Here is a 115,343-nt window from a genome sequence, read left to right on the forward strand (position 1 = left end):
ATATCAGTTACCCATTTTTGGTTAATATTACTGGTAGAGAAATCTCTATTTATTATATTTTCTCTGCTTTCTACTTTATTCTTTGAAGAAATTGGTCTGAATTTTTTACATACAATTGACTTTATCCCGAGCTTGTTCATTAACCTCTGGGTCCTTTTAAGACTTATAGTTATATTTTTTTCTTTAAGTTTATTATGAATCTTAGGTGCTCCATATCGACCGTTGCTCTTTTTATAGATGCTTAGAATTATTTCTGCTAAAGATTTATTTTCAATACTTCGCTTGCTTTCTTTTTTGTTAAGGTGCCTGTAATATGAGCTTCTAGAAACTTTTAGAACCTTACACATTAGCTTTATATCATGATTTTCTTTATTGTCAGTAATAAATTTATATATTGAAGTTACTTCTTTGCAAATATGGCCATTGCTTTTTTTAATATTTCATTTTCTTCCTCTAATTTAGCCATTCTCTTAAGCATGGCTTGGTAATCTGCTTGGGTAACTACTTTATCTTTTTCTACTGCTATGGGTTGACTTTTCTTTATCCAACCCGCTATTGTTGATTTAGATAGGCCATATTCACTGCTTAATTCACCTAGAGTTTTACCTGCATTGTGAAGCTCTACAATAGTATTTTTAAATTCTTCTGTATATCTTTTATTACCTTTTGGCATTTAGACACTTCCTTCCTTAACTATATTTTATAGTGTTCGGATTTTTGTGTCTACAATATTATACTAACACCAAACTCTTTTTTATTTCAAAATAAAATCGAAAGGAATGAGGACGATGTCAGAACTTTTTATGTATGAAACAACTGTAAATTTTAATTCTAATATTTTCATCCACTATTTTCGAGGAATAGAGAATTATTAATTACAATTCTTGGCAGTTAAGTCTGAGAGGAAAGTAGAAAACTAAGTAAAAATACAAGGTAGGGATTAATCAGGTGATTTTGAAATTGAATTACATCAATTAACCATAAGAAGTTTATGGGATATACAAAGGATAAAGATGGAGAACTAGTCATATTACCTGAGAAAGAGATAGTAGAAAAGAAAATTTTAGTGTTGGCATTATTTACTAAATATAAATGAACGAAGTATTCATCAAATAATATAATGCCATGTTGAGAAATATTGGAGTATACTATAAAATTATAATAAAAATGTTGCCTACATCGTAATTATCTACTTTTTAGAAATATACTTAGCCGCCAAGGAGATAGTAGGTGTCCATGGTATCTTTATTGTCACCTCAAGGCACGTTGAGCATGTAGTTCTGATGGCAATTTTATTGCTTGAACCAAATAAAAAAGCAAGGCTTTTGCCCTGCTAATGTTTAATGGTATGCTTATTTTCAGTTACTTCTTTTTAACTGGAATCCAAATTTCACAGATATAATCATCTGATTGTGTGTTCCCTGGACCATATACTTGAATTTCATAATCCATAGATTTTTCATAACCGCTTGATGGCAACCATTCTGAAAATATCTGTGTAGTCAATGCATCAATTGGGTGTTCGCTTTGGTTGAGCGTACCCTTTGCGGTAAAGACAGCCCATGTGCTAGCAGGCACTTCAAATCGAGTAAGCTCAGGGAAATCTCCTCCAGAATCCTCTGCTCCTATTGCTTCAACAATATCACCGTTCTCAAGAGTGTGTGTAACTCCCATTTGCCAGAACGGTTCTCGGTATAGTTTATATTTGTCGCGTATAATCAGATTTGCACCACGGTCAAGAAAATCATCCCAAAACATCCACCGTTCTCCCATTTTTTCTGTCCAATGTTCTGATTCATTGTTAGCAGTCCACTTGCCAAAGTTTTTTACAACACCAACACCTTTTATAATGCCCTTTTCTTCAATACGATACTCCATATCTGCATCTCCTTTTAATGAAATTTGAAAGGTGATACGCGGATACATCCTGAGTTTAACACCTAAGGTGCATGCTTCCCTTGGCGATATTCCGTGCATATTGCGAAATGCACGGGCAAACGACTCTGGAGAATTGTAACCGTATTTTAAAGCCACATCAATAACTTTGATATTGCCACACTGTAACTCTAATGCCGCAAGGGAAAGTCTTCTGTTACGTAAATATTCGGTAATTGAAATTCCAATTACAAATGAAAAAATTCTGCCAAATTGATACGCATTGCAACAAACAATTTTCGCAACATCATTTAAGTTAAAGTCTTCTGTAATATGCTCCTCGATATAGTCAATCACTTCAGTCATCCGATTCAGAAAGTCCACTGCACTCCCTCCTTTCAAATTAAGGATAACAGATATAGACAAATCCTACCTTGCATTTTTAAAACAACTGAGCAAGGTACAAAATTTCAGCAATTCTTAGTTCACATGAATAAGCTAGTGTGCATTAACAACTATTCATTATACAATATTTTACTCTTGTTCTAAAGAATATAATAGATAAAAATTGAAACAATAAAAATGTATTTAGTAAATCAAAACAAACAAGGAGGTGATGGACTATGACTAACAACAAAGAACTCAATAGATTAATCCACGAGAAATTGTCATATCTATTGCAACACGCCTACAATTCAGTGGATTGGTATCCGTGGGGAGAAGAAGCTTTTGCAAAGGCTAAGGAAGAAGATAAGCCAATATTTTTATTCATAGATTATAGCACTTGTCACTGATGGTAGGTAACAAACTTGCCTAATATGTAAGCCTTGATATCATAGGGTTTTATTTTTTGACTAGGTTAAATATTGATGAGATAATAGAAAATAATGAGAGATACTACCTTTTCTTTCCGGAAGAAGTATATCGCAAACATTCCTTTGTATTTAAAGAATTATTTAAATTTTTAACGATTGAAACTATGCTTATGGCAATCTTAGTAACTCTAACTAGTATAAATAATGAATATATTAAAAGGACTGATCAACTTATATTTTCAACGAAGACAGGCAGAAATCTATTAAGATGTAAGTTTAGAAGTAGTATCTTAGCAAGTATTTTAGCATTTATAATATTGGCTAGTATTACCTTCACAGTACATTTTATAGTATTTAATTACTCAAATATGTTAGATGTACCTGTAACGAGTATATTATTTGCTTATTGGCAAGATATTAGTAAAAAAGAAGATATTAGAATAATTTATAAGAGGATAATTTGACAGTTATTACAGATACTATATATAGTGATAATTCAATTAATAGGAGATGAGTTTAATGTCAAAAAATAAATTAGTTGTTCCTGAAGCTAAAGAAGCTTTTGAAAAGTTTAAAATGGAGATTGCAAATGAATTTGGAGCAGATGATCCTAGAAATTTGGCATCAAAACATACCGGTTTGATAGTACGAGAATTAGTAAGAATGGGGCAAGAAGAGCTTATAGGTAATAAGAGTGTAGATTAAGAAATATAGGCCATAGATAAGGTATATGGTCTATTTATTTTAAGTAGGATGTTTAGTTATTTGACTTAGCATTAGCATTTCGATAATATCAAAATGTGTTGTCGAAATGCTACTCAACCAATTTTAAATTTTAATTATTTATATAGTTGAATAATTTCAGCAGCTTTTATTTTAATTTCATTAACTGCTTCAACAGGCTGTATGATTCTTATATTTTTCCCATACGCAAAAGCAAATTCAATGCCTTGCCAAATATCCTCAAAAACTATATCTAAGTAAATTTTATTGTCTCTTACAATTTCTTTACTTATAGTGATAAATTTTCTTTCCTTTATATGATTTACAATCGAAGGGTCAATCATAAAAGTAAACGTATATTTAGGAATTCGAGATTTATAATTGCTGGTAGATGATTTCCAATGAGCTTCTAAGTTGAAATCACTTGGTCTATCGAAATGCTCGTCCATAAAAAGAGCATTTTCTATGGAACTTACCTTATACGTTTTAATTATTTCAGAATCTATTGCAATCAAATACCAGATGCCTCTTTTACATACCAATCCCAGTGGATTTAAGATTACTTCTTTTGTCTCGTTTATTTTTCTATATACTATCTTGATTATATTGCTGTTCCAGATAGCATTTTGTAATAAGGAAAGAATATCTTTATCTATAATTGCAGGGTTCTCACCCCAGGTATGCATATCTATATAAATGTAGTTTTGAATATTTTCAACTTCCTTAATTTGATTTGGAGTAGAACCTCCTAAAAGTTTAAGTATTGTAGAGTATTTAAGTTTTTCAAAACCTAAGTCTTCTAAAATTTTGTCTCCGGTTGGAATAAATAAAGAGTAAATTTCGTCATTATTTATTCCACTTAAAGAAGTTTTGTAATCTCCTAATAACTTTATTCCTCCGTTTGTTCCTCTATCAGCGAATATTGGTACCCCAGCACTGCTTAAAGCTTCAATATCTCTATAAATAGTTCTGACAGAGACCTCTAACCTTTGAGCTAATTCATCAGCTGTTAGTTTTTCATGTATCTGCAATAACATTAATATAGAAATTAATCTATCTGCTCTCATAATATCTCCTTTCCAATATGACATAGGATGTCAACTATTATAAATTATAATGTATTCAATATCAAGTAATAGTAATTATATTAATATGGTATTAGTTAACTAAAGGGAGGTTCATTATGAGTAGAAAAATTATAATGAATTTGGCAATGAGTGTTGATGGCTTTATTGCTGATGAAAACGGTGGTTTTGATTGGATTGTCGGTGATGGAAATAATAAACTTAATACTGAAAAACAATGGGATTATGATAAATTCTTAGATAGAATTGATACTGTTGTTATGGGGAAAAACTGCTATGACCAAAAATTTTACGAGGAGTTTAAAGAAAAAACTGTATTTGTCGCTACTTCTAAATCTCTGGATGATTATGAAAATATTAATTTTATTAACGGTGATATTTGTAAAGTTATTCTTAATGAAAAGAAAAAAGAGGGCAAAGACATTTTTTTATTTGGTGGTGGCATTCTTATAGATAGCTTTATCAAAGCAGACATAATTGATGAATTTATTGTAGGTATTATCCCAACTGTTTTAGGAAAAGGCAGACCACTGTTTTTGGGAAACAATCCTACTATAAAATTAAAGCTTGAAGAATATTATATTGATAATGGGGTTACAATCCTGCATTATAAAAAACGTTAAATTTCGGCTAAAAGTATTTAATATCTGTTTGATAGGAGTGAAATTGCGTAATTATTATGAGCATATCCTTTATTGTACTGAAAGTAGATCTGAACAAAAAATCCAAAGGCACTGAGATAATAAGATCTTGGTGCTTTTGTTCTTTGTATTATGAATACCACCTGCTATGCGCAACATCATAAACCTAAGGAAATCCTATATAACATTTACTGTTTATGATTATCAAGCTTCTTTATCTTTATATATGAGTTAAAATAAAGGTAAGAGCGATTATATGTATGTTACTCAACTACTCCTAAACACATTTAAGGAGTAGTTATAAATTAATTGAATTTATAATCAGGTTAGTTTATAATGTAAGGAATTGATATACTAAATATAAGGAGTAGGTAGAGATGAAAAAGAGAATCTTAAGATTTTTATCTTCCGGAATTGGATATTCTACTGCTATTTTTTTCTGAATTAGCTTGAGAAAGAGATAAGTTACCTAAAATTTTCTCAAGCTAATTAAAATAGTAGTTAATTTATATCGAAAGAAGGTAATTTAATGAAAAATAATAAATCTAAAGATAATAATAGAATAGAAAGAATAAATCCGATGGGAGTTCCAGAGCCAGTTGGTAGGTATAGTCATATTACTAAAATACCAAGAGGTTCTGAAATTTATGTTTCTTCAGGTCAAGTAGGAGTAGATTTTAAAGGAAATGTTCCTTCAAATCTTAATGAGCAAGTAAGCAATACTTTCTCTAATATATCCAACTTACTATCTAGTCAAGATTTGGATCCAGATAATGTTATAAAGGTAAATATTTGGGCTACTGAACAAATAGATTGGGATTTCTTTGACCCTAAGTGGGATGAACTTTTCGGTGATAATTCACCGTCTATGACTGTTGCATATATAAGCGAATTAGGATTGCCTGAATTAAAAATCGAAATAGAAATATGGGCTGCAAAGTAATTACTATACTTATTTTATTATAAGAAAACAAGTAAACTAGGTTATTTGAATTAAGCAAAACTTATCTTTTTTATATAAATTTTAGTGCTTAAGTCAACAAAGAGCAATCTAAACATTAGATTGCTCTTTATAATTTTTTCAATTCTGGTAAAAATCTTGAAAACACAACTATGTCTTAAATTTAGACTTAGAGCAGATTTAATAGTACCTTAGACCTAAGGTACTATTTTTAGTATCAGAGGTGGCAGGTAGAAGTTTATGAGTGATGCCAGTATCACTTACCAGCGAAAGTTTGGAACAAGAATAGTACGTGCTTCTAGCGACTATAAAACTAAGATGGTCAGTCTCATCTATATATTGAAAAGATACAGGAGCTTATGAGTAAACTGATGATTCATAATAATATCTATAAATTACTATTGATATGTGCATAGATGTGCACATATGAGGTACAGGTTTCTGAAAATGAACAATCTAAAAAAGCTGCCTATACATTAGGAACAGATATTTTAAAATATTAATTGAGAGGTGTTTCAAGATGGTAACAATTGTATTTGCTCATCCATGGCACTGGAATTTTAATAAGGCTATATTGAATACGGTAACAACTGCTTTTAAACAAATAAAAAAAGAGAAAATATCTAAGATATTTCTAGACGTTGTTGGCACAAATCTAAGTGCGAAAAACTTTACGAACGTCTTGGGATTTCTGCATTGAAAGTGGGTACGTTCGGAAAAATAACTGAAAAGGCAGAGTTCTCAAAAGAATATTTTATGTGCAAAGAAATATAAGGTAGAATTGGAAACATCATCATTTGCATAAAATCTATGTAGAGGATCATGCCTATGAGGTTCGCAAGTTTAAAAATTCTCTTGAATTGTATCTAAAAATTGGATATATTCAAAGGTATATAGACGATCCTTAATGAAATGCAGAGATTATAACCATATTATATAGAATACGGATAGACAACTGGATGCAGATTATTATATCTTATGAGGTGAAGTAAAATGAATAAAGTTATAATGCTAGATATAAATTTTCAATATCAAAATGAAGCTCGGACAATACATCCAGTTTTATTGTTAAGCGATAATGATATTGTTCTAGTAGATTGTGGATATCCTGGTTTTTTACCTTTACTAGAAGATGAAATGAAATTAAAAGGTGTTAATCCTCATTCATTAACGAAAGTATTGATTACTCATCATGATGATGATCATATGGGAGCTTTATTTGAAATTAAAGAAAAATATCCTAATATCAAAGTTGTGGCAAGCTGTATAGAAAGTGAGTATATTTCTGGTAAGAAAAAATCACTACGATTGTTACAAGCAGAAGAAATGTTAAATGTGTTGCCAGAAGAACAAAAGCAATTTGGAATTCAATTTTGTGAGTCTTTGAGAAAAATTAAACCTGTCCCTGTAGATATAAAGGTTAAGAATGGAGAGTATTTTGACTGGGGTGGCGGATGTGAGATAGTAGATACCCCTGGACATACTCCAGGACATATTTCTTTGTATCTAAAGGAGAGTAATTCTGTTATTACAGGAGATGCTGCGGTCATTGACGACAATAAGCTTATTATTGCAAATCCTCAGTTCACACTAGATCTAGATATGGCTAAAGAGTCACTTAAAAAACTTATATCTATGGATGCAGATAATTATTATTGCTATCATGGTGGAAAGCTTGAGAACCAAAGAAGATGATCATAAATTGGTGTAGGCAGTTCTGTTACTTGTACTAAGATAATATTCTTGAAAAGAGAGTTGCTTCTTTTTGAGCATCAAAAACTAATTTATATTTTGTGAGGTGATTTGCATGGATCAAATAAAAAGTTGCAGTGAAGAGAAGGCTAACTATATCCATAGACGTTTGCAAGAGTATAATAGTCGATATATTACGGATTATGAAGAGCTTTCCTACTGTATTGAAGATGAAAATGGCGAATGCATTGCAGGTATTGTCGCATCAAGAGATATGGATTGTATTACGGTGGACTATTTGTTTGTAGATGATGCATATCGAAAAGATGGCTATGGCTCAAAATTATTAACCTATCTTGAAACACAAGCTGTTCGTTTAGGTGTAAAAAGAATTATCTTAAATACGTTTGGTTTTCAAGCACCAGGTTTTTATGAGAAACAAGGTTATCAATTATTTGGAAAAATAGAGCCATGTTTTAATGATTATGGACAATATTTTTTTAAGAAAGAATTATAATAAAAGATTATGAGCATAACACTTCATATAGCCACTAATTTTATATGAAGAAGCATATTTATCTTATTCGGGAGTTATAGTAGTTTACTTAGCGACAAGCATATTTGTGTTTTGGGAGGTATAATTAATGAATATAATATACAATTTTAGTTTAGCCCAAGAAAAAGATATTGCAGATATTTTACTTCTAATTAGAAAAAGAATCCAATGGATGGATAATTGGGGTATTGAGCAATGGAATAAGACAAATTACATGGAATGTTATCCAAAAGAGTACTTTGATGACTGCATTTTAAAACATAAATTATATGTTTTGAGCGAAAAAGAATCTGGTAAAATTATTGGAGCCGTTGTATTAGATGATACAGACAAACGTTGGAAAGACGAGATACCTGCCTATTACATACATAATTTGGTGACTGATTTGGATGCAAAAGGTGCTGGCGCAGCGATCATAAAATATTGTGAAGACATAGCAATTGAGCATGGCAAAAGAAGACTACGCTTAGACTGCCAAAAGGTAAATGTTAAATTAAATCAATATTATGAAAAATTAGGCTTTCTTTATGTTGAAGAAATAAGAGACGGATTGTATGTTGGGAACAAAAGGGAAAAGTTATTATAATGTAGATTATAAGCATTAACCTGGTTAATTTAATTCATATATAATCTAATAAGAAAAATAACTTTTAGAGCAATCATATATTCCTTCTTTTTTTTTATTGTGGTTATTTATACATAGGAAGTTTTATTTGACAAAACATCGAATGATTCTTATAATTTAATCATTATTGATAATACCGTTATAATTAGACTAAATTAGGAAACCTTTATATTACAAGGTTTTCACTAAGTTAGTCTATTTTTATATCATAAATAATAGATTTTTATGAACCAAACTAAAAGTTATTACAATATATAGATGAGAGGCCAATTGATACATAGGCTCTACTCAAATTTAAAGAATTTATGAAGCTAAGGAAAAGGAGGGGAGATAGCAGGTTGGATGTTACAGAATTAAGTCATTTAATTGAAAGCTTTGGTAAAGATATTTATGGATTTTGTTATAAGTTAACAAGGGATAAACATCAAGCAGATGATTTGTATCAAGATACTTTTTTAAGAGCGACGGAATTGTGCCATAAAATAGATAATGATCAAAATCCAAAAAGCTTTCTTATTGCTATTGCAGCCAATACTTGGAAAAATCAAAAGCGAAAATTTGGTTGGCGACATAATATTGCAAAGATAGTGGCGTTTCAGGATGATTATGATAATACTTCTCATCTAATTGATACAACTACGCCAGAGCTTGTTGCACTAACTAATGAACTTCATACAATGGTTGATATGGCTTCGGAATCATTGAATGACAAACTGAAAATACCCCTATATATGTATTACACTGCTGGATTGTCAGTTGAGGATATTGCTTCTGCACTTAAAATTCCAACTGGAACCGTAAAGAGTAGACTTTACAAGGCTAGAAAAATGATTAAAGAGTATATGGAGGTTAATGGTTATGAAGGATTTTGAAAAATTAGATGAATTGCTATGGCAGGCAATGTCTTCCGACAATGAACCGGATGACAGTTTGAATCAACAAATCATTAATAAAGTAAGGAGGAAAAATAGTATGAGACGTGCAAATAAAAAAAGAATATCAGCTGTAGCGATGTTTGCAATAATTATTGCAACAACATCAATTTCAGCATTTGCGGCTTGGCATTTACTTACACCAAAACAGGTTGCAGAAAACTTTGGGGATAAAGGTCTTGCTATTGCTTTTGAAGGAGAAGATGCATTAGCCATCAATAAGACTCAAGTTAGTGGCGATTATAAAGTAACATTGCTTGGTATTGTATCTGGAGAAAAAATCAGTGAATTTCAACACTCAGCTGAGAAGATTTATCCCGGCAGAAGCTATGCAGTAGTAGCTATTGCAAATGTAGATGAAACACCAATGCCAGATACACGTGATGAGGAATACGGAAAGGTACCATTTTTTGTTTCACCTTTTATAAAAGGTCAGGACCCTAATAGATTCAATATTATTACAATGAATGGTGCGTATAGCGAGATTGTGAAAGATGGTATAATGTATCGTATTATAGAATGTGATGATATAGAAATGTTTGCAGATAGAGGATTATATTTAGGTGTTACTTCTACTACATTTTATGATGTTAATGCATATAAATTTGATTTAAAAACAGGCGAAATTACACCTAATGCCGACTATGAAGGAGTTAATGTTTTATTTGATCTTCCTATAGATCCATCAAAAGGTAATCATGAAAAAGCTGAAAAATATCTTCAGAAAATGACTGATCAACAGGCGTCAGATAAAGAAGGCATAGATGAAGAAAAAGTAGATATAGAAACTTTATTAGCAGGGGCTACACTTATTCCAGAATCAGTACAAGAAGTTACTCCTGATAAAGAAGGAGTGATTATTTATAACTTTGACAAACATTCAACTGTAACACCATTAGAGATCATGTTTGAAGAAGGTCAAGTTGGATTTTCTGATATTAGCTATACTGATGAAAATAATATTTTAGTTTTTTCAAGAGATACAGATGGCGTTATTAAAGGTATGGCGTATAGAAAAAAATAATAATGTTATGTAAAAATAGTTAGCATAGGAACAATATATGTTGTTTAAGGACAAAAGGGGTATTTTTATAATAAGATAATTCATAAAAAGCAACCATAGGTTGATTTTAGAAACAGTAAGTTGGTCCGTCTTTTCACTTTTAGTTATCAAAGATTTATTGTATAAATCATATTTAGAGATATGGAAAGAAGAAAATCTAAAAGTAAAATCTTCATTATAAAAACAATCTAATAAATATGACGTTAGATATATCTTAAACGGCTGTACTTTTTATAACCGAAAAGTACAGTCGTATTTTATTATCCAAAAACAATCGAAAAACAAAGAAATGAGGACGATCTTGTAATACTTATAAATAGTGAGTTATTAAATAAAGAATAAATATTTATGGAAAGCTTACTTGACATTTGGGTTAGTTAATAGTATATTAATAATGTAAAGTTAACTTTCCACAATAGTATGAAAGGAGTATATTTATTTGTGAAGAATAAATTAGAAGAACTCAGAAAGCAAAGAGGGATTAAGCAGGAAGAACTTGCGGCAGCTTTGGAGGTTTCAAGGCAGACAATAGGTTCATTGGAAAATGGGCGATATAATCCATCTATAATTTTAGCCTTTAAAATTGCTCGATATTTTGGTAGGTCAATTGAAGAAATTTTTATTTATGAGGAGGAAGAATAATGTTATGTAAATCTGTTAAAAGCAAAAAATTTTGGTCTATATTGATTGCTATTGGTATTGTAACATTAGTGTTTGGTGTAGTATGCTATAAAAGACTTCCAGATGATATACACAATGTGCATATGCTTATGGGTATGTTTTCTGGCCTAGGTGGTGCATTTATAGCTATAGGAATAATGAAATTAATTCATTATAAAATAACTCCATCTGATAAATTAAGAGAAGAGGAAATTGAGTTAAATGATGAAAGAAATGTTCAAGTATTAAGAATTGCTTATTCTATTGCAAATATTACAGCGACAGTTCTTTTTGTAGGAATGGCATTTATATTTGTTTGGCTTGATTATCGAATTCCGGCATTTATTTCAATAGGAGCAATGTATGTTCAATTGTTAGCATTTTTTATAGCGTATAAATATTATAATAGTAAAATGTAATTTAAAGCTAACGGTCATAATCTATATTATCAGCTAAGTCACATTATTTATATAGGAAAAATAACGGTGTTATGGAATTAGTGTATTATTTTTTACTGTTATAAGGCAGAGATAATAGTAATTATAGAGTGAAAGCAATTTGTAGTCATAGTAATAGATAATTTTTATGGAAGGATGATTTTCATGGATATAATACTAAAGACAAGAACGAAGGATCATGTTATGATTTTTTGGGAGAGGACTCAAGACGAAGAAATAAGAAGATTGTTTCCCTTTAGCATTGAGTCTTTAGAAGAAGCATTAATATTGTTTGAAGAGTCCTTAAAGGAAGATGCTTTGAGTTACGGCAAAGTAATTTATTTTGAAGGCAGATATGTTGGAGACATTTGGTGCTATGGTATAGATGAAAGTAATGAGAAAATGTCTATGTTAAGTGTTGTTATTTTTGAAAAAGATCTATGGGGTAAAGGCATAGCAACAGAGGCTACAAAAGTTTTTGCCAAGGAAGTATTTAATAAGTTTGATATAGAAAAAATTGGAGCATTTACATACTCCAATAATTATGGGTCAATAAGCTTATTAGAGAAAGCTGGATTTATAAAAGTTGATACATTTGTTGAAAATGGTATTGAATCAGAGTATTTTGAAATACGAAATAATAATAAGGTAGGTTCTATACGTAATAATCATACAGTTGCGAGATAATATATCATTAATGATTATTTAATTGTTGAGGTTACTAAGTTAATCAAATTATAAAAAATTAAAAGACAACAAAATTATAAAGTCTTGGTTATTTTCTTTGTCCAAATAATAAGCAGTGAACTATATGTTTGCTGCTTATTATTTGTTCAAAACCTAGAAGTAAGTTTATATTAATCTAACTTATCGGGTATTTGCCAACTTTTCAATTCGTTCTCCTCAGTAGAAACAAAAAATATATTCTTGTCGTGATTACTCCTATAAATAAAATCTTTTAATGGATTATTTGAACAACAAGTAGAATCACCGATAATGGAAAGTTTTGTGTTGTAGTTGATAAATTTTTGTAGTATTTCTCCAGCAAGACAAATGCTTAACTTAAAAAAGTCTTCTGTAATAGCTACTTTATTCAAAGCTATTGAGCACATCCTATTCCATATTTTATAATTATTATGAAATCTAAGGCTGACTGAACATTTCTTATTAACAGCTCATTACCTTGAATAATTGCAATTTTAATATTATTTTTGTATCGTTTTGATATTCACAGTTTTTAACCTCTTTTTAATCGTATAAATAATTAGAGTGTGGCTATTATATTTAGATGAAAGTTTTTATTTTAAATTAATAATTTATTATTAGATTTTCTTTGGTTTATGATGTAGCTATTAAAATAAGAATGTACTAATCTTTTAAAAAATAGTTATTGCAACTAGAAAAGAAAAGTAGTAAAATTTAATTAACCGGGTTATACATTTCCTCGGTTATGTAATTTTATTTAAGGATATTAATTTTTTGAAAGGTGATTTTTATGGATAAGAAAAATAATGAAGGATATATACACGTAATTGGAGCTAGAGAGAAAAATCTTAAAAATATTGATGTGAAAATACCAAAGAAAAAAATAACTGTCTTTACCGGGGTTTCAGGCTCAGGAAAATCATCTCTAGTATTTGATACAATAGCTGCAGAATCGCAAAGGCAGTTAAATGAAACTTATTCAAGTTTTATTCGTCATCGCTTGCCTCATTATGGACAGCCGAAGATAGATACTATTGAAAATTTATCTGTTGCAATTATTATTGATCAAAAACGTATTGGAGGAAATGCGAGGTCAACTGTTGGAACTATTACAGATATATACTCATTACTAAGATTATTGTTTTCCCGCATAGGGAAACCATTTGTTGGTTATTCCGATGTTTTTTCATTTAATAATCCCTCGGGAATGTGCCCAAAATGTGAGGGATTAGGAAGAATTGATATGATAGATATTGAAAGGTTGTTAGATAAAAATAAATCCCTCAATGAGGGGGCAATCTTATTTCCCACTTTTGAGCCAGGAGGATGGCGGTTAAAAAGATATATCCATTCAGGATTTTTTAATAATGACAAGAAAATAAAAGATTTTACAGATGATGAATTAGAATTGCTTTTATACAAATCAGATATTAAAGTAACTACTTCTGATCCAGAATGGCCTAAAACTTCACTATATGAAGGTCTTATTCCAAGAATTGAAAGAAGTTTCTTAAAGAAGGAAGAGGGAGAACCAACTAAATATAAAAAAGAAATATCTAGGATAGTCGGTAAAGAAATATGTCCTATCTGTAGTGGTACTCGATTGAATCAAAGCGTTTTACAGTGTAAAATAAATAATAAAAATATAGCAGATTGTGTTGAAATGCAAATTATTGATTTGGTAGATTTTATCCGTACTATTAAAGACCCAAAGGCAGCAACCATGGTTATGGCTATAGTCGATAGATTAGAAAATTTAGTTTCAATTGGTTTAGGTTATTTAAGCTTAAATCGTGAAACATCAACTCTTTCAGGCGGTGAATCACAACGAATAAAAATGGTTCGACAGTTAGGAAGTAGCTTATCAGATCTTACCTATATATTTGACGAACCAAGTATTGGATTACATCCTCATGATGTAAATAAGATTAATGACTTATTAAAACTTTTACGTGATAAAGGAAATACCGTTCTGATAGTGGAACATGATCCAGACGTTATTAAAATTGCAGATTATATTATTGATATGGGACCACGAGCTGGAATAAATGGTGGTGAAATTATGTATCAAGGTGATTTAAATGGTTTGGCAAAATCAGACACACTTACAGGAAAATATTTATGTAAACAAGCTCAATTAAAAGAGAATATTAGAAATTCAGTTGAATGGTTATCTATTAAAGACGCCAATTTGCATAATCTAAAAAATATTAATGTGACTATTCCTAAAGGCGTTATGACAGTAGTAACTGGAGTTGCGGGTTCAGGAAAAAGCACATTAATTAATCATGTACTACCTAAATTTTATCCTGAAACGATTTTTATAGATCAGAAGCCAATTCAAGCCTCAAAACGTTCCAATATAGCTACTTTTACAGGAATATTTGATGTAATAAGAGGATTGTTTTCAAAAGCAAATAATGTAAAACCTGCTTTATTCAGTTTTAATTCACAGGGAGCCTGCCCAAACTGTAAAGGCCTAGGAGTAACATATACAGATTTAGCATTTATGGATACAGTAGTAAATGTATGTGAGGTTTGTCAAGGTAATAGATTTACAGATGAAGCACTAAGTTATAAATTACGTGGTAAAAATATAAGTGAAGTTTTAAACATGACAGTTGACGAGGCATTAGACTTTTTCTATGAAAAAGAAATATCAGTAACATTAAAAAGATTGGCAGATGTAGGGATAACTTATATTACCCTTGGACAGCCATTAAATACTTTATCTGGTGGTGAACTACAAAGAGTAAAACTTGCCGATGAACTTGAGAGTAATGGGAACATCTATGTATTAGACGAACCGACCACTGGACTTCATATGTCAGATATATCACAGCTTCTTAAAATTTTAGATCGCCTTGTTGAACAAGATAGTACCGTAATTGTGATAGAGCATAATTTAGATGTTATTACTCAAGCAGATTGGATTATTGATTTAGGACCTTTTGCAGGACAGAATGGTGGTAGGATTATGTTTGAAGGGGCACCGAAAGATTTAATAAATTGTAATTCCTCTATTACAGGACAATATTTAAAAAAATATATTAAGTAAGGAGAATATTTATGGCGAAAAAAGAATTAGAGGATTACTATATTCCTTTTCAATGTATGATTATTAGTAATATTAATCGTTTTAATATTGAGGGAGTGACAACAGCTCAGTATAATGTTTTAGATATTTTAGATAAGCAAGGCTCTAAAACTACTAAAGAGTTAGCTGAGATTCGTGGTATTTCACAGGCTGGAATGTCTAAGCTAACGAAAAAGCTTTTGGAGAAAAAGTATATTATACAAAAACGTCAAGAAGTTGATCGACGTGTTTATGACATTTTCATTACTCCTGCTGGGAAGGATTTTCTTTTAAGATCAGAAAGGTTTAGAAATGAAATCATGGATTTAATTGAGGATACGTTAACAGAAGAAGAACTGAATTGTTTTATGAAACTATGTAAAAAAATAACGGATTCATATGTGGAGAAATGATAAAAAATATGGAGAACTCTAATTGTTCTCCATACTTTTTAATTCGTTTGTTTAATAATAGTTATTTTAATATATTTAAGATAAGGGACACAATAGAGTAACTTGACGTTTTCCTATTTTAAAGCGGTCTACTCTTTTGTAATTATTATGTCTAACAGCAGTTTTTTTCTTTGATATAATTGCTACGACAGCATTAGTGGAGAGCTTAGGAAGTAAGTTATCTAATAACTGAAATATAGCTTCATTTTCATCTGATGCATTGACCCAACTTACAATATCACCGTAAGGTAAATCAGTAATAACCATATTAATATTATTAACTGTGTTAATAGTATCAGTTTTAGTAGCATCACACATAAAGCAATTAATGTCTATAGAATGAGGGATTTTACTTAATAAATCTTTTAGCCTTAGTGCACTTTGTAATGCTTCATGATGAGACTCCTTACCATAAACTGAAATCATTTTATTTATTTCCTCTATACGATTATTTAGTCCTGACTGGGTTAATAAAGATAAATTTTTCTTCGCAAGTTCCAATACAGTTCTATCAATGTCAGAAGCATATATTTTATTTATTCTGTTACCAAATAAATATCCTATTGTTGTTAGTAAATATGCTCCACCACAACAAGGATCATATATTGAATATGGACTGCTAACTCCGTTTTCTTTCAGTATATTTGCACATCTTTGAAATATTTCACTTGTTAATCTAACTGGAAAGGAGGTTGCTCCATATTGATTATAAAAGACTCTTCCACTTGAATAATCTTCGTAATTAATATTTTCTGTTGCGTATTTATAACTCATAATTAATTCCTTTCATTAGTTATATGGTTGTAGATAATAATCGACTGCCTTTATTGATTAATAACTTAATATCTATCATAATTTTTCCGTTCCATAATTAAAGATGACATATTCTAAATCTCGTAAATTAGTTGTTGAAATTTTCTTATATACTTTTCTCAAATTACGAATGAATTAATGTATTTCATATTATAGAAAAATCTATTGCTTCTTCAATAGTGAACGAGAGATTTTCATATGTATCACTATTTGTTATTACATTTTATCATATTATAAAATATAATAGAATTAAAGTAATAAATATTACGTTGAGAAAGACAATACAGCTCTAACTTACAAGGTTATTCAGAATCATTATATCAAGAAATACTATATTTTCAATAAGCGAAGGAGGTATAAAGGAATAAAAAAATTGGAGGAATATTATGGGTATGTTAATAAACTTTCTATTAGAAGGTATTGGAGTCGTCTTAATTGGTGTCTTAACAATTTTTATTTTCTTAACTATCCATGAATCAGAACATTTTATGGGGTTTATTCTAAATAAAGTTAATGTATATGCAATTTTTATAATTAATCTTTTCTTTATAAAAGAAAATGGAAAGTGAAAACTGAAATTTATAAAAAATAATTTCCAAGGAAAAGTTATCTCCAATTCAATTATAATAAAAAATCAAATCCAATTAAAAGTAAATATAGATTTAGATATAAGGGACTTGTTTTAAAAACGTAAGTTCTTTTTTATAATATTTCAATAAATATATGGGAATTCCATTTATCCAATAATAGTTTTAAATTTTAATAGAGATAATTATACATAATACTATTTTGGGTTTGAAAATATATAAATGTGTCATGGACACTAATAGATAAGTTTTCTGATTGGATGACAAATTATGTCATAATTTTATATGAAATATTAGATTAAATCTGTTTATTAAGTTATAAGAATGTAGTACAATATAAGACAAATATTGGATAATCTGGGTATTTTATAATTCTAGTCATTAACCATAATTTATATAATTAATAAATTTTTATGATCAGTTTTATTTTTCTAGCATTGAAATAAAAAATTATGTATTATTTTAAAATTAGGATTAAAAAAGAGAGATGCTTTCTAATAGATGAAAATAAAAATAAATGTGAAGTAGCAAAGTATTTTTATTTAATATGTATTATAGTAGTGTTCAGTTTTTATGTAGAAATGAAATTTTACTATATACAGTAGCTTAAAAAGGTAAGCTAAATATAAAGTTTAAATATGAGGAGGAAACATGCAGATAGCAATTATACTTATTTTGGTGTGTTCTGTAATCATACTAGAACAAAAAATTAATATTAAAAAATTACGTGTTAAAATAAAAAAACAATTTGGTAAAAAGTCTATAAAATCAAAATATGACTGGGAGAAAATTGGCTACCATTGGAGTGAGTATACAAAACTAATATCAAGTGATGAAAAGATAGATGATATAACATGGAATGACTTAGAAATGAATAATGTATTTTGCCGAATTAACAATTGTCAGTCTTTTGTGGGGGAGCAGATATTATATTCTAGACTTCATTGTCTACCTAAAGATAATGCATATAGGGAATTCTTTGAAAAGAAAATTTTATTTTTTATATCTAATGATAAAGAAAGAGAAGAAATACAGCTCTTACTTTATGGTCTTGAGAAAAATGATAGCAGTTATTATTTACCTAAATTTATGACTAATTTGAACTCATATAGAGTTCCAAGTATATGGAAATATCGAACAATGTAGATACTGTTAATATTATCAGTTCTTCCAGCAATTGTTTTGCAAAATTCAAAGTTTCTTTTTATTACTGGGGTCATCTTTCTTATTAATATTGTAATTTACACTATATGTAAGACTAAATATAAAGTCAACTTTGATATGCTTAAAAGTATTGTTAAAGTTGTAATTACAGGAAATAAAATTGCTAATACTAGGAGATTTTCATATGGAAATGAATTCTTTGATTTAAAGGAAAAGGTCGTTCCATTTGAGAAATTATCAAATATGATTAGTATAATCCAAATGAAAAAGGATGCTGCGTTTTCTGGAGATATCATGGGTCTAGCATACGATTATTTAATTGGTGCAACATTATGGGACTTTGTAAAATATGATCAAATTATACGTACGTTGAAGAATAAACAAAATGAGTTTATGGAGTTATATTTGACACTTGGTGAGATAGATATGGCCATAGCTATAGCTTCATTCCGAGAAAGCCTTCCTTTATATTGTACGCCAGCATTTAGTGAAGAACATGTATTACAAATGAAGCAAATATATCACCCATTAATTGACGAATCTGTTTGTAATACAATCAATTTAGACAATAGTTGTATTATTACTGGTTCAAATGCATCGGGGAAATCTACTTATATAAAAGCAGTCACAGTAAATGTGATTCTCGCACAAAGTATACATACCTGTATGGCTAAGGAAATGATTTTACCCTATGCAAAAGTTATTACATAAAAGAAATTAAGTATTTGAAACGAATTATTCAAAGTTTAAATGAAGAAAGATTTGTTATATGTGTAATTGATGAGATTTTACGAGGAACCAATACCGAGGAAAGAATTGCAGCTTCTGCTTCCATATTAAGATATTTATATAAAAAGAATTGTATTGCCATTGTTGCTTCCCATGACATTGAATTAACTCAAATTTTAGATAGTATGTATGACAATTATCACTTCACTGAACAAATTCAAGAAAAAGATATTACCTTTGATTATAAGATACGTAAAGGAGCATCAAATTCAAAAAATGCAATTAAACTTTTAGAATATGTAGGATTTCCTGATGAAATAATTATAGAAGCGAGAAATATTCATACTGTGTAAGTATTAGCAAATATATTATGTTAAATGTTATAAAACAAAAACCTATTGGATAGGATTTTGAAAGAGTTTAAAAAATAACTGGTATACTTATTTTTTAGATAGGAGGAAATTATGAAGTTTGAATTTAAACTAGCTTTATAGTACTTACTTAATAATAAAAAAGAAACTCTTGCTATAATAGATTTCATTATAGTTTAAATTACTTAAGTAACTTTTCATTGTCCATATTCTCCAAAGTCTTGAGTCATTTTCCCAATAATATTGTCTTGTACAAAAATATTTAGTGTTTTTATAAAAAATTCATATAAATCAGGATTGACTTTTCATTTCTTTTCTTTAAATTTTTTAAGATCTTTTTAAGATTGTTTTTATCTATAATTAAGATTGCTATTGTAAAATCATTATAAGATTACTAAAAATTTCATAACGTCATCTAGAGTAGGGATATTTTAAATTAATTGAAGCTTTAGATAAATAATAATCTGAAAATATTATTGAAAAAATTGATATTACAAAGAAATGAAAGGAGAAGAGGAGAATGGAAAAAAATATAGACAAGAGATGGAAAATATTTAAAAATCTAAAAGCCAAGTTAAAGCAAGTTGTATCCTTTGGCAATGGATGGAAAGGGGCAACTTTGTCAATATCTATTGTTGCTCTTTTAGTTTTTATAATACAGAATTATTACATGGTAGCTTCTGCGGGATTTAAATATTTTCTTATTGCTTTAGTTGTATCTTTACCAATAATAGCATTAACAAGTGGTATTATCACATTATTATTACATCTTTTTAAAAAAATTCCTAGTCGTTTTGTTTGGGCTTTATTAAATGCTTTTATTTTGTTGGTTATAGGATTCTTAGGATTTCCATCAGTTATGTTTACTGTAATAACAATTATGCTACTTCTATTTTCACTCTTTGGTGCTTTACTTTATAAGTTTATCATGGGTGATTACAAGAATATTAAGTCTATAAAGAAGGTTACTTTTACTGGCTTATTACTAGTTATGATTCTAAGCATAGCATTTGGCAGCTATTGGTTATTAAATAACGGAAAGATGGAAACTTTCCAAGCAAATTTAAAAGAATACAAGACTTCCAATAAATATAACACTGAATTGAAGAATCCTGCTCAGGAAGGACTTTACAAAGTGAAGACCTTGACTTATAGGACTCCTAATAGCTATCGCAAAGAATTGGACCAGAGCAACTCTTTAACTACTACTTCTTTTGATGGTTCTGCATTTCTTGAGAAATGGTCTTCTCTAAGGACAAAGTATCTTGGATTTGGACCGGATAAAATGCCGATTAACGGAATGGTCTGGTACCCTGAAGGAGATGGTCCTTTTCCTCTAGTGGTAGTAGTACATGGAGCTCACTTGATGACAGACTACTCTGACGTTGGTTATGAATATTTGGGTAGACATTTGGCTAGTCATGGCTATATAATGGTTTCCATTGATGAAAACTTCCTAAATGTCTCCCCTTTTCATGATTTATTTATTTTTAAGACTATAGAAAAAGAAAATCCAGCTAGGGCGTTAGTGCTTTTAGAACATCTTAAGACTTGGAGAACATGGAATCAAGAGCCGAATAACCCTTTTCATGGTAAGGTTGACATGAGTAATATAGCTCTTATTGGACACTCAAGGGGGGGAGAAGCAGTATCTATTGCTACAGCATTTAATAAGTTAAATGCTTATCCGGAAAATGGTAACATAAAATTTAATTACAAATTTAATATTCGTTCTGTTATTGCACTTTCTACCACCGATCAACAATATAAACCGTCAGATAAACTCCTATCTTTAAAGGATGTAAACTATTTAGCCATACAAGGTGCTCACGACATGGATGTTAATTCTTTTGCTGGTTCAAGACAATACGAAAGGATTAGCTTTACCGATGGCACACCATATTTTAAGGCTTCAGTTTATATATCTGGAGCTAACCATGGTCAATTTAATAGTGTTTGGGGAGGGAAAGATGGTGCAGGAATGGGTAATAGATTTTTCAATACCAAACAGCTTATGCCAGAAAAAGATCAGCAAAAAATTGCTAAAACCTTAATAACATCATTCTTAGAAGCTACTCTGAAAGATAAAAGTGAGTATAAATTAATATTTGAAGATATGAGCTATGGTAAAGACTGGCTCCCTGATACCACTTATATTAGCAACTATTATGATTCATATATAAAACTAATAAGTTCCTTTGAAGAGGATATGGATTTATTCTCCACAACAGTTCCTGGAGGAATATTAGAAGGGGAAAATTTTCAAGTGTGGAAGGAAGAAAAAGTTGATTTTAAATATGGTAATACAGATTATAGTGCAGTTCATTTAGAGTGGAATAAGACGAAAAATCCTAAAAATGCAGTTTATAAGGTGACTTTACCTCCATTAGGATTAGATATTAATGAAAATAGTTCACTAGTATTTTCAATGGCTGATGGTGACATAAAGAATGAAAAAGGTAATAATCTTCCTATGGATTTAACTATACAAGTAATGGATAGAAGTGGTAATGTTGCTAGTCTTCCATTGAGCTATAATTCTTATCTTCTTCCTATGATTGAAGGTAAAATCCTTAAAGCACCATTTGCAAATTTTTCACCTACTAAAGAACCTGTTTTTCAATATTTTAAATTTAAATTAATGGATTTTCATAATGCTAATCCTAACTTTAATATAAAAGAGTTAACCCATATTAACTTTGTTTTTAATAGGACAGAAAAGGGTATTGTGCTATTAAATAATTTAGGGATTAAAAATTAAATAAATAATTTATAAACAAAAAGGACTTATTGAATTTTGAAGTCCTTTTGTTTGTTTTATGGTTCAACTTTTATTATATAATAAAATTATATTTAAAGTACTTATTATAGGGGTGAAAGTTTTGAAGAAAATTCTATTAATTGAAGATGATGAAAATATATCCTTTGGAATAAAAACATATTTAGAGAAAAAAGATTTTAAAGTAGAGATAGGAGACAATTTGGCTAAAGGAAAAGAAAAATTCAATTTAAGCTATGACTTAATTATTGTTGATATGAATTTACCAGATGGAACAGGATATGAATTTTTTTCTTTTGTAAAATCAAAAGATGATATCCCTATAATTTTTCTTACTGTAATAGATGAAGAGGAAGAAATAGTAAAGGGATTGAATTTAGGAGCAGATGATTATATTACTAAACCTTTTAAATTATCCATATTAGAGTCAAGGATAAATACAGTTCTAAGACGAGTAAAAAGAGACAGTACCTTAGATGATACATTATTTTGTAAAGATTTGAAACTAATTAAATCTCAAACTAAAATCTTTAAAGCAAATGAGGAAATCAACATAACCGGTAGAGAATACAAATTACTTGAAATGTTTATGGAAAATCAGAATCAAACCCTAACAAGGAGATTTATTTTAGAGAGACTTTGGGATATTGAAGGAGATTTTGTCAATGACAATACTCTTACTGTTACAATTAAAAGATTAAGAGAAAAGATTGAAGATAATCCAAATAAGCCTATAATTATAAAGACTATTAGAGGAATAGGATATAGAATGGAGAATGATATGAGTAGTTTAAGCAAAAGCTTATTTTACAAAATAGGATTGTTGATTTTTATCTTATTATTATCATTTACCTTTTCTATTCTAATATATAATTTCTTTGAAAATATATTGTTTGAGAAATTAGCAACTGTAATGGGAGTTGTGAGCGAAAACTCAAAGGATTTAGAAATACGGGCTATGAATCAGTTGAAATCTGAACATAGCAAATATATGTCCACTGGAAAGAAAACCTTGAGTAGATATGGATATAATGAAGGTGGATTTATATTTTTAAAGAATAAGAAAAAAGTTATCTACATAAGTTTTTTATTTTCCATCCTAATTACTTTCATATTCTATAGTAACATGAGTATATCAAGTAAGAATAAAAAGAAGAATATAGAAAAATTAAAGGATTATCTTGAGAGGATTAATAAAGGTGATTACTCTTTAAGTTTAAATATTGATGAGGATTTTGCCATTCTTTCCGACGAGCTATATAAAACCGTTGTAACCTTAAGGGAATTAAAGGAAAGAGCTATAGAAGATAAAATTAATTTAAAAGATAATATGGCAGACATTTCACATCAACTGAAGACACCAATTACTTCTATTAATATTATGTCTGAACTAATGGAGAGTAGTAACACTAAAGATGAAAATCAAGAGTATATTAATAGGCTAAACAAGCAAATAAAAAGACTAGAAACTTTGACTAATTCTTTACTTACTATGTCAAAATTAGATGCAAATACAATTGAATTTAAAGAAGATATCATAGATATTAAAAATATAATAGACTTGGCTATTGAACCTATTATGTTTTTAGTAGAAAAGAAGAATATAAAATTAAATATAGTAGGAGAGCATACAACCATCAGAGGAGATATTTATTGGTTAGGTGAAGCTTTTTTAAACATTATTAAGAACTCTGTCGAACATTTGGAGTATAGTGGAGAGATAAATATTTATTTTGATTCCAATCCTATATTTACAGAGGTGAAGATTGAAGATAATGGAAGTGGATTCTTAAAGGAAGATTTGCCTTATATTTTTAAAAGATTCTATAAGGGGAAAAATGCTAATAAGGACAGCGTGGGAATAGGTCTTTCCATGGCAAGGACTATTATTGAAAAGCATAATGGAGAAATTATTGTGGAGAATAGAAGAGAAGGTGGAGCTAGATTTAAGGTTAAATTTTATTAAAATATAAAATGCCACATTGGACTATAAATCATAATCATAAGGTAAAAGTAAATAAAATAGATACTAGTCAGTGTAATAAGCAAGAATTTCCCATTGCTTATATACCAGATAGCCCTATATTATTTGAGGAATTGACTGTATTAGAGCACTTTGATTTTGTGAAAACCTTATTTTCTAAGAATAAATATATGGTGGAATTTTTAATAACTGTCACACATTTACTGAATATGGTAGAAAGATTCTGTGATAATTATATTATTAGGGAAAAAGGAAGTATATTATCGTATGGAAAAAAAGAAGATTTAATCCAAGATAAAGATTTAAATAGGGAAATCTTCATGGAAGATATTTATTTGTTTTTCAATGGTTTCAACATTTTATATTCTTTATTTTTGGCCAGTATATGTAATAGGTATAATAATTTTTTTAGCTTAACAGCATTAAACTAGATAAGTAAAAGGTGCAATGGTATAATAAATATAAAAGGACACTGTTTTAGGAGCTGAACAATATGAATCTTATTAAAAGATGTAAAGATATATTAATAAAATATGAAAACATAACTTTTGCATACATTTTTGGTTCTTATGTGAATGAAAAGATAAGAGAAGATAGTGACATAGACATTGCTATATATTTGGAAGAAAATATAGATGGAAATGAATATCTTAAAATAAAAATGGAATTAACAGATGCCTGTAAAAGAGAAGTTGATTTAGTTCTATTAAATGATGCAGTTCCTCTATTAAAATATGAAATTTATAAAAATAATATATTGCTATTTACAAGGGATAAAATTCTTGAAAGTAATTACAAAGTAAAAATACTCTTTGAATATAATGATATGAAAAAATATTTAGATTTATCATATAAAAAAACTATAGAAAAATTAAAACAAGAGGTGGAGAAAAATGGTTAATATAGAAGTAATTAAGCAAAGACTAAACCAGTTATCAACTTCTTTAAACAAGATTGAAAGATTTAAAAATTTCACATTAGAAGAATTTATTAAAGATGATATCATACAAGATGTAGTAGAATATAATCTGTTTATATCAATAAATATGATGGTTGACATTGCTACTCATATTGTAGTAGATAATAACTTGGGTAACCCTAAAACTTTAGGGGAAGCCTTCGATATTTTAAATAATGAAAAATATTTAAGTGATGAAGACACTAATGTTTATAAAAATATGGTAGGGCTTAGGAATATATTATCTCATGAATACCTAGAAATAGATAAAAAAATAATATATGATATTTTGAAGAATAACTTAATTGATATAAAGAGATTTATAGTTTTTATTAATGATAATTTTATTTAGTAACATTATAGGCAAAAAGTAAAAAATTAGGACGAAATTCTTAAGGATTTCTATATATAGCATCTCCAAAATTAACTGATAATTACTAAGATACTCATAAAAAATTTATTGGTAAATAATTAGTTGCTTTTTAAAAAGTGAAAATATGAACTTTACCTTTTACTTAAGAAGAGAATACTTATTGCAATGAACATTAAATTTTTTAAAGTTGTAAACAAATTGAAGATACATCTATATTTTATGGTAAAAACAATGAACTCGATGATGTTATTGAATATATAACATATTTTCTATGTAAGAAAATAAATTCTTCTATACAAAATGTCACATTAAGATTATAAACTTATAGATATAAATTTATAGTCTTTTATTATGTGACTTTTTATATTGGATAATTGGAAGCATTTAATAAAGAAATAAGCTATAATTCTGTAACGAATGGAGATATAGATGAAAATTCGAAGAATTCGAAAGCAGATATATTGTCAACTGATGAATATCAAAATAAGGTAGTAAATGCTATCGTAGATGGATTGGACTTACTTTAATTATTAATAATAATATAAAATGTCACTTAAATGTCACATTAGGATTATAAACTGATAACCATAAGGAGGAATGAAAATGGAAATATTGAGAACAGAAAATCTGATGAAATCTTATGGTAGAGGTGAATCAAAAGTTATAGCTCTTGATAATGTGACCATTTCTGTTGAAAAGGGCCAATTTGTATCTATCGTTGGTGCTAGTGGATCTGGTAAATCTACATTGTTACATTTATTAGGTGGAGTTGATAAGCCAACGGAAGGAAAAATATTTATAGAAGATAGGGAGATTTCTAGTTTAAAGGAAAATGAATTAGCATTATTCAGAAGGAGAAAGGTTGGACTTATATATCAGTTTTACAATCTCATTCCAACAATTGATGTAAAGAAAAATATTTTACTTCCCTTACTTTTGGATGGAAGAACACCAAATATGAAATATTTTAGCGAGATAGTCAATATCTTAGGTTTAGAGAATAGGCTTAAACATTATCCTGGACAGCTTTCTGGAGGACAGCAACAAAGAGTTGCTATTGGAAGATCTTTAATTTATCGCCCAGCAATTATTTTAGCAGATGAACCTACAGGAAATTTAGATAGAAAGAATTCCAATGAAATTGTAGAATTATTAAAATTATCAAATAAGAAATATAAACAAACCATATTACTAATAACTCATGATGGAAAAATGGCATTGGAAACAGATAGGATTGTGACTATGGAGGATGGGAAAATAGTTTCAGATGAGGTGATTAGACAATGAAAGTCCTTACCGAATATACTTGGAACTATTTAAAGAAAAATAGAAAAAACACAATATCTATACTTATTGCTATTACCATAGCAACTATTTTATTGAGCACTATGGTTTTAGTCACCTATATGGCTTGGGATTATGAATTAAATGATTCTATATCAACAAATGGAGATTATCATGGTTCTTTTAAAGGGAATATAAATAAATCTCAGATTCCATATTTAAAAGAAAATCAAAAGGTGGATAAAGTTTATTTAAGGTCAGAAATTTATAGTGGCAAGATTGATTTAGAAAGACCTTATTTAAATATTTCATATCTAAATAAAGATTATTGGGACAATATGCCAACAAAGGATATTCTATTTGAAGGAAGACTTCCAGAAAAGTCAGATGAAATTGTGATAATGGGATCTTTTATTAAAGAAAATCCTCAATATAAATTAGGAGACAAATTAAATGTAAAGTTAGGTTATAGACAAAAAGATGGAAAGAAAATAGATCCTCTGGATTTAAACAGTGAAGGAGAGGTTTTTACAGATGAAAGAGAAGTAGAGTATACTATAGTAGGTATTATATCTGTTAAGAATTTATCCTATGAACCATCTTATGTAAGTTTAGGATTTTTAGATGAGGATCTAATTGATGAAAATATTAGAATGACCCCATTTCTAAAGATGAAAAATCCTAGGACTATCTACAAGAATTTACCAGAAATTGGAAAAACATTGGGTTTCAAAGAAGGGGAAGAAAGTAATTATGAAAATTCTTATGGGATAGCATATAATTCATACTATCTAAAAATGCAAGGTATATTCCCAGCTTCAACTAAATTGTGGGAAAGAGTACCTTTAGTAATTCTTATATTTTCTATATTCATATTATTTGTTATATTTTTATTTGTAATAATAATTTATAATGTGTTTACAGTATGGTCCAATAATAGATTGAGACAACTGGGGATATTAAAAAGCATAGGTGCAACTCCAAAGCAGATAAAGAAAACTGTAATCATAGAAGCTATTTTTCTTTCAATAATACCAATAACTTTAGGTATTCTCTTAGGACATTTATTTTGTTATCTGATTATGAATAAAATAAATAGCATTGTAGATAGTTTGAATTTTGATGTAGACGGAAAGATATTTCAGATGTCATTTAAAACCTCTCCTATGATCGTTGGAATTATAGTAATTTTTGCAGTTTTAACTTTGTTAATATCAATTAATAAACCTGCAAGAAGACTAAGTAGAATGCTACCAATTGAAGCTATTAAACATAGTGGTGTAGATTATGAACATCTTAAAAAGAAGAAAAAGAAATATAATAATTATAGCCCTATCAATATAATACCTAGTTTAGCTAGAGATTCATTAAATTGTAATAAAAGCGGGTTTAGGACGACAATAATATCCATAACTATTAGCTTTGTTATAATGTTTATTTTTCTTGCGGGAATGGGTGTTAGTCGGGCAGCTACATCTTTAAATACTATCGAGCATTACTATCCATTAAATGTTCAAGTCTTAACTAATGGATTAGCTGATGAGAGCATGTTTAAGGAAATTAGAGCAATACCTGAAGTAAAGGAAAGTGTAGTTTATAAAACTACATATTTATATTCTAAAGTTAAATCTGAATATGCATCTGAAGAGCTTAAAAAAGTAGGTGGATTTGAAGGTATTGATATTAAAAAATATTATATTGAAAAAATAGATGAGAGTTACGGGATTCCTGTAGAAATAATGGGTCTTGAACATGATAATTTTAATGAGTATGTCAAGTCTCAAAGAGGAGACCCAAATGAATATTATGATAAAGATAAACTAAAAGCTATACTTTTAAATTTAGTGCAAGAAGATGTGAATCAGCCTATTGCTAGAGCAAACTTTATTCCCTATTTAAATAATAAAGTAAATAAATTATCCCTCAGCAAGCATGATAAGCAATTTAATATTGATATAGGACTTAAAACTTATGAAAAGCCAATAAAGGACTATTATATGAGAGATTATGAAATATGTTTAATCGTTCCTAAAGAGATACTAAACTCACTAATGGAGAATTTTGATTTGGTAGGAAATTATGGTCATTCTGAAAAGATGAGATTATTAGTAGATAGAGAAGATATTACTAAAGTAAAAGAAGAAATAAAAGATATAAGTAAATACTATGTTTCAGAGGATGATTTCTATATTTGGAGTATATTTGATGATGAAGCACAAAAAGAAATAGAGAATAAGCTTATGTACTTAATCACTTTTTCTATAGTTTTTTTCTTAAGTGTTATAGGTGTATCCAATGCATATTCCAGTATAAATAATAATTTAAGGAATAGAAGACGAGAATTTGCTATATTGAAATCTATGGGTATTAAGAAAAAAGATTTAAGAAAAATGTTAAGTTTAGAAGGAATTTACTATAGTATCTATCCTTTCATATTTTCTATTCCTATATGTGTACTATTTTTAACGTTTATCGCTAAAATAAATCGAATTTTTAGCTTTAAAGATTTGCTGATGTTTTTAGACTATAGAATCATAATAGGATATAGTATTGTAATATTTACCAGTATTTATTTAGCATATTATTTTGGGATGAAGAAGGTTGAGAAGGATGAAATAGTAACCGTCTTGAAAGATTAGAGCATATAGGTGCAGTAGGGTCAGATAATCTTATAGATAATGATACTAGAATTGATAAAAGAATAATAGTATCCCCCATGGTTAAGGGGGATACTATTTTATCTTTCATATACAAATTCTCCATCTATCATAGTTTTTTCAACCTTAATGTCTTTAATTTGTAGTTCATCTATTGTAAATATATCTTTATCCAATACAATTAGGTCAGCTACATATCCTGGTTTTAATCTTCCTTTAAAATCTTCTTTAAATTCATTATAGGCACTACCAATTGTATAGGCATCAATAACATCTTCAAGATCCATCTTTTCGTTTGGATAAAAACCTCCTACTGGTTTACCATCTAATCCTAGCCTTGTTACTGCACAGTAAATATTGGGGAATGGATTACAGTCTTCTACTGGAGAGTCTGTTCCTAAACTTATTGGAGCTCCTAATTTATATAGAGTATTAAAAGCATAAGATGTACTTGATAACTCTTTTCCAACACGTGCTTCTACAATTTTAATATCGTAGTCTAAGAAAATAGGTTGGTACATAACGGGGATATTCAATTTAGCAATTCTCTTAAGTTGCTCCATACTTGTGATTTGACAATGGACAATCCCATGACGAAGAGAGTTTTTTCCATCTTTCATAGTTTTTTCATAGGCATTGATAACACTTTCTATCGCACCATCACCAATTGCATGGGTTACTACACTAATTCCATGTTCTGTTGCTAAATCACATAAATCCTGTAACTGTTCATCGCTTAATGCTGCTACACCTTTAGTACCAGGAGCATCTTCATAATCTTTTAACATTAGAGCAGTCCTAGCCCCTAAAGAACCATCTTTAAACAACTTCAGTGCACCTTTTGATAAGAATTTCTCATCATATTGTCCTGTTTTATGTTCAGTTTCAAGATAGGCTTTGAAATCATTTATATTTTGAAAATTGTATTGGTGACTGTATCTTAATTTTAACTTTTTATTGTCGTAAATATTGTGAATTATATTGAACATATTCTTAAAATTACTACTCGTGATATCGCAGGATTGAACAGAAGTTATTCCAAGGCTTAAAGCATAGTTTGTAGCTTTTATAAACTCCTCTTCCTTATCTTCATCATTCTTTTCTGGTATAACTGATTGAATTATACGAACGGCGTTTTCGTTAAATATACCATTTGGCTTTCCGTCATCTCCAAGCTCAATTACGCCACCATCTATAATAATATTTTCATCTACATTAAGTATTTCTAAAGCCTTAGTATTTCCTACAGAAACATGTCCACATACTCTATCAAAAACAATTGGAATTTCTGTAGATATTTTGTCTAAATCAAATCGATTTAATAGACGCTTCTCACCAGAAGAAAAATAATCTTGGTTCCATCCTCGACCAGTTAAGACAGTTATGTTTTTATTTTCTTCCAAGAATTTTTTCCCTAATTCAATAATGTTATCAATGGATTTAGCAGGTACTAAATTACATGAGGACATAGAATCACCTATCCAGGAAAGATGAAGATGGCTGTCATTAAATCCTGGTAAAACAGTTTTCCCTTGAAGGTCTATAATATTATTAGCATTATTTTTTAATATTTCTTCATTAGTGCCAACTTGTTGAATAATACCATTTTCAATAAAAATTGCTTCTTGAAAGTTATTTTTTTCCACATAAATATTACCATTTTTTAAAATTGTTTTCAAAAAATCATCTCCTTATATTTTTTATAGAGCTTTATTTTTCCTATCAAAATAGAAGTAAAATAACATACCGATAGCTGGAACAGCTAAACCAATAATTGAAGTCTGAGGATCTTCAATAAAGGTATTTATCATTAATCCTATAAATATAAGAGTTGTTAAGATTACTGTAATAGGATAACCAATTACCTTATACGGTCTTTCAGCATTAGGAAATTTTTTTCTGTAAATCATAACTGCATATACACCTAAAGTGTTAAACATCATTCCTGAAAATACCACTAAAGAGGTCAGCTGATTTAAGTTTCTTAGCAGTACCAATATCACAGATATTACACATTGTACTATTAAAGGAGCATAGGGTACTTTATATACAGGATGTAATTTTTTAAAGCTTTCAAAGAAATGACCCTGTTCACTCATTGCATAATACATTCTTGGAAAAGCTAGAATACAACCATTTAAAGATCCAAACATAGCAACTACCATTCCTATTATAACTAAAATACTACCAGTGTTTCCCATTAGTTTTTCTGCTGCATAAGTTCCTAAATAATATTCATTATTCGCTATTAAATTTTCGATTTCAGAAAAGGGTATAACTTTATATATAGAATAATTAAATAATGTATATAATGCTGTTATGGAAACGATAGAAATAATAATAGCAAGAGGTAAATTTTTTTTAGGATTTTTTACTTCTTCAGCTACAGTATTTAAATTAGTCCATCCTTCGTATGCCCATAAACTTGCAACTACAGCAAAGGCTACCATACTAATAATTGAGCTAAAATTTACATTTCCTGTCTTTGGAGTTAGACTCAAATCTGGTGATACTTTTCCAAAAATAAGTCCTGAAATCATTATGATTCCAATAGGAATTAGCTTTGCAATCATAGATAGATTTTGTAATTTAGATCCAAATTTAACACCAAAATAGTTGACAGTGGTCAATCCTAATATTAAAATTATAGCGAAAATTTTAATTGTCCATTCTCCCATAGGTATAATAACGGTTAAAGCACTTGGTAGGGCAATTGCTAAGGCAGCAATAGATCCAGGACCAGCAATTAACCAACTATTAAAACCGCCTAAGAAACCAATTATAGGTGAATAAGCTTTACTTAAATATACAGTTAAACCTCCAGCTTTAGGATCTGAAGCACCTAGTTCAGCGTAACAAATGCCACCTAATAAGGAAATTAATCCTCCAAGAATCCAGCTTAACAAAGCTAAGCCAAGACTCATTCCAGTTCTCATTAATACATACGAGCCTAGGTAGAAAATCCCCGATCCTACCATTATACCTCCTAAAATACTGACACCACCAAATAAACTAATTTCTTTTTTAAATCCAGCATCCTTTTCTTGTGTTAACCTATTTGAATTATTAGTCATATGTTTATTCTCCTTTTTTAATAATTAATCATCAATTTACATTCATTAAATTTTAAATATGAAAAAAATTAAAACTAATAAAAAACAAAAACACCTAACAGGCTTGTCAGGTGCTTATACGCATATAGCAAAGCTAAAGACATTCCTCTCTCCTTTCTTGCTCAGTGTGAGATAGCACAACATCAAGGTATCGAGCAAATACGATGATGACAGTCCTGTATCTATTAAATACAGACCCAGCATCAGACTTTGGTATCTGATACTTCGGCGATAGCTCCTTTCTCTATATGTCATAGGTTTCCGACCTCAATATAGTTACTATTAGCAATCGCGCCTCTACCTCACCCTTAAGGATGAGGATTTTTATGAATATTTGATTTTTAACATGATAACATGATATTTATATATTGTCAACTTTGTACAACAAAAATTATGCAATAGGGAGTATTCTACTTAAAAAACTGTCTAAATAAGCGTTGACTTATCCGTCTTTATGATTTTTACCATTGCCTTAAAAGCAGCACTGTGTCCAAATCCACTAGTTTGATTGACAGTGCCGGTAAAATACAGGTCAGTTTCAGGGTTATAAAAAGCAAAAGCTCCGGACTGTCCCCAAAACCCTAGGATTTCTTTTATGGGTTTTTTAGGAGATATTACTCTTGGAGTCCATAATTTTTCTAGTCCGATACCAAAATAGAACTGTGAAGGATAAAAGATAAAATTCCATTTTTTTAATTCTTCAATATACTCTTTAGGGAAAAAATAGCCATCAAAGAAAGCTTTTAAAAAGATCATCGTTTCTTCAGCAGTAGACACAATTCCTCCTTGAGCGGTAATAGATGCCATATAAAGTGGAAGATGAAGTTCTTTTGCTTTGTAATACATAGGTGCTGGAGATTTATCTGAAATATCTTTATAGGTATATGTCTTGGATAAGTTTAATGGATCAAAAATATATTCCTGAAATACATCTGGAAGCTCTTTTCCTGTAATGTCCTCTATGATTGCACCTAATAACTCATAATTGGTGTCGAAATAGTAAACTCGCTTGTTTTCTCCCGGCTTAAATTTGGGTTCTATCTTCCTAACAGTTTCAAGGATTTTTTCTAAAGGCCACGGCTCGTCCTTTCCATTAAGCAAGTTCGACATTGCATACTTACCATCTGGTTGTTTCTGAGAAAAATAATCTGGTATTCCTGAGGTGTTAGACATAAGGTGTTTAATAGTGATTTCTTTTGTATAATCTACTCCTTTAAATACATGTAGTCCGCTTATTTTATCTTCAGAAAAAAATTTATAGATATTATTATCCCATTGTAGCTTATTTTTCCACTTTAAATGCAGTAGAACCGCTGTTATGTACAATTTAGTTACGCTGGAGACAAAATACTGCGTATGTTTTTGAAGATTTCCAGCTGCACCTGCCCAGGTTAAAGAACGATTTCCGTTCTCTATACAAAGAATCGCTCCCGAGACGTGATTTCTACCTACCATTTTTTCAATAACATCATTAAGAAATGGTTCATTAATCTTCCCGCTACTCATTGCAATCCCTCCGTATATTTATTTTTTATGTTCTTTCATAATGGTTATATAAAAAATATACATCATTTATTTTATATGTTATTCTTTGGTTTATTATCTTATATCACTATTATTCAAATACATATAAAAAGAATAATAAACCAGTTATAATTACTATACCACTTATATTAGAGGATAAAACTATAAAAGAGTAAATTATCTGAAAGGTACTTTGAAGTTCAATAGCTTTTTCTAAGGTATTAGAATTAGAGTCAAGATTCGATGCTAGAACATAGCTTATAGGAATAAGTTTATAATATAGCGAAGAAATTATAATATAGATAGTAGAAGACCCTCCCCTAATGCATTTATATTCCGTGGCCGACAAATATATGGAGTGTATGGTAGAGACAGCGAGGAATAGGTTGGAATCAAAGACTTTAGAGGATTTTATATGACAATTAAAGTGTGTTTTATGTTCCCTCAGACTAAGAGTTTGGGGGAACTTTTGTTAGGGGGAATTATTGTAGATGCAAAAGTACACTTTTATGCAAAATTATTATAAAATAATAACTTATCGATAAATTTTTCTATTTATAAAACAAAATGTACAATTCTGAGGGTTATTTTTGTTTGACTTGATAGAAATTTAATATGTAAAATTCTCAGATATTATTTTTAGAATTTTGGGGAAAGATAAAGTGAAGTATATTTGAGGAGGTTTACGATGAAAGCACTAACATATCAAGGTATAAAGGACGTTAAAGTTAAAAATGTGAAAGACCCTACTATTGAGAAAGAAGACGATATAATAGTCAAGGTTACTTCAACAGCAATTTGCGGCTCTGATTTACATCTGATACATGGAATGATACCGAATACTCCTAAAGATTATATTTTGGGACATGAAACAATGGGAATTGTAGAGGAAGTAGGAAAAGGAGTAACTAAAATAAAAAAAGGTGATAGGATAATAGTTCCTTTTCCTATATCTTGTGGTCACTGCTGGTATTGTGAACATGACTTATGGAGTCAATGTGATAATTCAAATCCTAATGGAGAAATTGGAGCTATATTTGGTTACAGTAATACTTTAGGTGGATATGATGGAGGGCAAGCAGAATTTCTAAGAGTGCCATATGCGAATATAGGACCTGTGGTTGTTCCAGAAGAGCTTCCAGATGAGCATGTTTTATTTTTAACAGATATACTTCCCACCTCATATTGGGGAGTTGAAAATGGTAATGTTAAGCATGGAGATACAGTTGTAATATTAGGCTGTGGTCCAGTAGGACTTCTGGCACAGAAATGGGCAGCTTATATGGGAGCTAAAAGAATAATTGCAGTAGATTATATTGATTACAGACTTAAGCATGCAGGTAGATATAATGGAGTGGAGACAGTTAATTTAGAGCATCATGATAATGTAGGTGAATATATTAAAGAGATAACAAATGGAGGAGCAGATGTTGTAGTTGACTGTGTGGGCATGGACGGTAAAATGACCATGATTGAAAAAGTAGAAACATTTTTAAAGCTTCAGGGTGGCTCAAAATCTGCAATTGAAATAGCTACTCAAGCTGTAAGAAAAGGAGGAACTGTATCAATAGTAGGAGTTTATGGAGCAAGGTATAATGCTTTTCCTCTTGGTGACTTTTTTTCAAGGAATATTACACTTAAGATGGGACAGTGTCCAGTCCATTCTTATGTTGAACCGATATTAAAGCTTATAAAAGAAAAGAAAATAGATGCGACAGATATTATAACCCATAAATTGCCCCTAGACAAAGCTGAGTATGGATATGAGATCTTTGATGAAAAGAAAGATGAATGTATAAAAGTAATTTTAAAACCATAGAAAAGAGAATGATAAATGATATGTTGGGTTTTATAGGAAGAATTTAAAAGGGTTTTAATATCTGAATTTTGCAGAAATATTTAATGAATTTAAAATGGAGGTTAAGGAAATGGGAAACAAATTAGTAGAAGGTTTATCTACTATGACTACGTCATCGCTGCAAGTTACTCCAGATATATTAGTATTACAATTCACTATTGTGAATGTTTTTATGGTTAATACTTCAAATAATGAAAATGATAAATGGGTTCTCGTAGATACAGGACTTGAAAACTCTGCAGAATTTATTTTACAATCTGCTGAAAAACAGTTTGGAAAAGATAGTCGGCCAGAGGCAATAATTCTTACTCATGGTCATTTCGATCATGTTGGTTCTGTCATTAAACTTACTAAACATTGGGATGTTCCAGTTTATATTCATGAATTAGAACTTTCTTATATAACTGGTAAAAAAGATTATCCTTTAGCAGATCCTACTGTAGATAATGGAATGGTAGCAAAAATGTCTACAACTTTCCCTCACACAAGTATAGATTTGGGAAATCATGCTTTGGCACTGCCTTCAGATGGTAGTATACCAGGTATGCCAGGATGGAAATGGATACACACTCCAGGACATACTGAAGGTCATATATCATTATTCCGTGAGAAAGATAGAGTGCTTATAGTTGGGGATGCATTTTCAACAGTAAAGCAGGAGTCTCTTATGTCTGTGTTAACCCAAAGTGAGCAGATAAGTGGACCTCCTAAATATCTAACTACTAATTGGAATGAAGCTAAGAAATCTATAAAGCATCTTTTGGATTTAAGGCCGTTGTTAGCAATACCAAGTCATGGGCAACCTATGGAGGGTGAAGAATTAATAAGGCATTTAGAAATGTTAGTTAATGATTTTGATAAGATAGCTAAACCTAAACAAGGTCATTTTGTTGATATACAATAATATTTCCATACCCTAAGATACTATTCAATCCCTAATTCATAATAATATCTATTTTTAGTAATTAAAATATCTCATAGAATCTACACTATAAACATATTGTTGAATAGTGCTTATTATTTGGAGAGGAGGATTTATTTTGAGTGATATTAATTTTGAAATTGTAGCTTTATTTGAACATCGATTTTGGCTTCAGATATTAGGCGATCATGGAAGATTTATTTACAATACTTTATCACCATCTGAAATTAATAAGATTCAAAAAGCCGAGTATTTTATCGACTTGTTTGATGTATTATTAGACCAAGCAAGAAAGCCATTATCCGCTGATGAAATCCAAAGATTAACGCAGGAGGCCTATCAACATGCTAAAGATATTAGAATGTTTAAGTTGGAGATATTAAGAGAACATTTAATTGGAGAAATAGTAATAGAACTTGCACCTACGCTTATAAATCATATGGTAAATGAGGTAGAAGAATATTTAAGAATTTTAAATTTTTTACTCAATAACGAGATACCTACTGATCATCCTCTACATTATCATGATTTATGGCTTCCTGATGCTGTTGGTCATGCAGGGGCAATTCAATGTGGTCTGGATGAAGTTGAAAAAGACTTAAGAGAAAAAAGTAAAGAGTTTGCAATAGAATTTAATAATTTATATAATAAAGCAAATGAATTTTCAGGTTATTTGAGAACATGTCTACAAGAATTTCCAGCTTTACATAGACTAAATAACCAAGTGGAGTTAAAGATACTACTATTCATGAGATTTTTAGAAGAAATAAAAGAACTTAGAATATCTAAACAAGCAATTGGAACACTAATGCCCCTTATACCTGATCATATGTTTAGAGAAGAGTGTTATTATTTAACTAAGCTATCTAGAGTATCCCAAATCAATATGCCAGATTGTGATGCCACGAAACCGAGAATTTAAATATTATTTTACTTTTTTGGTGCAGTATTGGAAAAGACACTATGAAAAAGGCAGTGTCGTAGAAATCCACAATATTTTGAGTATTACCTGTTTGGATCTACGGCTAAGAGCTACAATACTATTTCAATGGACCTATCTTGCTTATTAAATGATTTTATTATCTTATTAAAAATAGGAATTAGAAAATTAGGATCTGAGTCTATCTCAGGTCTTTTTTTATATTTTAAGACAGCATAATTCTAATAAAATAATTCTTATATTTGTCCTTTTCTCTCTTGTAACATCAAAATTTTCTATTGTCATATACACCTCATATTTATCTTTCTCGTCTTAGTTTTTCATAACACTATTTTATTATTAATAGTTTTCGAATTGATATATCTCATTTCAATAAGCTCTAAATTCTTCGTAATTGCAGAATATTATACGGTTATAAAAGTGATTTGAAAGAGATATTTTTTAAAAGCTATTGACAAATTATAAGAGAGGTTGTAATATTTTATATAGACACCCCACTGGGGGTCTAGTATAAAAAGATGAGGTGATAATATGAATCAAAGATTTAATGTAACGGGCATGACTTGTTCATCTTGTTCAGCCAATGTCGAAAAGGCAGTTAAAAAGCTTTCCGGCGTTGAGGCTGTCAATGTGAATTTGATTTCAAATAGTATGACTGTTGATTATGATGACGCTCATATGAATGGTGAAGTGATCATCAAAGCAGTTGAGGATGCTGGATATGGTGCCTCTATATTTGTACGAGGATCAAATTCTAGCAAGCAAATAGAAAAGGCAGTTAATCCAGTGGAAGAAGAAATAAAGGAAATGAAGCATCGTACAATAATTTCATTTGCTTTTCTACTTCCACTAATGTATGTATCAATGGGGCATATGTTTAATTTTCCTCATCCCAGTTGGCTAGTTGGGCCAGAAAATGCAATAAGTTTTGCTTTTGTACAATTAATACTTACACTGCCAGTTATCTATATTAACCGTAAGTATTATCAAGTCGGTTTTAAGGCTTTATTCCATGGTTCACCAAATATGGATTCACTTATAGCTATGGGTTCGGCAGCGGCATTGATATATGGAATATTTGCAATTTTTAGGATTGGATATGGCTTGGGTCATAATAATTTAAACATTGTTAACCAATATACAAAAGATTTGTATTTTGAGTCCGCAGCAATGATTCTAGCTTTGATTACATTTGGTAAACTTCTAGAAATAAAAGCAAAAGGTAGAACTTCTGAAGCAATAACTAAGCTAATGGATCTTGCACCAAAGACTGCATCAGTTGTTCGTGATGGTCAGGAAATTGAAGTTCCTGTTGAGGAAGTAGTAATAGATGATATAATAATTGTAAGACCAGGACAAAGTATACCTGTAGATGGAATTATTATCGAGGGAAGTTCAGCTATTGATCAATCAGCTTTAACAGGAGAAAGTATTCCTGTAGAGAAAAATATAGGCGACAAAGTAATCGCAGCTACTATAAATAAAACAGGATTTTTCAAGTTTAAAGCACAAAAGGTTGGAGATGACACAACACTGGCACAGATTATTCAGCTAGTAGAAGATGCAAGTTCATCTAAAGCACCTATTGCAAAGATGGCAGATAAGATCAGTGGAATCTTTGTTCCTGTGGTAATATCTATAGCAGTCATATCTACCATTGTATGGCTACTTTTAGGGCAGTCTTTTGAATTTGCACTGTCTATAGGAATTGCAATATTGGTAATTTCTTGTCCTTGTGCTTTGGGATTAGCCACTCCAGTTGCCATTATGGTTGGAACTGGAAAGGGTGCATCTAATGGAATACTGATTAAATCGGCTGAAGCTTTGGAAACCCTTCATACTATCAATACTGTTGTTCTTGATAAAACAGGTACAATTACAGAAGGTAGGCCAGTAGTTACAGATGTAATTACAGCAAATGGAGAAACTGAACAAAATCTTTTAGAAATTGCCGCATCAATAGAAAAGCCTTCAGAACATCCATTAGCGGAAGCCATTGTTGAAAAGGCAAAAGAAGCAGGAATATCATTTAAGGATGTCGATGAATTTAATGCTATTTCTGGAAGAGGTATAGTTGCTATAATAGATGGAAAACAATATATTGCAGGTAATTTAGCGTTGATGAATGATAGAAAAATTAATGTAAAATCTTTCCAAGCTACTTCAGACGATTTTGCTATGGAGGGTAAAACACCATTGTACTTTGCAGATGATAAAAAACTTTTAGGTATTATTGCTGTAGCAGATGTAGTTAAGCCTACAAGCCGTGAGGCAATAGATCAGTTTAAGGCTATGGGAATTAATGTAGTAATGCTTACGGGTGATAATAAAAAAACTGCAGAGGCAATTAGAAAACAACTACACATTGACAGAGTTGTTGCTGAAGTATTACCACAAGATAAGGAAAAAGAAATCCGTAGTATACAAGGAAGTGGCAAAAAGGTTGCAATGATTGGTGATGGAATCAATGATGCACCTGCTTTAGCAAGGGCAGATGTAGGTATTGCCATTGGAGCAGGTACAGATGTTGCCATTGAGTCGGCAGATATAGTTCTAATGAAGAGTGATTTACTAGATGCTGTTACAGCTATTCAACTAAGTAAAGCTACAATTAAAAATATTAAGCAGAATCTATTTTGGGCATTCTTCTATAATAGCTTAGGGATACCACTAGCAGCTGGAGTATTTTTTACAGCCTTCGGTTGGAAGCTTAACCCAATGTTTGGAGCTGCAGCAATGAGTATGAGTTCGGTATTCGTTGTATCCAATGCTTTAAGATTAAAATTATTTAAACCAAAACATGCAAATATAAATTAAAAAAATAAAATATACGTTAAGGGAGATATGGCGACTATGAAAAAAATAATAGTAATTGAAGGTATGAACTGTGAACATTGTGTAGCTAAAGCGACAAAAGCATTAAATTCTATTGATGGTGTAGAGGCTAAAGTGGACCTTAAGAAAAAAAGTGCAATAGTTAATTTAAAGAAAGATGTAGATGATCAGACATTTAAAGATGCTTTAAAAGAGGTAGATTTTGAAGTTGTTTCTATTACAGAAAAGAAAGGTTTATTTAGCTAATGAAACTAAATTTATATTAGAGAGGTGGGTGGATATGAAGGCAGATAAGGAAAAAGTAACACGTCTTTTAAAAACTGCAAGGGGTCAGCTGGATGGTATTTTGAAAATGGTTGAGGATGATAGATACTGTATTGATATTTCCAATCAACTTATGGCTACACAAGCTATTTTGCGTAATGTCAACAGGGAGGTACTTCACGATCATCTAGGAAGTTGTGTGCAAGAAGCATTTGAAGCAGGCGATCAGCGTGAAAAAATTGAGGAGATAATGGCTATTATTGACAAGTTAGCAAAATAGCTTTTTCATAATAGAAACCTATATAGTCCGACACTGTTAAGGGTGTTGGACTAGTCTTTTTAAATGTAAATATAGATTAATGCTTAATATTAATTTACTAAAAGGGGAGATAGTATGACATATTCAGCAGATAGAGAAAATTTAAACTATATACTTATTTCAAGCAAGGATATAAAAGATTACAAGGATGAAATTCTTAGAATTGTTCCAGAACTTATTATTTGTGTTGACTGTGAACAGAATATGCCTGCTCATATTTACAATGTATTTGATCACATATTGGAAACAGTAAACAACGTAGATTCTGATTTAATTTTGAAGATAACAGCACTTTTACATGATATAGGTAAACCTTATAGAAAAACTGTTATTGATAACGTTGATAGTTTTAAAGGACACGAGGAAGCAAGTGAAATAATAGCAAATTTAATTTTAACAAGACTTGGATATGAAGAAGATTTTAAAAATAAGATATGTAGGCTTATTAAATATCATGACTATTATATCACCCCTATAGTAGAAGGTGTTAAGGAAGCTGTTGACTTGATAGGAGATGAGCTTATGCCATACCTTTTCTGTTTTCAAAAAGCAGACTTGTTAGCTCATTCAGAACAACGCTATAAACCGAGATTACCTAAATTAAATGAGGCTAAAGTAATATATGAATCAATGGGTAAAGGAGGAATTTGAAGATAACAGGGAAGTTCTAAGAACAAAAAGAATAATCTGGAAATCAAATATATTATAAGATTTCTATCTACTTAGCTAATAAAGTATTTAAAATGTTTTAATATTGATTAGCTTACATTTTATCTATATCTAAAATAGATATTTTGAAGCACATCTATAATTGGATGTGCTCCATTTCATGATTTTGAGGAATTATTTATCAGAGTATTATGATTATCATTTAGAATTTAGATTGAACGAAGCTGAAAGATGCAATCCTCTTCTATAATAGTGTTTTTCTGTTTTGGAAGGGGATTCACGATAGTTTCTGATAATAGTGTTGTTGTGACAAGAATTTTTGATTTTTGTGAAATAATGACATTTTGTTACCGTTTGAGGAAGAAAAAGTATAATATCTAACTAGAAAAAAGATCTTTCTGTAAGAATGAGTTTAAGGAATTAGATTATTTGCCGATATTAATAATAAGAAGGATATTAAAGAATTATTAGAACACTAGATAATCGATGTCTGAGAGGAGGATTGTTATGAAAATAAATTTTGAATATGAAGAAAATGAGTACCTAACTATAGATACAATATCTGTTATAGGAGATTTTAATGATTACGATCCGAAAAAAGGACAGATGGAGAAAAAGGATAATATCTGGGTTTTTAGTTGTGATCTTCCATCAGGAGAGCATAAATATAAATTTCTTATTAATGAAGAATTAAAACTTAATGATCCAACAGCTAATATATATTTTCCAGATGATAAGGAAGAACTTTGGTCAGTAGTTATCATTAACGATGAAGATCAACGACTTTATAACAATACTCAATATACTGTACACATGGATAAATATAATATAAGCTCAATTCTGAATGAGGAAGTTGTTGCTAATAAGAAAAACTTTAATATTTTGTTAGATAAAAAAGTAGTAACAAGATTTGAGTTTACCAATGTTACAGGGTTACATACAGTGACAACAGCATGGTATACTCCAAAAAGAGAGTTATTTCAAATCACAGAGAATAATTTATTTACACCACCAGGAGAAGACAAACCAATAAAAATGTGGTTTTGGATGGATTTAGAAGGTAAGACACGAGAGTACCCTTGTGGAGTTTGGACATTGAAGCTATTTATAGACGGAGAATTTATTTTAGAAGATAAGTTTATATTATCAGAGTCAAGTTCATATTCTCCACAAGGAGAGATAAAATACTGATTTTAAAAAAGGAGTTGAAAACTATGATAAAATGTTCTGACAACATTAATAGTTTAAATTCTATAACCAATAGTAATATATATAAAACTAAAAAAAGAGATAATGATAATTGTAAAACAAGTATAGTAGACAATAGTATTAAAACGGTTGAAGATGACTATAGAGAACTAATTGTGAAAAATACTAGTACTACTAAAGAAGTTACAGATAAAGTGAAAGATACAACTAAAAGTTCTATAGGCTCTTTTTTTAATTCAATATCAGAATCTTTTTCTATGGCATTAAGCACTGTGAAAAATGTTAGAAAAACAGCAATATCCATAGGTGAAAGTATTAAAAACACAGCATTTTTAGTTTCAAGTGCTATTAAAGATACTTTTAATTCAATAGGTAAAAGCATAAAAAATGTTTCTAAATCAATTGCTGATAAAAAAATGGAGACTACTTCACAAATATCTAATACTTATAAAGAAGTATCTACAACTGTTTTAGAGCTACAACAGGCTGGAAGAGAGGTTATGAACTCTGCTACATCTATAGTTGGAGAAACATTAAAAACAGCAGTTTCAATAGGTGAAGATGTTGTGGAAATAGTAGGAAAGGTTGGAATTACAGTAACTAATATTTCGGTTGCAACAAGTAATCCTACTAGTGGAATTATAAAAAAGGGAATAGAAACTGTAGGTTTTATAAAAGTAGGTATAGATTCTATAAAAGAACCTATAAAGAGAATACCACATACATTTTCAACGGGTAGTAAAAATATAAAGGAACATTATAATAATATAGTAGATATTGTTAAAAGTTCGGAATCTAAAGTTAGAACAGTTAAAAATGCTATAGTATCGGTAGGAAAGGAAATAATAGATTCAGTAAAAACTATAGCCCATGAAGTAAAGGCAGCTAGTATAGACATAGCAAATACAGTAAGAGACTCAGCATCTAATATAAAGGATATAGTTAATAAGGGCTATGATGAAGTTGCACAAATATATAAAGACTCCAAAAATAATATTAACAATTCAGTTAGTAATCCTATATTGACTTAGATAATATAATGTAGAGTTAAAATAAAGGGACTGTCTCAAAATGATCAAAAATCTTTTTGGGACAGCCCTTTTATTTTTTCTAATTTGGATTTAGATATAAATATTTTTCATGTAATGGAACTATGGATTTTATTATAGAACCTCCAAGGCATACTTCTTCTTGATACAATACTGCTACCTGTCCTGGTGTCACTGCTTTTATAGGATTATCATATTTTATATGAAGATTTCCATCCTCTAATATATTTACTGTTACAGGTATATCTGATTGTCTATATCTAAATTTAGCTGTACAGATTAATGGCATTTTAGGAGGTTTTTCTAATATCCATTTAGGAGACTCTGCAATTAGTGAAGTAGAATAAAGTGCCGGATTATTTTCTCCTTGTGCAACATAAAGTATATTTCTTTTTAAATCTTTTCCAGCTACAAACCAAGGCTCTCCTGTTTTAATTCCTCCTATTCCTATTCCTTTTCTCTGCCCTAATGTATAATGAGTAAGTCCGCTATGTCTACCTATTTTATTTCCTTCTACATCCATTATGTCTCCTTCTTTCGTTAGAAGGAATTTATCTAAAAATTCATCGAAGTTTCTTTCACCTATAAAACATATACCTGTCGAATCTTTCTTTTTGGCAGTATATAAACCGTATTTTTGTGCTAATTCTCTAACTTGTTTTTTCTCTAAATGTCCTATAGGAAATATGGTTCTAGAAAGAGCTTTCTGACCTATTCTTGATAAAAAATAGCTTTGATCTTTATTTTTATCTCCTCCTCTTAGAAGGTAATAACTTCCATTCCTTTCTTCTACTTGTGCATAATGTCCCATAGCTATATAATCACATTTCAATTTTAAGGAATAGTCTAAGAAAGCATTAAACTTTATTTCTTGATTACACATTACATCTGGATTAGGAGTCCTTCCCTTCTTATATTCATCTAAAAAATAGGTAAATACTTTATCCCAATATTCTTTTTCAAAATTTACAGTATAATATGGGATTCCTAGTTGATAAGCTACTCTTCTTGCATCATCAGAATCTTCTGTTGCAGTACATACTCCATATTCATCTTTTTCATCCCAATTCTTCATAAATATTCCGATTACTTCATAACCTTCTTTTTTCAGCAGTAAAGCAGAAACAGAAGAGTCAACGCCTCCGCTCATGCCCAATATTACTCTCTTTTTCATGAATATATCCTCTTTTCATAAAAAACTTATTATGTTTATATTAAGTATTTTATCACAATTTTTTATTCATATACTTATTTTAAACAGTCATTATTAACTATAATGTGAAATTAAAATTATAGTTCTATCTATTGAAAAAAACAGAGTTTCGTTATAATATTATTTACATAATATTAAATAGTTTTTTATATCCATTAAAGATATGAAAGAATATATGTTTTTACAAATGATCGTTTAAATGAAATGATACGAGTCAAAGCTTAAATCTTTGACTCTATATTATTTTGTTAAATTTATTTTAAGGAGATATGAAGTATGAAAAAGACAGTATTGATTACAGGGGCTTCTAGGGGAATTGGAAAGGCTACAGCAGAAAAGTTTGCCATAGAGGGTTATAATGTTATTATTAATTATTATAAAAGTAAAGATAAAGCACTTTCATTATTAGAACATCTGCTTTCATCTGGTGCAAATGCTATTGCTATACAAGCTGATGTCTCTGATAGAAAACAGGTTGAAGAAATGTTTAAAGAAGGTTATAAAAAATTTGGGAAAATTGATGTCCTTGTTAACAATGCAGGTATAGCTGATATGACCTTGTTTACTGATATTACAGAGGAACAATGGAAAAAATTTTTTGATGTAAATGTCAATGGAATGTTTAATTGCTGTCAATGTGTTCTTCCAAAAATGATTAGTGAAAAGTCAGGAAGAATCATTAATGTTGCTTCTATTTGGGGATTGGTGGGAGCTTCCTGTGAGACTCATTATTCTGCGACAAAAGGAGCAATTATAAGTTTTACTAAAGCATTGGCAAAGGAATTAGGTCCTTCTAATATATTAGTTAATGCTATTGCACCAGGTGCAGTAGATACAGACATGATTGCAGGGGTCAGTGAAGAAATTCTTGAAACAATTAAAAATGAGACGCCACTGCAAATAATTGCAAAACCAGAAGAAATTGCAGATGTAATATATCTTCTATCAACAGAAGAAACCAAACTAATAACGGGACAGGTAATTAATCCAAGTGGTGGTTTTGTAATAGTATAGAAAATTTTAACCATTAATTGTTCATACATCTTAAATAAACTATTCGTGAATTTAGGAAGGAGGATAAAATGAAAATTACTACAAAACTAATTAAAGAAGATGATTATATAACGACGGAATGGTCTGGAGGTAAAACTACGCAATTATTCATTTATCCAGAAGACTCAAATTATAAAGATTTTAATTTTAAATTTAGATTAAGTTCTGCTACAGTAGAATTGGAAAGATCAGAGTTTACTAAATTAGAAGGAGTATATAGATTTATTACACCACTTGATAAGGGATTTAAACTAACTCATAATCATAAAGATTATATTAGTTTAAGACCTTTTGAAATATATGAATTCGATGGTGATATAGATACTGTTAGTTATGGTACAGTAAGGGATTTTAATTTAATGCTGGGAAATGGGGCTAGAGGAAAACTTGAAAATATTTATATAAATAGAGAACATCTATTAATAGAAGAGTGTTCTTCTGATTTTAAAGAAACTTTTTATTTTATATATGCTTATAATGATAAAATACATATTAATATTGATGGAGATATAAAAATTATTAGACCTTTGCAAATTCTTCTAATCAAATTAAACAGCAATACGGTTTTAAATCTAAAAATAACATCTGAAAATCCTACCAATATTTTAATAGCCAAAATATATATGTAATGGAAGATTCAGAAAAGAATTTGAAAATGCAATGGTGAACTCACTATTAAAATATAATTTATACGTATTTAAAAGTAAGAAGGATTACTGTTAATAGTAATCCTGAATTTTTATTAAGTATTTTGCCATGATCCATCATCTGTACATACTACCTTTGATCCATCTTCCATTTCTATTACTGATCCAACAGCATGCCTCATGCCTGCATATATGCAAAAAGCATCCTTTGCAGCATTTCCTACAGGTGCCTTAGAAATAGGCTTAACATTATTTGGAGCTGAGATTATATTTATACTAATGTCATCATCTTTTTTATTATTTTTCACAATATCATTCCTTTCATAGCTAATTTTATTTTCTAATATATAAGATTTCTTAGAAGCTATCCTTTATTAAATTCCATATATATTAGCATAGCCAGAAGGATTTCATTTATGTAATATAAATCTATGTTTATTTGGAAAATTCTATAAAGGTTAAAAAGTAGCTATAAATTAGTTGATAAATGCAAATACTGTTTAAGAAATATTAACTAATTATAGACATTTTTATATGGGGAGATGAAAATATGAACGGAGAAAAGAAAAATAAAAAGGAAAAAAGGTTTGAATTTCCTACAGCCTTTACTGTTTTATTTATTATTTTAATACTAGCTGCCATATTAACTTATATAGTTCCGGCAGGATTTTATTCAAAATTGCAGTATGATTCAGAGCAAGATATTTTCTTGATAGAAAATCACCAAGGAGAAATCAGTACTCTCCCAGCAACTCAAAAAACCTTAAATAGCTTAAATATTAGGATGAGCATTAATAAGTTTACAGATGGAAGCATTAAAAAACCTATTGCTATTCCAGATACCTATCAACGTATACAACAGTCACCTCAAGGACCTCTAGCAGTTATTATGTCACCTATAGAAGGTATTATGGATACCGTTGATATTATGGTTTTTGTATTGATTTTAGGTGGGATTATTGGTTTAGTTAATAAAACTGGAACCTTTGATGCAGGAATAGCAGCCTTATCGAAGAGAACAAAAGGAAAAGAATTTTTATTAGTAGTATTTGTGGTAGCCCTAATAGCATTAGGAGGAACTACTTTTGGGTTGGCAGAAGAAACTATTGCTTTGTATCCTATACTCATGCCTGTATTCATAGCTAGCGGATATGATGCAATAGTCTGTATTGCAGCAATATATATGGGATCTTCTATTGGTTCCATGTATTCCACTGTAAATCCTTTTTCAGTAGTTATAGCTTCAAATGCTGCTGGGATCTCATTTAATGAAGGACTTACATTTCGTATTATATCTTTAATACTAGCTACTATAATAACTCTTTTATATATTTATCGCTACGCAAAAAAAGTAAAAAGAGATCCCAAAAATTCTTTAATCTATGAAGATATGGGTAAAATAGAAGAAAGGTTTTTAAAAGATTATGATCCTGAAAATGTAGCTCCATTTAATTGGAGAAGAATTTTAATACTTGTTATATTTTTAGGTGCATTTCCATTTATGATTTGGGGAGTTTCTAAAGGTGGATGGTGGTTCCCAGAAATGGCAACATTGTTTTTAGCAGTAGCTATTATTATAATCTTATTATCGGGACTTTCCGAAAAAGAAGCTATTAACACATTTATAAACGGTGCAGCAGATTTAGTTGGGGTTGCCCTTATAATAGGAATTGCAAGGGCAATTAATATTGTAATGGATAATGGAATGATATCTGATACATTATTATATTACGCATCATCAATTATTAGAAATATGAATGGCGGTATTTTCGCAGCAGTTCAAATGATACTTTTTAGTTTCTTAGGGTTTTTCATACCATCTTCATCAGGACTCGCTACACTTTCTATGCCTATAATGGCTCCCTTAGCAGATACAGTAGGAGTATCTAGAGATATTGTAGTTACAGCATATAATTGGGGGCAAGGTTGGATGGCATTTATTACACCAACAGGATTAATTTTAGCAACTTTAGAAATGGTAGATGTAACATATAATAAATGGATAAAGTTCATATTACCACTTATGGGAATAATCGGAGTCTTTTCTATAGTAATGCTTGTTATACAAACATTATTATAAGATTGATCTTACTGAAAGGATGATTATATGGATAAGATTATTGAAAGATTTAAAAAGTATATTGCTATAGATACAAAATCTGATGAAAATAGCAGTACTTGTCCTAGCACATCGGGTCAATTAGAATTAGGTGATTTATTGGTAGAAGAACTAAAAGAATTAGGACTTGAAGATGTTAGACAAGATGAAAATGGATATGTATATGCTACCCTTAAATCTAATACAAATAAGAAAGTACCAACCATAGGATTTATCTCTCACTTAGATACCAGTCCTGATTTAGATGGTAAATGTACAAATCCAAGGATTTTTATTTACGAAGGTGGAGATATAAAATTAAATGAGCAATATAGTATAACTGAAAAAGAATTTCCTTTCTTAAAGGATCTTGTAGGTAAAGAGTTTATTACAACAGATGGAACAACTCTACTTGGGGCTGATGATAAAGCTGGAATTTCTGCAATTATGGATGCAATGGAATATTTAATTAAACATCCAGAAATAAAACATGGAGATATCAAAATCGGATTTACACCAGATGAAGAAATTGGAAGAGGAGCAGATCTATTTGATGTAAAGGGGTTTAATGCAGATTTTGCATATACCGTTGACGGAGGTCCTGTAGGTGAACTGGAATATGAGAATTTTAATGCTGCAAGTGTAAAAATAGAAATTCAAGGGAAAAATGTTCACCCAGGAACGGCAAAAAATATTATGGTGAATTCACTTAGAATAGCTATGGAAATTGAAAATATGTTACCAATAAATGAAAAACCAGAATATACAGAAGGATATGAAGGATTTTATTTATTGGATGAAATCACTGGAAACATAGACCATACTGTTGTTAATTATATTATTAGAGATCACTGCAAGGAAAAGTTTGAAAGAAAGAAAGAAGATTTTAGAAAAATTGTAGACTTCTTAAATGATAAATATGGAAACATAATTACTATAGAAATTAAAGATAGTTATTATAATATGAGAGAAAAAATTGAACCACATATGGAAATCATTGAACTTGCTAAAAAGTCTATGATAGAACTTGGAATTCAGCCAATTATTCAGCCAATTAGAGGAGGAACTGATGGGGCTAGACTTTCTTATATGGGACTTCCATGTCCTAATATCTTTACAGGTGGATATAATTTTCATGGAAGATTTGAGTTTATACCAACAGAATCTATGAAATTAGCATCAGAATTAATTGTAAAGATTATCGAGAATAACGCAAAATAATTAGAAAGAAGGTGGAAACCATGTACAAATTAGAAGGACTAGAACCTAAAAGAGTATTTTATTATTTTGAACAATTAACACAAATACCTCGTTGTTCCTATAATGAACAGAAGGTAAGTGATTATATTAAAAATGTGGGAGAAAAATTGGGTCTTGAAACAATTCAAGATGATACCCTCAATATAATTATTAAAAAACCTGCTAGTCCTGGATATGAGAACTCAGAGGGAGTTATTATACAAGGACATATGGATATGGTTTGTGAAAAGGAAAGTGATAGCAGTCATGATTTTACTAAAGATCCTATTAAATTAGAAATAGATGGTGACTATATTCATGGAGATAAAACTACATTAGGCGCGGACAATGGAATTGCTGTAGCAATGGGATTAGCTATATTGGAGGATAATACTTTAGAACATCCTAACATAGAATTACTTGTCACTACATCGGAAGAAGTAGAAATGGAAGGAGCTTTTAGTTTATCAAAAGATATTTTAAAGGGAACTAGATTATTAAATGTAGACTCAGAAGAAGAAGGAGTTCTTGTAACTGGATCTGCTGGAGGGGAATTGATTGAGGCAAAAATTCCTATAGAATATGAAAAGGTTTCAGATTATGTAGAGATCAATATAGAAGTAAAAGGTCTAATGGGAGGACATTCAGGTATGGAAATCCATAAACCTAGAGGTAACTCCAATAAGATCTTAAATAATATATTGAAGGAAATAAGAAAAACTATAGATATAAAACTAATATATATCGCAGGTGGGACTAAAGACAATGCAATTCCAAGACAAACTACAGCTAAAATTGCAGTAAAGTCCAGTGATTTATCTAAATGCATCAATAAAATTGAAGAAATTAAAAAGAAGGTCATAGATGAAAGTAGACTAGAAGAACCAGAAATAGATATAGTGGTTACAAAAGGTAGGGAAATATCAAAGGTTATAAACGGTAAAGGCTTTGATTCTTTAATTTTACTTCTTGATAATATTCCTACAGGAGTATTTACTATGCTGCCAGAAAATAAAGATATAGTAGAAAGTTCTAGTAACTTAGCCATAGTTAAAATCGAAAATGATCAAATTGTCATTCAAGTGTCTACAAGAAGTTCAGCAGAAAGCGTATTATTAGAACTACGTCAAAAGATATTAAATGAAATAAATAAAACTAATGCACAGTATAAAATTAGTGGTAACTATCCAGAATGGGAGTATAATCCTAAATCAACATTAAGAGATACAGCTTTAAGTTTATACAAAGAAATGTTTGGAAAAGAAATGAAATCAACAGTTCTTCACGCAGGTTTAGAATGTGGAGTATTAGCAAAGAAATATCCTAATTTAGATATTATTTCTTTCGGACCGAATATGTATGATGTTCATACTCCAAAAGAAAAACTTAGTATTTCTTCTACAAAGAGAACTTATGAATATTTAGTTCAGCTGCTAAAGAAATTAAAATAAAATATGATATGTAGAAGTTCAAGGATTTTATAGAATAAGATGAATAATAAGCATAAAAAATGGTTGAAAATAGATGGCTTTCAACCATTTTTTATGCTTATTACCAAATATATTATATTCATATTAATAAAAAACTTATAAATTTTATTGACAAAAACAAAAATAAACTATAAAATCATATGACGACCAATAAAAATATATTATATCATGAAACTATCAAAAAGTCAATAGTTTTTTAAAAAAAGGAGGAAAAAATAATGGAGAATAATAAAGCAAGTTTTACAGCTTTAATGACTGCTTATGGAAGGGCATATCATTCTATAAATGAATCGCCTAAAATTTTTGATGATTTTCTTGTGAAACAATTAATTACGGAAGAAGAATATGAAGGTATTAGTAATAATTTAGCAGGAAGTATAAATTTTTTTGCTCCAGATAAAGCACAATCTTGTAAGGATAAAGAGTCAGCATTAAAAACGGTTATTCAAAATCAAATAGCACCTATTTCTTTATCACGTAGTAGATATACAGAAGACATGTTGAAACTTTCCATAAAACTTGGTGTAAAACAATATGTTATTTTGGGAGCAGGGTTTGATACGTTTGTTTTTCGAAATACAGAATTATTAAATTATATTGATGTATTTGAATTAGACCATCCTGCTACTCAAGAGCTAAAATTAAATCGAATTAAAATGGCTGGATGGGAAATACCTGAAAATTTACATTTCATACCAGTTGATTTTTCAAAGAATAATTTTATAGAAGCCATAAAAAATTCAACTTTTGATACAAATAAATTAAGTTTTTATAGTTGGCTTGGTGTAACTTATTATTTAAGTCGAAATGAAACATTAGATACATTAAAAAGTATAGGGAATATTTCACTAAAAGGAAGTTCTGTTGTTTTCGATTATCCAGACTGTAATATATTTGATACTAATAAAACAACAAGACGTGTACAAAATATGATACATGCAGCTATTCAAAGTGGAGAGCCTATGAAAAATTGCTATTCAAATACTGAATTAATTTCAGACTTGGAAGAAGCAGGCTTTCAACTTTATGAACATTTGACACCTGTAGAAATAGAAGAACGTTATTTTAAAGGAAGAAGTGATGATTATCATGCTTTTGAAAATGTGAATTTTGCGTTGGTGGTAAAGGAATAAATATAATGTTAATGATTAAAAAAGATAAATCCAGTAGTTTTAACTAAAACTACTGGATTTAATATTTAGGTAATATAAGAAATTATATACTATTTTACCCAATAAATATAATGTTCACCTTGCTTGAAGACCAAATTAAATTCATTAAATCCTGCTTCTTTAAATAATCTTCTCTGTGTTTTTATTGAAAAAGGAATATCTATATGATAAAGTTTTAGCTTATCTTCACCTAATTCATTTAGCATGTCTTCTCTTTGTTTCAACCATTTCTTTTCATGATATGGGGTTACTACATAATCTCCCTCTATATATTTTCCATCTTCTCTAAGTGAAGATTTTATCTTTTTATAAAGCTCTAATTTATCTTGATATAGAAAATGATGCATAGTCATTATACCTAAAATATATTGGTATTTATTTTTTTCAAAAGAATAATTGAGATAGGAAGCTTTAATTATATTTAATTGTTTTCTGCAAGATGTATACTTATCTTGAAGAATCTTTAACATTTCTTCTGATAAATCTATACATGTTATCTTTGCATTAGGTGCTTTATTAAATATTGCACTTATTTCAAGACCAGTTCCACAGCCTAAATCAAGTATTTCAATAGGTTCTTCAGTATAGTTAATAGGTTCGGCTACTAAATTATAATATTCTTCGAAAGAATTTATAGTTTCCTTCATATGAGCATCATACTCTTTAGCTCTCAAATTAAAAAAGCTATCCATTTCTTCTAATCTTAAATTTTGTTCACTCATTACTACACATCTCCTTCTAATGTTTAATAATTATAACCTTAAAGAAAGATGTTCCATGTTTCTATTAATTTTTTAAAACTAACCTTATTAAGGAGAGAAAGACCCTGTAAAATTATTCATAGGTCTATAAAACAAATAAGCATAATTAATGTATTGCATAAAGAATGCTGTAATTTTAACTTATTCTTATTAGGTATATCTCCAAAAGAAGCATGACAATAAAGCCTAACAAATCATTAGGCAAGAGACTTCTCTAAGGTTAAACCTACAGTAATTTAGAATTTTCTAGCTTACTATTTAAGAATAAGTTTTAGCATAACTATACCTCCTATTATTGTAATATATTGATATAATATCATTATTATATTATATACACAATCACTATCATCTTTAGAAACTTTTAAAATTAATTATATTGTATTATAATGTATTAAAGAAGAAATTAGACTGAAACAAGAAGGTGAACATATGGAGTATATCTTTATCATGTTACTGTTAGTTGGGATTTTATCACTTATAAATTTTGTTAACACATTACGAAAACAAGTCTCATATATGAATCTAAAGCTTGATAAGATTGCTAAACAAGTAGAAGCAGAAGAATTAAACATAGATAGCGAGCTAAGAACACTTATTTCAGAAGGAAAAAAAGTTGAAGCTGTTAAAAAACTAAGAGAATTTACGGGAATGGGTTTAAAAGAGGCTAAAGAGTACATTGATAAGTTATTATAAACAAGTGTGAAATATGAGACATTAGAATATAAGTTTACTAACTATACTAATTAAATAACAATAAAGTCCTGATTATCAAAAAAGATAATTGGGACTTTTTGCATCTTATAAAAAATAATAAGGTAAAGACATACCCAATAAAATAAATTGAGTAATTAGGAAAATATGAATCTATTGTTGACATATAAAAAGAATAGTTATATTATATTAATAGACTGACGGTCAGTCTATTAAATGTAAGGAAGTGATTATTTGGTTCGAGTGTTGAAACAACCAGAAGAGAGAAAAGCAGAAATTATGGACATTGCCTGGTCGCTTTTTAGTTCTAAAGGCTATGAAGAGACATCAGTAAATGAAATTATAGAAAATACAGGAATTGCAAAAGGCACGTTTTATTACTATTTTAAGTCAAAAGAAGAGATACTTGATGCAGTTATTGAACGAAATATGGATAGACAAATTGAGAAGTTGAAAATAAGTTTAAATGATAAAGACTTAAATGCAATTGAAAAAATAAAGACAATAATAGTTAAAAACCATGAACCCCAAGATGATTGTGATAATTTTGTAGATCATCTTCATAGAAAAGGGAATTTTGTAATGCATTATAAAAGTCTTATACAATCTGTTAAAAAATATACTCCTCTGATTAGCGATATTATTAAGCAAGGGATCAATGAAGGGATATTTAAAACGGATTATCCAGTAGAAATTACAGAATTTTTATTGATAGGAACAAATTTTTTGTTTGATCCTTCAATATTTACATGGAGTAAAGATGAGTATATATCGAAGATAAAATTAATTGAAGATGTTATAGAAACAAGTTTAAGGACAGAAAAAGGAGCTTTTGCATTTTTATCAGAGATGACCGAACAATTATATCAAGAAAATGAAGGAATGAGGTAAATAATATGAATAAAAGTACTATTGAAATGCTTATAAATCCATATAATCAAGAATCGATATATTATAAAACAGTCGATGGACAGGAAGTTCTAACAGACCAGTCTGGAAATATAATTCCTTTTTGGAATGGAATGCCGGATTTTTTATCTCTTGAAAAAACAGATGGACTTAATAAAAAATATAAGGAGTTTTATGATAAAATTAGTAGGTTTAATGATGCTGCTGAACGAGTATATTCACTGTTTGTTAATCTTGATGAATTAAGACGGGAATGGATGAAAGATCTGGAAATAAAATCTGGAGATAAAGTGTTGGAAACTTCAGTTGGAACAGGTTGGAATATAAAAGTACTACCAAAGGATGCTAATTATTATGGGCTAGATATATCGAAAGGAATGCTTAATAAATGCATTATAAACCATAAAAAATGGAATAGAAGCATTGAATTATTTATTGGAAATGCTGAATATCTGCCATTTAAAGATGAAACTTTCGATAGTGTATTTCATGTAGGAGGTATTAACTTTTTTAATGATAGAAAAAGAGCTATTGAAGAGATGATAAGAGTAGCTAAAAAAGGAACAAAAATTATTATTATTGATGAAACTGAGAAAAAAGTAGCAAAGCAGTATGAAAAGACACCTTTTGTTGGTAAGTATTTCAGTCGATCTGAAATGGAACAATCAAGACTTGTTGTGCCTGTAGATTTGGTTCCAGAAGAAATGAAAGAAGTTTATGTAAAGCTTTTAGATAATGGTAAAATGTATCAAATAAGTTTTAGAAAACCGTAGAAATAGCTTTAGTTAGAGTACGAAAGACTGATTAAAAAATATAGAACAAATTATTCTATTTCAAAAAGTTATTCTTCTTGCTTCAGGGCTAAGAAATATACTATTTGGTAATTTTAAAAGCCAATTTATTGAAATTATAAGAAAAATGAGTAACTTTTATTATTACAACGGTTGATATAAGAGATATAGAAGATTTATATAAAAATATAATAATCAGAGTATGTAGATGATCTTATTTTGGTAATTTTAATGTTAAAAACATTAAAGATAAAAAAGTTGAATTTGAGGTTAACTTAAACAAAGAAGTTTTAAAGATGAAATAATAATCTATTAGATAAACTATTAATTTATAATATAAATATAAATAGTATAAATATTGAGAAAATTATTAAACAAATTCATAGCAGTTCTAGTATTTGCTTTGCATTTTTTGTACAATTAATGCAAAGCAATAGTTTTTTATTTCTGGTAATCTTATGATAAGAGGAGGAAACCTAGTGGATTGGATTGAAAGAATGAATTTAGTAATAAACTATATTGAAGATAACATTACATGTGATATTGACTATAGAGAAATAGCCAGAATCGCCTGTTGTCCAAATTATCACTTTCAACGTATGTTTGCATTTATGGCAGATATTTCACTATCTGAATATATAAGACGAAGGCGGTTAACTCTTGCTGCTTTTGAGCTTCAACAAAGTGACACAAGTGTTATTGAAATTGCACATAAATATGGCTATGAATCTCATTCGTCCTTTACACGTGCATTTCGTGAATTGCATGGTATTGCACCTATAGAGGCACGAAAAACTGGTGCGAAGCTTAAAGCTTATCCTCCTATGTCTTTCCATATTTTAGTTAAGGGAGGTACAGAAATGAATTATAGAATTGAAGAAATTACTGAGTTTTCAGTAGTAGGTATTAAACAACAGGTTAGTACGGAAAAAGCATTCAGTTTAATTCCTTCACTTTGGGAAAATATACGGGAAAATGGTATGGCAGAAAGATTATTGGATTTAGCAGATGAGAAAACTGGCCCTATGTCAAATAGTGTATTAGGTATTTGTACAGATGGTAATTGGGGTGAAAATGAGAAATTCAATTATTACATGGCTGTTTCCTGTGAAAAGGAACCACCAGAAGATATGGAAAAACTAGAATTTTCTCAAAGCCAATGGGTGGTTTTTGAAGCACACACTCTATCGGATATAATAAAGGCTTGGAAACGTTTATATACTGAATGGATACCTACATCAGGATATAATTTTGCCAATTTACCAGCCATTGAACGCTACTATCCTCCAGGGCATAATCCTCAAAATGAGCTATGGATTCCAATTGTTAAAAGGTGAATTATTATTTTCAAACTAAATCATGAAAGGAAAGATGAAAATGGCTACATTGAAAAAAATAGAATTTGTAAACTTTGGTCCTTATAAAATTGTTGGAAAAGAAATGAGAACAAAGCATGAAATATCGAATCCAATTTATCCAACAAAATATCAGACAATTCCATCACTTTGGAGACAATGTTTCTCTGATGGTACTTATGAAACACTTGTGAAAATGAGCGATTATATACCAACTGAAATTTCAGATGATTATATTGGCTATATGAGAGACTATGATGAATCAGATGGAACATTCACATATCTCGTTGGTATGTTTATGAAAACCAATACCCCTATACCTGATGGATATGCTTTTTATGATTTGCCTTTCTGTACCATTGCAAAAGCATGGATCGAGGGGGAAGAATATGACATATATCCCAATGCCCATTCATTAACAGTTGACGCAATTAATAAAAATGGATATGAAGTTGATTGGCCAAATTACTTTTCATGTGAGGTGTATACAAATTCACGTTTTGGAATACCTAAAAATAATGGAGAAAGAATTTTAATACTTGATTATTATATTCCATGTAAAAAGAGATCATAAAATAATAGGTCTGCAGATTAAGAAAGTTTAGTTGAATTATAGATGTAAAACCTAGCTTTTTAAATATTAGCTAGGTTTTTTATTAGTATATAACTATTTTATAGTATAAGAAAATTTTGCGTAAACTATAAAAACTAGACAATTAATCTAAGTTTATATAAACTAATATTAATGTAAATTATACTAGGGGGGATAAAGTGAATTATTTGGGATTTTTACATGGTTTAATAGCGTTTACATTAATAGGGTTATTTCATCCTGTAGTTATAAAAGCAGAGTATTATCTAGGAAGAAAAAGCATATTAATTTTTGTAGTAGTGGGATTTCTATCATTAATTGGTTCTTTAGCTACAGAGAACATACTTATATCTACTTCTTTTGGCATATTTGCTTTTTGTTGCTTTTGGAGTATTAAAGAAGTGATTGAACAAGAAGAAAGAGTTTTAGAAGGAAGATTTCCTAAAAATCCTAAAAGGGTTTATAAAGAAAGATAGAAGTATAGATAAGTCTTACTAACTTTCTATTTAAATTCTGAAAGTATAAAATGGAAAGTAGCATATATAATATTCCTTATAAAAGATGTTAAGACAAGCCGTATTATGGGGTATAATATAAATATATGAATAATAAATGAAGGATAATGTTTTAAATAGCTTTGGAAAATAAAGCATATGATTACTAGAAGGGAGACTATTATGGAATATTTATTTATTTGCTATTCGAAATGTAGCACTTGTAAAAAGGCAAAAAAGTGGCTAGATGATAATAATATCCTATATAAAGAAAGACCTATCAATGAGAATAACCCTACTGCAGATGAGTTAAAGGAATGGATAGTCAAAAGTGGATATCCCATTAAGAGATTCTTTAATACAAGTGGGAACCTATATAAGGAGTTAGGTCTAAAAGATAAGTTGCCAAACATGTCAGATGATGAGAAAATTATGCTCTTGGCTACAGATGGCATGCTTGTTAAAAGACCTATTCTTGTAGGTGAAGATGTTGTTTTAGTTGGTTTTAAGGAAGAAGAATGGAATAAAATATTAAAATAAAATATAATAGATTCAATACTATACAGGTAATGAATCTAATGTATAAACTTATAGGAAGCAATACCTATATTTGTTAAAAAAATAATAAATGAAGGTGATAATATAAATAATTACAAATGTACCGTATGTGGATATATTTATAGACCTGAAAGAGGGGATAAGCTTCACGATATAGAGACAAATACTTCTTTTGAGGATCTACCAGATGATTGGAGGTGCCCTACTTGTAACCAGCCTAAAATGGCCTTTGAAGAAATAAAATAGAAAAGAGATTATTATAAATTAACTATAAAATAAAGATTAGGAGTAATGAAAATGGATTGGTTAAAAAAATTTATGACTGGTAGATATGGTGGAGACCAGCTTTCTAATGCTTTGCTATTATTATCATTATTATTAACATTGGTAGGCCGATTAACTAAAATTCCATTATTAATATTTATTAGCTATATTCCTTTAGGAGTATGTTTTTTTAGAGTATTTTCACGGAACATATCTAAGCGAAGTATGGAGAACTATAAGTTTGCCATGTTTATGAGTCCTGCTTATTCCTGGTTAAAAAAAACTCAGAACAATATTAAAGAATCAAAAACTCATACACGCTTTAAATGCCCAAATTGCAAATCCAAATTGCGACTTCCAAGAGGTAAAGGGAAAGTTATTGTTACTTGCCCTAAATGTAAGACAAAATTTGATAAAAGAACATAGATAGATTAATACTAAGTCTATCATTAGGTTAATAAATACTAACAATAAAGAGGAGTTTTACAATAAATGAATATATTTAAAAAGCTATTTGGTAAAATAATATATGGTATTGGTAAAATAGTAGATGCGGTATTAGGTTTTTTCATTCTTATAGTAAATTTTATAGTGACAGCTGTAGTCAGTGTTGGGAAAGGATTCCTTGGTTTTATAGGTTTAGGAGGACTGTTGTTTTTATTTATGCTAGGACCTTTTGGTATTGCATTGTTATTAAATCCTATTGTGTTTTTGATTATATTCTTATTTGTAATAGTTCCAATATTAGGGACTAAATTGGTATCCTATCTAAAGTATATAAGGTATATGACTACAGAGTTTCTTTTTGATCATGCTGACAGCCTTATTTATGGAAAGAAAAGTCAATTTCGATCATTTAGTGAATATGGCAGGAAATATAAAAGAATGGAAGAAGATAGAAGAAGAAAAGAGCAGCAACAGCGTCAGGCTGAACAACAAAGAATGTGGGAAGAAAAATTTAGGCAATGGCATGAATATCAAAATTCCCAAAGTTGGAATAATAGTTATGGAGGATATAGAAATGAACAAACCTATGCAAATCCAACTACAGAGTTTAAAAATAAATATGAAAAAAGCTGCGATGTCCTAGGAGTTAGATATGATGCAGATATCTATGAAATAAAATTAGCATATAGAAAAAAAGCTAAAGAATATCACCCAGATTTAAATAAGTCGCCAAATGCAACAGAACTTTTTCAAAAAGTAAATGATGCATATGAGTTTTTGAGTGTTGAGAATATAGAAAGGTACAAGAGTATAAAGTAGGTTTACTATAATTAATGTGTGGTATTAAGGAAATAGGTAAAATTTAAGAACAAAAATATGTTGAAAAATGTCATATTTTCTGATATATTCATTATGTTAAAATAAAATATTTGCTCTCATATAATCCCGATAATATGGTTCGGGAGTTTCTACAGGATAGCCGTAAATTATCCTACTATGGGTCAGGATAACAGATAACAATTACAAAGGTGGGATTATCAATTCTAACCTTTGTTTGCGTCTTGAAAAGACTGGAATTCTTTCCTATAGGAAAGAATTCCAGTCTTTTGTTATATATGCATTCCATTGTTTGAGAGCAATGCAAAGGAGAGACAAAAATGGATTTACTAAAAGATTTACTTGCAGCATTGAGTGTTATTCTTAACGGATTACCTCAAGGACTTTTAGCATTATCATTTGGATTTGCATCTGTGCCAACAGCATTTGCCTTTATTGTTGGTGCAGTAGGATGTTTAGCTTTTGGTGTAGTAGCTCCAGTTTCATTTCAAGCAGAAACCATTACATTGGCAGGAACAATGGGAAAAAATATGAAAGAGCGAATATCCATGGTTATTTTAGGTGCCGTAGGTATGACTATCATAGGTACGTTTGGTTTATTGGAAAAAATTGTAGACTTTATCGGACCTGCAATTACTAGTGGAATGATGGCAGGCGTAGGTATTATGTTGACACGAGTAGCTGTTGACATGGCAAGAAAAAACAAAATTGTTGGTTTTAGTTCCATTACAATTAGCTTTGTTATTTATATGATTACAAAAGATTTGGTATACACAATTGCCATTTCAGTTATCACATCAAGTGCTATTGCATTGGCATTAAAGCAGAAGTCGGATATTAACATTACTGAAAGGGAGAAGTTAGTTTTCCAAAAGCCTATTATAAACATCGAAGTTATTCGTGGTGCTTTAGCCATGATATGTCTAAATATAGGTGCTAATATTGCATTTGGAAAGATTACTGGTAATATTGCAAATACTAATGTAAATATTGACCATCTATCCATCATAAGCAGTTTGGCAGATTTGGCATCTGCAATATTTGGAGGTGGGCCTGTTGAGTCTATTATTTCTGCCACAGGAGGTGCACCACATCCTTTATTTTCAGGTGTTCTAATGATGGTATTAATGGCAGTTATTTTGTTTGCAGGTTTGTTGCCTAAAATGGGAAAATATATACCTAGTGAATCAATTGCGGGTTTTTTATTTGTACTGGGAGCTATTGTAACTGTGCCAGTTAATGCTGCAGCTGCACTAAATGTAACAGGTGTGTCAGGTGGGGCGATTGTTGGAGGAATAACTATGACAGTAACAGCTATTACCGATCCATTTTTAGGGATGTTGGCAGGAATTATCTTTAAAGCCTTTGCCAGTGTCTTAGGGATATAATATATAAGGAGGATTTAATAATGAAAAAGATATATACTATTCAAGTAGCTGGAGTAACAAGGGAGTTGCCTATTGTACAGGTCAACGATAATCTTTGCATTGCAAGTTTTGTCATACTAGGAGATACTGAACTGGTTTGTGCAACAGCTCCTGAAATTGTGAAAAGATTGCCTGAGGTTGATATATTAGTAACTGCAGAAGCAAAAGGGATTCCTTTGGTGTTTGAAATGTCCAGGTTATTAAAAATGCCAAAATATATTGTAGCTAGAAAAAGCATTAAACCTTATATGAATTCGCCAATTATTGATGAAGTTGTCTCCATTACCACACAGAAGAAGCAGTTATTGTGTCTAGATGAACAAGATGCTGCATATATAAAGGGAAAGAAAGTAGCCATTATTGATGATGTTATAAGTACTGGAGATTCAATCCAAGCCATGGAAAGGATCGTAGAATCTTCAGGAGGTATTGTTGCAGCTAAAGCAGCTATACTGGCAGAAGGAGAAGCGGCAAATAGAAAAGATATTATTTTCTTGGAGTATCTTCCACTTTTTGAGATTGAATAACATATTTTATATATTATTAGCCTTTTGTTATTATGGAAGTAATAACAAAAGGCTTTTTATTTGTAAAATAGTATAAGATACTATCCGGGTGGTTTGTATCATAATTTACCGTTATTGATGGAAAGTCTTCTCTTGATTTTTTAGATAAATAATAATCCAAAATAATATTTAAGAAAAAGGTAAATTTAATAAGATGAAAATTGCTTAAGGCAGAAAAACGAGATCAAAGAGAGAGGGGGAAAATAAGTGAATTCTGATAACTAGCTGACATGTCAAAGAGATGTGATTAATAGGTGATATAAAAATATGATTGACACTTTTCTTCTCTAGGATCTCTGCACATTGATTTTTATGATTTGCTATGATAAAGTAAGGGTAAAAAAGCTGATGAACGACGATCAAATATGTAGCTGAAAGCCAAATACCTTAGTTAAATAAACTGTAATTATTAATATACAGATACCCTAGTGTAACAACCTTCTGATAACAGCAAGATAATATTTGGCGTAGACCCTTTATTTCAGTATTAATCCTGTGATTCTTTAGAGTATACTTATGAACCGATCGCAACACTAGTATAAAGTTAAGTCAGCTAAATGGAGGGAAGAATTATGTTGCATCAAATTGAATTCCGAAGAAGTATAAGAAAGTACAAAGAAAAACCGGTTGAAGAAGAAAAAATATTGCAATTACTGGAAAGTGCAAGACTTGCCCCTTCCGGTAGCAATACGCAGCCCTGGAATTTTATCGTAGTCAAGTCGGAAGAAACACGAGAAAAATTGGCGAAAGCAACTCATAATCAAAAATGGATGATGATGGCACCAGTTTTTATTGTTTGTGTTGCAGATATACGTTGCAGAATTAATGATGAAAAAGAAATTAATTTGGATGAGAACAGTCCAGAGTGGGAATTGAAACAGATTATTCGAGATACTGCCATTGCTACAGAACATATTGTCCTTGAAGCGGAAAACTTAGGTTTGAGTACGTGTTGGACGGCATGGTTTACTCAGAATGAAATAAGACCAATTTTAAGTATTCCAAATGATAAGTTTGTATGTTGCGTATTAACCGTTGGATATGCTGACGAAGAGCCAAAACAGCGTCCGAGAAAAAAGCTCGAAGAAATCGTCCGCTATGAAAAATGGTAAATCAAATTAACGTAGATGATAATATGATATAGCGAAAATAGGATAGCCTATCAGGGGTAAATAAATAGCTACGACGCCCTTGACAGGCTATCCTATTTTTTATTTTTGACTGACAAGGAAGAAATACTCCTTTATGGCATTTATCTATAAAATCAAGTTTATCTTTACACTTTATATGATATATTTATTTTATTAGGATATAAATTTATCAGTTGGAGGGTACTATGAAAGGTTTATTACATCATATCGAAATTTATGTAAGAGATTTGAAGAAGACTACTGAATTCTGGGGATGGCTATTGAGTGAATTAGGATATGAAGAGTTCCAAAGCTGGGAAAAAGGAATAAGTTATATTTTGAGTGGTTCATATATTGTTTTTGTTCAAGTTGAAGAAAAATATTTGGATATACCATATCATAGATGTAGAGCAGGTTTAAACCACCTTGCTTTTAGAGGAGAAAGCCGAGATTTTGTTGACTATATCACAAAAGAATTAAAAAATAGAGATATTAAAATATTATATGAAGATAAACATCCATTTGCTGGTGGACCCGATTATTATGCAGTATATTTTGAGGATCCAGATAGGATGAAAGTAGAAATTGTTGCTGATTAATAAAGAAAAGTAAATATTGAATAAGAACACAGTAAATATTAAATAATACAGATATAGAGAAGATGGGATAAAGGAGTTTTAATATTTAACTTCTCGTTTTATGAAATAATTATACGAAGAGGGGTGTAGTTAAATTATTATGTTTAACAATATAATAGAAAAAAGAACTGTTAATGATGGCCTTCATAGCCTAGTATTGGAGATTGCAGAAAATGAGTATAAACAAGTTTATGATGAGTATAACGATGAAATAGCATCTAAAATTTTGAATCATCATTTGGTAAATAGAGGTGATGATGGTAGACCAACAGACGTTCAAATTCATCATGAAAGCGACAGTAATATTGTAAAGATTTCTGCAAACATTCACTACTTAGGGAATAGTCATACGACATATGGAATACATTAACATATAGATTTAAAGGCACCCATAAATTCATGGGTGCCTTTAAATTATCTATAGATTAAAATACTGAAAAGTTTGTATTTAAAAATCGTCTTTAAATAATTTTTCGATGGTATTTACATCATTACTAATTGTGAGAGGTTCTACAGCTGGCCCTTCAATTATTTTTCCCTCATAAGAGAATCTTGAACCATGGCAAGGGCAATCCCAAGATTTTTCAGCAGAATTCCAATTTAATTCGCACCCCATATGTGTACATGTTGTATTCACTAAATAAAGGGTACCATGCTCATCTCTATATGCTCCAGTCCTTTTCCCGTTAATTTCCAAGACTTTTCCTTCTCCACACTTAATATCTGCATCCTCGGGTAATGGAGAAAGTTTTCCGTCTAAAAGTTGCCCAGCTACATTAATGTTTCCCACGATAAAATTCTTTGTAGAAGCAACAATGGTTTGACGTGATGGACTATAGACATCTTGCCAAGGACTTTTTCCTTTGGTAATCAAGTCTTTAAGGACTATAGCAGAGGCCATGCTATTTGTCATACCCCACTTTCCAAAACCGGTAGCTATGTACATATTGGGTGTATTTGAAGTAAAATTTCCTACATAAGGTAATCCATCTAAAGTCATACAGTCTTGAGTAGACCATCGGAAAGGAACATCTTCTACAGTAAAGATATCATTTGCAAAATCTATTAATGCTTCGTAATGTTTAGTTGTGTCATTACTTTGACCAGATTTATGATTATCACCAATGACAAATATAAGCTCACCTTCTGGAGAATCTTGATATCGGAGTGAACGTGCAGGTTCTTCAGCATTTATATACATTCCACCTGGATATTTTTCCTTTGCTTTAATCGCCACAACATAGGATCTTTCAGGAAAAATTCTTGTGAAGTACATTCCATGCTTGTTATAAAAAGGATAATGTGATGCAATGATAACCTTTTTTGCAGTCACTTTTTTTCCTTGAGCAGTTGTAATTATATAATTATTCCCTTCTTCAATATCCACAACTCTACTTTGTTCATATATATAAACACCATTATTATTTATATTTTTTGCTAAAGCAAGTAGATATTTAAGTGGGTGAAATTGAGCCTGATTATCAAAACGGACTGCTGCTTTGATAGGTATAGGGAAAGGTATTTCTTCTACATAAGAAGCCTTAATACCTAAACTCGATGCTGCTTTAACTTCATCGCTAATCTTTTGTATGTATTCTTCTCGTTGTGTATATACAAATGCTGGTTGAGAAATATAATCACAATCGATATTATTATCATCTGCAATCTTTTTTATTTCATGAATAGAAGATTCATTAGCATCTGCATACTGTTCTGCTAATTCTACTCCCATTTGTTTTTGAATTTTATTATAAATAAGCTCGTGCTGTGATGTGATTTTTGCTGTTGTATGTCCTGTAGTACCATGAGCTATATGATTGGCTTCAAGAACAGCTACTTTCAAACCTTCTTTTTTTAATAGGTACGCACATGAAATACCTACTAGGCCTCCTCCAACTATTACTACATCTACATTTATATCCTCATTTAGAGCTGGATAATGTGTAATGGAGGTGGAGGCTATCCAATAAGGTTGAGGTGGACTTTTAAAATTCTTTTGTTCATTTATATTCATATTATTCCTCCTAATATATATGAAATTTTCTGTAAATTTATCTTTTGCTTACATAAGATAAAATATTCAAATCTATAGTCGATTTTTATAAGAATAATGGTATTCATAAATAGGGTTTTTATTGCTGTGTATATTAAATTAAATAAAATACAGAGTAACAATATCGTCACTTTGTACAGCACCGTATTTGTTTTAAAATATTTAACTAAATAAAATACAGTAGTTTTAAAATACTAGATTATTCTCTAGCAGAGTGTGCTATTTTACTTGCTGTTGCTGCTGCAATAGCAGCTACTAAATCATCTAAAAATGTATGTACATGTTCACCTTTCATATCATTTAATTTCTTTATAATTCCGACTTTTTCCTTATCTAGATACCCATAGTTTGTCAATCCTATAGTTCCATATACATTTACTATAGATAACGGAATAATTTCATCAATACCGTATAGACTCTCATCTGATTCAACTATTGTTTGAAGTGGCTCTGGTAGAAGCTTTTTTTCTGCTATTTCATCTAATGCTATTCCTGTAAGAATTGCATGGATTATTTCTCTTTTTCTAAGCACAGCCTTAATATTTTCTAAACATATTTCCATTGTAAGATCCGGATAGTATTTACCTTGGAGAATCAATACTAATTCACCGATATCCTCTAGTTTTACTCCTCTTCTCTCAAGGATTTCTACCGTCATCATATGTAATTCATCCATATTGTATTTTCTCATATTGTACCCCTCTTCTATTAGTTATTATATTCTTCATATTGTTTTACATAATATTTTGTCTAATTATATATATCCAAAAAAATTAAAAATATTAGTCTATAAGTACTAAAATTTGATATATTAACAAATAAAGGATAAACTATAATATAATTAAGAATAAGCTACTATGAATTAATAACAAGGAGGAGATTTATTTGAGAAAATTAGGTTTACTGCCTAAACTAATTATAGCAATAATTATTGGGATTATTGTAGGAGCGTTTACTCCTGAATGGTTTGTAAGGATATTTGCAACTTTCAATAGTATATTTGGAGGTTTTCTAGAATTTGCTATTCCTTTAATAATTATAGGATTTGTAGCACCTGGTATTGGAGATTTAGGAACTGGTGCTGGAAAATTACTTGCAATTACTGCGGGAATTGCTTATGTTTCTACCGTTATATCAGGTTCATTAGCGTATTTTACATCTTCTATAGTGTTACCTACTTTTTTGAAAGCAGGAAGTTTAAATATAAATGCTAGTAATCCAGAGGAAGCATTACTAAAGACTTTCTTTGAAATTGACATGCCTCCAATATTTGGTGTTATGACTGCTTTATTAATTGCTTTTACTTTAGGATTAGGTATTGCTGCTATTAAAGGAGATGTACTAAAAAGATTGATGAAAGAATTTCAAGAGATTATTGCAAAGCTTATAAATGGTATAATTATACCATTATTGCCTCTACATATATTAGGCATATTTGCAAATATGACTTATGCAGGTCAAGTAGTAACAATATTATCTGTATTCTCTAAAGTATTTATCATGGTAATTTTACTTCATATAGCCGTATTGATTATACAATTCCTTATTGGAGGTACAGTAGCAGGAGGAAATCCTATTAGATTGCTTAGAAATATGATACCTGCATATTTTACTGCTATAGGAACTCAATCTTCTGCGGCAACTATACCCGTTACTTTAGAACAAACTAAGAAAAATGGTGTAAAAGATGATATAGCAGATTTTGTAATTCCATTATGTGCAACAATACATTTGTCTGGTAGTACGATAACTTTAGTTTCTTGTTCTATGGCAATAATGATGTTAAACGGTATGCCTGTAAGTTTTAATCTTATGCTACCTTTTATATTAGTGCTTGGCATAACTATGGTTGCAGCTCCAGGAGTTCCCGGGGGAGCAGTTATTGCAGCTTTAGGTCCGTTAAAGACTATGTTAGGATTCCCTCAGCCTATGCTTTCTTTAATGATAGCATTATATGTGGCTCAAGATAGTTTTGGAACAGCAACAAACGTTACTGGAGATGGAGCTATAGCTCTTATGGTGAACAAGATTTCTGGAAATAGACTATCCAAATAGCAGAGTCGATGGCACAGAAAGAAGAGTAATTTCTAAAATTTAAATTGAGGCAAGGTATAATGATAATTCACTTAATATGCAGCTAAATACTTGACTAATAACATTTCTAGTATGTTCTATTATTTGATATGGTTGACACTATTATTTACTTTAAGATAGTGTGAAGTTAAGAGATTTCTATTCATGGAGGAGGTGGATTATGAAAAGTAAAAAGATAAGATTTCTAGTTAAAGATAATAGAGTAGGTATGGCACATAAAATACTATCTGCTTTAGCCACTAAAAATATGAATATTTTGGCGATGGAAATTACTCCTCCATATATATCGGTAAAAGTATCTTGGGATTTCTTGAATTGGGAAGATTTTAAAAAGGATATAAAGGAAGAGATAAAAGAAATATTAGATATTATTGAATTAGATATGATGGATTCGGAGAAAGTTGCGAAAGAACTTCAAATAATTATAAACAGTATGGAAGATGGAATTATAGCAGTTAATAAATCTGGAAAAATAGAATACTATAATTCAAAGGCAGCAAAACTTTTCGGAATATTTAAAGGAGACCAAAATAAACATATAAACTTTTTAATACCTAAGGAGATTTATAATCCAACAGTGGATATAAATGATAAATCAAGTATAGAGGTATCAGGTAAAATTAGAAATAAAAAGGTAAATCTAATATTAGATGTTAAGATGATAAAAAATGAAGTTGGTATAAAGTTAGGAGCTTTGTTAATATTTAGAGAAATGGATGAGGTTAGGAGGCTTATACAAACTATATCAAGACCATCTATGATTAGTTTTGATGACATAATTGGAGAATCTAAATCTTTAAAAGAAACTATAAGTATAGCTAAATCCGTTTCAAAAACTGAAGCTAATATAATGATACTAGGAGAAAGTGGAACTGGAAAAGAATTATTTGCTAGAGCAATTCATTTAAATAGCAATAGGGCAAATGGACCTTTTGTTGCTGTAAATTGTTCAGCAGTTCCAGAAACATTATTGGAAAGTGAATTCTTTGGATATGACAAAGGAGCATTTACAGGGGCAAATAGAACGGGAAAGCAAGGTCTATTTGAGTTAGCTACAGGAGGAAGTATCTTTCTTGATGAAATCGGAGATTTGCCAACACATCTACAAGCAAAAATATTAAGAGCTATTCAAGAAAAATGTATAAGAAGAATTGGAGGAGAAAAGGAAATTTCTATTGATGTTAGGATAATATCAGCAACTCATAGGAATCTATCTAAAATGGTCATAGAAAAAACCTTTAGAGAAGACTTATACTATAGATTAAATGTAATACCTGTTAACATACCTCCTTTAAGAGAAAGGAAAGAGGACATACTTTTATTAGTAAGACACTTTATAAAGGTTTTAGGAGAAAATGAGGGTAAATCAAATATTAAAATAACCGATAATGCAATAAATGAGTTAAAAAAATATTCTTGGCCTGGAAATGTTAGGGAATTACAAAATGTTATAGAAAGGGCTCTAATATTTGCTGAAGATACAATAGATGTGGAACACTTATTAATAAACACAAAGCCCACTCATAATCTTATAGAGTCATTAATTCAAAATGAAGATGATATAAACCTTCCAGTAAAATTACCTGTTTTATTAGAGAAGATAGAATATGATTATATTATAAAAGCAAAGGAAAAATTTAAATCCTCTAGAGAAATAGCTAAAGCTTTGGGAATATCTCATACTACAGTTATAAATCGTATGAGGAAGTATGAAAAGAGTATGTAAAAAACATTTACAGCTTGTAAGAATTTCTTACAAAAGTGTAAATGTTTTTTACATATATACTAAAGTATTTATCATAGTTAAGATAATAACAAGGATTTCATATTTGGCATAATACTTGCATAACCATTAATATATAGTAGCTTAATTCAAATCTAAAATTAGAGGAGGAATTATAAATGGATATGAAGTTTATGCCAGAACCTTATAAGGTTAAAATGGTAGAACCTTTAAGAATTTTACCAAAAGAAGAGAGGATTGAAGCTATAAAAAAAGCTGGATACAATACATTTTTACTTAATTCAAGAGATGTATATATTGACCTACTAACGGATAGTGGAACAAATGCAATGAGCGATAGACAATGGGCAGGATTAATGATGGGTGATGAAGCTTATGCAGGAAGTGAAAACTGGTTCCATTTACAATCAACAGTTCAAGAAATTATGGGATTTAAACATGTTGTACCTACACATCAAGGTAGAGGTGCAGAAAATTTATTGTCACAAATATTGGTTAAACCAGGATCGTATGTACCAGGTAATATGTACTTTACAACTACAAGAGCACATCAAGAATTAAATGGTGGTACTTTTGTAGATGTTATCAATGATGATGCTCATATTTCGGATAATCCTGATGTACTTTTCAAGGGGAATATTGATTTAAAAAAATATGAAGATTTAATTAATAAGGTAGGAGCAGAAAACATACCATATATCTGTGTTGGAGTAACCGTAAATTTAGCAGGCGGTCAACCAGTTAGCATGAAGAATTTAAGAGAAGTATATGAATTAAGTAAAAAACATGGAATTAGAGTTATGTTTGACTGTACAAGATATGTAGAAAATGCATATTTCATAAAGGCAAGAGAAGAGGGTTACAAAGATAAAACTATAGCAGAAATAGTGAAAGAAATGTTCTCATATGCTGATGGAGCTACTATGTCAGGTAAAAAAGATGGTATTGTAAATATAGGCGGATTTTTAGCTATGAATGAAGAGGAACTTTATAGTAAGGCAACTGCGTTAGTAGTAGTATATGAAGGAATGCCTAGCTATGGTGGAATGACTGGTAGAGATATGGAAGCTTTTGCAATAGGATTAAAAGAAGCTTTAGATTATAATTATATTAAACATAGAGTAGAACAAGTTGAATATTTAGGAAATAAATTATCTGAAGCAGGAATACCTATTGTAAGACCAGTAGGAGGGCATGCTGTATTCTTAGATGCTAGAGCATTTTTACCTCATATTCCACAAGAACAATATCCAGCACAGGTTTTAGCCGCTGAGATTTATATAGAATCAGGAGTTAGAACTATGGAGAGAGGAAATGTTTCGGCAGGTAGAACAAAGGAAGGTAAAGAATATTTTCCAAAATTAGAATTAGTAAGATTAACATTACCTAGAAGAGTTTATTCCTATGCGCATTTAGATTTCGTAGCCGAAGCTATTATTCGTACTTTTAAGAGAAGAGACGAAATAAAAGGATTGAAATTTATTTATGAACCACCAGTATTAAGATTCTTTACTGGTAGATTTGAGCATGTAGAATAAAAAATATTATTTATTATTTGAGACTGCTGACAAAGTAAAGTTTGTTAGCAGTCTTTTTTTATAGATAAGTTACCCAATAGATAATATTACTAATGAAAGAATAGTTTATTTCTAATATTTTTTTAATCAGTTTAAAATAATAAATTGATTAAAAGAACAAAAAGACATATAATCTAAATGAGTGATAATGAGTTTCATTATCGACTATAAGAAAGTTTTATTTTGTTAATACATAAGAGAATATTTTTGAGAGCATATAATTATTATAAGAATTTTGTACATTAACAGATTTAGACTATTTTAAGTTTAGATATGATAAGTATAAAAATGTATCTATTCAAGGGGATTTTATGTTTAGTACAAGAAAGGAGCTTATAAGATGAAACACAGATTCCACATAAATACTAAGGGAGGGTATTCGGAAATATTTAATCAATACGCAGAAATGCGTACACATTTTGCAACAATACGAAGTTCTACAAATAATGAAAGTGGAAGAGAAATCATATATGATATAGATTTTGACTATGGGGAAGGTAGCATAAAACTTTACAGGCTTATGGGAAATGTAATGCTTATAATTTTTGATACATTATTTTATCATGATATGATAACAGAGTTTGATTTATGCCAAGAATATTTTGAAATAGAATATTGTATTGATGGTTGTTTAAGCATACAAGAGGCTGAAGTAGGTAATATGTGTCTTTGTTCTAATGACCTTTCTATATCCATGTCTCGTGAAACATCAGGCTCTGTTATAAATTGTGCTGGACAGAAATATCAAGGCATTTCTATTACTGCTGAAAAATCAGCTATCGCCTCTTATTTTGGAAGTTGTGGGGCTGACCTTTGGGAGGATACAATAGAACAACTGCAAAAAGGCCTGCGGGAACAATATTATCAAGGGATAAGTGTATCTCCTGAAATTACCAATGTATTTTTACAAATCTTTAATTGTAGTTTGCCCGAAAAAACAAAGATTTTATTTTTTGAAAGCAAAGTAATGGAAATATTATCAAAGATAGTATCATATGAAATTTTGGAAACAGATATGACAGAACAAATACCTTTAGACGAATTTGAAATTAGGCAGATTAAAAAAATACCTGAAATATTAATGAGGAATTTATATGAACTTCCAACTATTAGCGAATTATCCAAAGAATTAGCTATCAATAAAAATAAATTAATGAAAGGCTTTAAATTAATATATGGAGATACTATATTCAGGTATCATCGAAAAATGTGTTTACAGCGAGCAGCTACATTGTTATTGGATACTAATAGGTCAATTAATGAAATTGCTCTTGATGTAGGATACTCAAATCCAAGTAATTTTTGTTATGCGTTTAAAAATGAATTTGGAATAACTCCATTGCAGCATAAAATGTCTTTACTATAATTTTTAAATATAGATTTTTATAGCTTGTGTTTAAACTACAAAGCCATAGGTATAATGCCTATGGCTTTGCTTTGCCTAAAAACTAGCAAATATAAGGTGATGAATAGTATTTATAAAGGTTTATAACTTGAAAAATTTCTTTGTCAACATAAACGGTGCCTCCATCAATATGGTTAATATACATTCCTACTGTATCATTATTTATAAGAGTAAGATAAGTTAATTTTGAAAACTTTATAGTATTCACAAAATAATTACATTATATGAGGGGGCATGAAAATGTCAAAAAAATTTATAACATTATTTTTAGCAGTAGCTCTTTGTATTTCTATTTTGATAGGGTGCTCTCATACTGATAAGGTGAAAGATAATCAAGAGCAAAATCAGAATGATCAAGATCCAAAGTTAAATCAGACCAAAGACAACAGAAATCATTACCCTGTCACTATTAAAATGTATACGAATGAAGGCAAAGAAATAGAACAAATCATTGAAAGAGAGCCTAAGAAGGTTGTAATAATTGGAGAAACCATGGCTGAACTTATGATCGAATTTGGACAAGAAGATAAGGTTGTTGGTTTAGGATATCTTAACCAATCTTTTTCAAAATATAGTAATCAAATTTCCCAAATGCCTATTATTATAGAATCATGGCCATCAAAAGAATCCGTACTTGCATTACAGCCTGATATTATCTGTTCTATATCTTCAGCTTTTAAAGAAGAATTATTGGGAGATATTTCGTTTTGGAATGATAGGGGTATTCCAATACTTTCAGCTGTAAACTTTACAAGAGGACGTAGTATTGATGAATATTTTATGGATATTGAGAATTTTGGAATAGCTTTTAATATTAAAGATAAGACAGATGCATACCTAGATAAGCAAAAAGCTAGAATACAGGAGATTGAAAAGATAGCTAAAAGAGCTGAGAAAATGCCAAAGGTATTGTTTATAGGAGGTGCACGTGAAACTTATTATTACTATCCACCTTCTTGGTGTATTATTGATGAAATGATTGAAGGTGCAGGTGGGGAATATATGAAATTATCAGAGGACGGATATATGGAGATGTCAATTGAGGCAATCATTGCTGCTAATCCAGAAAAAATTATCATCACAGAATTTCAACAGCCAGATAGAGAAGCAATAAAAAATAAACTACTTTTAAACGAAAGACTTCAAAATGTTAATGCCATAAAAACAGGCAATGTGATGGATGTTGGATATACAAGTTCAATTAATGGTGGTCTTGAGCTTGTTAACCTGTATGAGGAAGTAGCGGCATTTATTCACCCTGAATTATATGGGGAGAAAGGAGTAAACTAATTATGGCATCCGAGATAGATACAAACCATATAAAAGGTACTTCAAGGAATTGTAATTCTATATTAAAAAATAGATATATATTTATTTCAATAATTATTCTATTAATTGCCGCCGTTATATTTTCCATTATTATTTCAATATCTACAGGACAAGTCTCTATTCCTTTTACTGAGTCCTGTCGGATATTGATCTATCAATTAACTGGCATACAAATTGGAGATATTAGCCAACTTACCTCAGGAATGTTTGTGGATATTATTTGGCAAATTCGCTTTCCAAGAGTATTGTTGGCAATGATTGCTGGAGTTGGCCTTGCTTTATGTGGAACAGTTATGCGGGCAGCCGTACAAAATCCACTGGCGGATCCTTATATATTGGGAATTTCCTCTGGTGCATCTTTAGGAGCAACATTTTCAATAATGATAGGCTTTAGTGCTACGGGTATTTTGGGTGAGATGGGAATTGCTTTTTGGGCATTTATAGGTGCTTTGATGGCCAGTGTTTTAGTCTTGGGACTTGCCAGCATTGGGGGAAAAATGTCGTCAGCTAAGTTGGTGCTTTCAGGAACAGTTATCAATGCCCTATGTAATGCATTTTCAAGTTTCATTATATATTTTGCTAAGGATGTAGAAGGTATTCGCTCTATAACTTTTTGGACAATGGGAAGCTTTGCTTCTGCACAGTGGAATAAAATTCCCTTGATTTTTATTGTTGTAGCACTTGCTGTAGTATTCTTTTTATTCCAGACAAGGGTAATGAATACCATGCTAATGGGGGATGAAACTGCAGTTATTCTTGGAATAAATCTTAACTTTTATAGGAGACTATATATGGTAATTTCAGCCGTTGTGACAGGTGTTATTGTAGCTACCTGTGGAATTATTGGATTTGTTGGATTAATTGTTCCTCACATAGTTAGAAGTGTTGTTGGCTCTGACCACAAACGGTTTTTGCCAACAGCTATTCTTTCTGGTGCAATATTTTTAATTTGGGCAGATGTTTTTGCCAGAACCATTATTCATAATGGAGAACTGCCAATCGGTATTGTTATATCCCTTCTTGGGGCACCTGTGTTTATGTATATTTTGATTAAGAAAAGTTATGGGTTTGGAGGAAAATAATATGAATTTAGAGGTTGATAATATTCATGTTACCTTATCAGGTACCAATATTGTAAAAGATATTTCTCTTTGTGTTAAAAGTGGCCAATTTATAGGAATTATTGGACCTAATGGATGTGGGAAATCTACATTGTTAAAAAGCATATATAAAGTGATTAAACCTAAGCAAGGTTCCGTATTTCTAGATGGGAGTGATGTTTTGAAATCCAGCCCAAGGTCAATTTCAAGAAAAATGAGTGTTGTTGGGCAGTTTAATGATTTAAGTTTTGACTTTACTGTCCATGAGATGGTAATGATGGGGAGAACTCCTCATAAAAACTTAATGGAATCGGATAATAAAGAAGATTATGAGATTGTAGATGCTGCTCTTAAAAAAGTAAATTTAAGTTCATATTCAAATCGAAGTTACTTGACTCTTTCTGGCGGTGAAAAGCAAAGGGCTATATTGGCAAGAGCCATTGCACAAGAACCTAAATTTTTAGTTCTTGATGAACCTACAAATCATTTGGATATTAAATATCAGCTTGAGATTTTGTCTATCGTCAAATCTTTAAAGATAGGAACATTGGCAGCATTACATGATCTTTCCCTTGCCGCAACATATTGTGATATTTTATATGTTATAAAAAAGGGAAAAGTAATGGCAAGTGGAAAGCCAGATAATGTTTTAACCAAAGAACTTGTAAAACAAGTATATGAAATTGACTGTGAAATTTATACCAATCCTGTAACTGGAGGTTTGGCCATTGCCTATTTTCCACCAGTAGATTGAATATAGTTTCTTTCAAAGATTGAAGAAGTGAATATTTGGAGGTGTTTGACTTGGAAACTGACATGACAAAAGGGAAGCCAATGGAGATAATAATTCGATTTGCAATTCCAATGTTTATTGGCAACCTGTTCCAGCAATTTTATAATGTCGTTGATACAATTATTGTAGGTCGATTTGTGGGAAAAGAGGCATTGGCTGCCGTTGGTTCGTCCTTTGCGATTATGACATTTGTGACATCTATTTTAATAGGGCTTTCTATGGGAGCATCTGCGCTTTTTTCTCAATTTTTTGGTGCAAAGCAGTATGAAGAGTTGAAAAAAGCTATTTCAACGTCCTTCATATTCATTTTTATTGTAAGCTTAGTACTTACAACAATAACATCTTTATTTATGCACCAAATCATTCATGGATTCCAGATGCCAATGGAAACAAGAGAATATGCAGCAGATTATCTACGGTTTATATTCGCAGGATTAATTTTTACAGGAGTCTATAATGCTTTTTCCTTTCTACTTAGAGCTGTTGGTGATTCAAAATCTCCCCTTTATTTTTTGATTTTATCTGCAATCATCAATATAGTTTTAGATTTAGTTTTTACAGTAATGTTAAATATGGAAGTGACAGGCGTTGCATTGGCAACATTTATTGCTCAAGGTATTTCAGCAGTTAGTTGTGCTGTATATACAATAAAACGTATGAACTTTATTAAATTTAAGCGTAAAGTTATTCTATTTGATAAAAAGATGTTTAAAACAGTGGCTAGTTATTCTATTTTAACGGCTGTGCAACAATCTGCATCAAGTTTTGGTATGATGATGGTTCAAGGTCTTGTAAATACTTTTGGAGCAACTGTAATGGCTGCATTTGCAACTGCTTCAAAGATTGATTCTTTTGCCAATATTCCTATGCAGGACTTTGGAAATGCTTTTTCTACCTATGTTGCACAAAACAAAGGGGCAGGCAATATAGAAAGGATACGTGAAGGAATGCGTGGTGTTTCAAAAATTATCGTTGCCTTTTCATTAGGTATCTCTATACTTGTTTTCATTTTTGCACCACAGTTAATATTGATTTTTGTAAAAAAAGAAGCTGTAGATGTTATTGCAGTTAGTGTATATTATTTGCGTATTGTATGTGTAACTTATACACTCCTTGGATTTTTGCAAATGTTTTATGGATTTTATCGAGGACTGGGAGAAGTTAATGTATCTATAATTCTAACCTTTGTTTCACAGGTAACAAGAGTATTACTAGCATATGGACTTGCTATGACACCTTTAGGGTTTGCAGGAATCTGTTTGGCAATTCCTATTGGATGGTTTCTATCGGATGCTTTAGGTGTTATAATGTATAAAAAAATAATGGTAGAGGATAGTGTGTAAGAATAAATGTGGTGATTGCAAGTTAATGGCTTTCGCTTCCAAGATGAATATCGGGAGCAGCTATTCAAGGGAAGTATTCTATTCAAAGAATTCTCAAAAAGGAAAATCAGGATATAAGAATATAATATAAGAGTAGATTCTTTGAAAGAAAAACCTTTAGGTGTAAAAAACAATACACCTAAAGGTTTCTTTAATTTAGACTATCTAATTTTTTAAATTCAATGGATAGAAGAACAAAACAGAATAAAAGTACTATTAAATCTGTAACTGTAGAAGCTGCCCATACTCCCTTAATTCCAATAACTTTAGTGAGAATGATAGCTATTGGTAGAAAAAGAACTAATTGTTTTAAAAGAATTATTACAGCAGATTTTCCACCTTTGCCTATTGATTGGAAGAATGTCATAGTCATAACTATAACTCCTGACACAGGGAATGCTAAAAACATAAGTCTAAATAAATTATATCCATTTTCTATTGCAGTCTTATCATTAATGAACCAACCTAAAACAACTTTAGGTTTAATCATATAAAAGCTCCATAATACCCCAATTAGTATTACAGAAGCTATGCTAAAGATTTTAACTGAATCTTTAACACGATCATATTTTTTTGCACCAAAGTTCATACCTACTATAGGTTGAAGACCTTGTCCCATTCCCCATAAAGGTATAAATGTAAACATTAAAACTTTAAGAGCAATTCCCATCAATATTAATTGTTCATCTCCGCCATACATTGATGTAATCTTATATAATCCAGTTTGTTGTACTAAATACATAAGCTGCATTGTGGCTGCTGAGCCTCCTACAGATAATATTTCTGGCATTAAATCAAAAGCAAACTCAAGCTTATTAACTGGTATTATTGATTTGTTACGTTTAAAGTAAATAAATGTAACAAGAGCTTGAATTACTTGAGCAATTACCGTGGCTATAGCTGCACCTTCAACACCAAAGCCTAAAGTTTTTATAAATATTGGATCTAAAATAATATTTAATATTGCACCTAATGCCATAATGCCCATAGCTTCTTTCATCTTTCCTTCTCCCCTTATAAGCATATTAGCACTTTGTGAAAAGTTAACAAAAAATGATCCAATATATACTATTCTTAAGTAACTTACTCCTAGATCTAATATATCTCCTTTAGCTCCTGAAAATCTAAGCAAACGTTCTGCAAAAAAACATCCTAATACGGTAACTATTAACGATGATACTAGTACAGATACTATTAAATTACCTAAAATTTTATCTACTACTTTATCATTTTTAGATCCGATAGCACGAGATAAAATTGAAGATGAACCAACTCCTATAAGTACAGCAATACAATTATTTATAAAAGTAAATGGGGAGGAAATACTTACAGCACCTAAAGCAGTTTCTCCTACTAACTTTCCAACAAAAATAGCGTCACATAAATTATATAAACCTATGACCAACATTCCTATAATTCCTGGAATAGAAAGTTTTAAAAGTAATGTAAACATACTAGCATTAATTAATTCTTCACGATTTTTATTCATAAGAAACCTTCCTCTTCTTGTATTAATTTATATATGATGGTTATCATTTTAAATTTCATGAAAGACTGGTTTTATTTATTTTATCCTCCTTTCAAATCAATAGATAAATCCTTCAAGAACTTTAATAATGATTATCTTTATCAATTATAGGATAATCTTTTATAGACTATCTACTTATATAAGGATTAAAAGTAACGGAAAAAGGATTATTCTTATAGAAGAAATATAAAAAGTATTTGAAATAATAATATTGGTAATTACTGATAAAAACTTAGACATTTTAAAGTAATCAGGTTTTTATCAAAAAAGTAGCTATTGTAATTTATAGATGATATAATTTTGGATAACAATATGAAAAAAATTTCTAATTTAATGCTAGAAAAAAATGGACTATAGACTATTTATATAATAGGAAGAAAGGGATAACGGATATGAATGAGATTAAGGTTTTAGAATTCAATATGGAAATGTTAGATGAGTGTGTCGATTTATATATGAAAGTCTATTCTCAAGAGCCTTGGAATGAGAAATGGGAGTCAAGAGATGTTGTGGAAAAATTTATAAAGTCGCATCAGAAAAATAGTAATTTTTTAAGTTTTATAGCTATAAAAGATAGCAAGGTAGTGGGAGTGAGTATAGGATTTATTAAACCTTGGATACAAGGTGAAGAATACTACATAGATGAGTTCTTTATAGATACAGATATTCAAAGACAAGGAGTAGGAGCTAAACTTATGTCTAAAATAAAAGAAAGTTTAAAGCAAAAGGATATTAATGCAATTATTTTAAATACACAACGTGATTTTCCATCACATAAATTTTATGAACATATAGGATTTAATGTTCACGAGGGTCTGATAATATTGAGTACAACCTTTTAATTAGGAGGGATATTATGGAGTTACAATCTAATAGGATCTTACTTAAGCCTATAACTAAAGAGGACTTAGAGTTTTTATATAAAGTTGAAAGTCATCCTCTAGTATATAAGTACGAAAGCAGTGATGTTCCTTCAAAGGAGGACGTTTTTAAAGATTATCAAGAAGCCATAGAATTTATGTCAGAAAAACCAAAAGAAAGCTTAGCTTGTGTAATATACCTTGCTGAAAGTGGTATACCTATAGGAGAAGTTGATATTCATTTAAACTGGGAAGAAATAAGAGAATGGGAAATAGGCTATATTATGCATCCTGATTACTGGGGAAAAGGATATGCAACAGAAGCAGTTAAATTATTGATAGACTATGCTTTTGAGAAACTAAATGCTCATAAAATCGTAGCATTTTGTAATGCTAAAAACATTAACAGTTTTGCACTAATGAAACGAATTGGCATGAAGAAGGAATGCCATGCACGAGAAGCCAGATTATTAAATAATCAATGGTATGATGAATTTATGTATTCTATATTAGATTGGGAATGGAGTTATTTAAAAGATAGATAATTATTATCTGCCAAATTAGTACAGTCTTTATATGTTCTAAAATTAATATGATAAATAAAAACTTTACAGTCTATAACAACAGGTTCAAAAAAAGAATTGTAATTTAATAATTTAAAGGTTACATTTAAAATTAAGATGTATCCTTTTTTTATGCCAATTTTTAATTTATCGAATTCGATATACAACCTAGTTAAAAGTTAAGAAAAATATTAGAAAGTTTATGAATGACTTAGAAATTAAAATTATCCAAAACTTATATAGTACAATTACTTAATAGCTATAAAAAATTTGCTATCTTAACCTCTAATTTAGTATTGCACCTTAAATTTAATTACTATATAATGAAAATAAAAAACCGACTAGTCGGTTTTAGAGGGGGAAATATGCCTAAATTAAATAAAGAATCTATGGAGATTAAAAAGAAAAAGATTCTTCAATATGCTTTTGATTTGTTTGCTGAAAAAGGATATTCAGAGACATCAATGGACGATATTGTTAGAGCAACTGGTATAAGTAAAGGGGGAATTTATTATTATTTCAATAGCAAGGAAGAGATATTCTTAGAAATAGCAAAGAGTAGATTGGAAGAAAGACGTAACCTTGTAAAAAGTATTCCAAATGTAATGTCAAATAAAGAGAAACTAATTAATTATATTCAGTGGACTTTAACAGGTTTGTTTGAGGAAAAAATTCAAAAAATGTCTCGTTTTACTTTTGAATTTTGGTCTGTACTTGCCAGAAATCCTAATATGTCAGATAAGGCAAAAGAAAGGTATAAATTATTTTATGATGATTTAGCAGAGATTTTACAACAAGGGGTTGACTGTGGGGAATTTAAAGAAAATACTGATATACAATCAATGGTTTATATTATTTTATCTACAATGGATGGTATTGGATTTATGAATTCTGTAATGGGAATTCCTACTACATATGAAATAGTCGAGAATTATATGGATATGATATTAAGAAAAATTAATAAGGGGGATTAATTATGATCATATATAGCAAATGTACTGATGTTGAATTTGAAAAAGTATATGAGGCTTTTCGAATAGGATTTTCAGATTATATAATAAAAGTTGAGATATCTAAAGATGGTTTTTTAAATAGATTTTTTGGACCAGAAGGAAATCATTTAGAACATTCTTTTATAGCCTTAGATCAGGAAAAACCTATTGGTTTGATTTTAGGAGGCATTAAGAACTATGAAGGAGTAAAAACCCTTCGTTGTGGAGCTCTTTGTATTCATCCAGATTATCGAGGAAAAGGTGTAAGTAAGCAGCTTTTTGATTTACATCGGCAGGTTGCAGTAGACAATAACTGTAGGCAAATGTTTTTAGAAGTTATTGTTGGCAATGATAGAGCAATTAAATTTTATAGAAACTTAGGATACAATAAAGTTTATGATATAAAATATTATTCCTATAAAGATATCTCTAGCTTACAAGGAAAAATCGAAGACTCTATAGATATTCAGAAGATTAATTTTGAAGATATGGTTAATTTAGCAGTTAAATTAGAAGATACACATATCAATTGGCAAAATGATCTGGACTATATGAAAGAACTTAAAGGTTTAACCCATTATGGAGTATATGAAAGTTCTGAACTTATAGGCGCTTTAACTATGAGTGCCAATGGTAAAATCTTTTTTATCTGGACTAAATTGCAGTGCCGTCATAGAGGAATTGCAAGAAATCTTATAATAAATGCTGTAAATGATCTTAAATTAAAAAATTTAAATATAAGTTTCCCTAATAATGCTAATATAGAAGGTTTCATAAATCATATTGGTTTTCAACGAGATGAGATTTCCCAGTATGAAATGTATTTAACTATTTAGTAAATATAGAAGATGAAATGGGGGATAAAGATGAAATCAATTAAAGAATTATCAAGTGAACTAGATTTTACCATATTTACCGATATAGTGGGCAATGCTTATCCCGGGTTTAATATAGAAACTGAGGAACAAAAGAAAAGATTTCTTGAGAATTCTATGAAGGTTCAAAAAGAAAACCCTTTTGTTACATTTTATGGAGTATTTGAAGAAGATAAAATGCTTGGTGGTATGAGATTTCATGATTTTAAAATGAATTTGCTATCAACAAAAATCAACGTTGGAGGTATAGGTCTAATAGCAGTAGACTTATTATATAAAAAAGAAAAAGTAGCAAAGACAATAGTGACCAATTTTATAGAACATTATAAAAACTTAGGAGTATCTATGGTTATGCTTTATCCCTTTAGACCTGACTTTTATAAAAAGATGGGGTTTGGATTTGGAACAAGTATGAACCAGTATAGGGTAAAACCATCTTATCTTCCAAAAGGTAATTCCAAATCAAATATTAGATATGCGACTAAAGATGATTCTAGCAAACTGGTAGATTGTTATAATAGAATTTATGAAAAAACTAATGGACTAATAGAAAAGCATGAAAGAGAATTTGCAGCATTGTTTAACAATCCTAAATCTAAAGTAGTTGCATATTATAAAGATAATGAGATTAAAGGTTATATGATATATGAATTTAAATTAAGTGAGAAAACTTTTATAAACGATATAGTAGTTAATCAATTATTATTTGAAAATACAGAATCACTTATGGAATTAATGACATTTTTAAACAGTCAAAGTGATCAAATACGCTATATAATTTTTAATATACAAGATGAAGATTTTAGATTTCTCTTAGAAAATCCAGCGAATGATTCAGATAATATATTTACGCCTGTTTATCATGAGTGCAGCATTCAAGGAACAGGTCTGATGTATCGAGTAATTAATACGAAGGGAATTATAAATGAGTTAGCAGGTCACAATTTTAATAATGAAAACTGCAAATTAAAAATTACAGTAAATGATAATTTTATAATGGGTAATAATGGAAGTATAATAGTTGAGTTTATAAAGGGATTTGCTTCAATTAGCACTGATGAAGAATACGATGTGGAAATTAGCCTTGATATAGCTGATTTTTCTTCTTTAATTACATGTTCGGTTACATTCAATAGTCTATATAAATATGGTAGAGCTTCTATTTCAGATGAAAATTATCTGAAAAGAGTAAACAATATATTTGCTTCCGCTGAAAAGCCTATTTGTCTTACAATCTTTTAGTTACAGATTTTTATAAGTTGACATGAAAGTTAAGAATTGTTAACATAATTACATATTAAGTTTAAAGTTAAAAGCTATGATTTAGACTAAGTTTTTATCATAGCTTTAATTTTTTTATTAAACGATATTCTATAATATATGAAGAAATGTTTTATAAATTATACTTAACGTTGTATAATTTATTGTGTAGAATATTTAATATAGCTAATTTGTGAAGTACTAAAATATATATTATAAAATTAATATATATGGTAAACTGCATATATGATTTTATTTATTGGAGGTATAAAAATGCAAATAGGATTTTTTGATTCTGGCATTGGTGGTATTACAGTATTGCATGATACTTTGAAAATATTACCTTATGAGGATTATATATATTATGCGGATACATTGAATGTTCCTTATGGATCAAAGTCTAAGGATGAAGTAAAAAAATATATATTTGATGCTGCAGAATTTATTGTACAAAAAGGAGTTAAAGCCTTAGTTATTGCTTGCAACACAGCTACAAGCGTAGCAATAGAAGATTTACGGATTAAATATAGTATTCCAATAATAGGTATGGAACCTGCCGTAAAACCTGCTGTTGAAAAAAACGAAAATATAAACAAACGTGTTTTGGTAACTGCTACTGCTTTAACTTTAAAAGAAGAAAAACTGAGAAACCTTATTACAAAGTTAGATAATGAGCATATTGTTGACTTGTTACCTCTTCCAGAATTGGTAGGATTTGCTGAAAAATTTGATTTTAGCGAGGAAACAGTTCTACCTTATTTGAAAGAACAACTATTAGAATACGATTTAAATAAGTATGAAACTATTGTATTAGGATGTACTCATTTTTCTTTTTATAAGGATATGTTTAGAAAATTGCTTCCATCAAACGTAGATATAATCGATGGAAATATGGGTACTGTAAAAAACTTAAAAAGAACCTTAGAAGAAATCGCCTCCTTAAATGAAGGTAGTGGTAAAATTACTTTTTATAATTCAGGAATTGAAGTTCAGGATGAAAATAAGTTAAGAAAATACAGTGAGTTGTTTAAGAGATTAGATGAAATTAATTATTAAGTTATTAGATTTATAAATTGTTTTAAAAAGGAGGAGATTTTACAATATGGAAACAATAATTTTAATAATAAAATCTGTAATTTTAGGAATTGTAGAAGGACTAACAGAATTTTTACCAGTATCTTCTACAGGTCATCTTGTTATTTTTCAGAATTTAATAGGATTTAAAGGAATAAATCCAAGTTATGTTGAGATGTATACATATGTAATACAACTGGGAGCTATACTAGCAGTAGTTATTCTCTACTGGGGAAAAATAAAAGATACCCTTATAAATTTCTTCCCACATAAAGTTGGATATAAAAATTCAGGATTCAAATTTTGGTTTATGATATTTATTGCTTGTATTCCTGGAGGTGTCTTTGGAATATTACTAGATGACTTAGCAGATAAGTACTTATTTAACCCTATAACTGTAGCTATAACTTTATTTCTAGGCGGAATATGGATGATATATGCTGAAAATAGATTTAGAAATAATAAGCCTAGAGAGCAAGGTTTAAATATTACAGCTAAACAAGCATGGACAATTGGATTATTTCAATGCCTAGCTATAATTCCAGGAATGTCACGTTCTGCTTCAACGATTATAGGTGGATGGGTAGCAGGACTTTCTACTGTTGCAGCAGCTGAGTTCTCATTCTTTTTAGCAATTCCAGTTATGGTGGGAATGAGTTTCTTAAAAATTTTAAAAATTGGAGGAATATCTATTCTTGCATTTCAAGAAATTATTTCTCTTGTTGTTGGTTTTATAGTTTCATTTGTAGTGGCTTTAGCAGTTATTAACAAGTTTATTTCATATTTAAAGAAAAAACCAATGAAGATATTTGCTATCTATAGAATGATATTTGCAGTTATAGTGTTGTTAGCTGGATTTTTAGGGATATTTCACTAAAAAGAGAATATTTAATCAACTTTAAAGGAGCTAAATGATCTATTTAGTTCCTTTATTTTTATATATATCACAACAAATCTTAAATAAGACTTTAGATAAAATAATCAAAATATTAAAAAGCATCTATCCAATAAAAGGAGTAGATGTTTTTTAATATTCACCGTTGACAGAATATACTAGTAGAAGTATAATCAAATTAGTAGTTTACTAAATTAGTAATTTAGTAAATAAATTTGGAGGTGTAACAATGAAAATACCAACTACTTTGAAACATAAGCCAGTTATCGTATCAGAAAACTATGAAAATGTTGATGGCAGATATGCTTATAATACAGATGCAAAAGGTCTTTCATTAGGATTAGCTCAGTGGAATGATAGAGGTAAAGTAGATATTTCAGCAAAAGTGTGGAGATATACAGGAGAAAAATGGTCCAGACAGTCAGAGGAATTGCCTCTTCACCGTGTACTTGACCTTGCAATTCTTGTTTGCAGAACAAAGCTTCATTTTAGAGAAGCTTATAGATATGAAAAATTATATGATACAGAAAATCCTATTATAGATAGGATAGGGTTACAAGGTGATGCCATGACAGTAGCTGTATGTACTGACAATGAAAAAATCGATGAAGATATTAAATTGTTTAGGCAAGCTCTTAGTGATGATGATGAACTTATAGGTGAACGTCTACGTACTCTATCAAGAATATTAAAAGAGATGGGATATTAAATAATGGATAGAAAAAAAGAACTGAAAGAAAAATATCTACAGATGAAACCAGAGATGGGGGTATTTATTGTTCGTTCTCACTTTAATAATAAATGTTATATTGAAGGAACTAAAAATTTGAAAGGTGCAATAAACAGTACAAAATTCAGACTGAAATACGGATCTCATCCTAATGAAGAGCTACAAAAGGAATGGCAAGAGTATGGTGAAACAAATTTTACCATTGAAGTACTTGATAATCTTGAATATGAAAAAGATGAACTAAAAACTGATTATACAGAAGATTTAATTTTATTACAAAAGATTTGGGAAGAAAAAATATCAAAAGAAGGTGTTTTATTTTATAAAAAATAATTGAATTTTATGTGAAAACTGATTAAAAAGGATATTGGCTAAAGTTGCCAATATCCTTTTTAATTTAACAATATTTCATTAATCATTGTTGAAATTAAAAGAAAGTGATATAATATATAAAAGCAATCAAGAATGATAATCATTATCATTACTATGCAAGGAGGATATAAATGAGAAATACATCATTACTTAATATAAAAGATCTTACCGTTAAGGTAGAAGAAAAATCAATCTTAAAAGGATTGAACCTTGAGATTAAAGAAGGTGAAACACATTTAATAATGGGGCCAAATGGAGCAGGAAAATCAACTCTTGGTAATGTTCTTATGGGGCATCCTCAATATGTAATAGATGAGGGAAATATATTCTTCCAAGGAGAAAGTATAAATGATATGAAAACAGATGAAAGAGCAAAGAAAGGAATATTTCTTTCATTTCAATATCCAGAAGAAATTCCAGGGGTAACAGTAGAAAACTTTTTAAGAACTGCGAAGATGGCTGTAACAGGAAAATCTATATTTGTATCGGAATTTCAAAAAGAGCTTAAGGAAAAAATGGATTTATTGAAGATGCCATATGAGTATAAAGATAGATATTTAAACTTAGGATTTTCTGGTGGAGAGAAAAAGAAGAACGAAGTTTTACAAATGGCTGTCCTAGAACCTAAATTAGCAATATTAGACGAAACGGATTCGGGGCTTGACGTCGATGCAATAAAAATAATATATGAAGGTATAAAGAATATTGCTGATGATAAGAAATCTTTTCTAGTAATAACACACTATAATAAGATACTGGATTATTTAAAACCTGATTATGTTCACATATTGATTGATGGTAAAATTGCAGTAACAGGAGATATAGACTTAGCATACGAAGTGGAAAAGGTAGGCTATGATAATTTTAAGAAAATAGCTGGTACAAGGAGCGATATGAATGAATGATACAAAAAAGACTTATGTTGAAGATATAGATAGGAGCCTATACGATGTTGCTGATGAAGCAAGATATAGATATACAACTGATAGAGGAATAGATGAAGAAATAATAAGAAAAATATCTAAAGAAAAAGATGAACCTAAATGGATGCTTGACCTTAGACTAGAATCATTAAGGATATATAATAAAAAAGCTATGCCATTATGGGGACCAGATCTTTCAGAATTAGATATTAACAGTATAATACACTATGTAAGACCAGATACTGATATGAGTAATTCTTGGGATGATGTACCAGGGTATATAAAAGATACTTTTGAAAGATTAGGAATACCTCAAGCGGAGAGAGAGTCTTTAGCAGGAGTAGGGGCTCAATATGATTCTGAAGTTGTTTATCATAACCTTAAAGAAGATATGATAAAACAAGGAGTAGTATATTTAGATATGGAAAGTGGAGTTAAACAGTATGAAGATATGGTAAAAAAGTATTTTATGACACTTATAACTCCACATACTCATAAATTTGCTGCATTACATGGTGCTGTATGGTCAGGAGGATCTTTTGTATATGTACCGAAAAATGTAAAAGTGGATGTGCCACTCCAATCATATTTTAGATTAAATGCAAAAAATGCAGGACAATTTGAACACACACTTATAATAGTAGACGAAGGAGCAGAACTTCATTTTATAGAAGGATGTTCTGCACCAAAATATAATGTGCAAAATCTTCATGCAGGATCAGTGGAACTTTTTATAAAGAAAAATGGTAAGCTTAGATATTCAACTATAGAAAATTGGTCAAGAAATATGTTCAATTTAAATACCAAAAGAGCATTAGTTGAAGAAAATGGAACAATAGAATGGGTGTCTGGATCATTTGGATCAAAAATATCTATGCTCTATCCTATGAGTATTTTAAATGGGAAAAGAGCGAAGGCTGAATTTACAGGAATTACTTTTGCATCTACAGGCCAAATACTAGATACAGGAGCAAAGGTATTGATGGCTGCTCCAGAAACATCTTGTATTATAAATTCTAAATCAATATCAAAATCGGGAGGAAGTGCTATTTACAGAGGATTTCTTAAAGTAACAGAAAAAGCGAAAGGAGCAAAAGCAGCTGTAAACTGTGAATCACTGATGTTAGATAATGACTCTGTATCAGATACACTTCCCACTATAATATTGGAAAATGATGACATAGATATAGGACACGAAGCAAAAATAGGACGTATAAGTGATGAAAGTATATTTTATTTAATGAGTCGAGGAATAAATGAAGAGGAAGCTAAATCAATGATAGTAAGAGGCTTTGTTGAGCCTGTTACTAAAGAATTACCTTTAGAATATGCAGTAGAGCTAAATAATTTGATAGATATTGAATTAGAAGGAACCATTGGTTAGGAGTGATATAATTGTACTGGAAAGAAATAGAACAAAAAACGATTTTTCCAAATCAGATGTTAAAATATAATAAAAATATTATTTTAAATACAAGCTTTGATTCTGTAAAGAGTAGAAATGAAGAACTAGATACTAAATATAGTGATTATCTAAAGATAGATAACCATATATTTGGAGAGAAGTTTTTAAAGCTATCTAAAGATTTAATAAATACTGGTTTCATTATAGATGTTCCTGTAGACAGTACTAAGAATAAAGTAGAAATAGCCTTTGATATAGATAATGAAAATCCAGTAATTTTAGACCATAATTTAATATTATGTAAAGAAAATAGTCACACTGATATATATATAAACTATAAAGATGATGGAGAAGTTAATGGATTTCATAATGGATTTACGAAAATTTATATTGAAAAGGGAAGTAAGGTAAATATTTATAGAATACAAGATTATTCAAAGAATACAACTAATTTTGACACAAATATAGCATTTGTAGAAGAAAATGCAGAGCTTACTATTATAGATATACAATTGGGATCTAGCTTAAAAGGAGTTAGCTATGATGTAGAATTGGAAGGAGATAATAGTATCTGTGAAATAAAAACGATATATATAGGAACTGAAAACGATATAATGGATTTTAACTACAACATTAAATTTTTAGGAAAAAAGACTAGAGGTCATATCGAATCAAAAGGGGCTTTATCTCATAAGGCTAAAAAGAGTTTTAAAAGTAGTATAAACTTTATTAAAGGTTGTCAAAAAGCTAGTGGAGGAGAAAGTGAATATGTAACTCTTCTTGATAAAGAAGTAAAGGCTCATTCAATACCAATATTGCTTTGTACTGAAGACGATGTAGTTGGAGAACATGCTGCTAGTGCTGGACAAATAGACGAAAATAAAATGTTCTATTTAATGAGTAGAGGATTAGATAAAGATACTGCTAAGATTCTTGTAGTTGAATCTTCTTTTGAACCTATACTAGAGTATTTGCCTGATAAGTTAATGAGAGAAGAAATTGGGAAAAGGGTTAGGAAAATACTGGAGGGTGGCAAAAGTGAGAATAGATTATAAAAAAGATTTTCCTATTTTTCAAAAAAAAATAAATGGTAATACTATAGTTTATTTAGATAATGCTGCTACTACTCACAAACCAAGGAAAGTTATAGAAAGTATTGAGGAGTATAATAAAAATTACAATGGAAATCCTCACAGAGGAGCTCACTATCTAAGCATGGAGGCAACCAAGGTATATGAAGATTCAAGAAAAAAAGTAGCGGAATTTATAGGAGCTAAAAATGAAAATGAAATAGTGTTTACTAGAAATGCTACAGAGTCTTTAAACTTCTTAGCCTATTCCTATGGATTAAAGAACCTAAAGAAAGGAGATGAAATACTTCTTTCTATTACAAATCATCATAGTAATATAGTTCCTTGGCAGATGGTAGCTCGAAAAACTGGAGCAAAACTTGTGTATTTAACCAGCGATGAAAATGGACAATTAATAAAAGAAGATATAGATAATAAAATTAATGAAAATACAAAGTTAATAAGTATATCACATGTAAATAACATTTTTGGAACTATACACCCTGTTGAATATATAATTGAAAGAGCAAAACTATTTTCTTCAACAGTTATAATAGATGGCGCTCAAAGTGTCCCTCATTTGAAGACAGATGTAAAAAATCTAGATGCTGACTTTATAGTATTTTCTGGTCATAAAATGTTAGCTTCAATGGGGATAGGAGTATTATATGGAAAAGAAGAAAATCTTCATAGATTAGATCCCTTTTTATTTGGTGGCGATATGATAGAATATGTAGATTTGTATGATACAACTTATGATGAAATACCCAATAAATTTGAAGCAGGAACACAAAATGTAGAAGGGGCTTTGTCTTTAATGGTTGCCATAGAGTATATTGAAAACATAGGAATGGACAAAATACAAAGTTTAGAAAAAGAACTTTTAAGTTATGCTTTGGCTAAATTAGAAGATAAGAAGTTTCTAAAACTTTATGGAGTAAAAGATTTGAATTATAGGACAGGGATAATACCTTTTAATGTAGAAGATGTTCATCCTCATGATGTAGCTACTATACTAGATAATTATAATATTGCAATAAGAGCTGGACATCATTGTGCACAACCTTTTATGAAACATATGGGGCTCAATTCTTCTTGTAGAGCAAGTCTTTATTTCTATAATACATTTGAAGATATAGATAGATTTGTAGAAGCTCTTGGGAAAGTAAGGGGGTATTTAAACTATGAGTCTTAATGAAATATATACAGAGTTAATAAGATATCATAATAAAAATCGTGCAAATAAAAAAGAGATAAAGGATGCAACTATATCAGAAAGAGGACACAACCCTAGTTGTGGTGATGATATAACTCTTTATATAAAAATAGATAAAGATATCATAATAGATGCAGGATTTACAGGAAGTGGTTGTGCAATATCTCAAGCTTCTACTTCTATAATGATTGATTTAATAAAAGATAAAAATATAAATGAAGTTGGGGATATATTAGAAACATTTTTAAAGATGATAAGAAAAGAAATGCAGGATGAGAACAAATTAGACCTGTTAGGAGATGCTTTCTATTTAAGGAATATATCCAACATGCCAGCAAGAGTAAAATGTGTAGTTTTACCTTGGCATTCATTGAAAGTTTCATTAGAAAAATTATAAAGCATCATTATAAAATAACTTAAAGGAATGAGGAGATATTTATATCTCCTCATTCCTTTAAGTGCTATTTACATTCACATTTCTTAGGTTCAAATCCTTTTATTAAATAATACAAAGTTTTTACTGGTACCCCTGTAGCACCTTTTGGAAGGTAGTCTTTGTCTGAAGAAAGATAAGATGTACCTGCGATATCAAGATGTACCCATGGAGTATTATCTACAAACTCTTCAAGGAAAAGACCAGCAGTTATAGCACCAGCCCATCTTCCACCAGTATTTTTAAGGTCAGCAAAAGTTCCTTTAATCAATTCTTTATATTCATCATTACTTGGAAGTTGCCAAACAGGTTCACCAGCAATTTCAGAAGCTGCTTTAATATCATTCATAAGACATTCATTGTTTGTAACAGCACCTGTGTTTATGCTTCCTAAAGCTACCATACAAGCGCCAGTAAGAGTTGCTACGTCTATTACCCCATCAGCCTTTACTACCTTTACAGCATACCATAATGCATCAGCTAAAGTTAATCTACCTTCTGCATCAGTATTTAATACTTCTATAGTTTTACCTGACATAGATCCGATAATATCTCCCGGCTTATAAGCACCACCAGAAATCATATTTTCACAAGCTGCTACAATAGCAACGACATTTTTCTTAAGTCCTGCCATGGCAACAGACTTCAGAGTACCAATAACAGAAGCAGCTCCTGCCATATCTGAATGCATAGTTTCCATACCACTTGAAGATTTAATTGAATATCCACCAGAGTCATAAGTAAGTCCCTTGCCAACAAGAGCTAGTTTCTTATCGGATGTAGGGTCGCCTTTATAAGACATTACTATAAATTGAGGTTCTTTTTCAGAACCTTCTGCAACAGCTAAAAATGCTTCCATGCCCAGTTTCTTAATCTCTTCTTTTCCATAAATTTCAACTTTAACGCCAAGCTTCTCTAATTCATCTTTAGCACTATTTGCAAGAACTTCAGGGGTCATATTTATAGCCGGTTCATTTACAAGGTTTCTCGCTAAAAATACACCTTCCATAAGAAGTTTTGATTCATTTATAGCCTCAAGAACTTTATCTTTCTTATCTTCTAGTACATTAAGGAAAACATCTTCTACAGTAGGGATAGTCTTCTTTTCAGAAAGATATTTTTCAAAACTATATTCTGATTGCAATAGTCCTTCAGTTATTGCTTGGATTGTGTTCTTATAGCAAAGATCTTTAAATTTAGGTACAGAAACTTCTACACTTGTAACTTTCAGTTTTATTAGTTCTTTACCTACTTTAAAGAAAGCCTTTCTAAGGGAATCAGTAGTGACTTTTTCTTCTTCACCTAATCCTAATAGTAAAATCTTGTCTCCTGAGTATGAAATATGGGAGTAAACCTCGCTAGAATTACCCTTAAACAATTCTTTTTTCTTTAAATAGGTATATAATTCATTACCGTCTTCTATTTTTTCTGCTTCTTTAAAAACAAGTATTATTTTTACTTCTCCACCTTTACCAAGATTAAAGTTCATTAAATCACTCCTTTCAAATATCAATTATAATTCTATCAGAGTATGGAAATAATTTCAAATAAAGCTATAAGATAATCTAATTAGAATTTTAATAAATTAATTATGCTAATGAAAATAAACATAGAGTAAAAGAGAATGACACTAATGGATATATATTCCTTTGTTATTGACATAAGTTAAGATTGACTTTAGAATAAGCTAAGAGGGATGTTGCTATAGTATAATAAAAACATCTTATATATAAATAGAATTAATAAATATAAAACAAATGGATAATATTATCAGCATGAGAGGTGGAAAAAATGAAATTTATAATACCAGTCTTAGTCGGTGCAATTATAGGATATATTACTAATTGGCTTGCTATAAAAATGCTATTTAGGCCCTACAATGAGAAAAAGTTTTTAGGTGTACATATACCTTTTACACCAGGTCTTATTCCAAAAGAAAAAAGCAGAATAGCGAAAAGTGTAGGAGAGACAATAGGAGTACATCTTTTATCTCCAGAAATAGTTACAGAAGCTTTAGCTAGCGATAAAATGAGTAATCAAATAAGGGCATGGATCGAACATAATATAAATAGTTTAAAACAAAGTGATAAAACTATTAAAACTTTCCTTATAAGCATGGGTGATGAAAATTATAATAAATTACTAAATTCAGTAGAGAAAAAATTTACAGATTTTATCTGTTTCCAATTAAGAACTCAGAGATTTAAAGATAAGGTAATGGACTTAATTGAGAATAAAGTATTTGATCACTATAGTGATGATTTTTATAAAATTATAAAGGAAAAAGTAGAACTGTTAATGGAAGATATATCTTCATCAGTAGAAATAAAAGAAGCATTAAAAAATGCTATAGATGATAAAATAAATAAATTAGAATATGATCAAAGAACTTTAAATGAAATAATTCCAGATAATGTTGTTCGTGGTTTTAAGCAATATATCAATGAACACAGTGAAGATATTGGGAATGCATTGCGAGAAATGTTTGAAAATCCATTAATAAAAATAAAGATTAAAGATTCAATTGTCGAACTAGTCTTTAAAAATGTAAATAAAGTAATAACAATGTTTATGAGTCCTGAATTAATTTCAGAAAAGATATTTAAAGCAATAGAAAACTATATTAATAATCCACAAGTTGATGAAAACATTGCATTAATTATTAATGTTTCGATAGATAAATTGCTGCAAAGCAAAATATCAAATATAGCTTCTGATGTTTCATCAAAGATTAATGATGAAGATATATCGAAGGTTTCAGATTTTATATTAAGCTATATTTCTAATAAAGAAAATCAAGGCAAAATACTTGGTATAATGGAAGAAAAAATGAGATCTTCAGAGTCAGATATTAAGGAAAAGTTGTTAGGCTTTATATCTGAAAAGCTTGTGGATACTTTAAGTTCACAAGAACTATATGAAAATGTATTATTAATTGTGCAAAGTATCATTGAAATGCTTATAAATAAGCCTATTTCATCTATGCTTGAAAATATTGACAAAACTACAATTATAAGTGTTACTAATTTCTCTAAAAATATTTTTAGCAACTTTGCAAAGAGTAAGTTGCCATATATCGTTGAGCAAATAAATATTTCAAAGGTTGTTGAAGATCAAATAAATAGTTTTGACGTAGCTTTTGCAGAAGAAATTATAATTGAAATAGCAAATAAGGAATTAAAAGCAATAACATGGCTTGGCGCACTTCTTGGAGGAATAATGGGTATATTATCACCTCTTTTACAGCTGCTTTACAAATAAATTATTTTAGTATATGAAATAGTTTTTACATTAAAATTAAAAAGAGAGTATAGATAATTAAATAGAAAAGAATGAAAGATTAAAATGGTACCTATGTCAAGGACATAATAAAAAAAGAGTTAAGCAATAAGAAGATGATTTCTATATTGAATAGGGGTCATCTTCTTTAAATTCCATTGATAACGATAGTTATTATAATACACGATATAGTGATTAATTTTAGCTTTCAATTCATCTAGTGTTTTACAAGACCTATAATCAACTTCATCTTTTAAATGACCGATTAAATTAAACAAAGAATTATGTTGGTCTTCATCTATAAACACGAATAACTGTAGTAAAGCTTTTTATTATGCCCTAATTTGTATTATTTTTCTTATAAGGAAATAAAAGGAGTTGTGGAATTAATATAGAATAATTAATATAAGAAAAATAAAGGAGGTGTTTAAGTGTGAAAAAGGCAACAAGAATTTTACTACTCCTTATGGTATGCGTTATGTTATTTGGATCTACATTAACTGTTCATGCTGCTGACTGTTGTCATAAGCCGAATGTAAGAACTAGGTATGAACGAGCTAATCCTGGTACATGGATAATTGAGTATTGCACTACATGTAAGGCTATTTATTCAAGAAAATGGGTACCGCAAGAAATTGATTAGACAACAAAAAAATTGAATCACACATAATATTTTTAAACTAACATAGATTGTCGTCGACCCTAGGTAGTGCAAAAACTCCGGGAGATCGACGACAATTTATTTTTTATAATAGATTGAAATTAGGGCAGGATTAAATTCCTGGTCTTTTTTTATTTTTGGAAGTATATATTTGTAACATATTTCTAAAACGAGGTATAAGAACAAAACTTCGTATTCATATTAATATGAAAGATATTGCAATGATAACATTTTTATAAGTGGCCAGAATAAAAAGAATAAGTGCTATAAACTCTATTGAGACTGTAGATATCATTTTAAAAATTTGTTTTTTACTATATATATTCTTTTTATTCTTTAACTTTCGGCTCAAATCTACTAAATCTAATATAGTTATAATAGCGAAAACAATACATGCAATTATTCTAGTTACTATTTGTATATAGTAGCCTGTCTTGTTAGCCCAAATCACATTAGATTTAGTTAAATCTAAAATCAAAAATACCATAACTATAAGATAAAGAATTTTATCTTTTAGAGATACTTTAGTAGACATTTATTAATATATTCTCCAATCTATTAATTTTGATAAAAATAATATAATTTGATATTAGAAAAATTTTTCTATTCATCCTTATACCTCATTCATATCACATAAAATTATACTTGTTATTATATTATGATACAATATTATCAAAATAGAGCATTGCATGCAAACTGAAAATAAAACATTCTACAAAACTAAAAGCTGCATCAAACCCACCCAATACATTAACTTTAGACAAGCCTTAACCTATCTATTAATATAATTTACTATACTGCATATATAGAACCTTTCTATAAGCCTATACAAGCCTTAAAATAGTATATCGAATATTTTACTATATTTTAGCAGGAATTATTGATTATTTATAGAAATGATAGGTAAATATGGTATGTGAGGTGTAATAAAATGAAAGATTCGAAAAGTTTAAGGAGAAATTTAATAAAATTAAATAAATTAATAATTATTCTAGGAGTTTTTATGGGAGTAATATGTTCAATTATTTTTACATACTTTCATATAAAAATTTTGCCTATTAGTGTTTATTTTTATAAAGAGACTATTTTATTTTTGTGTATGTTACTGCTGTATTTTTTAGTGAACTTATTTGAGATGAAAAAAATTAAGAGATTAGCAGGTATAGGAATAATTTTAAATATGATAAATTTAATAGGGTTTAAAGTAATTAATTTTATGATAAGATAAAGAAAGGGACTTTTTAGTCCCTATTTTATTTGACGTCAAAAATTCGTCAAAAAATTTTTCATAAATTTAGTGTTATATAAATTTGTTTTCCAATGAGCCATTCTATATTAATGGCTATTTTACTGAATTTAAGTTTAAATGAGTAAATTTAATTTTAATTTAAAAATTATGTCATATTTACTCTTAATATATGGTATTATATCCTTGGGAAAATGTAAAAGTTGGAATTATTATATATTATTTAAAATAATATATAATATTATCTTTGATTTTTTTGCTGTTTTTTGATGAGGCGATAGAAAAGAAAAATTTAAATAGCTTTTAAAAAGCATTTGATAATATTTTATTTAAATTAAGAAATTATTTATAGAGGTGATTTTAAATGGCAATTGTAGAAGTGGTAAAATATAATGGTAGTCCTGATGTATTTGCTTGGAAATATCCCAATGAAGAACTAGGAACTTGGACACAGGTTATTGTAAATGAATCTCAGGAAGCAATCTTATTCAAGGGAGGACAGGCTCTTGATTTATTACCAAGTGGAAGACATACTTTAGAAACTGCCAATATTCCATTTTTAAGTAAGATAATCAATCTTCCTTTTGGAAAACGTTCACCATTTACAGCAGAAATATGGTATATAAATAAAGTAAATTCTCTTGATATTAAATGGGGCACATCTTCACCTATACAGCTACAAGATCCTAAATATAAAGTGTTCATACCTGTTAGATCTTTTGGGCAATTTGGAATTCAGATCGAAGATTCTAAAAAATTTTTAATTAAACTAGTTGGAGTTCTTCCGAGTTTTGACAAGGAAAATCTTTTAAAATACTTTAGAGGACTATATTTAACAAAGGTGAAAGATAGTATTTCTTCATATCTTATACATAAACAAATAAGTGTATTAGAGATAAATGCATATCTTGATGAGATATCAGAATATCTAAAAGAAAGGATACTGCCAACTTTATCTGAATATGGAATTAAGCTATTAAACTTTTATGTAAACGATATAAATGTACCAGAAGATGATTCTGCTGTAATAAAGCTTAAAGAAGCTCTTGCAAAACGTGCAGAAATGGATATAGTAGGCTATAATTATGTACAACAACGTTCGTTTGATACGTTAGAGGGAGCAGCAACCAATCCAAGCTCAGGACAGTCAGGACTTATGGGAGCTGGAATAGGAATAGGAATGGGAGCCGGTGTAGGCGGAGTTATGGGTTCTCAATTTGCTGACTTAGTGCAGAATGTCAATACAACAGCACAAATGAAGAATTGTCCGAATTGTAATGCCCTTATTGAAGAGAAAAAGCGTTTTTGTAGCGAATGTGGTTACGATACCAATGAAAATAAACAGGAGAAAATTAAAGAAAAGAAAGAGACTGTCTGCAGTAATTGTGGAGCTAAGATGGATATAAATATAAAGTTCTGTCCAGAATGTGGTGATCTATATAATTCTTGCCCTAATTGTAAGGCAGATGTTCCAGAAGATGCTGAGATCTGTCATAAATGCGGAAATCCTATGCCTAAGCCTTGTCCTAGTTGTGGAGTACTTATTCAAAATAGCAAAGCTAAATTTTGTGTTGAATGCGGAACATCTTTAATAAAAATATGTCCAAGTTGTAAGGCTGAAGCAAAAGAATCATCTAAATTTTGTCCTGAGTGTGGAAATAAATTATAGAGTTCATATACAAGAGATGGGAGGTACTATATGAGTAATAGAAATAAAGTTCTACCAAACATTATTATAGGATTAATTATAGTTATTGCTACGTTAGTAATATTTTTTATAGGATTTTCAGATAAAGGAAGAGAAACTATAGACTATGTTGCTCTCTGCTTTGTACTCATTTCAGAAATTGCTTTATTTGGAGGATTAATTCTAATATTGAATTGTAAAATGACTATGAGTAAAGCTTTTATAAGGTCAGGGATTATATCAACGTTAGTCATTTATTGGGGAATTACAGTGCTTATATCCTTGCTTTTAAAGTCCATGTTTCAAAATAATTTACGAGGATTCGTAACTATTCAAATTATTATAATGTGTATAGTTGCAATCATCATTATTGGATTATTAGCAGTAGCTTCAAAAGTACATAATATAAATCAAAGAAATATAGAAAAAACAGCTTGGATGCAAAATAACGAAAATATAGTAATTTCTTTAATAACAGATGAAAAACTTATTCCATATAAACAAAGTTTAAATAAATTATATGAAGCAATAAAATATAGTGATAAAATATCTTCTGATATTACTAAAGACAAAGAAATCAATGTAGAATTAATTGAGCTATCCAATGAACTTAAAAAAGGTGATATAACTTTATTATCCCACCATGATGTTGAAGAAAAGGTAAATTCAATTCTTTCTCTTTTAAAAGAAAGAAATGCACTAGTAAAAGAGTCAAAAAAAGGGGGATTTTAAAATGGAAATTAACATAACATCCAAACATTCACTTATTATTAATATTATAATAGGAAAAATCTCAAGTATCTTTGGATGGATATTAACTTTATTTTTTACGATGGGATTAGTAGCAATAGCTCTAGATGATATGGCGAATGAATCATTTACTCTTATTTTTTTCTTAATATTTGTAATAATAGGAATTTGGCTTATAATGTTTGGAATAAGAAGAAAAAAGCTGATAAGAAGATTTAAAGAGTATGAACAGATTATATCTTCTGAGAATGAAACATCTATTAATAACATTGCTAATATAACTTTTCAGTCTTCAGATTTTGTAATGGATGATATTCAAACAATGATAAACAAGAAACTTTTTACAAATGTATTTATTGACAAAAATGATAAAAGAATTATTTTTGAAAAAAGAAATGATTCAGTAAAGACTACTTACGATGAAACAGCTTCTATTTCTATACATAAAGAAATGAGTGTTGTAAAATGTAGTGGTTGTGGAGCACCCAATAAGATACCTAAGGGTTCAAGTAGTGAATGTGAATTTTGTGGTTCACCAATCGTTTCAAATGAAAGATACTAAATTAAAAAGATTTTATCATTGAATATGAATTTTTCTGTTTACTTGGCATGTATATTAGCTAAATTAACTTCTATCAAAGATTATATTTACTTTTAATAGTTCAATTTATAAAGATATTAATATAAAAATTAGAATAAAACAATAATGGACACTTAAATTAAAGTGTCCATTATTGTTTTATAGGCTAAAATCCATGTTTATATAGAGATAGTATGACTTTTATGGAATAGTACACGTTTTATATTATCTTTCATATTATAATGTGAAGATAAATCAAAGTATTTGTAACTATAGAAAGGAGATTTAATATGGTAAGATACTCTTCTGATAGTGAAAATAATGATTTAGAAGACAATTATAATAAAAATAATGCATCATTTCATAGTTGCCATAAGGCAAGATGTCAAAATTATGGAAATGAATGTGGTTGTCCTAGATGTAACTATACAGAATCTGGTTGCACAAAATGTGGTCCTGGAAAATGTGGTAGTATAAAATATGTTTGTCCCAAATGTGGTCGTATAAGGTATTGTTGTGTAATGTGTATTACAGGGCCTACAGGCCCAGCAGGTCCAGCAGGAGCCACAGGTCCGACGGGAGCAACAGGTCCGACAGGAGCAGCAGGTCCAGCAGGAGCAACAGGACCAACGGGAGCAACTGGAGCCACAGGTCCAGCTGGAGGTCCAACAGGTCCAACAGGCCCGACAGGTCCCATTGGTCCAGCTGGGGTAACTGGAGCCACAGGTTCAACAGGAGCAACAGGGCCTACAGGATCAACAGGTGCTACAGGTCCAACGGGAGCAACAGGAACTACAGGAGATACAGGTCCCACAGGAGATATTGGAGATACAGGAGCAACAGGTCCAACAGGTCCAACAGGAGCTACAGGCCCAACAGGAGCAACAGGAACTACAGGAGATACAGGGCCTACAGGAGATATTGGAGATACAGGGGCTACAGGTCCAACAGGTCCAACAGGAGCCGCAGGCCCAACAGGAGCTACAGGCCCAACAGGGGATACAGGGGCAACGGGAGCAACAGGAGATACAGGAGCAACAGGTCCGACAGGTCCAACGGGACCACAGGGATTGTCAGAATATGCGTATATCTATAACTTACCTTCTCAAATTGTACCATTAGAAGGAGACATTGTATTTAGCAATAATGGCGTTGTCGGAGGCAGCATTACCCATACACCTGGAACAGCTTCAATTACATTTGTTAACGCAGGAGATTATACAATATGGTTTAATGCTACATGTACAGAACCAAATCAGTTTACTCTATTTATAAACGGTGTTTCTGTTCCAGGTAGCACTTATGGAGTTGGAACTGGAATTCAGGCAAATCCAGGTATGGTAATTATCACTGCTGCTGCTGGTGATGTGTTAACTGTAAGAAATCATACTAGTGCTACACCAGTTACATTGCAAACTTTAGCAGGCGGAACTCAGGTAAATACCAATGCTTCTATTCTAATTGAAAAAATAAGTTAGTTAAAAAATAAATACAAATTATTTTACTATTATCTGAAAAATATATAAAATAATTAATATTTCTAGACACCATTTCGTTAAGAAATAGGTGTCTTTTTATTTGTATGAAGATGATATGAAAGTGTGTATAGAAGATAGAGATAAGTAAAAATAGGCTAAATTTTATGAAGTTATATATATAAATAAACTAAAGTAAAAGAAAACATAGAGATGGAAGTCATCTTTGTCTTATCATCAAGTGATGATATATAGCTATATTGAATTAGTTAATAGATTATTTAATATAACTTAAATGCTTAAAAAATGTACAAGCACACACTTTTAAGCTTAACATAATATGTACTGCAACAGGGCTCAGACATAAATAGTTTTTTAAAATAATGTTGTAAACTTTGGAGGTGTCCTATTTTATGAGCATAGATAGTTTTGACAGTAAACAAAGTAAGCCAAGTAAACAAAGTAAACAAACTGAATTTGAGGTAAACATTAATGAGGTTGGCCCAACAGGCCCAACAGGCCCAACAGGCCCAACAGGCCCAACAGGTACAACAGGGGCTACAGGAGCAACAGGAGCAACAGGGGCAACGGGAGCAACGGGTCCAATAGGTCCAACAGGAGCTACAGGACGTACAGGGGCAACTGGTATTACTGGTGCAGCAGGACCAACAGGACCAACAGGAGCTACAGGAGCAACAGGTCCAATAGGTCCAACAGGAGCCACTGGACGTACAGGGGCAACTGGTATTACTGGTGCAGCTGGTCCAACAGGTCCAACGGGAGCCACTGGAGCAACAGGTCCAATAGGTCCAACAGGAGCTACAGGACGTACAGGAGCAACTGGTACTACTGGAGCAGCTGGTCCAACAGGTCCTATAGGAGCTACTGGTGCAACTGGAGGTACTGGAATTACAGGAGCAACAGGCCCAACAGGGGCCACAGGTATTGGTGTAACAGGTCCCACAGGAGCTACTGGTGTTGGTATAACAGGTCCGACAGGTCCAACAGGGGCAACAGGCCCGACAGGAGCTATAGGAGCTACAGGCCCAACAGGAGCTATAGGTCCAACAGGAGATACAGGAGCTACTGGAGCCACTGGAATAGGTATAGCAGGTCCCACAGGTCCAACAGGAGACGTAGGTCCAACAGGCCCAACAGGCCCAACAGGAGCTACTGGTGCAACTGGAGCCGTAGGAGATACAGGAGACACAGGCCCAACAGGCCCAACAGGAGATATAGGTCCAACAGGGGCTACAGGTCCCACAGGAGCTACTGGAGATGCTGGAGCCGTAGGAGATACAGGAGCCACAGGTCCAACAGGGGCTACTGGTCCAACAGGAGCTACAGGAGCTACTGGTATTACTGGTGATATAGGAGCAACAGGAGCAACGGGAGCAACAGGTCCAACAGGAGCTACAGGGGCAACGGGAGATACAGGGGCAACAGGAGATACAGGTCCAACGGGACCAATAGGAGATACAGGAGCAACGGGAGCAACAGGAACCACGGGAGCCACAGGCCCAACAGGGGATACAGGAGCAACAGGTCCAACAGGAGCCATAGGAGATATTGGAGATACAGGGGCAACAGGTCCAACAGGTCCAACAGGGGCCACAGGTCCAACAGGGGCCACAGGTCCAACAGGAGATACAGGGGCAACGGGAGATACGGGGGATACAGGAGCTACGGGTCCAACAGGTCCAACAGGCATAGGAGTTACAGGTCCAACAGGTCCAACGGGAGATACCGGAGCCACCGGAGCCACCGGAGCCACCGGAGCCACAGGCCCAACAGGCCCAACAGGTCCAACAGGAGCCACAGGAGCAGGAAGTGCATTATCTTCAACACAATCAAGTAGTTCAACAAATCTTCCACTTGGTACTCAAGTATCTGTATTATCTGTCACATTGACTACCACTGCTGGCCAGACCTTAAAAGTAGATTCAATGACAGAAGTTGAAGTAACATCGGGTATTCTTACTCCTTACCAATATACAATCACGTATGAACTATATTTAGATGGAACTTCTATTTCTACTGTAACTGTTGAAAAAACTCAAGATAATGTTCCGTTAACTACACGTGTTTTAGGGGAAGTTCCTAATTTGACATGGATAAGTACTCCTGCAGCAGGATCACACACCTATGAAATTCGTATTACAGTTACTGGAACTAATATTGTAAGTGCTGTTGCACTTACTAGAGCATTAAATATAATAAGCTTCTAATAACAAATTATAATAAAATTATCATTTTTAAAATAGAAAGATATTTAAATTTATTAATTTGAAAATCAATGACAGAGATATGGTTATCTCTGTCATTGATTTTTTGAACAATTAAAAAACAATATACATCACAAAACAAAATTTTTATCATAGTATGTATTGGAAAACTATTTTGGGGTGATGAAATGGTAACTATAAGCTTATGTATGATTGTTAAGAATGAGGAAGATGTTATAGCTAGATGCTTAGATTCTGTAAAAGATATTGTTGATGAAATAATAATAGTAGATACTGGATCAACCGATAATACAAAAGAAATCGTTAAAGGATATACAGATAAGGTATTTGACTTTGAATGGATTGATGATTTTTCTGCAGCCAGAAATTACTCTTTTTCCAAGGCTACAAAGGATTTCATTCTTTGGCTAGATGCCGATGATGTTATTCTTGAAAAAGATAGGGAGAAATTTAAACAACTAAAACAAAATTTAGATAATAAAGTTGATGCAGTAATGATGAAATATAATGTGGGTTTTGATAAAAATGGTAACGTTACTCTATCATATTTTAGAGAACGTTTATCAAAGAGAATAAATAATTATCAATGGATGGAACCTGTTCATGAGTATCTAAAAGTAAATGGAAATACAATAAATTCTGATATTTGTATAACTCATAAAAAAGAACGTGTGGCTGTTCAAGGCAGAAACCTATCCATTTATAAAAAGAATATATCGAAGGGTATGAATTTAACGCCTAGAGGTCTTTATTATTATGCTAGGGAATTATTCTATAATAGAGAATATGATGATGCAATAAAACATTTTAATAAATTTTTAGATACTGAAGAAGGATGGGTAGAAGATAATATAAGTGCTTGTTATACTCTTTCAATTTGTTATAACATTAAAAATGATAAAAAAAATATGTTAAAGGTTTTACTAAAGAGCTTTGAATATGATATTCCAAGAGGAGAGATCTGCTGTCAACTTGGAGATTATTATTTTAATGATAAAGATTATAAAAGGGCGATATTCTGGTATAAATTAGTTTTAGAACTAGAAAAGCCAACTGATGGTTGGGGATTTATACATCATGATTATTGGGGATATATTCCATGCATGCAATTATGTGTATGTTATGATAAACTTGGGAACATAGAAGAAGCAATAAAATATAATAATAAGGCTGCAGAATATAAGCCTAACGACCCAGCTGTAGAATATAACAAAAATTACTTTAAAAATATTGGTAAATGAGAAACTAAATATAGATTTATATAAATGGTAAATACTAGTGAAATATAAAGTAGATAAAATTAACGCATAAAACTTAATTTGATAAGTATATTCCATAACAAGCTAAATAAAAAATTTGATAGTTTAAAAAGACCTATATTTTGAACATAATCTAGGTCTTTTTTTGCAAAAAATGTACTGAATTAGTGAATAAGAGATTAATAATAAAAGGATCACTAGATAAAAATTTTATGAAGTAATATTATAACTTTATAAGATAAAGTTATATGAGTTCCTTGAGTTTTCACAGTATTTAATTTATAATAACTTCAGAGGATTATTATTTTGAAATATTATCACATGAAATAATTCCTTAAATTTGCAGCAAATATAGGACAAGCATTAAGGAATTTAATTAAAAGCTAAGCATTAAAATTATTAATACAAAAACCTATACAATGCGAAGGGGTTATTAATTTCAAATAATACTAATATGGAAAAAATATAAATTACCAAATATTTATAGAGAGGGGATATTTACAGATAGACTAGCAATAGAAGAAAGCTTAAAGAAGATATAAAAAACTTTTAGTTTTTACAATGTCTTTTTAAAGCTTTAAAAGTCTACTGTAATGGATGAATAATGAATTATAAAAACATAGAAGTAAAAAAGACTACTATTAAATTAGTATATACTAGTATGCTAATAGCAATTTCATTAATTGGATCTTTAATAAAAATACAAGGTAGTATAGCACTTGATTCTATGGCTGGATTTTTTTCAGCACTATTTTTAGGTCCTGCATATGGGGCTTTAGTTGCAAGTATAGGCCATATACTAACTGCATTTACAAGTGGATTTCCATTAACACTTCCTATCCATATAATAATTACATTACAAATGGGGTTATTTGCATATATATTTGGGGTAGTATATAGGAAATCTAATGGTATCCTTGCTTCTATAATTGCAATTATATTAAATGGAATAGGAGCAGTGCTAATATTGGTACCCGTTACTACATGGTTAAAGCTACCTCTACATGGCTGGACATTTTTTTATGCTATGGTTGGTCCTTTATCATTAACTTCAGCGGTGAATGTTGTTTTAGCTTATATTATTTATAAATCAATAGAAAATAAATTTTCAATAAGGTGATAATATGAAGATAACTAAACATAGGGATCTAACTTTAATAGATATAAATAGTGATCAGTTCTTAGTAGTATCATGTGACTCTTCTGGTGGAATAGGAAATAAAGAAAATGATATGGTTAAAGTTTCACCAGAGATTATCGGATATTATACAACTCAAGTTGCGCTTATGGAAATACTCTCATTTGGAGCTAAACCTGTTACTATCGTAAATACTTTATCTGTAGAAATGAATGATACAGGTAAACAAATAATAGATGGAATAAAGCAGGCATTAGAGCCTTTAGATTTTGATATGTCTAACTTAATAACAGGAAGCACAGAAGAAAATATTCCAGTAACTCAAACTGGAATGGGAATAACAATAATAGGAATTGTGAATAAAGAAGAATGGAAAAAGCCTTATACACAGCCAGGATTATTTTGCGTAGTAGTAGGGTTACCTAAGGTGGGACACGAAGTAGCAGCTGATAATAATAAAACTATAATGAATACTTCAAAACTATTGAAATTAAAAGAAAAAGAATATATAAAAGAGATACTTCCAGTTGGTTCAAAAGGAATATTATATGAATTAGAGCAAATTGCTAAGACCAATAATATAAATTTTGAACTAGAAGAAAATATCAATATAGACCTTAAAAAGTCCGCTGGACCATCAACTTGTGTTTTAATATCTATAGAGGAAAACAAATATGAAGAATTTAAAAATAGTTTTTCTATCCCAGTAAATAAGGTAGGAAGATTTGTATAATCAAAATAATTAGCGAATTTTTCATTAAAAAATACTTTATCCAACGATATAAAATAAAGGAGTGTTTTTATGTTATTTGAATCTTCTAGGATTGTTTTTAAAAAAATGACTTCAGATCATACGGAACTCTATCATACATGGAGAAACGATATAGGAATTATGCAATCCACTTCTCCATTTTTGGATGTATATCATTTGGAAGAAACAAGAGAATTCATTGATCACGTCATTTTAGGCTCACCTTCTTCTAAAAGCTATATCATAGTAGAAAAGGAGTCTGATACACCAATAGGAATTATTTCATTAATAAACATTGATTATAAAAATCGTAATGCTGAATGTATTATAGATATTGGAGATAAAAACTATTGGGGAAAAGGATATGGAACAGAAGCATTAAAGTTACTTCTTGATTATGCTTTTCTTGAAATGAATCTTAATAGAGTATCATTAAGAGTTTTTTCTTTTAATAAAAATGCAATTAAGTTATATGAAAAAGTAGGATTTAAACATGAAGGAAATTCCCGCCAAAGTCTTTTTAGAGAAGGGGCATGGCACGATATTATTCATATGGGAATTCTTCAGAATGAATACTTACAAGCATAAATTACATAATTTAGTGTAATTTGATATATTTTGGCTTGACAAAAAAGGAAAAAAATCTTATCCTATTTATATAATAACTGTTTAAGTTAAAGGAGTTTTAGACTAATGAGGTATATTCTTAAATAACTATTAAAATTTAATAGTATTTTAAAGGTATTACTTTATGCTTCTACAGCAGTTCTGTTGTAGTATTTACGTGTGCCTTTATTTAAGAATAATCTCATAACCTAGATTTCTTCACAATTGTATTATTTTATAATTTCTATTACCTTAATAACTATAGAATTTTTTGTTAGTAAGGTTGTACAAAACATAGATGGAATATTGTAGATATTGTGATGAGAGTTGTACATTGGGTACAATTTTTGTTTTATATATAGGAAAATTTATTTTAGAAAATAAAAGAAAAGTTTTAACATTTTATTATTAGAACTTTTAATTTATTTCTATATCATTGATTTTATATATTAACTTAAATAAATTAATATTTTATTAACGTTTTAAAAAGGTTCTATGAATGAGTTTATTCGTTCATAGAACCTTTTTATTTATAAAATAGTGATTTTGAATTACATAAAAAGTTAGGAGGTATAAAATGAAAAAAATACAAGGATTTAATGAAATATGGAGTTGCATGGTTAGAGGTAGAGGTCTAAAAGAACAATGAAACGGAGAGGATATGTATGAAAATAGTTAATATTGGAATTCTTGCCCATGTAGATGCTGGAAAAACAACTATAACTGAAAATCTTTTATTTCACAGTGGAATTATAAAAGAAGCTGGAAGAGTTGATTTAGGTAATACTCAGACTGATTCTATGGAACTTGAACGTAGGAGAGGGATTAGCATTAAGGCATCTGCAACATCATTTACCTGGAATGATATAAAAATAAATCTTATTGATACTCCAGGACATGTAGATTTTATTTCAGAAGTAGAACGTTCTTTAAATGTTCTTGATGGAGCAATATTAGTTATATCTGCAGTAGAAGGTATTCAATCTCAAACAAGAATATTATTTGATACATTGAAAGCTCTTAAGATTCCTACAATAATATTTATTAATAAACTAGACAGATTAGGTGCTGATTCCAATAAACTTATAAATGAAATAAGAAAGACCATGACTAAGAAGATAATTAGTTTGCAAAAGGTTTATGGAGAAGGAAGTAAGGATGTTATTTTGAATGATTTATTTAAATCAGATATCCTTAATGACGATATGATTAATGTTTTATCAGATATAGACGATTCATTTTTAGAAGCATATGTTAAAGATGAAAGTTTAAATAAATATGATATAAAGAAAAAAATAGTATTTCATTCAAAGCAAGGAAGCCTATACCCTGTTTTATTTGGTGCTGCTTCACTTGGTATTGGCATAAAGGAGTTATTAGATGGAATTGCCCAATATTTTCCTACCTATGATGGAGATAGTAATGAAAATTTATCAGGTGTTGTATTTAAAATTGAAAGGACAGATAATAATGAGAAGAAAGTCTATGTTAGGTTGTTTCAAGGAAAGATATCTGTTAGAGATATGATTAGTGTATATAATAAAGATGTTACAGAAAAAATAAAGAAGATAAATACATTAAGGAATGGAAAACTTATAGATGAATCCAGTATATGTGCTGGAGATATCGGTATTATTTATGGAACTAAAAGTTTACAAATAGGTGATATTATTGGATTACCAAGTTCTAGGATAAGAAATGCAAGCATAGTAAATCCAGCATTTGTGACAACAATTTCAGCAGTTGATATTGAGAAAACAGATGCTTTGTTTCAAGCATTAACAATATTATCTGAAGAAGATCCATTTTTAGAATTTGAAACAGATAATCAAGGTCACATGTACATTAATTTATTTGGAGAAATTCAAATGGAAATATTAAGTTCTATTTTAGAAGATTTATATAATATAAAGGTTGAGTTCTCTAATACTCAAACAATTTATAAAGAAACACCTAAAGGCGTAGGTACAGCAGTAATGTATATGCGTAGAGATCTAAATCCTTTTTGGGCAACTGTAGGTTTAAAAATAGAGCCTGATACTAGAGGGGCAGGATTATCTTATATTTCAAATGTATCAACAGGGTCATTACCAAAATCCTTTCAAAATGCGGTTGAAGAAGCTGTTATTAATACTAGTAAACAAGGATTATTTGGATGGGAAGTTACTGATGCAAAAGTTACACTTACTTTTGGTGAATTTTCTAGTCCAGTTAGTACTCCAGCAGATTTTAGAAATGTAACACCTATGGTTTTTATGGAAGCTTTAAATGAAGCTAAGACTCAGTTGTTGGAACCCGTAAGTGAATTTGAACTTAGAATTCCTAAGAGTGTTATAAGTAAGGCGATGTGGGATTTAGAAACTATGAGAGCAACATATAATGAGCCTGTTATTATAGAGGATGAGATGTTGATAAAAGGGTTTATTCCTATAGATAATTCAAAAGAGTACAAACTTAAAATAGCAGCATATACAGAAGGGAAAGGAACATTTCTAACAAAGTTTTATGGATATAAAGAAGTGCCATTTGAATTAGCTAAAAGTCGTGAAAAAACAACATGGGATCCTTTAAATAAAAAAGAATATCTACTTTATAAATTGAATGTAATCAGAGATTGAAAATTGTATTATATAGTATATAATCATTTTTAGAAATCTGTGAAAGACAACGATTTAAGGCAAATAGATTGAATAAAGATTTTAAAAGTAAAACTTTATTAAAATATAAATAAAGTTTTACTTTTTATTTGGACACTTGTAGATGTTCATACGTTATATAGATGAAAGCATTAATCGAGAGAGGGATTCTATGAATATTTATACAGTCTATCAAAAATATAATAAGGATTTTATTGCATATGCAAAATCTATTACTAGAAATAAAGATAAAGCTTTTGATATTGTTCAAGAAGCTTATGTTAGTGCATTGGAAAGAGAAGAAATATTTATAAATATGAATGAATATCAAATAAAGGGCTGGTTTTTTAGAGTAATAAAGAATAAGCATATTGATAATATAAGAAAGCTAAATAAGATTTTATTATATGAAAATGATGAAATAATAGGAATTGATGGAAGTTTTGAAGAAGAAGTTGCTATAAATGATTTAATAGAAAAATTACCCGAAAAGAATAAAGAGGTTGTACTCCTTAGGTATAAGATGCATTTAAATAGCAAAGAAATAGGAGAAAAGTTGGGGATACCATCTTCTACTGTAAGATCTCGATTAAGTGCTTCCATGAAAATATTAAAAAATAATTTATAGGGGGTAATTAAATGTCAAAAATTATAAATATAGGATTTTTAGATATTAGAGATATTAAAGAGGATTTAGCGGCAGAGATTTCTCAAATAGAGAATATAGGAGTACTTATAGAAAGTGAAGAATCTCAGATATTTCTCAAGAATTGTGAGAAGATGAATATCGGAATAAGTATAAAATTACCAAAGGACATGCAAACTATAGTTCAATCTGAGGACATTAAGTTAGACAGAGATTATTTAGAAGGGATTTCAGAACCTGTTGCTGTTTTAGTAAGTGGCAGTATAACTTTCGAAGATAATATTGATAGTAGTTTAGTGAATGAAAAAATATATTCCATGATAGTGGCTGGAGAGATAATAGTTCCTAAAAGAATAGTAGCTGTTGTGCAGTCAAAAAGTATAATAGATGGACAGTTTCTTATATATAAAAATGGATATACACTTTTTGATGATACTATTAAAATGTCAAATCAGTTTTTAAATAGTTTGAAACCTAATAGTAAGTTAGCATTTAATGAATTATTAGTTATGGAAGATATTGATTTAGCCCTATTTGAAGAAAAAATATCTAATATTCAAGTTTTAACTAAATTAGTTATAACAGCTGACAATGAATCTAAATTATCACAATATATAGATGAGTATTATTTAATAGATAAGACTGTGATACCAAAGGGATCAAAGTATATGGATAATAATATTTATATAGATGCTACTTCAATAAAAAAATATAAAGACAATATCTTATTTGTAGATGGTGAGGTAGAGATATATTTAAAAGATGATATTAAGATTGACGAATATATTAAATTTTTAATATGTAAAAAAATAATTTGTGGAAGTAGAGATTTACCTAAAATTGAAAAAATATTAGGTCATGATGATATAGAAATAGAAATAGTAGAAGGGAAACCAATTAGAAATAATGGAAAAATGATTTTATCAGGAGATTTAGAACATATGGAAGAAGAGATAAGCATAAGAAATTCAGGAAAGTTAGTCTTAGAGAAAAATCTTAACTATGAAAAGTTTAATGAAAAAGTTGTATCTATAATTAATAATGGTTTAATCATAGTTCCAGAAGAGAAAATAGGAATTGTAAAAAGTAAGATAATAGAAAACCGTGGATCAATAAAGTCTTTAGAAGAAAATAAAGAAAAATTAAAAGAAGATGAGGAAAATATTTTGTATGCTAATATGGGAGAATTAAAACTTTAGAGATTCTGGAAGGAGAATTGAGTATGAATGATTTTAACACTGTTTTATTATCGATGGATAGAATATTTAAAAAGGGATTAGATGAATATGAGGATACAGCGTATAGATGGTATATTATATCCGACAAAGATGCTGGATTAATTAAATATGAAAATATAGAGTATAAACGTTATAAAAGGTAAACATATGAATTGTCGTATAAGATATAAATGATTATTTTAAATAAGAACTGCTAGAAAGTGAACATTCATTAACTGTTTAGCTATTCGTGGTACTTTAGCAATATATGGCGCAACCAAGGCAGAAGATTTAATAACTATAGATCCTAAGATACTCCACTATAATGAGATTTGTATTACGGGAGTTACTAAACATACTAAAGATACATTCAGTAGAGCTGCATAAATAATTTCAAGTAAAAAGATACCTCTTGAAAATCTTATTTCAGACAAATACTCTTTTAGTGATATCGAAAAATCTTTTGAAAAAGCTAAAGATATGTCTACCTATAGGGTTGTTGAACTCTAATAATTTTATATTATTGGTTCATAGTACTTATAGGATTTTAAATTAGACATATTAGAATTATTGACAAAATTATGTTTTTCTTCTATAATAAAATTGAATACTTATATAAGTATTTGAGAATATGATATAAACGAGGTTTGTTCAATGAATACAATACTAAGATGGGTTACATTTGAATCAATGATGAACGCAATTTTACCTGTTTACGGGAGAGGTGCGTCCAAAATTAGATTCAAGCTGCAAGACCATATTAGTATTCAGGGATAAACAGGTTTAAACATTGTTAAATTTTTTGTCAGCAAATGACAAATGATTAATATAATCTGTATGATAAACCCAAAGCTAATTGTGGCTTTGGGTTTTTTGTATGCTTTTATGGCAATGGGTGGGCATGGGACGTTTGCAGCACAATCAATAATAGTGAGAGAGGAAGAAGATAATGATTGAGTGCAGTGTAAACAATTTAATTAAATATTATGGTGCAAATAAAATATTTGAAAATATATCTTTTGAATTAAAGACTAAAGAAAGAATAGGATTGATTGGGCAAAACGGTTGTGGAAAAACTACGTTGATGAAAATTTTAATGAATGTTGAAGATTATCAAGGGGGAAGTATCAGCTTTAGAAAAGGCATTAAAGTTGGTTACCTAGATCAAATTTTTCAATATAATCAAGATACTATTGTTATAGAAGTCTTAGAGTCAGCATTTGGAGAAATCTGGAATATTAAAAAGGAAATGAAAAATATTGAAATAACGCTAAAGGATCTACAAGGAGAAGCTCTAGATATAGCGATGAAAAATTATGGTTCTCTCATGGAAAGCTATGAACTTCAAGGAGGATATGAAGTAGAAGCACGTATTAATAAGGTATGTCAAGGACTGAAAATTATAGATGCTTATAGGGAAATGGAATTTGAGAAATTAAGTGGCGGAGAAAAGACAAGGGTTATGTTAGCAAAACTTCTTTTGGAAGAACCCGATATTCTTCTTATGGATGAACCTACTAATCATTTGGATATTAATTCTATAGAATGGCTAGAGAACTTTTTGCATGCATATAATGGTACAGTTTTAGTTATTTCTCATGACAGATGTTTTCTTGATCGAATAGCCAATAAAATTATAGAATTAAGTCCTACAAGTGCAAATTTATATTATGGAAACTATAGTGACTATGTAATAGAGAAAGAAAGACGATTTTTATTGGAATATAAATTATATCAGAATCAGCAGAAAAAGATTGATCAAATGGAAAATCAAATTGAACGATATCGTATATGGGGAGCTATGCGGGACAGTGATAAGATGTATAAACGTGCTAAGGAGCTTGAAAAACGGCTAGAGAAGATTGATGTATTAGATCGTCCTACATTAGAAAATAACAAGATCAGATTATCTCAGCAAGATCTTCAGCGTTCAGGTAAAATTGTTCTTAAAGTAGAAAGACTTTTAAAAGCTTTTGGAGAGAAAACACTGTTTATTGATACATCTTTTACTGTATTTTATCAAGACCGTTTATGTATAATGGGGGATAACGGAAGTGGAAAAACAACTTTATTAAGAATGATTTTAGAAGAGGTTTCATTAGATGGAGGACACATTTCCTTAGGAGCAAGTGTTAAGCTAGGATATTTGCCTCAAAACATTGTTTTTGATGATGAAGAAATGACTTTGCTAGAATATTTTATGCATCAGCATAAAGTTACCATAGGAGAAGCTAGAGCAGAGTTGGCAAAGGTATTGTTTATAAAAGACCATGTATATAAAAAAATCAAGAACTTATCAGGAGGAGAAAAAAGCCGACTTAAACTATGTACATTACTTTATGAAAAAGTTAATTTTATGATTTTAGATGAGCCTACAAATCATTTAGATATTGACTCAAGAG

At 30.0% G+C, this 115,343-nt stretch carries 112 protein-coding genes, 1 pseudogene and 2 riboswitches (1 of these 115 running past the window's edge); of the genes and pseudogenes, 95 read left to right on the forward strand and 18 right to left on the reverse strand.

Annotated features, from left to right (window positions below):
• The 3 genes from KQI42_RS04205 to KQI42_RS04215 all read right to left on the reverse strand — a co-directional run.
• The coding region (locus KQI42_RS04205; protein WP_216517078.1) for an IS3 family transposase at positions 1 to 347 on the reverse strand (347 nt) is incomplete at its 3' end.
• A 53-nt stretch (positions 348 to 400) separates the two neighbouring features.
• Positions 401 to 673: a transposase gene (locus KQI42_RS04210; protein ID WP_216517081.1), complete on the reverse strand. Its 273-nt coding sequence runs from the start codon at positions 671 to 673 to the stop codon at positions 401 to 403.
• 689 nt (positions 674 to 1,362) lie between these two features.
• A complete protein-coding gene (locus tag KQI42_RS04215) occupies positions 1,363 to 2,259 on the reverse strand; it encodes an AraC family transcriptional regulator (protein ID WP_216517083.1) in 897 nt (298 codons plus the stop codon).
• Positions 2,260 to 2,498: 239 nt separating this feature from the next.
• Between KQI42_RS04215 and KQI42_RS04220 the strand changes: the two genes are divergently transcribed.
• Genes KQI42_RS04220 through KQI42_RS04230 form a run of 3 tightly spaced genes read left to right on the forward strand, consistent with a single transcriptional unit; the run spans position 2,499 to position 3,395 of the window.
• The gene (locus KQI42_RS04220; protein ID WP_216517085.1) at positions 2,499 to 2,669 is read left to right on the forward strand and encodes a DUF255 domain-containing protein; all 171 of its coding nucleotides are present in this window, start codon (positions 2,499 to 2,501) and stop codon (positions 2,667 to 2,669) included.
• Positions 2,670 to 2,725: 56 nt separating this feature from the next.
• Positions 2,726 to 3,154 carry a hypothetical protein gene (locus tag KQI42_RS04225; RefSeq protein ID WP_216517087.1) on the forward strand — a complete coding sequence of 143 codons (429 nt, stop codon included), beginning with the start codon at positions 2,726 to 2,728 and terminating at the stop codon, positions 3,152 to 3,154.
• Between the two features lie 55 nt (positions 3,155 to 3,209).
• On the forward strand, positions 3,210 to 3,395 hold the full coding sequence (locus tag KQI42_RS04230; protein WP_216517089.1) for an alpha/beta-type small acid-soluble spore protein: 186 nt from the start codon (positions 3,210 to 3,212) through the stop codon (positions 3,393 to 3,395).
• A 134-nt stretch (positions 3,396 to 3,529) separates the two neighbouring features.
• Here KQI42_RS04230 and KQI42_RS04235 read toward each other — a convergent pair whose 3' ends face one another.
• Positions 3,530 to 4,480, reverse strand: a complete 951-nt coding sequence (locus KQI42_RS04235) for a helix-turn-helix transcriptional regulator (protein ID WP_216517090.1) — start codon at positions 4,478 to 4,480, stop codon at positions 3,530 to 3,532.
• Between the two features lie 116 nt (positions 4,481 to 4,596).
• Between KQI42_RS04235 and KQI42_RS04240 the strand changes: the two genes are divergently transcribed.
• The 10 genes from KQI42_RS04240 to KQI42_RS04285 all read left to right on the forward strand — a co-directional run bounded on the left by KQI42_RS04240 (position 4,597) and on the right by KQI42_RS04285 (position 12,752).
• Positions 4,597 to 5,121: a dihydrofolate reductase family protein gene (locus KQI42_RS04240; protein ID WP_216517093.1), complete on the forward strand. Its 525-nt coding sequence runs from the start codon at positions 4,597 to 4,599 to the stop codon at positions 5,119 to 5,121.
• Between the two features lie 547 nt (positions 5,122 to 5,668).
• Positions 5,669 to 6,082, forward strand: a complete 414-nt coding sequence (locus KQI42_RS04245) for a RidA family protein (RefSeq protein WP_216517094.1) — start codon at positions 5,669 to 5,671, stop codon at positions 6,080 to 6,082.
• 1,011 nt (positions 6,083 to 7,093) lie between these two features.
• Entirely contained in the window at positions 7,094 to 7,795 is a 702-nt protein-coding gene (locus tag KQI42_RS04250) for an MBL fold metallo-hydrolase (protein WP_216517096.1), read from the forward strand.
• A gap of 112 nt (positions 7,796 to 7,907) precedes the next feature.
• Positions 7,908 to 8,309 (forward strand): GNAT family N-acetyltransferase, encoded by a 402-nt coding sequence (locus tag KQI42_RS04255; RefSeq protein ID WP_216517098.1) that lies wholly within the window; start codon positions 7,908 to 7,910, stop codon positions 8,307 to 8,309.
• A 127-nt stretch (positions 8,310 to 8,436) separates the two neighbouring features.
• Positions 8,437 to 8,934: a GNAT family N-acetyltransferase gene (locus KQI42_RS04260; protein WP_216517100.1), complete on the forward strand. Its 498-nt coding sequence runs from the start codon at positions 8,437 to 8,439 to the stop codon at positions 8,932 to 8,934.
• A gap of 344 nt (positions 8,935 to 9,278) precedes the next feature.
• Positions 9,279 to 9,845, forward strand: a complete 567-nt coding sequence (locus KQI42_RS04265) for an RNA polymerase sigma factor (protein ID WP_246566057.1) — start codon at positions 9,279 to 9,281, stop codon at positions 9,843 to 9,845.
• Entirely contained in the window at positions 9,832 to 10,929 is a 1,098-nt protein-coding gene (locus KQI42_RS04270; RefSeq protein ID WP_216517102.1) for a hypothetical protein, read from the forward strand. Before KQI42_RS04265 ends, KQI42_RS04270 begins: the two co-directional genes overlap by 14 nt.
• 480 nt (positions 10,930 to 11,409) lie before the next feature.
• Complete coding sequence (locus tag KQI42_RS04275; RefSeq protein WP_216517104.1) at positions 11,410 to 11,610, forward strand: helix-turn-helix transcriptional regulator; 201 nt, start codon at positions 11,410 to 11,412, stop codon at positions 11,608 to 11,610.
• Complete coding sequence (locus tag KQI42_RS04280; RefSeq protein ID WP_216517106.1) at positions 11,610 to 12,047, forward strand: hypothetical protein; 438 nt, start codon at positions 11,610 to 11,612, stop codon at positions 12,045 to 12,047. The genes KQI42_RS04275 and KQI42_RS04280 overlap by 1 nt, the downstream gene beginning before the upstream one ends.
• 183 nt (positions 12,048 to 12,230) lie before the next feature.
• On the forward strand, positions 12,231 to 12,752 hold the full coding sequence (locus KQI42_RS04285; protein WP_216517108.1) for a GNAT family N-acetyltransferase: 522 nt from the start codon (positions 12,231 to 12,233) through the stop codon (positions 12,750 to 12,752).
• 170 nt (positions 12,753 to 12,922) lie between these two features.
• On the opposite strand, the gene KQI42_RS04290 is transcribed toward KQI42_RS04285, so the two are convergent.
• Positions 12,923 to 13,177, reverse strand: a complete 255-nt coding sequence (locus KQI42_RS04290) for a DUF4180 domain-containing protein (RefSeq protein WP_281420290.1) — start codon at positions 13,175 to 13,177, stop codon at positions 12,923 to 12,925.
• 383 nt (positions 13,178 to 13,560) lie between these two features.
• On the opposite strand from KQI42_RS04290, the gene KQI42_RS04295 reads away from it, so the two are divergent.
• Positions 13,561 to 15,828 carry an ATP-binding cassette domain-containing protein gene (locus KQI42_RS04295; protein ID WP_216517112.1) on the forward strand — a complete coding sequence of 756 codons (2,268 nt, stop codon included), beginning with the start codon at positions 13,561 to 13,563 and terminating at the stop codon, positions 15,826 to 15,828.
• 11 nt (positions 15,829 to 15,839) lie between these two features.
• Complete coding sequence (locus tag KQI42_RS04300; RefSeq protein ID WP_216517114.1) at positions 15,840 to 16,259, forward strand: MarR family winged helix-turn-helix transcriptional regulator; 420 nt, start codon at positions 15,840 to 15,842, stop codon at positions 16,257 to 16,259.
• A 75-nt stretch (positions 16,260 to 16,334) separates the two neighbouring features.
• Here KQI42_RS04300 and KQI42_RS04305 read toward each other — a convergent pair whose 3' ends face one another.
• Positions 16,335 to 17,072 carry a hypothetical protein gene (locus KQI42_RS04305; protein WP_216517116.1) on the reverse strand — a complete coding sequence of 246 codons (738 nt, stop codon included), beginning with the start codon at positions 17,070 to 17,072 and terminating at the stop codon, positions 16,335 to 16,337.
• Between the two features lie 425 nt (positions 17,073 to 17,497).
• On the opposite strand from KQI42_RS04305, the gene KQI42_RS04310 reads away from it, so the two are divergent.
• The 12 genes from KQI42_RS04310 (at position 17,498) to KQI42_RS04365 (ending at position 29,979) form a co-directional block, all read left to right on the forward strand.
• The gene (locus KQI42_RS04310; protein WP_216517118.1) at positions 17,498 to 17,680 is read left to right on the forward strand and encodes a hypothetical protein; all 183 of its coding nucleotides are present in this window, start codon (positions 17,498 to 17,500) and stop codon (positions 17,678 to 17,680) included.
• A gap of 669 nt (positions 17,681 to 18,349) precedes the next feature.
• The gene (locus KQI42_RS04315) at positions 18,350 to 18,844 is read left to right on the forward strand and encodes a hypothetical protein (RefSeq protein WP_216517120.1); all 495 of its coding nucleotides are present in this window, start codon (positions 18,350 to 18,352) and stop codon (positions 18,842 to 18,844) included.
• Between the two features lie 135 nt (positions 18,845 to 18,979).
• Entirely contained in the window at positions 18,980 to 19,573 is a 594-nt protein-coding gene (locus tag KQI42_RS04320) for a P-loop NTPase family protein (protein ID WP_216517122.1), read from the forward strand.
• Positions 19,574 to 19,587: 14 nt separating this feature from the next.
• Positions 19,588 to 19,944: a MutS-related protein gene (locus KQI42_RS04325; RefSeq protein ID WP_216517124.1), complete on the forward strand. Its 357-nt coding sequence runs from the start codon at positions 19,588 to 19,590 to the stop codon at positions 19,942 to 19,944.
• A 538-nt stretch (positions 19,945 to 20,482) separates the two neighbouring features.
• A complete protein-coding gene (locus KQI42_RS04330; RefSeq protein ID WP_216517126.1) occupies positions 20,483 to 22,723 on the forward strand; it encodes a poly(ethylene terephthalate) hydrolase family protein in 2,241 nt (746 codons plus the stop codon).
• A gap of 121 nt (positions 22,724 to 22,844) precedes the next feature.
• Positions 22,845 to 24,707 (forward strand): hybrid sensor histidine kinase/response regulator, encoded by a 1,863-nt coding sequence (locus tag KQI42_RS04335; protein WP_216517128.1) that lies wholly within the window; start codon positions 22,845 to 22,847, stop codon positions 24,705 to 24,707.
• 8 nt (positions 24,708 to 24,715) lie between these two features.
• Positions 24,716 to 25,156, forward strand: coding sequence for a P-loop NTPase family protein (locus KQI42_RS04340; protein WP_216517130.1), 441 nt, complete (start codon positions 24,716 to 24,718; stop codon positions 25,154 to 25,156).
• Positions 25,157 to 25,218: 62 nt separating this feature from the next.
• Positions 25,219 to 25,626, forward strand: a complete 408-nt coding sequence (mntA, locus tag KQI42_RS04345; RefSeq protein WP_216517131.1) for a type VII toxin-antitoxin system MntA family adenylyltransferase antitoxin — start codon at positions 25,219 to 25,221, stop codon at positions 25,624 to 25,626.
• The gene (gene hepT / locus KQI42_RS04350; protein ID WP_216517133.1) at positions 25,619 to 26,035 is read left to right on the forward strand and encodes a type VII toxin-antitoxin system HepT family RNase toxin; all 417 of its coding nucleotides are present in this window, start codon (positions 25,619 to 25,621) and stop codon (positions 26,033 to 26,035) included. Before mntA ends, hepT begins: the two co-directional genes overlap by 8 nt.
• Before the next feature lie 395 nt (positions 26,036 to 26,430).
• The gene (locus KQI42_RS04355; RefSeq protein WP_216517135.1) at positions 26,431 to 26,583 is read left to right on the forward strand and encodes a hypothetical protein; all 153 of its coding nucleotides are present in this window, start codon (positions 26,431 to 26,433) and stop codon (positions 26,581 to 26,583) included.
• Between the two features lie 76 nt (positions 26,584 to 26,659).
• Positions 26,660 to 27,343, forward strand: coding sequence for an ABC transporter ATP-binding protein (locus KQI42_RS04360; RefSeq protein WP_216517137.1), 684 nt, complete (start codon positions 26,660 to 26,662; stop codon positions 27,341 to 27,343).
• Positions 27,340 to 29,979, forward strand: coding sequence for an ABC transporter permease (locus tag KQI42_RS04365; protein WP_216517139.1), 2,640 nt, complete (start codon positions 27,340 to 27,342; stop codon positions 29,977 to 29,979). The genes KQI42_RS04360 and KQI42_RS04365 overlap by 4 nt, the downstream gene beginning before the upstream one ends.
• Positions 29,980 to 30,077: 98 nt before the next feature.
• Here KQI42_RS04365 and KQI42_RS04370 read toward each other — a convergent pair whose 3' ends face one another.
• From KQI42_RS04370 to KQI42_RS04380, 3 genes are all read right to left on the reverse strand, one after another.
• On the reverse strand, positions 30,078 to 31,676 hold the full coding sequence (locus tag KQI42_RS04370; protein ID WP_216517141.1) for an amidohydrolase: 1,599 nt from the start codon (positions 31,674 to 31,676) through the stop codon (positions 30,078 to 30,080).
• A gap of 21 nt (positions 31,677 to 31,697) precedes the next feature.
• The gene (locus tag KQI42_RS04375) at positions 31,698 to 33,071 is read right to left on the reverse strand and encodes an APC family permease (RefSeq protein ID WP_216517143.1); all 1,374 of its coding nucleotides are present in this window, start codon (positions 33,069 to 33,071) and stop codon (positions 31,698 to 31,700) included.
• A gap of 164 nt (positions 33,072 to 33,235) precedes the next feature.
• A riboswitch (Lysine riboswitch) is annotated at positions 33,236 to 33,418 on the reverse strand.
• A 118-nt stretch (positions 33,419 to 33,536) separates the two neighbouring features.
• Complete coding sequence (locus tag KQI42_RS04380; RefSeq protein ID WP_216517145.1) at positions 33,537 to 34,616, reverse strand: serine hydrolase domain-containing protein; 1,080 nt, start codon at positions 34,614 to 34,616, stop codon at positions 33,537 to 33,539.
• Between the two features lie 706 nt (positions 34,617 to 35,322).
• On the opposite strand from KQI42_RS04380, the gene KQI42_RS04385 reads away from it, so the two are divergent.
• The 9 genes from KQI42_RS04385 to KQI42_RS04420 all read left to right on the forward strand — a co-directional run bounded on the left by KQI42_RS04385 (position 35,323) and on the right by KQI42_RS04420 (position 44,681).
• Complete coding sequence (locus KQI42_RS04385) at positions 35,323 to 36,453, forward strand: zinc-dependent alcohol dehydrogenase (RefSeq protein ID WP_216517147.1); 1,131 nt, start codon at positions 35,323 to 35,325, stop codon at positions 36,451 to 36,453.
• 109 nt (positions 36,454 to 36,562) lie between these two features.
• The gene (locus KQI42_RS04390) at positions 36,563 to 37,396 is read left to right on the forward strand and encodes an MBL fold metallo-hydrolase (RefSeq protein ID WP_216517149.1); all 834 of its coding nucleotides are present in this window, start codon (positions 36,563 to 36,565) and stop codon (positions 37,394 to 37,396) included.
• Positions 37,397 to 37,532: 136 nt separating this feature from the next.
• Positions 37,533 to 38,336, forward strand: coding sequence for a DUF2935 domain-containing protein (locus KQI42_RS04395; protein ID WP_216517151.1), 804 nt, complete (start codon positions 37,533 to 37,535; stop codon positions 38,334 to 38,336).
• Positions 38,337 to 38,885: 549 nt separating this feature from the next.
• Positions 38,886 to 41,171: a heavy metal translocating P-type ATPase gene (locus tag KQI42_RS04400; RefSeq protein WP_246566060.1), complete on the forward strand. Its 2,286-nt coding sequence runs from the start codon at positions 38,886 to 38,888 to the stop codon at positions 41,169 to 41,171.
• A gap of 36 nt (positions 41,172 to 41,207) precedes the next feature.
• The gene (locus KQI42_RS20865; protein ID WP_246566062.1) at positions 41,208 to 41,435 is read left to right on the forward strand and encodes a heavy-metal-associated domain-containing protein; all 228 of its coding nucleotides are present in this window, start codon (positions 41,208 to 41,210) and stop codon (positions 41,433 to 41,435) included.
• A gap of 34 nt (positions 41,436 to 41,469) precedes the next feature.
• Positions 41,470 to 41,733 (forward strand): metal-sensing transcriptional repressor, encoded by a 264-nt coding sequence (locus KQI42_RS04405; protein WP_216517153.1) that lies wholly within the window; start codon positions 41,470 to 41,472, stop codon positions 41,731 to 41,733.
• A 114-nt stretch (positions 41,734 to 41,847) separates the two neighbouring features.
• Positions 41,848 to 42,423, forward strand: coding sequence for an HD domain-containing protein (locus KQI42_RS04410; protein ID WP_216517155.1), 576 nt, complete (start codon positions 41,848 to 41,850; stop codon positions 42,421 to 42,423).
• Between the two features lie 525 nt (positions 42,424 to 42,948).
• Positions 42,949 to 43,632: an early set domain-containing protein gene (locus KQI42_RS04415; RefSeq protein ID WP_216517157.1), complete on the forward strand. Its 684-nt coding sequence runs from the start codon at positions 42,949 to 42,951 to the stop codon at positions 43,630 to 43,632.
• A 23-nt stretch (positions 43,633 to 43,655) separates the two neighbouring features.
• A complete protein-coding gene (locus KQI42_RS04420; RefSeq protein ID WP_216517159.1) occupies positions 43,656 to 44,681 on the forward strand; it encodes a phage tail family protein in 1,026 nt (341 codons plus the stop codon).
• Between the two features lie 79 nt (positions 44,682 to 44,760).
• Here the strand turns inward: KQI42_RS04420 and mnmA are convergent, their stop codons facing one another.
• Positions 44,761 to 45,873 carry a tRNA 2-thiouridine(34) synthase MnmA gene (gene mnmA, locus KQI42_RS04425; protein ID WP_216517161.1) on the reverse strand — a complete coding sequence of 371 codons (1,113 nt, stop codon included), beginning with the start codon at positions 45,871 to 45,873 and terminating at the stop codon, positions 44,761 to 44,763.
• A 315-nt stretch (positions 45,874 to 46,188) separates the two neighbouring features.
• On the opposite strand from mnmA, the gene ymfI reads away from it, so the two are divergent.
• Positions 46,189 to 46,926, forward strand: a complete 738-nt coding sequence (gene ymfI / locus KQI42_RS04430; RefSeq protein ID WP_216517163.1) for an elongation factor P 5-aminopentanone reductase — start codon at positions 46,189 to 46,191, stop codon at positions 46,924 to 46,926.
• A 68-nt stretch (positions 46,927 to 46,994) separates the two neighbouring features.
• Entirely contained in the window at positions 46,995 to 47,594 is a 600-nt protein-coding gene (locus KQI42_RS04435; protein ID WP_216517165.1) for a HutD family protein, read from the forward strand.
• A gap of 113 nt (positions 47,595 to 47,707) precedes the next feature.
• On the opposite strand, the gene KQI42_RS04440 is transcribed toward KQI42_RS04435, so the two are convergent.
• Positions 47,708 to 47,920: a hypothetical protein gene (locus KQI42_RS04440; RefSeq protein ID WP_216517167.1), complete on the reverse strand. Its 213-nt coding sequence runs from the start codon at positions 47,918 to 47,920 to the stop codon at positions 47,708 to 47,710.
• A 242-nt stretch (positions 47,921 to 48,162) separates the two neighbouring features.
• Between KQI42_RS04440 and KQI42_RS04445 the strand changes: the two genes are divergently transcribed.
• The 4 genes from KQI42_RS04445 to KQI42_RS04460 all read left to right on the forward strand — a co-directional run bounded on the left by KQI42_RS04445 (position 48,163) and on the right by KQI42_RS04460 (position 53,572).
• Positions 48,163 to 49,692, forward strand: coding sequence for a YfcC family protein (locus KQI42_RS04445; RefSeq protein WP_216517169.1), 1,530 nt, complete (start codon positions 48,163 to 48,165; stop codon positions 49,690 to 49,692).
• A gap of 27 nt (positions 49,693 to 49,719) precedes the next feature.
• Positions 49,720 to 50,931, forward strand: coding sequence for a peptidase T (gene pepT / locus KQI42_RS04450; protein WP_216517171.1), 1,212 nt, complete (start codon positions 49,720 to 49,722; stop codon positions 50,929 to 50,931).
• Between the two features lie 20 nt (positions 50,932 to 50,951).
• Positions 50,952 to 52,400 (forward strand): aminoacyl-histidine dipeptidase, encoded by a 1,449-nt coding sequence (locus KQI42_RS04455; protein WP_216517173.1) that lies wholly within the window; start codon positions 50,952 to 50,954, stop codon positions 52,398 to 52,400.
• A 257-nt stretch (positions 52,401 to 52,657) separates the two neighbouring features.
• On the forward strand, positions 52,658 to 53,572 hold the full coding sequence (locus KQI42_RS04460) for a class I SAM-dependent methyltransferase (RefSeq protein ID WP_216517175.1): 915 nt from the start codon (positions 52,658 to 52,660) through the stop codon (positions 53,570 to 53,572).
• An 89-nt stretch (positions 53,573 to 53,661) separates the two neighbouring features.
• Here KQI42_RS04460 and KQI42_RS04465 read toward each other — a convergent pair whose 3' ends face one another.
• Complete coding sequence (locus tag KQI42_RS04465; protein ID WP_216517177.1) at positions 53,662 to 54,333, reverse strand: class I SAM-dependent methyltransferase; 672 nt, start codon at positions 54,331 to 54,333, stop codon at positions 53,662 to 53,664.
• 555 nt (positions 54,334 to 54,888) lie between these two features.
• Here KQI42_RS04465 and KQI42_RS04470 point away from each other — a divergent pair.
• The 15 genes from KQI42_RS04470 (at position 54,889) to KQI42_RS04540 (ending at position 65,461) form a co-directional block, all read left to right on the forward strand.
• Positions 54,889 to 55,065 carry a ribosomal protein L7/L12 gene (locus KQI42_RS04470; RefSeq protein ID WP_216517179.1) on the forward strand — a complete coding sequence of 59 codons (177 nt, stop codon included), beginning with the start codon at positions 54,889 to 54,891 and terminating at the stop codon, positions 55,063 to 55,065.
• A gap of 261 nt (positions 55,066 to 55,326) precedes the next feature.
• A complete protein-coding gene (locus KQI42_RS04475) occupies positions 55,327 to 55,974 on the forward strand; it encodes a TetR/AcrR family transcriptional regulator (RefSeq protein ID WP_343231649.1) in 648 nt (215 codons plus the stop codon).
• Between the two features lie 5 nt (positions 55,975 to 55,979).
• Positions 55,980 to 56,765, forward strand: a complete 786-nt coding sequence (locus tag KQI42_RS04480; protein ID WP_216517183.1) for a class I SAM-dependent methyltransferase — start codon at positions 55,980 to 55,982, stop codon at positions 56,763 to 56,765.
• Positions 56,766 to 57,262: 497 nt separating this feature from the next.
• Complete coding sequence (locus KQI42_RS04485; RefSeq protein ID WP_216517185.1) at positions 57,263 to 58,120, forward strand: AraC family transcriptional regulator; 858 nt, start codon at positions 57,263 to 57,265, stop codon at positions 58,118 to 58,120.
• Between the two features lie 40 nt (positions 58,121 to 58,160).
• On the forward strand, positions 58,161 to 58,712 hold the full coding sequence (locus KQI42_RS04490; RefSeq protein WP_216517187.1) for a GyrI-like domain-containing protein: 552 nt from the start codon (positions 58,161 to 58,163) through the stop codon (positions 58,710 to 58,712).
• A 197-nt stretch (positions 58,713 to 58,909) separates the two neighbouring features.
• Positions 58,910 to 59,206, forward strand: a complete 297-nt coding sequence (locus KQI42_RS04495) for a DUF4491 family protein (RefSeq protein ID WP_216517189.1) — start codon at positions 58,910 to 58,912, stop codon at positions 59,204 to 59,206.
• 201 nt (positions 59,207 to 59,407) lie between these two features.
• Positions 59,408 to 59,764 carry an arsenate reductase family protein gene (locus tag KQI42_RS04500; protein WP_216517191.1) on the forward strand — a complete coding sequence of 119 codons (357 nt, stop codon included), beginning with the start codon at positions 59,408 to 59,410 and terminating at the stop codon, positions 59,762 to 59,764.
• Between the two features lie 102 nt (positions 59,765 to 59,866).
• Positions 59,867 to 60,028 (forward strand): rubredoxin, encoded by a 162-nt coding sequence (locus tag KQI42_RS04505; RefSeq protein WP_216517639.1) that lies wholly within the window; start codon positions 59,867 to 59,869, stop codon positions 60,026 to 60,028.
• Between the two features lie 51 nt (positions 60,029 to 60,079).
• A complete protein-coding gene (locus KQI42_RS04510) occupies positions 60,080 to 60,472 on the forward strand; it encodes a zinc-ribbon domain-containing protein (RefSeq protein ID WP_216517193.1) in 393 nt (130 codons plus the stop codon).
• Between the two features lie 66 nt (positions 60,473 to 60,538).
• Positions 60,539 to 61,312 (forward strand): J domain-containing protein, encoded by a 774-nt coding sequence (locus KQI42_RS21240; RefSeq protein ID WP_216517195.1) that lies wholly within the window; start codon positions 60,539 to 60,541, stop codon positions 61,310 to 61,312.
• A gap of 96 nt (positions 61,313 to 61,408) precedes the next feature.
• Positions 61,409 to 61,510, forward strand: a riboswitch (purine riboswitch).
• Positions 61,511 to 61,650: 140 nt separating this feature from the next.
• Positions 61,651 to 62,718 (forward strand): NCS2 family permease, encoded by a 1,068-nt coding sequence (locus KQI42_RS04520; RefSeq protein WP_216517197.1) that lies wholly within the window; start codon positions 61,651 to 61,653, stop codon positions 62,716 to 62,718.
• Positions 62,719 to 62,738: 20 nt separating this feature from the next.
• Positions 62,739 to 63,284, forward strand: a complete 546-nt coding sequence (locus tag KQI42_RS04525; RefSeq protein WP_216517199.1) for a phosphoribosyltransferase family protein — start codon at positions 62,739 to 62,741, stop codon at positions 63,282 to 63,284.
• 611 nt (positions 63,285 to 63,895) lie between these two features.
• Positions 63,896 to 64,435: a nitroreductase family protein gene (locus KQI42_RS04530; RefSeq protein WP_216517202.1), complete on the forward strand. Its 540-nt coding sequence runs from the start codon at positions 63,896 to 63,898 to the stop codon at positions 64,433 to 64,435.
• Between the two features lie 224 nt (positions 64,436 to 64,659).
• Positions 64,660 to 65,052 (forward strand): VOC family protein, encoded by a 393-nt coding sequence (locus KQI42_RS04535; RefSeq protein ID WP_216517204.1) that lies wholly within the window; start codon positions 64,660 to 64,662, stop codon positions 65,050 to 65,052.
• 139 nt (positions 65,053 to 65,191) lie between these two features.
• Positions 65,192 to 65,461 carry a hypothetical protein gene (locus KQI42_RS04540; protein WP_216517206.1) on the forward strand — a complete coding sequence of 90 codons (270 nt, stop codon included), beginning with the start codon at positions 65,192 to 65,194 and terminating at the stop codon, positions 65,459 to 65,461.
• Positions 65,462 to 65,539: 78 nt separating this feature from the next.
• Here the strand turns inward: KQI42_RS04540 and KQI42_RS04545 are convergent, their stop codons facing one another.
• Positions 65,540 to 67,105 (reverse strand): FAD-dependent oxidoreductase, encoded by a 1,566-nt coding sequence (locus KQI42_RS04545; RefSeq protein WP_216517207.1) that lies wholly within the window; start codon positions 67,103 to 67,105, stop codon positions 65,540 to 65,542.
• Between the two features lie 238 nt (positions 67,106 to 67,343).
• Positions 67,344 to 67,835, reverse strand: a complete 492-nt coding sequence (locus KQI42_RS04550; RefSeq protein WP_216517210.1) for a phosphatidylglycerophosphatase A family protein — start codon at positions 67,833 to 67,835, stop codon at positions 67,344 to 67,346.
• Positions 67,836 to 68,029: 194 nt separating this feature from the next.
• Between KQI42_RS04550 and KQI42_RS04555 the strand changes: the two genes are divergently transcribed.
• From KQI42_RS04555 to KQI42_RS04590, 8 genes are all read left to right on the forward strand, one after another.
• Positions 68,030 to 69,199, forward strand: coding sequence for a dicarboxylate/amino acid:cation symporter (locus KQI42_RS04555; RefSeq protein WP_216517212.1), 1,170 nt, complete (start codon positions 68,030 to 68,032; stop codon positions 69,197 to 69,199).
• Positions 69,200 to 69,398: 199 nt separating this feature from the next.
• Entirely contained in the window at positions 69,399 to 70,964 is a 1,566-nt protein-coding gene (locus KQI42_RS04560; RefSeq protein WP_216517214.1) for a sigma-54 interaction domain-containing protein, read from the forward strand.
• 176 nt (positions 70,965 to 71,140) lie between these two features.
• The gene (locus tag KQI42_RS04565) at positions 71,141 to 72,520 is read left to right on the forward strand and encodes a tyrosine phenol-lyase (RefSeq protein ID WP_216517216.1); all 1,380 of its coding nucleotides are present in this window, start codon (positions 71,141 to 71,143) and stop codon (positions 72,518 to 72,520) included.
• A gap of 379 nt (positions 72,521 to 72,899) precedes the next feature.
• Entirely contained in the window at positions 72,900 to 73,925 is a 1,026-nt protein-coding gene (locus KQI42_RS04570) for a helix-turn-helix domain-containing protein (RefSeq protein ID WP_216517218.1), read from the forward strand.
• A 279-nt stretch (positions 73,926 to 74,204) separates the two neighbouring features.
• On the forward strand, positions 74,205 to 75,254 hold the full coding sequence (locus tag KQI42_RS04575) for an ABC transporter substrate-binding protein (protein ID WP_216517220.1): 1,050 nt from the start codon (positions 74,205 to 74,207) through the stop codon (positions 75,252 to 75,254).
• Between the two features lie 2 nt (positions 75,255 to 75,256).
• Positions 75,257 to 76,375 (forward strand): FecCD family ABC transporter permease, encoded by a 1,119-nt coding sequence (locus KQI42_RS04580; RefSeq protein ID WP_216517223.1) that lies wholly within the window; start codon positions 75,257 to 75,259, stop codon positions 76,373 to 76,375.
• 1 nt (position 76,376) lies between these two features.
• Entirely contained in the window at positions 76,377 to 77,147 is a 771-nt protein-coding gene (locus KQI42_RS04585; RefSeq protein WP_216517225.1) for an ABC transporter ATP-binding protein, read from the forward strand.
• A gap of 50 nt (positions 77,148 to 77,197) precedes the next feature.
• Positions 77,198 to 78,529 carry an MATE family efflux transporter gene (locus tag KQI42_RS04590; protein ID WP_216517227.1) on the forward strand — a complete coding sequence of 444 codons (1,332 nt, stop codon included), beginning with the start codon at positions 77,198 to 77,200 and terminating at the stop codon, positions 78,527 to 78,529.
• Between the two features lie 190 nt (positions 78,530 to 78,719).
• On the opposite strand, the gene KQI42_RS04595 is transcribed toward KQI42_RS04590, so the two are convergent.
• The gene (locus KQI42_RS04595; protein ID WP_216517230.1) at positions 78,720 to 80,057 is read right to left on the reverse strand and encodes an MATE family efflux transporter; all 1,338 of its coding nucleotides are present in this window, start codon (positions 80,055 to 80,057) and stop codon (positions 78,720 to 78,722) included.
• A gap of 431 nt (positions 80,058 to 80,488) precedes the next feature.
• On the opposite strand from KQI42_RS04595, the gene KQI42_RS04600 reads away from it, so the two are divergent.
• The 14 genes from KQI42_RS04600 (at position 80,489) to sufU (ending at position 92,728) form a co-directional block, all read left to right on the forward strand.
• The gene (locus KQI42_RS04600; protein ID WP_216517232.1) at positions 80,489 to 80,938 is read left to right on the forward strand and encodes a GNAT family N-acetyltransferase; all 450 of its coding nucleotides are present in this window, start codon (positions 80,489 to 80,491) and stop codon (positions 80,936 to 80,938) included.
• 14 nt (positions 80,939 to 80,952) lie between these two features.
• Positions 80,953 to 81,501 (forward strand): GNAT family N-acetyltransferase, encoded by a 549-nt coding sequence (locus KQI42_RS04605; protein WP_216517234.1) that lies wholly within the window; start codon positions 80,953 to 80,955, stop codon positions 81,499 to 81,501.
• Between the two features lie 383 nt (positions 81,502 to 81,884).
• Entirely contained in the window at positions 81,885 to 82,493 is a 609-nt protein-coding gene (locus KQI42_RS04610; RefSeq protein ID WP_216517236.1) for a TetR/AcrR family transcriptional regulator, read from the forward strand.
• Positions 82,494 to 82,495: 2 nt separating this feature from the next.
• Complete coding sequence (locus KQI42_RS04615; protein ID WP_216517238.1) at positions 82,496 to 83,347, forward strand: GNAT family N-acetyltransferase; 852 nt, start codon at positions 82,496 to 82,498, stop codon at positions 83,345 to 83,347.
• A gap of 30 nt (positions 83,348 to 83,377) precedes the next feature.
• Complete coding sequence (locus KQI42_RS04620) at positions 83,378 to 84,628, forward strand: GNAT family N-acetyltransferase (protein ID WP_216517240.1); 1,251 nt, start codon at positions 83,378 to 83,380, stop codon at positions 84,626 to 84,628.
• A gap of 291 nt (positions 84,629 to 84,919) precedes the next feature.
• A complete protein-coding gene (murI, locus tag KQI42_RS04625) occupies positions 84,920 to 85,702 on the forward strand; it encodes a glutamate racemase (protein WP_216517242.1) in 783 nt (260 codons plus the stop codon).
• A gap of 46 nt (positions 85,703 to 85,748) precedes the next feature.
• Positions 85,749 to 86,597, forward strand: a complete 849-nt coding sequence (locus KQI42_RS04630; RefSeq protein ID WP_246566068.1) for an undecaprenyl-diphosphate phosphatase — start codon at positions 85,749 to 85,751, stop codon at positions 86,595 to 86,597.
• A gap of 247 nt (positions 86,598 to 86,844) precedes the next feature.
• The gene (locus tag KQI42_RS04635) at positions 86,845 to 87,324 is read left to right on the forward strand and encodes a DUF6530 family protein (protein WP_216517244.1); all 480 of its coding nucleotides are present in this window, start codon (positions 86,845 to 86,847) and stop codon (positions 87,322 to 87,324) included.
• Positions 87,325 to 87,327: 3 nt separating this feature from the next.
• Positions 87,328 to 87,678 carry a GIY-YIG nuclease family protein gene (locus tag KQI42_RS04640; protein ID WP_246566069.1) on the forward strand — a complete coding sequence of 117 codons (351 nt, stop codon included), beginning with the start codon at positions 87,328 to 87,330 and terminating at the stop codon, positions 87,676 to 87,678.
• A gap of 170 nt (positions 87,679 to 87,848) precedes the next feature.
• The gene (sufC, locus tag KQI42_RS04645) at positions 87,849 to 88,622 is read left to right on the forward strand and encodes a Fe-S cluster assembly ATPase SufC (protein WP_216517246.1); all 774 of its coding nucleotides are present in this window, start codon (positions 87,849 to 87,851) and stop codon (positions 88,620 to 88,622) included.
• Entirely contained in the window at positions 88,615 to 90,024 is a 1,410-nt protein-coding gene (gene sufB / locus KQI42_RS04650) for a Fe-S cluster assembly protein SufB (RefSeq protein WP_216517248.1), read from the forward strand. The genes sufC and sufB overlap by 8 nt, the downstream gene beginning before the upstream one ends.
• 11 nt (positions 90,025 to 90,035) lie before the next feature.
• A complete protein-coding gene (gene sufD / locus KQI42_RS04655; RefSeq protein ID WP_216517250.1) occupies positions 90,036 to 91,100 on the forward strand; it encodes a Fe-S cluster assembly protein SufD in 1,065 nt (354 codons plus the stop codon).
• Positions 91,084 to 92,310 carry a cysteine desulfurase gene (locus KQI42_RS04660; RefSeq protein ID WP_216517252.1) on the forward strand — a complete coding sequence of 409 codons (1,227 nt, stop codon included), beginning with the start codon at positions 91,084 to 91,086 and terminating at the stop codon, positions 92,308 to 92,310. Before sufD ends, KQI42_RS04660 begins: the two co-directional genes overlap by 17 nt.
• Entirely contained in the window at positions 92,300 to 92,728 is a 429-nt protein-coding gene (gene sufU, locus KQI42_RS04665; protein WP_216517255.1) for a Fe-S cluster assembly sulfur transfer protein SufU, read from the forward strand. The genes KQI42_RS04660 and sufU overlap by 11 nt, the downstream gene beginning before the upstream one ends.
• A gap of 64 nt (positions 92,729 to 92,792) precedes the next feature.
• On the opposite strand, the gene KQI42_RS04670 is transcribed toward sufU, so the two are convergent.
• The gene (locus tag KQI42_RS04670; protein WP_216517257.1) at positions 92,793 to 94,253 is read right to left on the reverse strand and encodes a leucyl aminopeptidase; all 1,461 of its coding nucleotides are present in this window, start codon (positions 94,251 to 94,253) and stop codon (positions 92,793 to 92,795) included.
• 302 nt (positions 94,254 to 94,555) lie between these two features.
• Between KQI42_RS04670 and KQI42_RS04675 the strand changes: the two genes are divergently transcribed.
• Entirely contained in the window at positions 94,556 to 96,025 is a 1,470-nt protein-coding gene (locus KQI42_RS04675) for a DUF445 family protein (protein ID WP_216517259.1), read from the forward strand.
• Between the two features lie 119 nt (positions 96,026 to 96,144).
• Here KQI42_RS04675 and KQI42_RS04680 read toward each other — a convergent pair.
• A pseudogene (locus KQI42_RS04680) lies at positions 96,145 to 96,315 on the reverse strand (IS3 family transposase); the annotation flags it as partial.
• Between the two features lie 161 nt (positions 96,316 to 96,476).
• Between KQI42_RS04680 and KQI42_RS04685 the strand changes: the two are divergent.
• Positions 96,477 to 96,686, forward strand: coding sequence for a hypothetical protein (locus tag KQI42_RS04685; RefSeq protein WP_216517261.1), 210 nt, complete (start codon positions 96,477 to 96,479; stop codon positions 96,684 to 96,686).
• 214 nt (positions 96,687 to 96,900) lie between these two features.
• Here KQI42_RS04685 and KQI42_RS04690 read toward each other — a convergent pair whose 3' ends face one another.
• Positions 96,901 to 97,239 (reverse strand): hypothetical protein, encoded by a 339-nt coding sequence (locus tag KQI42_RS04690; RefSeq protein WP_216517263.1) that lies wholly within the window; start codon positions 97,237 to 97,239, stop codon positions 96,901 to 96,903.
• A 1,075-nt stretch (positions 97,240 to 98,314) separates the two neighbouring features.
• Between KQI42_RS04690 and KQI42_RS04695 the strand changes: the two genes are divergently transcribed.
• The 14 genes from KQI42_RS04695 to abc-f all read left to right on the forward strand — a co-directional run.
• Positions 98,315 to 99,619 (forward strand): SPFH domain-containing protein, encoded by a 1,305-nt coding sequence (locus KQI42_RS04695; RefSeq protein WP_216517265.1) that lies wholly within the window; start codon positions 98,315 to 98,317, stop codon positions 99,617 to 99,619.
• 30 nt (positions 99,620 to 99,649) lie between these two features.
• Entirely contained in the window at positions 99,650 to 100,369 is a 720-nt protein-coding gene (locus KQI42_RS04700; RefSeq protein WP_216517267.1) for a hypothetical protein, read from the forward strand.
• 1 nt (position 100,370) lies between these two features.
• On the forward strand, positions 100,371 to 100,949 hold the full coding sequence (locus tag KQI42_RS04705) for a hypothetical protein (protein WP_216517269.1): 579 nt from the start codon (positions 100,371 to 100,373) through the stop codon (positions 100,947 to 100,949).
• A 308-nt stretch (positions 100,950 to 101,257) separates the two neighbouring features.
• Positions 101,258 to 102,445 (forward strand): hypothetical protein, encoded by a 1,188-nt coding sequence (locus KQI42_RS04710; RefSeq protein WP_216517271.1) that lies wholly within the window; start codon positions 101,258 to 101,260, stop codon positions 102,443 to 102,445.
• A gap of 410 nt (positions 102,446 to 102,855) precedes the next feature.
• A complete protein-coding gene (locus KQI42_RS04715) occupies positions 102,856 to 104,670 on the forward strand; it encodes a collagen-like protein (RefSeq protein ID WP_216517273.1) in 1,815 nt (604 codons plus the stop codon).
• Positions 104,671 to 104,855: 185 nt separating this feature from the next.
• The gene (locus KQI42_RS04720) at positions 104,856 to 105,929 is read left to right on the forward strand and encodes a glycosyltransferase (RefSeq protein WP_216517275.1); all 1,074 of its coding nucleotides are present in this window, start codon (positions 104,856 to 104,858) and stop codon (positions 105,927 to 105,929) included.
• A 622-nt stretch (positions 105,930 to 106,551) separates the two neighbouring features.
• Positions 106,552 to 107,067 (forward strand): ECF transporter S component, encoded by a 516-nt coding sequence (locus KQI42_RS04725; protein ID WP_216517277.1) that lies wholly within the window; start codon positions 106,552 to 106,554, stop codon positions 107,065 to 107,067.
• 4 nt (positions 107,068 to 107,071) lie between these two features.
• Positions 107,072 to 107,818: an AIR synthase related protein gene (locus KQI42_RS04730; RefSeq protein WP_216517279.1), complete on the forward strand. Its 747-nt coding sequence runs from the start codon at positions 107,072 to 107,074 to the stop codon at positions 107,816 to 107,818.
• A 69-nt stretch (positions 107,819 to 107,887) separates the two neighbouring features.
• Positions 107,888 to 108,424: a GNAT family N-acetyltransferase gene (locus KQI42_RS04735; protein WP_216517281.1), complete on the forward strand. Its 537-nt coding sequence runs from the start codon at positions 107,888 to 107,890 to the stop codon at positions 108,422 to 108,424.
• A 683-nt stretch (positions 108,425 to 109,107) separates the two neighbouring features.
• Positions 109,108 to 111,060 (forward strand): tetracycline resistance ribosomal protection protein, encoded by a 1,953-nt coding sequence (tet, locus tag KQI42_RS04740; protein WP_216517283.1) that lies wholly within the window; start codon positions 109,108 to 109,110, stop codon positions 111,058 to 111,060.
• A gap of 190 nt (positions 111,061 to 111,250) precedes the next feature.
• Positions 111,251 to 111,706, forward strand: a complete 456-nt coding sequence (locus tag KQI42_RS04745; protein WP_216517285.1) for an RNA polymerase sigma factor — start codon at positions 111,251 to 111,253, stop codon at positions 111,704 to 111,706.
• 11 nt (positions 111,707 to 111,717) lie between these two features.
• A complete protein-coding gene (locus KQI42_RS04750) occupies positions 111,718 to 112,923 on the forward strand; it encodes a hypothetical protein (RefSeq protein WP_216517287.1) in 1,206 nt (401 codons plus the stop codon).
• 23 nt (positions 112,924 to 112,946) lie between these two features.
• On the forward strand, positions 112,947 to 113,105 hold the full coding sequence (locus KQI42_RS04755; RefSeq protein WP_216517288.1) for a hypothetical protein: 159 nt from the start codon (positions 112,947 to 112,949) through the stop codon (positions 113,103 to 113,105).
• A 785-nt stretch (positions 113,106 to 113,890) separates the two neighbouring features.
• Positions 113,891 to 115,343, forward strand: the 5' portion of a protein-coding gene (gene abc-f, locus KQI42_RS04760) for a ribosomal protection-like ABC-F family protein (RefSeq protein ID WP_216517290.1). It continues 437 nt past the right edge of the window; the window shows 1,453 of its 1,890 coding nt (coding positions 1-1,453); the start codon lies at positions 113,891 to 113,893; its stop codon lies off the right edge, out of view.

It is taken from the genome of Tissierella simiarum, from assembly GCF_018917865.1.
GTDB classification, from domain to species: Bacteria; Bacillota; Clostridia; order Tissierellales; family Tissierellaceae; genus Tissierella_C; species Tissierella_C simiarum.

What these genes read in the sequence shown, in the direction of transcription:
- KQI42_RS04570 (WP_216517218.1), top strand. Translation starts at nt 72,900, where the DNA reads ATGAAACACAGATTCCACATAAATACTAAGGGAGGGTATTCGGAAATA.
- KQI42_RS21240 (WP_216517195.1), top strand. Translation starts at nt 60,539, where the DNA reads ATGAATATATTTAAAAAGCTATTTGGTAAAATAATATATGGTATTGGT.
- KQI42_RS04700 (WP_216517267.1), top strand. Translation starts at nt 99,650, where the DNA reads ATGAGTAATAGAAATAAAGTTCTACCAAACATTATTATAGGATTAATT.
- KQI42_RS04635 (WP_216517244.1), top strand. Translation starts at nt 86,845, where the DNA reads ATGAAAATACCAACTACTTTGAAACATAAGCCAGTTATCGTATCAGAA.
- KQI42_RS04600 (WP_216517232.1), top strand. Translation starts at nt 80,489, where the DNA reads ATGAATGAGATTAAGGTTTTAGAATTCAATATGGAAATGTTAGATGAG.
- KQI42_RS04580 (WP_216517223.1), top strand. Translation starts at nt 75,257, where the DNA reads ATGGCATCCGAGATAGATACAAACCATATAAAAGGTACTTCAAGGAAT.
- KQI42_RS04255 (WP_216517098.1), top strand. Translation starts at nt 7,908, where the DNA reads ATGGATCAAATAAAAAGTTGCAGTGAAGAGAAGGCTAACTATATCCAT.
- KQI42_RS04595 (WP_216517230.1), bottom strand. Translation starts at nt 80,057, where the DNA reads ATGAATAAAAATCGTGAAGAATTAATTAATGCTAGTATGTTTACATTA.
- KQI42_RS04415 (WP_216517157.1), top strand. Translation starts at nt 42,949, where the DNA reads ATGAAAATAAATTTTGAATATGAAGAAAATGAGTACCTAACTATAGAT.
- KQI42_RS20865 (WP_246566062.1), top strand. Translation starts at nt 41,208, where the DNA reads ATGAAAAAAATAATAGTAATTGAAGGTATGAACTGTGAACATTGTGTA.
- KQI42_RS04465 (WP_216517177.1), bottom strand. Translation starts at nt 54,333, where the DNA reads ATGAGTGAACAAAATTTAAGATTAGAAGAAATGGATAGCTTTTTTAAT.
- KQI42_RS04745 (WP_216517285.1), top strand. Translation starts at nt 111,251, where the DNA reads ATGAATATTTATACAGTCTATCAAAAATATAATAAGGATTTTATTGCA.
- sufU (WP_216517255.1), top strand. Translation starts at nt 92,300, where the DNA reads ATGAGTCTTAATGAAATATATACAGAGTTAATAAGATATCATAATAAA.
- KQI42_RS04690 (WP_216517263.1), bottom strand. Translation starts at nt 97,239, where the DNA reads ATGTCTACTAAAGTATCTCTAAAAGATAAAATTCTTTATCTTATAGTT.
- KQI42_RS04520 (WP_216517197.1), top strand. Translation starts at nt 61,651, where the DNA reads ATGGATTTACTAAAAGATTTACTTGCAGCATTGAGTGTTATTCTTAAC.
- KQI42_RS04455 (WP_216517173.1), top strand. Translation starts at nt 50,952, where the DNA reads ATGTACAAATTAGAAGGACTAGAACCTAAAAGAGTATTTTATTATTTT.
- KQI42_RS04210 (WP_216517081.1), bottom strand. Translation starts at nt 673, where the DNA reads ATGCCAAAAGGTAATAAAAGATATACAGAAGAATTTAAAAATACTATT.
- KQI42_RS04245 (WP_216517094.1), top strand. Translation starts at nt 5,669, where the DNA reads ATGAAAAATAATAAATCTAAAGATAATAATAGAATAGAAAGAATAAAT.
- KQI42_RS04480 (WP_216517183.1), top strand. Translation starts at nt 55,980, where the DNA reads ATGAATAAAAGTACTATTGAAATGCTTATAAATCCATATAATCAAGAA.
- ymfI (WP_216517163.1), top strand. Translation starts at nt 46,189, where the DNA reads ATGAAAAAGACAGTATTGATTACAGGGGCTTCTAGGGGAATTGGAAAG.
- pepT (WP_216517171.1), top strand. Translation starts at nt 49,720, where the DNA reads ATGGATAAGATTATTGAAAGATTTAAAAAGTATATTGCTATAGATACA.
- KQI42_RS04375 (WP_216517143.1), bottom strand. Translation starts at nt 33,071, where the DNA reads ATGACTAATAATTCAAATAGGTTAACACAAGAAAAGGATGCTGGATTT.
- KQI42_RS04360 (WP_216517137.1), top strand. Translation starts at nt 26,660, where the DNA reads ATGGAAATATTGAGAACAGAAAATCTGATGAAATCTTATGGTAGAGGT.
- KQI42_RS04640 (WP_246566069.1), top strand. Translation starts at nt 87,328, where the DNA reads ATGGATAGAAAAAAAGAACTGAAAGAAAAATATCTACAGATGAAACCA.
- KQI42_RS04750 (WP_216517287.1), top strand. Translation starts at nt 111,718, where the DNA reads ATGTCAAAAATTATAAATATAGGATTTTTAGATATTAGAGATATTAAA.
- KQI42_RS04295 (WP_216517112.1), top strand. Translation starts at nt 13,561, where the DNA reads ATGGATAAGAAAAATAATGAAGGATATATACACGTAATTGGAGCTAGA.
- mntA (WP_216517131.1), top strand. Translation starts at nt 25,219, where the DNA reads ATGAATCTTATTAAAAGATGTAAAGATATATTAATAAAATATGAAAAC.
- KQI42_RS04385 (WP_216517147.1), top strand. Translation starts at nt 35,323, where the DNA reads ATGAAAGCACTAACATATCAAGGTATAAAGGACGTTAAAGTTAAAAAT.
- tet (WP_216517283.1), top strand. Translation starts at nt 109,108, where the DNA reads ATGAAAATAGTTAATATTGGAATTCTTGCCCATGTAGATGCTGGAAAA.
- sufC (WP_216517246.1), top strand. Translation starts at nt 87,849, where the DNA reads ATGAGAAATACATCATTACTTAATATAAAAGATCTTACCGTTAAGGTA.
- KQI42_RS04435 (WP_216517165.1), top strand. Translation starts at nt 46,995, where the DNA reads ATGAAAATTACTACAAAACTAATTAAAGAAGATGATTATATAACGACG.
- hepT (WP_216517133.1), top strand. Translation starts at nt 25,619, where the DNA reads ATGGTTAATATAGAAGTAATTAAGCAAAGACTAAACCAGTTATCAACT.
- KQI42_RS04545 (WP_216517207.1), bottom strand. Translation starts at nt 67,105, where the DNA reads ATGAATATAAATGAACAAAAGAATTTTAAAAGTCCACCTCAACCTTAT.
- KQI42_RS04675 (WP_216517259.1), top strand. Translation starts at nt 94,556, where the DNA reads ATGAAATTTATAATACCAGTCTTAGTCGGTGCAATTATAGGATATATT.
- KQI42_RS04720 (WP_216517275.1), top strand. Translation starts at nt 104,856, where the DNA reads ATGGTAACTATAAGCTTATGTATGATTGTTAAGAATGAGGAAGATGTT.
- KQI42_RS04615 (WP_216517238.1), top strand. Translation starts at nt 82,496, where the DNA reads ATGATCATATATAGCAAATGTACTGATGTTGAATTTGAAAAAGTATAT.
- KQI42_RS04510 (WP_216517193.1), top strand. Translation starts at nt 60,080, where the DNA reads ATGGATTGGTTAAAAAAATTTATGACTGGTAGATATGGTGGAGACCAG.
- KQI42_RS04710 (WP_216517271.1), top strand. Translation starts at nt 101,258, where the DNA reads ATGGTAAGATACTCTTCTGATAGTGAAAATAATGATTTAGAAGACAAT.
- KQI42_RS04260 (WP_216517100.1), top strand. Translation starts at nt 8,437, where the DNA reads ATGAATATAATATACAATTTTAGTTTAGCCCAAGAAAAAGATATTGCA.
- KQI42_RS04280 (WP_216517106.1), top strand. Translation starts at nt 11,610, where the DNA reads ATGTTATGTAAATCTGTTAAAAGCAAAAAATTTTGGTCTATATTGATT.
- KQI42_RS04300 (WP_216517114.1), top strand. Translation starts at nt 15,840, where the DNA reads ATGGCGAAAAAAGAATTAGAGGATTACTATATTCCTTTTCAATGTATG.
- KQI42_RS04315 (WP_216517120.1), top strand. Translation starts at nt 18,350, where the DNA reads ATGCAGATAGCAATTATACTTATTTTGGTGTGTTCTGTAATCATACTA.
- KQI42_RS04235 (WP_216517090.1), bottom strand. Translation starts at nt 4,480, where the DNA reads ATGAGAGCAGATAGATTAATTTCTATATTAATGTTATTGCAGATACAT.
- KQI42_RS04585 (WP_216517225.1), top strand. Translation starts at nt 76,377, where the DNA reads ATGAATTTAGAGGTTGATAATATTCATGTTACCTTATCAGGTACCAAT.
- KQI42_RS04530 (WP_216517202.1), top strand. Translation starts at nt 63,896, where the DNA reads ATGTTGCATCAAATTGAATTCCGAAGAAGTATAAGAAAGTACAAAGAA.
- KQI42_RS04285 (WP_216517108.1), top strand. Translation starts at nt 12,231, where the DNA reads ATGGATATAATACTAAAGACAAGAACGAAGGATCATGTTATGATTTTT.
- sufB (WP_216517248.1), top strand. Translation starts at nt 88,615, where the DNA reads ATGAATGATACAAAAAAGACTTATGTTGAAGATATAGATAGGAGCCTA.
- KQI42_RS04540 (WP_216517206.1), top strand. Translation starts at nt 65,192, where the DNA reads ATGTTTAACAATATAATAGAAAAAAGAACTGTTAATGATGGCCTTCAT.
- KQI42_RS04550 (WP_216517210.1), bottom strand. Translation starts at nt 67,835, where the DNA reads ATGAGAAAATACAATATGGATGAATTACATATGATGACGGTAGAAATC.
- KQI42_RS04250 (WP_216517096.1), top strand. Translation starts at nt 7,094, where the DNA reads ATGAATAAAGTTATAATGCTAGATATAAATTTTCAATATCAAAATGAA.
- KQI42_RS04265 (WP_246566057.1), top strand. Translation starts at nt 9,279, where the DNA reads ATGAAGCTAAGGAAAAGGAGGGGAGATAGCAGGTTGGATGTTACAGAA.
- KQI42_RS04290 (WP_281420290.1), bottom strand. Translation starts at nt 13,177, where the DNA reads ATGTGCTCAATAGCTTTGAATAAAGTAGCTATTACAGAAGACTTTTTT.
- KQI42_RS04380 (WP_216517145.1), bottom strand. Translation starts at nt 34,616, where the DNA reads ATGAGTAGCGGGAAGATTAATGAACCATTTCTTAATGATGTTATTGAA.
- KQI42_RS04320 (WP_216517122.1), top strand. Translation starts at nt 18,980, where the DNA reads ATGCTTAAAAGTATTGTTAAAGTTGTAATTACAGGAAATAAAATTGCT.
- KQI42_RS04670 (WP_216517257.1), bottom strand. Translation starts at nt 94,253, where the DNA reads ATGAACTTTAATCTTGGTAAAGGTGGAGAAGTAAAAATAATACTTGTT.
- KQI42_RS04405 (WP_216517153.1), top strand. Translation starts at nt 41,470, where the DNA reads ATGAAGGCAGATAAGGAAAAAGTAACACGTCTTTTAAAAACTGCAAGG.
- KQI42_RS04330 (WP_216517126.1), top strand. Translation starts at nt 20,483, where the DNA reads ATGGAAAAAAATATAGACAAGAGATGGAAAATATTTAAAAATCTAAAA.
- KQI42_RS04735 (WP_216517281.1), top strand. Translation starts at nt 107,888, where the DNA reads ATGTTATTTGAATCTTCTAGGATTGTTTTTAAAAAAATGACTTCAGAT.
- KQI42_RS04400 (WP_246566060.1), top strand. Translation starts at nt 38,886, where the DNA reads ATGAATCAAAGATTTAATGTAACGGGCATGACTTGTTCATCTTGTTCA.
- KQI42_RS04445 (WP_216517169.1), top strand. Translation starts at nt 48,163, where the DNA reads ATGAACGGAGAAAAGAAAAATAAAAAGGAAAAAAGGTTTGAATTTCCT.
- KQI42_RS04220 (WP_216517085.1), top strand. Translation starts at nt 2,499, where the DNA reads ATGACTAACAACAAAGAACTCAATAGATTAATCCACGAGAAATTGTCA.
- KQI42_RS04470 (WP_216517179.1), top strand. Translation starts at nt 54,889, where the DNA reads ATGAATCTAAAGCTTGATAAGATTGCTAAACAAGTAGAAGCAGAAGAA.
- KQI42_RS04560 (WP_216517214.1), top strand. Translation starts at nt 69,399, where the DNA reads ATGAAAAGTAAAAAGATAAGATTTCTAGTTAAAGATAATAGAGTAGGT.
- KQI42_RS04500 (WP_216517191.1), top strand. Translation starts at nt 59,408, where the DNA reads ATGGAATATTTATTTATTTGCTATTCGAAATGTAGCACTTGTAAAAAG.
- KQI42_RS04535 (WP_216517204.1), top strand. Translation starts at nt 64,660, where the DNA reads ATGAAAGGTTTATTACATCATATCGAAATTTATGTAAGAGATTTGAAG.
- KQI42_RS04630 (WP_246566068.1), top strand. Translation starts at nt 85,749, where the DNA reads ATGGAAACAATAATTTTAATAATAAAATCTGTAATTTTAGGAATTGTA.
- KQI42_RS04525 (WP_216517199.1), top strand. Translation starts at nt 62,739, where the DNA reads ATGAAAAAGATATATACTATTCAAGTAGCTGGAGTAACAAGGGAGTTG.
- KQI42_RS04310 (WP_216517118.1), top strand. Translation starts at nt 17,498, where the DNA reads ATGGGTATGTTAATAAACTTTCTATTAGAAGGTATTGGAGTCGTCTTA.
- KQI42_RS04705 (WP_216517269.1), top strand. Translation starts at nt 100,371, where the DNA reads ATGGAAATTAACATAACATCCAAACATTCACTTATTATTAATATTATA.
- KQI42_RS04305 (WP_216517116.1), bottom strand. Translation starts at nt 17,072, where the DNA reads ATGAGTTATAAATACGCAACAGAAAATATTAATTACGAAGATTATTCA.
- KQI42_RS04490 (WP_216517187.1), top strand. Translation starts at nt 58,161, where the DNA reads ATGGCTACATTGAAAAAAATAGAATTTGTAAACTTTGGTCCTTATAAA.
- KQI42_RS04755 (WP_216517288.1), top strand. Translation starts at nt 112,947, where the DNA reads ATGAATGATTTTAACACTGTTTTATTATCGATGGATAGAATATTTAAA.
- KQI42_RS04390 (WP_216517149.1), top strand. Translation starts at nt 36,563, where the DNA reads ATGGGAAACAAATTAGTAGAAGGTTTATCTACTATGACTACGTCATCG.
- KQI42_RS04240 (WP_216517093.1), top strand. Translation starts at nt 4,597, where the DNA reads ATGAGTAGAAAAATTATAATGAATTTGGCAATGAGTGTTGATGGCTTT.
- KQI42_RS04730 (WP_216517279.1), top strand. Translation starts at nt 107,072, where the DNA reads ATGAAGATAACTAAACATAGGGATCTAACTTTAATAGATATAAATAGT.
- mnmA (WP_216517161.1), bottom strand. Translation starts at nt 45,873, where the DNA reads ATGAAAAAGAGAGTAATATTGGGCATGAGCGGAGGCGTTGACTCTTCT.
- KQI42_RS04230 (WP_216517089.1), top strand. Translation starts at nt 3,210, where the DNA reads ATGTCAAAAAATAAATTAGTTGTTCCTGAAGCTAAAGAAGCTTTTGAA.
- KQI42_RS04420 (WP_216517159.1), top strand. Translation starts at nt 43,656, where the DNA reads ATGATAAAATGTTCTGACAACATTAATAGTTTAAATTCTATAACCAAT.
- KQI42_RS04610 (WP_216517236.1), top strand. Translation starts at nt 81,885, where the DNA reads ATGCCTAAATTAAATAAAGAATCTATGGAGATTAAAAAGAAAAAGATT.
- KQI42_RS04565 (WP_216517216.1), top strand. Translation starts at nt 71,141, where the DNA reads ATGGATATGAAGTTTATGCCAGAACCTTATAAGGTTAAAATGGTAGAA.
- KQI42_RS04620 (WP_216517240.1), top strand. Translation starts at nt 83,378, where the DNA reads ATGAAATCAATTAAAGAATTATCAAGTGAACTAGATTTTACCATATTT.
- KQI42_RS04365 (WP_216517139.1), top strand. Translation starts at nt 27,340, where the DNA reads ATGAAAGTCCTTACCGAATATACTTGGAACTATTTAAAGAAAAATAGA.
- KQI42_RS04460 (WP_216517175.1), top strand. Translation starts at nt 52,658, where the DNA reads ATGGAGAATAATAAAGCAAGTTTTACAGCTTTAATGACTGCTTATGGA.
- KQI42_RS04575 (WP_216517220.1), top strand. Translation starts at nt 74,205, where the DNA reads ATGTCAAAAAAATTTATAACATTATTTTTAGCAGTAGCTCTTTGTATT.
- KQI42_RS04695 (WP_216517265.1), top strand. Translation starts at nt 98,315, where the DNA reads ATGGCAATTGTAGAAGTGGTAAAATATAATGGTAGTCCTGATGTATTT.
- KQI42_RS04725 (WP_216517277.1), top strand. Translation starts at nt 106,552, where the DNA reads ATGAATTATAAAAACATAGAAGTAAAAAAGACTACTATTAAATTAGTA.
- KQI42_RS04410 (WP_216517155.1), top strand. Translation starts at nt 41,848, where the DNA reads ATGACATATTCAGCAGATAGAGAAAATTTAAACTATATACTTATTTCA.
- murI (WP_216517242.1), top strand. Translation starts at nt 84,920, where the DNA reads ATGCAAATAGGATTTTTTGATTCTGGCATTGGTGGTATTACAGTATTG.
- KQI42_RS04270 (WP_216517102.1), top strand. Translation starts at nt 9,832, where the DNA reads ATGAAGGATTTTGAAAAATTAGATGAATTGCTATGGCAGGCAATGTCT.
- KQI42_RS04340 (WP_216517130.1), top strand. Translation starts at nt 24,716, where the DNA reads ATGCCACATTGGACTATAAATCATAATCATAAGGTAAAAGTAAATAAA.
- KQI42_RS04605 (WP_216517234.1), top strand. Translation starts at nt 80,953, where the DNA reads ATGGAGTTACAATCTAATAGGATCTTACTTAAGCCTATAACTAAAGAG.
- KQI42_RS04715 (WP_216517273.1), top strand. Translation starts at nt 102,856, where the DNA reads ATGAGCATAGATAGTTTTGACAGTAAACAAAGTAAGCCAAGTAAACAA.